Genomic DNA, 115343 nt, shown 5'->3' with positions numbered 1-115343 from the left:
CACCTGCTCAGCGCCGGTAGCAAGCTGGCCGCTCGCCGCCTCGGAGGCTGTCAGCCCTGCGGTCAGCTTGCCGCTGCCGTCCTTGGCGCTCTCAAGCCCGGCGGCCAGCTGCGAAGCCCCGCTCTGCGACTTCTCAGCGCCTGCCTGCAGCTGCTGCTCCGCCTTGGAGAGCTGGCTGAGGCCGCTGGCCAGGTCGGCAGTTCCGGCTGTCAGCGTGCCTGTGCCTTTATTCAGGCTGCCTGCCCCTTTATAGAGCAGCTTCAGTCCGCTCTGCAGCTCGGTTGTGCCGCTGGACAGCTTGTTCAGGTTGGTCTTCAGGGTGGACAGGCCGTCTGTCAGCTTGTCCGCACCTTCCTGCAGCTCGCTTGCCCCGCTGCCGGCGTCTCCAAGCCCGGCGGCAATCGTATCGACTTGTTCGTACATGCTGCGGGTATAGGCCTCGGTAATTTTCGCGGACAGCTTCGATTTCAGCTTGTTCATCGCACTGTTGCCGATCTGTCCGGCGACAAAGTTATAATCGCTGTTCGGTTCAAAAATAATCTCCGACTGCACCGGCTTCTCCTGAGTCAGGGTAGTCGCATTTTGCGAAAAATCCGCCGGGATCGTAATGGTCATATAATAGCGGTTGTGCGCCATACCGTCTTCAGCTTCGGCCGCATCAACAAATTTCCAGTTGAAATCGGTGTTTGTTTTTAACTCGTCCACAAAATCATTGCCGACCTCCATCGTCTTGCCCTCGTACTGCGCCCCCTTATCCAGGTTGACTACAGCAACAGGAAGCTTGCCTGTATTGCCGTAAGGGTCCCAGGAGCCTTCAACGAGGAATCCGCTGTACAGCATCGGCAGGGCCGATACACCAAGCAGCGTAATCAGCAGCATCGGTTTCCCGAGCAGTATTTTCAAATCTTTCCAGAATACATTAATGGCTCTCACAGGGTTCACCTTCAATCTTCAATTTGTAAATGCATGAAAACTTTCATACCCATTCATAATTGTTGGAAAAAAATAGCCCTTCTCAGGCTAGGATGTTCAGCTTTACTTGAGAATACCGTTTGAAATAAACAGCATCATATGCTCCTTGATCCGGGTCTCGTCCAGCGGCTCATGGGCTTTGTTCCATTCCGTTGTAAGCGCCAGGTATAAGCGCAGAATCATAAACGCAGCCACACTGGAATCGCAGGGCTTGACTTCATCTCTGGTGATCGCCGTTTCAATCTGCTGCCGGAGAAAATCCAGCGCATAATCCTCCATCCGCTTTACCCCTTCCAGCGCCTGGACGGTACCGATGTCACGTACCTCCTGGGCCAGCTTCACGAACAGCTCATGATCGGAGCGGAACTCAAGGATCGAATCGAGCAGATTAAACAGCTTATGTGTAAAAGTGTCCTCCTCAGCGGCAATCCGGTTCATGACAGAGGTTAACTCCTGTGTGGCCTTGTCCAGAATTTCCTCAAACAGCTCTTCCTTGGTCTTGAAGAACGTATAGATGGTGCCTTTGCCGACGTTGGCAATCTTGGATACCTGCTCCATCGTGGTCGCCTTATAACCGAACTGCACAAAGGACTTGGTTGCCGCCTGAAGAATTAACGCTTTGCGGTCGATAGACATGACTTGGACTCCCTTCCTTCTGGAAAAACACCAGAATTGACTAAATTCATTTTTTGGTCATTCGGTCAATATGTAATTTACCATGTCTGCGGGAAGAAGACAACACCTTATTTAAAAATTTATTTATTCTTCATCTTAAATATCCAACTGTTTATCAATTAGCCTGTGCGATGTTATCTGTAAAATGTCATGAAATTAGTATCCATTGCCATTCTTTCTGGGGTATGATAAGAAGGATGTGATCTAGAAACTACATTTATGGATGGTGGAATATGTTTAAAAACAAAAAATCACTGCTTATTCTGGCCGGTCTGGTCATTATTGCGGCTGTCGTCATCTGGCTTGTCGTCGGCGGCAAAGGGGATGGCAGCGGCAATACCGCTGCAACCGAAACCCCGGGAGGCGCAACCGTAACCGAAGAAGGCGGCACCAAAGCGCTGGCGCAGACTTTTTATATCTATGATACCGTTGTAAACATCAAGATATTCGGCAACGATGCTACCCAGCAGAATATGGATGATATCCAGAGCATGCTGGAGCGGATGGATACCCAGTTCAGCCGGACGAAGGAAGACGGTGAATTGTATGCCGTGAACCAGGCTGCCGGCAAGGAAGCAGTAGCTGTATCCGACGAAACCATTGATATTGTAAAGCAATCCATTAAATATGCCGAAGATATGGACGGGCTGTATGAACCGACGATCGGGCCGCTGGTGGACCTGTGGGCGATCGGGGAAGGCGGCGAGCATGTGCCTGACCAGGCAGATATTGACGCGGCCAAGAGCCTGATTAATTATAAGGATATTATCATTGATGAATCAGCCAAGACCATCAAGCTCGCCAGAGAAGGCATGGTGCTGGATATGGGCGGAATCGGCAAAGGCTACGCCGCTGACCGGATTGCCGATTATCTGAAGGAGCAGGGACTGGACAGCGCGATGATTAATCTGGGCGGCAGCAGCATTATCGCCCTTGGCAACAAGCCTAACGGTTCCCAGTGGAATATCGGCCTGCAGGACCCGGACCAGAGCCGCGGCACGCAGCTGGGCACAATCAAAATCTCTGATGAGGTTATTGACGCTTCCGGGGTATACGAGCGTTACTTCATGCAGGACGGTGTCCGTTATCACCACATTCTGGACCCGCGTACCGGCTTCCCGTCCCAGAACGGGCTGAAGAGCATTACCATTATGAGTCCGAATGCAACAGATGCGGATGCCCTGTCCACCGGCGTATTCCTGATGGGCCTGGAGGAAGGCATGGCATATCTGGAATCACTTCCTGAAGATGTCGAGGCATTCTTTATTACCGATGACAACAAGATCTATGCTACGGCCGGTATCCGCGAACGGCTGCAGCTGACTGATCCGACGTATAGCTTCGCAGATTAACCTTATATTCTTACCATGCAAAAAGGAGGAGGCGCTCAGCCCCCTCCTTTTCTTTTCCTTCCCCCTAACCGTCGCTATCCTCTGCAAGCAATTCACCTGCCGCCGTGTCCGGATTCAGCCATAGCTCAATCAAATCGTGAGTGCTTTGCACATCTTCCTCATCCAAAATATAGTACCACTGATCCGTCCGCTTATCGGTTCCCTGGAGCATATGGCTGTTAATCTGCGGAGTGCCGCTTTCAAAGATAACCTCCTTCGCCAGATCCAGCATGAAATCTGCCCTCATATTTGTTTTGAAGTGATCTCCGGCAACCCCCATAATTTCTTTGATATTAGCGATATTACTTATATTTTTCATCCGCTGCAGAACTGCCTTCAGGAATATTCTCTGTCTTTCTGTCCGCTTGAAATCCGAATCCTCCCGATACCTTACATACATCAGGGCTTCCTTACCCGAATAAATAGGCTTATTAGGCTCAATGCGAAGCTTCTCATGCGCCGGGTTTTTGTTTTCGATCACCTTGGTGATAGGCAGTTCCACCCCTCCTATTGCATCAACCACCTCTACCAATCCGCTAAAATTAATCGTTGCATAATAATTTACCGGTGCATCCAGCAGATTCTCAACCGTATCCACACTCATTTGTGCTCCTCCGTACGAATGTGCTGCATTAATTTTCGTGTTTTTTCTTGCCCCTTTGATATCTTCTGCCCCGACAATTCTGGTGTAGGAGTCCCGCGGAATTGAAACGAACAGGACTTTATTATCTTTGGGCCGGACTACTGTATAAATAATGGAATCGGATAGCCCGTTCTCCTTCCCCCGCTGATCTGTGCCAAGCAGCAATAAAGCGAATGGCGGACTCTGCTCCAGCCTGGTTGAAGCCGCCTCCGACTCACCGTTGTTATTCTTGAGCGGAACATATGAATTTTTAAGTGTACCCCGAGCGGCCGGGGCAACCACATGGTCAAAACCGAACATCATTACTTCCTTGCGGAATATAAAGGACAGGCTTCCTGCAATAAAAATAAACGCCAGAACCGTGAGCCATGCCTTTCTTCTGCGCTTACTTTTCTTTTTGAGTTTGTTCCTGCCTGATCTTTGCAAGGGCGATGACGGGGCCGGGTTACTCTTTTTCATTGGTCAGCGAACCTTTCCTTGTTCTATAATTTTACTCTATTTTACAATTAATGACTCTGTTGAGGGTATGCTTTCTATCATGCTGTCAAAATTTTCTTACATGAAGTTAAGAGTAAAGTTCCAGAGGCATAGCGCCCGGAGCCCAAAACCTCGCTCTAAGTCCCCCCCCTTCCAAAACAGCAATATCTCCAAATTAAGAAATATAGCTTTAAGTGTAGTTTATACAATTAAAACACCTGTTTTTCACCGCATCTGCCGTTTAACTGCACTCTCTGCAACTAAAAAAGGGGATAATGCTGATTTTTGCTGTTTCGGGTTTATTTAGTTATACAAAATGCAGCTATATGATGAAAACGCTGATATCCGCTGGTTTTAATTGCAGAAAGTGCAGCTATATGGATTCATACCCAAGCCCAACAGAAAGGCCTCATATATAAGCTCAGGCTTAAAGTATTTATAGATAACACAAAAAAGCGCCGGAGCCCAGCCTCCGCCGCTTACTGTTATCTTTGTATTCCGCCAGCCCCTCAAATCAAGGGAAGTCTGCTGAACTCCTTGTAATCTGCAAAAATATAACTCGGCACATGCTCCGTACGCGGCTGTCTGCCGCGCGGGTTGTACCAGCATACTTTCCAGCCAGCCGACAATGCGCCTACCACATCGTTATCCCACGTGTCGCCGACATACAGCGAGTTGTCCGGGGTAGTTCCTGTAGTCTCATTGACATGCCTGAAAATCGCCGGGTCCGGCTTCGCCAGTCCGACCGCATCCGAAATGAAGATCATCTCCGGCGGAATCAGCTTGTCGATGCCGAGGCCCCGCAGCTTGTTCGTCTGATGCTCCTTCGGCCCGTTGGTGATAACCCCTACCTTATGACCGAGAGCCTGGAAGCGCCGGATCTGCTCCTCCACGCCGTCGATCATTTCAATGGTGTACTGCCGCCCGATATAGGCCGCCTGTACACGTTCCGCCTGCTCCCGGCTAAGCGCTATGCCATATTCGGCAAAAGCCAGCTCCAGCCGCAGCACCCGCGTCTCCTCCAGCTCAAGCTCACCGCTGAGATACTTCGGCCAGAGCAGATCGCTATGATGCCGTACCGTATAAAATAATTCCGCGTAATCCAGACTGCCCTCATCCGGCGCCAGCACCTCGCGCACTGCTTCACGGAACGGCACCAGATGGTCGTACAGCGTATCATCCAGATCAAAAAACACTGCTAATTTACTGCTGTTATCCACGCCTATTCTCCTTACTTGAAGCTATCATTTAAAAATAAGATCATACGTATAGAATTCCTCATCCCTAACGTACCCTTGAGCCTCATACAGGCGCTGTGCCCGGATATTATCCGTCATCGTGGTCAGCGTCAGCCCCTTGCTCCCCGTACTCCAAGCATACTCTCGCACACCTGCCAGCAGCAGCTTGCCCAGAGCCTGCCCGCGCAAATGCTCCGCTACATACAGATCGTTCAGCACCCACAGCCGCTGCATGGTCACCGACGAGAACGACGGATATAGCTGTGCAAAGCCGCCGGCCTGCCTGCTGCCATCCTTATCCGCTACAGCCATAAAAATGACCGACTCTTCTGCCTTAAGCCTATCCTGTATAAACTGCAAAGCTCCTGTGGGATCGGGCTGCTGCCCGTAATACACCCTGTACTCATTGAATAGCGGGGCAATCAGCTCCGCATCCTGCCAATTCGCCTGTTCCAAACGATAGGCTTCCATTCTGGTTCCCTCTTTTCGCCGCTGCGGCTTGTTATAATGGAATTCTAAAATAACCGCCGCAGCACTGCCATGGAGAGAATGACAGATCATTTGGACAAAAGCTCCGGCCCTCGGCTATTCCCTGGAGTCGTAGAAGACATGCCGGGCGCTGATCTTGCCGTTTTCAATATCCAGTATTCCAAAAGAATACTGCTTCTCGCGCCGCTTGTCGGTGGGCGAACCGGGATTGAACAGCAGGACGCCATTCTCCCTGCGCATCAGCGGCTGATGGGAATGGCCGAACAGGATGCAGTCCACCTCCTCACCTTCAAAGGCCAGCAGCGCGTTGCCGTCGGTTCCTTTGCGGGAGTACGGGGCATGCCCGTGGATCAGTCCGATCCGCACCCCGTCCAGGGTAACGATCTTCTGCTCTCCGAACCGGCGGATAATCTCCGGACCGTCGTTATTGCCGGCAATCCCCTCTACAGGAGCAAGCTCAGCCAGCAGGTCATAAATCTCCATAGCCACCCAGTCGCCAAGATGGAGAATCTGGTCGACATGGCGGAATTCCTCTACAAGCGCCTGTGGCAGTGCCTTGGCCGCCCGCGATAAATGGGTATCCGATACAACTCCTATTTTCATTGATTCAGCTCCTAATCTGCATAATCTGCATAAAAATCTTGTGAGTCTATCATGACTTCAGCGAATGCATATTTTCAGATTATTGTACGATTTGCAGCAGGCAGAAGCAAGTAAAGCGCTATCATCAGCAAAACAGGGACACCCTTTTCGCGAAAGGTATGCCCCTGTTGCACCAGCCTTAGCTCAACTTCAGTCCCGCCAGTTCCACAGCCGCACCTCACCGATCCGGATATGGCTGATCCAGGCATCCTCCTGCAGCCCCAGCAGCTCCTTGACCGGCCCTGTAACAACCACGCCGTATAGCTGGACCCCGTTCTTCTCAATATAACTTAACGATTCGTCCAAGTCTGAGAACAATCCTGCGTTACCAGACAGAAGTTTATATTCCTTCAGCAGCCGCAGCGTATCAAGAAAGTTCTTCTCACGGAGCCCGCTGCTGCCGTAAGCTTCAACGGAAGGTGAACTGGAGGAGCGGGAGGTTACACTGCTGAACCAGCCCCGCTTCTCTGTTGTAGTCGACTGTATGGTCATATCTTTAGCATGCCAGATCGGCTGATAAGGGAAGCCCAGCGGGCTGGTTACCACAGGGTTGTCTGTACTTAGGCCATCATCCACAGCAAACCATACGGGCAGCACATTCAGCGGCTCCAGCTTTTTCAGCAGCTCATCTGTGCTGTACAGCTGGTCGAGAGAAAGATAAGCCTCGGCCACCGTACCCTCCGGCAGCTTATCAAGACGCTCCCACTGCTCACTATCGTCAATACCCTGGGATTGGCCGTCCTGCGGATAAGTGAAAAATTGGCGGGAAGTACGCTCATCGGTCCAGTTATAGGTTCCGACTCCCCCAAGCCCGAACAGCATCCGGGTAGAGTAGCTGCCCGCATCGACCTGATCACTTCCGACCTGCTTCAGCAGTCTTCCTGAATAATTCATTCTGAAAAAAGTTTTGGCATTGGCATTTAAATGCACGACTGTATTGGGACTCGAAACTGCAATTGCTGAAGAGATGACATCCCCGTACGTTACTCCCCGGTCTCCGGTGCTGTAATAAATAGCCGTTATGATCGAGCTGATGACCGTAAAAGCCAGAAAGGCTGAAAGTACAGTCATGGCATTAGATATGCGCGCCTTCCACTTGCCCCTGCGGATAATCCGCTTCTCACTGGATGACGGCTTCTTTTTTTTTTTTAGCGGCGATTTGTCTCCGTCTTGTGCCGTCATCCGGCCGGACCTCCATGCAGCTTTCTGTGCAGACTGCTCCTCTTCCTGCTCCATCAGCTCATCCAGATAGCCCTGATAGGCCTCCAGCTTTTCCAGCTCCTGCTCCATTTCCGCCTGCTCTGTCTCTGGCAGGCTGCCTTCGCTGTATTTGCGCAGCCTTTCTTTAAACTCTTCACTCATGTCCGCTTCTCCTCCGCTCCTCTTCCCGCAGCTTCTGCCTCGCCCGGAAGATCAGTATTTTGTATTGCGGCAGGCTGACCTCCATGATGGCCGCTGCATCCTTATAAGCGATTCCGTGAAAATCATGCAGCAGCAGCGCATGGCGCTGCGCCTCCGGAAGCCTGCCGATGGAGTCAACCAGCGCTTCAATCCTCTGCCCGCGCATAAATACCTCTTCCGTTGTTTCGGGGTGCGGCAGCGTATTGAAGTAGCCTTCTTCTGTCGGGATGCTGCGGCGCGCTTTGCGCGTGTGATCAATAAAAGCATTGTAGGCCACCCGGAACAGCCAGGGCTTGATCCGCTCCTCCCGGCAATCCTCCAGATACAAATAGGCCCGGTAAAACGTCTCCTGTGTCAAATCCTCGGCGTGGTGGTGATTGCGGCAGAGGGCGTACAAATAACGGTAAATATCGTGAACATAACTCTGGTAGTGATGATCCAGCGAATCCGGCTTCATGCCCTCCCCCCTCAAACTAACCACGTTTCAGCAACCCAAAAGTTACAGATTTCCCCAAACAAATATCTCAACAATAAAAAGCCATGGCCGGCCGCTTAACCTTCAGCGGCCGTCATGGCTCAAACTATACAGCAGAGGTTCAGTAAAATCCGATCGTGGAGGAGGCATCCCGCAGCCACTCCCGCTTGCGGCCCTTATCCAGCTCGCCGCGCATGCCCCGGACAAGCTGCTCGACATCGGCGGTGCCGTTCTCATGCCACTCCAGTGCAGCGCTGACATACAGCTCACCGAGCTGGGTGAGCGAGAAGTCCGCGGTCAGGCGGGCAGCCAGGCTGACCCCTTCCTCACCGGCAAAAGCGGAGAAGCCGCGCAGCCGCAGAAACTCCAGCCGCAGCGCCTCATTCGGCATTTTGATCTCATAGGCCCGGTCGAAGCGCCCGGCGCGGTTCATGAGGCCGGGGTCGATTTTGTCCGGATAGTTGGTCGTTCCGATCAGAAAAATCCCTTCCTTGGAGGTCGCCCCGTCCAGTGTATTCAGGAAGAAGGAACGGACCTCCTGCGGCATCGAGTCAATATCCTCTATGACCAGCACCATCGGTGCAAGCCGGGCCGCAGCCTCAAACACCTCATTTACCGACTCGCTGCTGGTATACTCGGTAATCTGCCAGTACACTACAGGACCGGGCACACTGCCGGCGATGGATTTTACAAGCGTGGTCTTGCCGTTGCCGGGATGACCGTAGAGCAGAATGCCTCTTTTGTACGGGATATCATATTTGACATAAAAGCTGCGGTCCGCATCAAAAAACTGGTCCAGTGAACGGTAGATTTCTTTCTTGACGGCGGCATCCAGCACGACCTCCTCACGGGAGGCGGCCCGGGTAATCGGCTCATCCTCACGGCAGACCCCGTTACGGCGGTCGGTAAACACTGTCACCTTATTGATGTTCTGCTCCCGCTGCCGTCTGCGCACATTGCCGAGAAAAGCCTGCAGCTGCGCATCCGATGCGGCGAATACAAAATCCTGAAAATTAATGCCGTTTTCCTGGAATACAGGCACCCGGGCGAGCGCTACACCCATCGACGGATAGGCCAGTACATTATTGCGGATCGACAGATGAATATTGTACTCCGGCTGCTCCTTGTCATCGTCGTATACGAAGGTCCTGTCCTCCAGCCGGTCAAAAATCCGCGCAACATGCTCAACCTCCGGGTTGCCTGACTGCACATCATCCTGCAGCAGCTTCCAGTACTCACTGTTCGGATCATCGCTGGCGTACAGCTCATAGCGGACATTATAGCGTGTATACAGGGCTTCAAGAATACCGTCAACGAGCCGGGCATAGACGTCATAGCCCTTGATCAGACCGCCGGCACCTGCATCATAAGGAAAAACTACAGCCTGCTTCTCATACTCCTGCTTCATCCTATTTCGTCCCCTTTATCGCTGCGAGCGGCTTGCATTTGGCTACCACAGCAGCCAGGCCGGCGCCCGTAACGCTTTCTATGATCTCATCTACATTCTTATAGGCTTGAGGGGATTCGTCAATAATAGATTCCAGGGAATGCTGATTTACTACGATCTCATCCTCCCTGCCGACATTAAGCGAACGGGAAAATTCCTGGACCGACACCAGCCGTTTCGTGGCTGAGCGGGAACGGATGCGGCCTGCCCCGTGGCAGATGGAGTAGTAATTTTCTTCTCCGCCGCTCTGCCCGACCATGATGTACGACGCAGTTCCCATTGAGCCGGGAATGAGCGCAGGATGGCCGGTTGCGGCATAGACAGCCGGGTTATCCGGATGACCGGCCGGCAGAGCCCTGGTCGCCCCTTTGCGGTGTACAAACTTCGTGCCGGAGGACGTCTTTTCCTCCCAGGCATAGTTGTGCATCAGGTCGTACAGCGTCCGCAGCTCGCATTTGGTGCCGAACACATCACGGAAAGCTTCACGCACACCGTAAGCAATCAGGTGGCGGTTCACCACCGCATAATTCAGCGCGGAGTACATCAGATTGACGTAACGCTGGGCCTGCGGGTGGGCAAGCGGGGCATAAATCAGCCGCGGGTCGGCGCTCCCGAGTCCCAGCTGGCCCATGACCTTGGCAAAGGCCGGCGTACAGAACTGGTTCACCATCCCGCCCCAGGCCCGGGAGCCGGAGTGAATCATCACGGCAATCTGCCCGTCCTTCAGGCCCCAGGCTTCGGCTACGGCCCGCTGCTCCTCAGCAATTTCAATCGCCTGAATTTCTACGAAGTGATTCCCGCCGCCCAGTGTACCAAGCTGGCGGTGGCCGCGGTGCCAGGCCATATCCGGCAGCTCGTTCAGAATCTCCTCGTCAAAGCCGAGCCGCTTAATCTCGACATGCGACAGCGCGCTCGATTTCTTGGGCGTATAGCTGTCTGGCATATATTTGTTCGGCAGGCCCTGCAGGCCTTTGCGGACAATATTCTCCAGGCGGATATCACCATAATGGCCGCGCTGCTGCTGCTCCATCGGCAGGTATCTCTCGATCGCACGCACCAGCTTGCGGCGCAGCTTCACCTCGCGCAGATCATCCTTGTGCAGATTGGTCAGATGCACCCGCATGCCGCAGCCGATGTCGCTGCCCACGATGGACGGCGAGACATAGCCCGAGGCAGCGTCCCATACAGCAGTTGTCCCAATGCAGGTTCCGACACCTACATGTACATCGGGTGTATAACTCATATATTCAATACCGGGAATCTGCAGATTGTTATTGGCCATTTCAAGCACTTTATAATCCAGGGAGCCAAACAGCTGCTCGCTGGCATATACCTTGAGGTCGCCGCCGGGAAGAGCCACCTCATGTTTATAGCGGGGCTCATAGCCCGCTTGCTGATTAATGTTATTCATTTATATTTTCATTTCCTCTCAGGTTTAGATACAACAAAAAGAGCCGCAGATCAGTTTCTGATCATACGGCTCCAGGTAAGGCAGGATAGCTTGAGGCTCCGGGCTGCGCCGGCTCAAAGCATATCCTTATTTCGATTGAGACAGATGAGCACAACTGCGCATCATGTCTCCCGGACGAAGGCGCTGGGATCAGATGGTTCATATGCGGTTGTGATCTGGCTTAGCGGCAGTGTCTGTACATTTGTTCCAATCATGACCCGTCGGCCTCCCTTCTGTTCTTAGTAAACCCAATATAATCGGCGCTGGTGTAAATTGTCAACCCGACAGTCCGGTAAAAAATTATTTAAATTTGTGCCAATCCTGATTGCTGTTCTCCAAAAGATGGGCAAAATCGTTCTCCAGCCGCTTCTGCTCAGCCTTGCGCTGATCCTCTGCAGCTTTGCGTACAGCTTCCTTTTTATCCTGTTCTTCTGCCTTCAGCGCATCCGACTGCGCCTTCAGCTTGCTCAATACATCACTGCTCAGCAAGTCCTTGAGTGTAGCCGGAGCATCCGTCGCAGCGGGGCGCGGAGCGCCGGTATTCTGCTTCTTTTTGGCCATTGTAATCGTCCTTTCAGCTTCTGTATTTACTTCACCTTTGTTTTAGCAGGTAGTCTTTCCGTTTATAATGTAAGGTAAGAGGTGAGCCTTATGAAATCCGTAGACCTGTGTCCAAAGCTGCAAAAAAGCATGGATATTATCGGCAGACGCTGGACGGGCTTAATCATCTATCAGCTTCTCCAGGGGCCGCAGCGGTTCAGTACGATCGAAGCTGCGCTGCCAGTCAGCGGCCGGCTCTTGTCTGAGAGGCTTAAGGAGCTTGAACAGGAAGGCATCGTGCTGCGTGAAGTCTTTCCCGAAACACCTGTAAGGATTCAATATTCCCTGACCGATAAAGGCCGGGGTCTGGAATCCGTCATGCGTGATCTGGAAAAGTGGTCAGACGCCTGGATCGACTCCGCTGAATGCCCGCCGCAGTAGAAGCAGCCTTCCTCCGGGAAGCAGGCTGCTCTTTACACAGCCTTGGGCGGCTACAGCTTGCGTCCGATGATAACCAGATCACGCGGGATGCCGTCCATTACGGCAACACCCGGAAGCAGCCCCCAATCCTTGAACCCGAACTTCCGCAGCAGGGCAAGGCTCGGCTCATTATGGCCGAACACAAAACCAACCAGATTCTGGAGGCCAAGGCGCGGACATTCCTCCAGCGCCTTGGCCAGCAAAATGCTGCCGGCTCCCTTGCCGCGGAATTTTTGATTCACATAGACGCTGACCTCAGCGGTTCCGTTATATGCGGGACGCCCGTAGAAGGATTGAAAGCTGAACCAGGCAGCAATTTCATTCTCATGCTTCAATACCCATAGCGGACGGTGATGGCTGTTGTGCTCATGGAACCATTTCAGACGGTCTTCTACGCTCACAGGCTCCAGATCTGCAGTAACCATACGCCCTGCTACAGTTGAGTTATAAATCTCCACGATTGCCTCTAAATCCTCAAGTAATGCATCTTCTATGCTGTAACTGTTCAAGGCCATCCGACTCTTCCCCCTAGTTATTATCTATATCATTGTAACTAATGATCTTGGTGCATTAATAATCTGTACATCTCTTATTATACTACCCTTGGGTCGTCTACTGCTCCAATCCGGTGTGCCCCAAGCTCCATTGCCACAGGCGTGCCGCTTCTTTCGCATCTGCCGCTCTCGGCGACAGCTCCTGAATTTGGCGGCGGTAGTAGTACTGTCCGCTCACGCCGCTGACCTCCGGTGCCGTTGCCAGATAAACGGCTGTATCCGCACCCTGCTCAGGGGTCAGGAAAAAGTACGACAGCAGCTTCAGCACCGAACGGCCGAAGCCGGTCTCCCGGTTCACTCCGATGCTTGTTCCGACAGCTCCCGGGTGCACTGCATTTACCGTAACCGCAGTACCCTGCAGGCGGGCAGCCAGCTCACGCGTAAACAGGATGTTAGCCAGCTTGGAGCGGGCATAAGCCTTGGCCGGGTTAAAGCCGCGCGACAGCGTGTGGTCCTCCAGATAAAGCCTGCCGATCTTGTAGGCGCCGGAGGCGACCACAACAATCCTCCCCTGTTCAGCCTTCTTCAGCGCTCCGAGCAGCAGATTGGCAAGCAGGAAATGCCCCAGGTGATTGACGCCAAAATCCATCTCGTAGCCGTCTGCCGTCAGCTCACGCTTAACAGTGACAACTCCGGCATTGTTGATCAGCACATCAAGCACCGGATAGGCCTCCAGAAATTCTCCCGCAAAGCTGCGGATACTCTGGAAGGAGGCAAGATCACACAGCATCAGCGTAATGTCCTCCGACCCGCTCCGGCGCCGGGCTTCAGCCACAGCTGCTTCGCCGCGCGTCCTGCTGCGGCAAGCCATAACCACCTTCGCGCCCCGGCGGGCCATTTCAATCGTTGTAGCCAGTCCCATACCGGAGTTGCCGCCGGTGACGAGCACAATTTTGCCATGCATAGCCGCTCATTCCCCTCCCCTGCACAGGACCCTGCCGGCTTCAGTCCCGGCCTGGCCTTTTCCAGGCAGTTGCTCTAAGATAATGTTACATTATATCAGGGGTTTAAGAAAAGAATAGCCCCAAAACTTTCAGGAGGTGAGTCCGGGAGAAGTTCCCGGAGCTATCCATGCAGATCAGACCGAATGTTATTGTGCTTACTATACCGCTGGGAGAATCCCACGTGCATCCTGTATTGCTTAAAGACAAAGACGGACTGACGCTGATTGACACCGGCATGTTCGACCAGTATGAAGCCCTGATTCAGGCCATTGAGGAAGCAGGCGAAGCCCCCTCCAGCCTGAAGCGGATTATTCTTACTCATCAGGATACAGACCATATCGGGAACCTTCCGGCACTTGCCCGTGAATTCCCCGGCGTCCGGCTGTTCGCCCATCCGGGGGATCTGCCGGTCATCAGCGGTAGCCAGCCGATGCTCAAAATGACCCCGGAACGGATTGCCCAGCTGCCGCCGGAACGCCGGGAGATGTTCGAGCGCTTTCTGGAGCAGCTGAAGCAGCTGCCGGAAATCGAAGAGCTTCAGGATGCTGAACGTCTGCCCTGGGGCGGCGGTCTTGAGATTATTCATACTCCCGGGCATACACCGGGACATATCTGCCTCTACCTGCGGGAGCAGGAGCTGCTGCTTGCTGCCGATGAGCTGCGTGTTCTGGGCGGGGAGCTGGCCGGACCATGGGATGCAGCCACACCCGATATGCCGCTGGCGCTGCGCAGCCTGCTGAAGCTGAAGGATCTGCCAGTCCGCACCATCCTCTGCTATCACGGCGGTGTGTATGAAGGCAGTCCGCAGGCGCTTATCGGGACATTGACTGAATCTCTGCTATAATTAGAGAATTGAAGTGCAGTTTAGAAGAGTTATACGAAAGGGGAAAATCTTAAATGAACGATGCTCTGAAAAGTCTGGAGCAGGGAATGGCGGGAAACGGGCTGGATGCACTGCTCGTCACCGATCCCAAGCATGTATATTACTTGACCGGCTTTGCCTCGAACCCGCATGAGCGGTTTCTCGGCCTGCTGCTGATCCGCGGCGAGGAGCCGGTACTGATTGTTCCGGCGCTGGACAGTGAGGCTGCACATGCAGCTTCCTCCGTTCAGACTATTCTGACACACAGCGACACGGATAATCCGTATGAGCTGCTTCAGTCCCGTTTTGGCGACAAGGCACCGGGAACACTCGGCATTGAAAAAGAGCATTTCTCCGTAAGCCGCTTTGAGCTGCTGTCGGCAGCCGTTCCGGCCGGAAGCTTCAGCGATATCGGTCCCCTGCTGCGGGCCATGCGTGCCAGAAAGACTCCGGAGGAGATCAGCCGGATGAAGCACGCCGCCGAGCTGATTGAAGAAGTACTCCGCCGCGGGCTGAGCCACATCAAGAGCGGAGTAACGGAGATTGAGCTGGTTGCCGAGCTTGAATATCTGATGAAAAAGGTCGGCGCCTCCGGCCCCTCGTTTGATACGATGGTGCTCTCCGGGCCCAACACGGCGCTTCCGCATGGCGTTCCAGGGGACCGGATCATTCAGCCGGGCGATCTGCTGATGTTCGACATGGGCGTATATGCGGCGGGCTACGCCTCCGATATAACGCGTACCTTTGCCGTCGGGGATATCGACAGCAGGCTGGTTGAGATCTACAATACCGTTCTGGCCGCCAATATGGCCGGAATCGCTGCTTCCAGAGCCGGGGCTACCTTCGGTTCTGTGGACAAAGCTGCGCGCGATGTGATTGAAGCTGCAGGCTACGGCGAATACTTCATGCATCGTGTGGGACACGGTCTGGGCATGGACACCCATGAATATCCTTCACTGCACGGCCTCAATACCGACATCATCGAGAACGGCAATGTGTTCACGGTCGAGCCGGGCATCTATGTACCGGGTCTGGGCGGTGTGCGCATTGAGGATGATGTGTTTATTACCCCCGAAGGTCCTGTCACCCTGACCAGCTTCCCCAAGGAGCTGACAGTTCTTCATCTGTAGGCAGCGGCGGTCCCGCTGCACCGCAGCCGGACAAAAAAAAAGCAGCAAGCCCTTTTCCGGGGGCTTGCTGCTTTTTTATATATGCGGTGAATTTATTCTTTTATGCATCAAGTCCGGCTCCGGCATCCTTGCGGCTTCCGGTCTCTTCAGCAAAGCTGAAGGAACGGGCAATATACAGGATAGGCGTGCCTGCGCCGGTCAGCAGGAATTTGGACAAATAGGTTGTCAGCAGAATCTCCGTCCACACCTTCAGATCATAGAGCCCGGCAAAAGCAATGGTGCAGAAAATCAGCGTATCCACAAACGAGCTGATCATTGTGCTGCCGTTCGAGCGGATCCACAGCTGGCGCGAGCTGCCGTAGTACTTTCTGATCCAGGAATAGAGGCGTACATCCAGGAACTGGCTGATGAAGTAAGCCGTCAGGCTGCCCAGCGCGAGGCGCGGCATCATGCCAAAGATCGTCTCAAGCGACGATTGCGCGATATCCGTCTCCTGCGGCTCAAAGACAAGCACCATCTGCATAATCGCCGTCGTCATCAGCAGCGTGAAGAAGCCGAACCAGACTGCGTTACGCGCTTCAGCTCTGCCGTATTTCTCATTCAGCAGGTCGCTGGTCATATACAGCGTGACATACATCGTATTGCCGAGCGTCATTACAATGCCAAACGGCATTTCGATTGTTTTGGCTACTTGAATGTTGGCAATGACAGTCGCTACTCCAACCCAGGCATAGAGGCCCTTTTTGCCGAACAGCCGGTAGCAGATCAGAAAAAAGGCAAAATTGACAATAACAAACAATATTCCCCACAGCAAATTAAACATTTATCTGTAAATCCTCCTAGTTTTGGTTACGCGGGATGGTTACGAACCGCGGTTATGATGTTATGCCGGAACAAAACATTTCTACTCTACCACAATAAAAGCTTACAAGCCATGAAATTTTGTTTCCAGCAAATTCAACAATTTCTCTGCATATTTTCAAAAATCAACGTTCGCATTCGAAATTTATAAAATTTTTCAGAAAATTCTGCATTATTGTTGTATTTTTCACTATTCAACCGGGGGTTAATTCTATAGAATAGTTATCAATTGCATTTCTGAAACCGATATCCTCATATATGACCCTACCGACGGAATATATTGTGCCTGCTATCATTGTGAGGCATTGCAGCGGGATATGCTATGCATCTTAACCACGAAGGAGAGAATGAAATGGTACGCTTTAAAAATTCGATCAGCCGCAAGTTCACACTTCTTTTGTTTGCGGTATTGTTGCTAACGTCGCTTGTGCTAAGTATCAGCTTCTACTTTATCTCCATGAGTACCATCGACAGCTACGTAATGCCGCAGATTAACAAGCTTCTGACTGCAGCCGCCCAGGATTCATACAAGGGAATGAACGCTACACACGCCCAGCAGACGCTTAACAAGAGTGAACAGGCCGCAAGCAATCTGAAATTCTATTTCCGGGAAAAAAGAACACAGCATGACGTGGAAACCATCTTCCTGATCAACCTTGCCGAAGGCAAAGCTACTGTACTGACCGCCGATCAGGATTCCAAGCTGAAAGCCGGCGATAATCTTGCCGTAACCCCCGTAATGGAGCAGGCCTCGAAAGGAAAATCAGGAGTCAGCGATACATACAGTGACAGTCATGGTATACATAGAACCGCGTATGTCGGAGTTCCCGGCGGCACGATGCTGATTGGTGTGAGTTACGATGTAGGTTTTGTTCAGGATAAAATAGACAGCATTGTCTGGACCAGTGTTGCCATTACGCTGGCCTCGCTGATTGTCGGACTCTCGGCCGCCTACTTCATGAGCCGCCGGATTACCCGTCCGCTCACCCAGCTCACGGCATACAGCAATAAGCTGGCAGAAGGCGATTTCACCCAGGAGCTGATTATCAAAGGGAACGATGAGGTCAGCCAGCTGTCGGAAAGCTTCCGCAGCATGGGGCACAAGCTAAAGGATATGATCGGCCAGGTACTGGAAACTTCCAATACCGTTGTAGCCGATGCCAATGATCTGAAGAAGCGTGTCGAGGTACTGAACACAATGGCTGAACGTTCCGCCGAGTCGGTGACTGAGATCAGCAAGGGCAGCGCAACCATCGCGGCCAGCGCCTTAGAGAATTCCAAGGCGATGGAAGAAATCAATGTCGGCATCCAGCATATCGCTGCCGCTGCCGGCGAAGTGACCGAGCAGATCAGCGAGGCTTCGCAGGAAGCGGCCGGCGGGAATGAAACCGCACGGAGTGCCGTTGAGCAAATGCGCCAGGTTGAGCAGGTCTCCGTACATTCACTTGAGCAGTTCCGTATCATGAGTGAACGTTCCCAGATGATCGGCGAAGTGGTTCAGGGAATTACCGAGATTACGAAGCAGATTCAAATGCTGTCACTTAACGCTTCGATTGAAGCGGCCCGTGCAGGCGAGCATGGGCGGGGCTTCGCCGTTGTCGCCGGAGAGGTCCGCAAGCTGTCCGAGCAGTCGAAGCAATCCAATGAGCAGATCCGTGAGTTCCTGCTCAGCCTGCAGGAGGATATGAACCGTTCGGTTGAGGAAATGAACCACGTGAACGCAGAAGTTTCCTCCGGGGTCGGCAAGGTTGTTGCTGCGGGAGACGCCTTCAATCACCTGCTCATTCTGATTCAGAGCATCAGCCACAGCATCCAGTCCGTCTCTGCCGCAACCCAGGAAATCTCCGCCGGCACCGAGGAAGTCAGTGCCTCTGTTGAAGAATCGGCACAGATTACAGCCGTGTCACAGACCATTGCTGATTCGCTTGCTGAAGACTCCTCACGGCAGCATCAGGAGCTGGAGAGCAATTCGCTGACTGTAGAGCATCTGCACGAGCAGGCTGTCAAGCTCCAGCGGGCTGTCGCCCAGTTTAAGATTTAATAATAAAGGACCCTCTGAAAGCGCCGCTTGGCGGCGAGCTTCCAGAGGGTCCTTTTTAGTTGCGATTGTCGATAGAGGAATGGTTGTACAACCGTTCCAGAATACCCCGCTGCTTTTTTGTAAGCTCTGCATGCAGCCTCTGCCTAGCCAGCCAGTGTATTTGTGCCGCTAGCGGGATAGGGCTGACCGCTATTTATTGCGGCTTACTGCTGATTCTGATAGCCGGCCGCGAACTTTTGCGGCTTACTGCTGTTCTGAATTCTAACGGACCGTAGCGACCTTATTATCTCCGTTTTTTCAGTTTGCCCCAGCTAACGGACCGTAGCGCTCTTATTGACTGCCTGGCAGGCGTTTTTCTTCCCAATATAGCCAAATAAGGACGCTGAGGTCCGTTAGGTTGTAAAAACAGGATTTTAGCGGGGAATAAGGTCATTTCAGTCCGTTACAAGGCTGCATAATATTTCTGCCATATGCCGGTTAGCGTTGCAAACTTTGATTGGTTAAGCACTCAATAGGCAGCGACCTACAGTAATATAATCAGCTTCTAGGTGCCCACAGTATGACTGAGACTCCGACTACGCAGATGGCAGCGCCGATCCAGTCATACATATCCGGTGTTTTTTTGTCGACCAGCCAGCCCCACAGGACTGCCAGCACAATGAACACACCGCCGTATGCTGCGTACACTCTGCCGAAGGATGGAAACTTCTGGATAGTAGGGATAATCCCATAGGCAATCAGGATGATTGCGCCTGTAATCCCGTACCATAGCGGGCGGGACTCCCTCAGCCAGAGCCAGACCAGATACCCTCCGCCGATCTCGGCCAGTCCGGCCACTATAAACAGCAGTATGGCCATGAACATCGCTATCCCTCTTTTCCGGGCAGGCCCATTATTGTATATACAGCCTCCATATTCAGGTTCTCCCGCACAGATGAAGCCAGCCGGTCGAACTCCTGCTCACGCAGCGCGGCCGCAGAGAAGGTAACAGCCAGCGGCGTTAATCCTTTGGCTTCCCGTATACCGTCCAGCCAGCGGCGGCGCAGCTCATCATTATGGAACAGGCCGTGCAGATAGGTTCCCCAGATTCTGCCGTCAGGCGTCCCCCAGCCTTCAGGCAGCTCCTGCCCGTCCTCCCCCGCCAGTCTGAACAGGCTGCGTACCGCTGCAGAATCATGATTTGCTGTTGTTCCCATATGAATCTCGTATCCGCTGACAGCGGTACAAGCGGCATCTGCCGGAGCAGCTCCGCTTAACTGCAGCGGATGTCCGGCGGCGAGTACACCATGCACCCGGACGGTGGTTTTATGCTGCAAAAATACCGTCGACAGCGGCAGATAACCGAGCCCGTCGCTTTCTCCCGGCTCTGTGCTCTCCACCGCATCCGGATCAAGCAGCTTCTGCCCCAGCATCTGATAGCCGCCGCAGATTCCGGCAAGCTGCAGTGTCCCTTGGCCGAGCGCCTGTGCAATAGCCTCCGGGAATCCATGCTGCCTCAGAAATGCCAGATCGGCCGCTGTATTCTTCGTGCCCGGCAAAATAATGACATCCGGCGTCCCCAGCTCTGCGGCGGAGTTCACGTAACGCACCGAGGCATCCGGCTCATCCTGCAGCGGATCGAAATCGGTAAAATTTGAAATGCGCGGATAGCGGATAACCGCGATATCCAGTTCTTTGGTGCTGCCGGATGGCCGTGCCGGGGACCCTTCCAGAACTACGGAGTCTTCCGCCTCAATCCGCAGCTGCGGCAGGAAGGGCAGCACGCCAAGCACCGGGATGCCTGTACGCTCCTCCAGCCAGTCCAGCCCCGGCTGCAGCAGTGACAGGTCACCGCGGAATTTGTTGATAATAAAGCCCTTTACCCGGGCCCGTTCATGCGGCTCAAGCAGCTCCAGCGTCCCTACCAGGAAAGCAAACACGCCGCCCCGGTCAATATCTGCAACCAGCAGCACCGGGGCATCTGCCCAGACTGCGAGATTCATATTGACGATATCCCGCGCCTTCAGATTAATCTCTGCCGGGCTGCCTGCACCCTCCATCAGCACGGCGTCAAAGGTATCACGCAGCCTGCCAAGCGCAGACAGCACGGTATCCTTCGCCTCCGGGAGAAATTTCTCCCGGTACTCCCTGGCACTAAGCGCCGTATGCGGCACACCATGCACCACAATCTGCGCGCTCATCTCTCCGGATGGCTTCAGCAGAATCGGATTCATGTCCGTGGTAGCAGTTATGCCGAAGGCTTCGGCCTGCATCCCCTGGGCGCGGCCGATTTCCCTGCCGTCTTCGGTAACATAGGAATTCAGCGCCATGTTCTGTGATTTATAAGGCGCTACACGGTATCCGTCCTGTGTCATAATCCGGCCGATGGCCGCGGTGACGAGGCTTTTGCCGACATCCGAAGCGGTTCCCTGTATCATCAGAACGGCCGCTGGCCGCTGTGGTACATATCTGGCCGCTTGTTGCTCTGCTTGCTTCTCCATGTATGGTTCCTCGCTCTCTTCCTGCTAATCGGAGTAAAGGCCGTTGGCCAGGCAGCTGCTACAGCAGATTGTGCTGCAGCAGCACGAGAAGCAGCAGCAAGGCTGCTTCAAGCAGCTCGTTCAGCGCGCCGTACACGTCGCCGGTGAGCCCGCCGAGCCGGCTGCTGATCCGCCGCGCCGCGTATCCGCCGCAGGCTATGGCGGCCAGCGGCGCCAGGCAGGCCGCAGCCAGATGCTGCGGCCACGCCCCGCCTCCCGCGCCGAGCACCAGAGGTGCTGCGGCTGCGGGAAGTGTCAGCAGAGCGGCGAGCAGCATGGCGCGCCGCTCCTGGCGGACCGGCAGCGCGGCAAAGCTCGCTGCCAGGCCTTCATTGCCGCGGGCCAGGGGGAAGCGGGCCATTGCCCGCACCATGTACCAGCGGCTCCACACCGGCGGCAGCAGGAGCAGCGGCAGCTCGTAGTAACGGCTGCCTCCGATAAAGGCTGCCAGGAGCGCTGCCTTCAGCAGCAGCAGCAGGACGCAGGCCAGCACGCCCATGGCCCCAACGCGGCTGTCCTTCATGATCTCCAGCATCCGCTCGCGTGAGCGGTAGCTAAGCAGCGCATCGGCGCTGTCCATCCAGCCGTCCAGATGCAGCCCGCCGGTCAGCCCCACCCACAGGATGAGGGTGATAACAGCGGCAGGCCAGGCCGGCAGCAGCCAGGCGGCAGCCGCTGCTGCCGCCGCTACGCTAAGCCCGATGGCTGCGCCGACCAGCGGGTAATAGACCACACTGCGCCGCAGCAGCCCCGGGGAGAAGTCACCGCCATCCTTAACCGGAAAGCGGGACAGAAACTGAAAAGCCGCCGCGGCATCCTTGCGCGCGCTCACAGCTTATACTTCCGGCTCTTGAGCTCTACCGGAATGCCTGCGGTGACCAGAAAGACCTGCTGACAACGTGTAGCCAGCCTGGCATTCATCCTCCCGGCCAGATCCCGGTACAGCCGTCCGAGCGCATACTCCGGTACAATTCCGTCACCGACTTCGTTCGTTACCAGAACCAGCGTCCCTTGGAAGGACGATACGCTTTCCTCTAGCCGGGCGATCTCCTGCTCCACCCGTTCCTGCCTGTCCGGCTCACTTTCAACCGCCAGCAGCACATTTGACAGCCAGAGCGTCAGGCAGTCCACCAGCACCGCCTTGCCTCCCGAGAGGCGTTCAAGCAGTGCAGGCAGGTCATGCGGCTCCTCCAGCGTCTGCCATTGCCCGCCGCTTTCCCCGCGCTGCTGCTGGTGCAGAGCAATCCGCGCCCTCATCTCATTATCGAATGCCTGTGCGGTCGCCACATACACTGCCTGCTCTGCCAGAGACAGCGTCAGCCGCTCGGCAAAGCCGCTTTTGCCGCTGCGCGCACCGCCTGTTACAAGAATGCTCATCGGCTCTCCGCTCCCGAGACCCCCGCGCTTTCGAAGGTGGCCATCTCGCGCATAATGCGGCTGGCTGCTTCAATCAGGTGGAGGCAGAGCACGCCTCCTGTCCCTTCCCCAAGACGCAGCCCAAGATCAAGCAGCGCTGTCAGTCCAAGCCGCTCCAGCATCAGCTTATGCCCCTGCTCGCCGGAGATATGGGAGGCAATCATGTAGTGAACAGAATCCGGGGCAAGCGCCTTGGCAACAAGCGCCGCCGCTCCGGAGATGAAGCCGTCGAGTACCACAGGAACCTTGGCAGCTGCCGCCCCCAGTATGAGTCCGGCCAGACCGGCGATCTCAAGTCCGCCAACCTTGGACAGCACATCCATTCCATCCCCTGGATGAGGTGCATTCAGCTTCAGCGCACGGTCTACAACGGCAATTTTGTGACGCAGCCGCTCATCGTCAATACCGGTGCCGCGGCCTACAGCCGTTTCGGCCGGGATGCCTTCCAGTGCACAAAGAACCGCAGCGCTGGCTGTTGTATTTCCGATCCCCATTTCGCCGGTAATAAAAACCTCGGTTCCGCTCTTTACAGCTTCCTCAGCCACGCTGATCCCGGCCGCAATAGCCTGCTGCGCTTCCTCGCGGCTCATCGCCGGGCCCTGCGCCATATTGCCGCTGCCGTAGCGCACTTTACGGGCGATCAGCTCAGGATGGCTGACGTCCCCGGCTATGCCGATGTCAACCAGCTTAACCTCTGCCCCGGCCTGCCGGGCCAGCACATTCACCCCTGCGCCGCCGCCGAGGAAATTATAGGCCATCTGAACAGTGACCTCCTGCGGAAAAGCGCTGACCCCTTCGCTGCACACGCCATGGTCAGCTGCCATAACCACCACTGTCCGCTTGCCGTAAGCCGGCTGCTCCGTGCCGGAAATCCCTGCCAGCCGTACCGCCAGCTCCTCCAGCCGTCCGAGGCTTCCCGGCGGCTTGGTCAAAATATCGAGCCGCTGCTCCGCGCGCCGGACCGCCTCCTGATCGGCCGGTGTGATTCTGTTGATTACTTGCTCGATTGCTTGCCCGATTGCTGAATGCATCCTTAATTCCTCCTATGTATCGTCTATGTATCGTCTATCTCTCGCCTCACACTGCCCGCCAAGCCATTTGTCATTTGTCGCTTATCGTATACTTTCACCTGCAGCCCGTCGTTCATCAGCTATCTTACTCCGCCTGTACCCTCACACTTACCCCGCTGCTGCTGCACCACCATAATGAGCCCCTCCTTCTAACGGACCCTACAGCCCTTATCTATCAGCAAACGGACCCTTTCCTAAGCTAACGGACCTAGGAGCCTTTATTTGCTGACAAAATAGCCAACGAGACGGGTTTTGGGAGTAATAAGCGCACTGGAGTCCGTTAGCTTGGACAAAACGGCTAAAACAAGCAAATAAGGTCGTCTGTGTCCGCTGCAACTGAACCGAACACTCATAAGCCAAGCCGGTTAGGGAAGCACTCAGATGGCAGCCCCGGTAGCGTCAACTTAGGCAGGAAGCCGCGAATCCGCAAGCACCGCTGGAACAGCAGTCCCGGCCCGGCAGCCCTTTTGTCCGGCCCGTTTCACGCAAAAAAGCCCCCATCCGAAGAAGGGAGCTCCCGTCTGCCGCCGTTATGCATCAGCACACGTCTCATTGCCATATCCCTTTTTCTTCTTCAAGGATTATAGGGGATACGCCATGATCTTACAATTACATTTTTACCTTCATGAAGCCTTCCATCCGCTCCAGCGCCTCGGTCAGCTTAGCGGTGGAAGCTGCATAAGAGCAGCGGATATGGCCTTCGCCGCCGCTTCCGAACACATGCCCGGGAACAGCCGCGACCCCTGCCTCCTGCAGCAGCCGCAGTGCGAACTCCTCCGACCGCATTCCTGTGCGGGCAATCGACGGGAAGGCGTAGAACGCCCCTTCCGGCTCGCGGCAGTCCAGCCCGATGCTCCGCAGGCCTTCGACGAACAGCGTTCTGCGCTGCCGGAAGACTCCCTTCATCCGGTCTTTGTCAGCCAGCCCGCTGCGCAGTGATTCCAGGGCTGCGATCTGGCCCAGCACCGGCGCGCACATCGCGGTGTACTGATGGATCTTCAGCATCGCAGCCAGCAGCTCACGGTTGCCGCAGGCGTAGCCCACGCGCCAGCCGGTCATGGCGAACGCCTTGGAGAAGCCGCTGATCAGGATCGTCCGCTCCTGCATCCCGGGAAGCGAGGCAATGCTGACATGTGTGCTGTCATAGGTTAGCTCGGCATAGATCTCGTCTGACAGGACCAGCAGGTTGTGCTGCTTCACCAGCTCAGCAATAGGCAGCCAGTCTTCGTAAGACATCACCGCCCCGGTAGGATTGCTGGGGAAGTTCAGCACCAGCAGCTTGGAACGCGGTGTGATCACCTTTTCCAGGGCTTCAGCCGTCAGCTTAAAGCCCTGCTCTGCCGTAGTCTCCACCTCAATCAGCGTGCCTCCGTTCAGATGGGCAATCGGCGAGTAGGCGATATAGCTCGGCGAAGGGATAATAATTTCGTCGCCCAGAGCAGTGAACGCACGCAGCGCCAGGTCCAGCGCCTCACTGCTGCCCACGGTAACGATCACCTCATCAGCAGCCTGATAGCCCAGTCCGAAGCCGTTAGACAGATAACGCGCAATCTCCTCCCGCAGCTCAGGCAGTCCGCTGTTCGGCGTGTATGTGGTCTCGCCGCGCTCCAGCGCACGGATACAGGCAGCCCGGATATGCTCCGGGGTTTTAAAGTCTGGCTCACCTACGCCAAGTGAAATAATCTCGTTGTTACCCGCTGAGAGATCAAAAAAAGCGCGGATGCCCGAAGGCGCGATCTCCCGCACACGCGGGGCAATCCACCCCTGCGCGTGCGGAGACACCTGCTTGTTAAACACGGCTGGTCACCTCCCGTATGCCTATTCCTTCCGTTGCTGCATGTGCTGCGGCCGCGGCGGCTTCCGCATTATAGCCCTCAGCCACTGCTTCGCCCGGCCCATCCCCTTTCTGCATCAGCTCTGCATTCAGCCCGGCGGCGCCCTTACTCCGCCCCGCATCTTCCCCGCGCTTCCGCAGCGAGCCCTCAATAATCGCATCCAATAGTCCGCTGAATGTATACCCTGCAGCGGCAGCGCTGCGCGGAAGCAGGCTCGTTCCGGTCATGCCCGGCAGCGTATTTACCTCAAGCACGTACGGCACGCCCTTTTGCAGTAGCATATCCACTCTGGCATAGACAGAGCATTTCAGCGCCTTGTAGCAGGCGAACGCTGCCGTCCGCACCCGTTCATGTGTACCCAGTGACAGCTGGATAACCTGCTCATCCGCTCCGCCCTGCTCGTATTTGGCGCTGTAATCGAACCATTCCGCACCCAGCGACTGGATGCCGATCACCGGCAGCAGCTCCCCGCCAAGAATAGCGCAGGTAATCTCCTGCCCTTCGGTGAAGGCCTCGATCAGGATCGCACGATCCTCGGCAAAAGCTTGTTCCACCGCCACACGCAGCCCCTCAGCGTTATCCACCTTGGACATACCGATGCTGGAGCCGCCGGAATTGGGCTTTACCATAACCGGGTAGCCCAGCTGTCCCACAGCTTCCTCTGAATAGTCCTCCATGCTCTCCCAGCACAGCCAATTTGGGGTCAGCACGCCTTTGCTGCGGAGAAGGGTTTTGGACAGATGCTTATCCATGCACAGGCTGCTCGCCAGCACACCGCTCCCGGAGTAGGGGATACCGAGCGTTTCCAGCGTTCCCTGGACCGTTCCGTCCTCGCCGTAGGCACCATGGAGCGCCAGCAGCGCGAAATCCAGCCCTTTTACCGCAGCAACCAGCTGTCCGCGCTCCTCAATTACAACCGGCACCGCCTCATATTTGCTCCGGTCCAGATGCTTCAGCATCTCTTTACCGGTATTCAGCGACACTTCGTATTCAGAGGACACTCCGCCCATAATTACGCCTACTTTTAACATATCCCCATTCCCCTTTTCATCTCATCCGAGTAGTAGTTGCCGTGCTGTCCTGCCGATGATTCCGATTCCCCTGCGTATATCGTCATCCGCCACCCTGGAAAAGCCCAGCCGCAGCGTGTTCTGTCCTGTTCCGTCTGTAAAGAACATCTCTCCCACCGTAAAAATAACCCCCTGCTCCCGGCACGCCGCCAGCAGCTCTCTCGTACTAAAGCCCTCCGGAAACGTGACGAACAGATGTAATCCCCCGTCCCCGCTCACTCTGCAATCCGGCAAAAACTCCTTACAGCACGCCATCGTCAGCTCATATTTCCGCTTATATTCCGTTCTGGCCCGTTTGAGATACTTTTCTAAATTCCCGCCGAGCAAATATTGATACAGTATGGACTGGTCGAGCGTGGAGGTGTGGATGCTGCGTGCTCTTTTGACACTTTCCAGATAATAGATCAGCTCCTGGTCCGCCAGCACCCAGCCTACTCTAAGGCCGGGGAACAGCACCTTGGAAAAGCTCCCCAGATAAATCACACTGTTGCCGCCCCCGGCCGCCGCGATCAGCGGAGCCACATGCGAGCCGGAATAGCGCAGCTCCTCGTTGAACCCGTCCTCAATCACCGGCACACCGTAGTCGGCCATCAGCTTCATCACGCCCAGCCTTTTTTCAGGAGACATGACAATTCCGGTCGGATTGTGGTAGGACGGGACGAGGTAGGCGCAATCATACATCCCTTCCTCCAGCGCCCGCTTCAGCTCACCCAGATGGATGCCGTCACGCTCCATAGCGACCCCACGGATGCCGAAGCCGTTCAACTGCAGGTTTTTGAGCGCCGTATGATGGGTCGGATTCTCGCACAGCACCTTCCCGTGCCACTGCCCCAGCGCTGACAGCACAATATCAAAACCCTCCGTGAACCCGTTCGTAATCAGCAGATCCTTGCCGCGCATGTCTACGCCCTTGTGCTCCATATATTGCTTCAAATAATCTATTAAAGGCTTATACCCCTTGGCATAACCATAGTTCAGCAGAACATTGCCTTCTACTGACATCCGTTCCAGAAAGGCGCGTTTTACATTATCCAGATCGAACAGGCTTTCATCAGGTGCGATACTGGTAAAAGAAATCGTGTCCTTCCCCGCACGGATGCCGCGTTTCATAATATCCAGCTCTTCGGCCAGCAGCGCCCTGCTGCTTAAGCGGCTTTTCCAGTCCACGCTCCAGACGGGTGCTGCTGTATTCTCTGGAAGGGCTGCGTTGCTGACGTAACTCCCCTGCCCCTGCACCGTATAAGCGAACCCGTCATCCTCCAGCGCCATATAGGCGGAGATCACGGAGTTGCGGCTGACCTTGAGCAGCAGGCTCAGTTCCCGGGTAGAGGGCAGCTTCTGCTCCCCCTGGAGGGCACCCCTCAGAATAAGGCTTTTCATATAATCCTTAACCTGCACATACACCGGCCGCCCGGCAATGAGCCTGAAATCATTAAACATCCGTAAGTCGCCCCCTTGTAGCTATCATGGCATAATCTTTTCCGTAAAAAAAGAACCACAGACCCGGCATTTTCCCCCGCCTGTGGTTCCTCTTGTCTGCTTACTCCCCGGATCGCTGGCTGCTCCGGTAGGCTGTCGGCGATACGCCGTTCAGCTGCTTGAACATTTTGCTGAAATGGTATTCCTCGTAGAATCCGCACAGCTTGGCTATTTCCCGCACCGGATAGTCCGTAAACGTCAGGTAGCGGCACGCCTGCTGGTTCTGGATGTGCATATGATATTCCTTCGGCCCCATGCCGGTATATTTCAGGAAAAGCTTGCGCAGATACGAGGCCGAAATGCCGTACTCCTCCGCCAACTTCTCGATCCGGTGATGGTCCATGTAGGCATTCTCAAGCTTGCTTTTAATCTGCTCAAAAGCGGCAAAGGCCCCCGACTCCATCAGATTCCAGTCCGCCCGGACGCTCTGGTGCAGCTTATGAAGCAGAATCTGTGTTTTGGCGCGCGATACGGCCGTTCCGGCAGTCTGCCCCGGCAGCCATTCCTGGTTAATCTCCCGGAACATAGCGCCGATCTCCTCAGCCTGCCGGGGGCCATACTGGCTCAGAAAAGGAAGCCGGAGTGTCTCTATCGGCCGCACATTCTTCCAGACCGCATCATAGCCGAGCTCCGCACAATCGAACAGCAGCATCGTGATGCGCAGCGGGGCTTCCATTTCTGAACGCATGGACATTTTGAGGCCGGGCTTCAGATAGGCGAGCATCCCCGCCTGGACTTTATGCTCCACATTGGTCCGGAAGATCCCCTCACCCTCATGAATCCAGTACAGGCTGTGTACATTGACCATGTTGCGGATGTCCTCCCAGCCCGGAAAGGTCACTTTATCCAGCACAAAATGAATATGCACGCTAAGATCATTCAGGTTATAGGCATTCTCTTCCAAGACGGTCTCCCCTTTGCTGCTGCAGGCGCGATTTATACAAGACTTTATTGTTTTTTTCTATTCAATGCCACAGTGGTAAATGATACTATCCATACTAACACGATGCCTGTAAAAGACAATGCCATCGCACAATAACGGGGAGGCGCACACACTTGTTAAGAACTTTTCGTCAGCATAATATCCGCGTAACAGAGCTACTGGACGGGCCTTGGGATTTCGTGAAGGATCCTTTAAATGCAGGCCTTGAGGAGAAATGGTTTGAGCGTTTTCCACATTCTCGGCAGGCCCTTTACGTCCCTTCCTGCTGGAATAATGAGCTGGGAATGTATGAATATGAGGGCGTAGGCTGGTACCGCAAAAAAATAGTGCTGGCCAGTGAGCAGCATGTCCGGCTGATTTTCCACGCGGTGCAGGGCCACTCCGATGTTTATCTGGACGGGCAGCATCTCGGCTACCACTACGGCGGCTTTACGCCTTTTGAGTTTCTTGTGCCGTCTCTGGCTGCAGGAGAGCATGAGCTGATTATCCGCACGGACAGCACGCTGGACCGCTTTACCATTCCGACGGAGCAGGTGGACTGGTTCCATTACGGCGGGATCATCCGCTCGGTGGAGCTGCAGTTTTTGCCGGACCTCTATATTGAACAGCTGAAGATAGATTATGAGCTGCAGGGTGCGGAGGCTGAGGTGTCTGTACAGGTGCAGTTGCGCTCGTTGTCGACAACTGTGCAGGCGACCAGGCTGGTGCTTAGTGAAGGCGGTCAGGAAATGCACGCGGAGGATGTGCAGGTTGAAGCCGGCCAGGTGCTGGGCCATGTGATTAAGCTGCAGTTGGCGGCGGTCCGCCTGTGGAATGTCGGCCAGCCGGAATTGTATACGTTCCAGCTGCGGACTGCGCATGACGACAAAATTGAGCGGATCGGCTTCCGCACGATTGAGACCAAGGACCACCGGATTCTGATCAACGGCGCCCCGGTCTATCTGAAGGGTGTGAACCGGCATGAGGAGCATCCGGAATGGGGCTTTGCTTTTCCGCCAAAGCTGATGCACAAAGAGCTGGATATCATTCTGGAGCTGGGCTGCAACACCGTCCGGGGCTCCCATTATCCGCAAAGCTCCTATTGGCTTGACCTGCTAGATGAGAACGGGCTTGTATTCTGGAGCGAGATTCCGATCTGGGGTTGCTTCCTGCCGAATGAGACCGTCAGCGAGCCGCTGTTCCGAGACCGCGCGCTGACCATGATTGAAGAGATGATCGGGACGCATTATCATCATCCGAGCGTGGTGTTCTGGTCTGTACACAACGAGATCGATACCCGCACGCAGGAAGCCTATGCATTCACAGAAGCACTGATCGGACTTGTCCGGAAGCTCGATACTTCACGGCTTGTCACCTATGCGACCATGCATCCGCTGGAGGACATTCTGCTGCCGCTGTTTGATGTGATCGGCATCAACAAATATTTTGGCTGGTATGAAGGAGAGGTCAGCGGCTTCAAGGGCATGCTGGAGCAGTTCCATAAGCGGGCGGAGCAGCTGGGAGCGGGCGACACGCCGGTGCTGATGACCGAGTTCGGCGGCGCCGGACTGTCCGGGGACGTCGGCTGGGAGCCGCGGCTGTTCAGCGAGGACTATCAGGCGCATATCGTGACCGAAGCGCTGAACATCTTCCGTGCTGATCCGAAGATCGGCGGCACGTACATCTGGCAGTTCGCCGACATCCGCGGCGACCTGAAGAGCAGCAGCCGAAACTTCCGCGACCGGGCCCGCGGCTTCAACAACAAGGGCCTCGTGAACGAATACCGCAAGCCCAAGCAGTCGTTCCGCGAGGTGCGGCGGATTTATCAGTCGTGGACTGACTGAGGTTTGTTTGGTGGTTGATGGTTGATGGTTGATGGTTGATGGTTGATGGTTGATGGTTGAAAGCCCATGCCTGACGGCATGGGCTTTTTTTTAACCTTACAAACAGGCTAACGGACTCAGATGACGTTATCTTCGCCAATTCGCCCCACGGCCCAATGTAACGGACTCAAATGACCTTATTTGCTGCCGAATCGCGTCTCCGGGTCCATTTGGCGGCAAATAGCGGCTGCTGGGTCCGTTAGATCAGAAAACTGCGCAAAAACCAGCAAATAGCGCCTCCTGGGTCCGTTAGCGGGACCGGGTCCGCAACAAAACAGGCGAACCTGCGCCCCATTCATGGAGTAACTACTGTTAAACTTTGCTACTGGACTTTAATGCTAACTCTCCTGATGAACTCAACTACGGAACTCTGCGCTGGACGTTACTATTGCACTCTACTACTGCAACCTATCGCTGAACTCAACCTCCGTACTCCACTGCAAGAGCACACTATAGGTACTGGCCCCCACTAACTAACATTACAATCAGGATAACGGACACAGATGACGTTATCTGCGCCAATTCGTCCCCCATTCCAACCTAACGGACTCAAATGACCTTATTTGCTGCCGAATCGCGTCTCCGGTTCCATTTGGCGGCAAATTGCGGCTGCTGAGTCCGTTAGTTCAGTAATACTCGCGAAATCCAGCAAATAACGCCTCCCGGGTCCGTTAGCGGTGCCGGGATTGCAACAAAACAGGCGAACCAGCGCTCCCAATCCAAGGAGCAATACCGGTTCGCCTGTTTTTTTGCATATAGTTACTTAATGAAGGAGCCACACTGTTCTGCCGGGCTTTTTCAACATATCCAATGAAGAGCTACAATGCTCCGTTTAGCCTTTTTGCGAAAGTCACTAACAAAGTCCCGTCTTTGCTCCGCCTGGATTATTGGCGAATAGTTACCTAACGAAACCTAACTATTGCCCCGCCTGACTTTTTGCGAGCAGGATGCAGATGCTAACCCGGCTAATGTCCCCTCTTACCGCCCCAGCTCGATCACCGCACAAAGGAACGCCAGTGCCAGTCCCTGCCCCCAGCCCTGCGCCCACTTCCGGTCGATGCCCAGATAGCCGGCCAGGTCGTTCATTACTGCCGTTCCGCCGGATACATTCAGTACACGGCCATTGTCGGCGATATTCTCGAGCAGGCCCTGCAGCGCCCGGTTGACATACTTTCCGTGCAGCGGATTCCCCTGCATGACCATGGCAGCGGCAATTCCCGCTGTAGCCGACACCTCGCCGTACGCTTCCGGATGGTCGAGTACAGTGCCCCAGAGGCCGTCAGGCTTCTGCAGTTTTTTGATCGCTGCGAGCTGGTCGCGGAGTGAGCTGGAAATATGCATATATGGCGGATACAGGTAGGCTTCCGGCAGAATTTTGCCGACTCTGGACATGGTATAGGCTGCCCAGGCGTTGGCGCGTGCCCAGTAGAGGCCTGACATGTGATTCTGCTCAATGTGATTGTATCCGTGGAACCACAGGCTGGTGGTTTCATCCTGCAGATAGTTGATATGCCAGAAGAACTGGTGGAGTGCGTCGTCGATCCACTTTTTCTCTCCAAGAAGCACGCCTGCACGCAATTCGAAGTATGCTGCCATGAACAGAGTGTCGGCCCAGGCCTGCTCCGGGAAGTCATTTTTGGCCGAAACCGTATGCTGGAGCACCCGGTCACCAAAACGCAGAGCCCGGTTCTGCAGATAATCCAGCTTACTGACAATCAGGTCAAGATACTTCTGCTCCTTGGTCTGTTCGTAGAGCGTGAGCAGCATATGGCCCATTGCACAGGTATTAACCGTCCACTCGGCCGGCAGCCCTGCCTCAATATATTCCGCACACCAGTCGGCCATCCGCTCCAGGTAGCTTTGCTCCCCCGTGACTTCAAAAGCCCGGCTGACTCCGTAATAAGCAACACCGCAAGGCCAGTTCCAGGTCAGATCCATGCCAAGGGTGTAATTGACTACGCTGTCGGTAACCTTTTTCAGATCAAGATTAGATAAGTCCAGCTTCATTGTACAAAAAGCCTCCCTGTTGTTTATGTACTGCCGTTATTACACGAGATTAGTCCGGCTGCCTCCCTTGACCTCCACAATCCGGTCATCATCCACGCTGAGCCAGACGGACGCCGCCCCCGGATTCCATACGAACTGCCCTGATGCGGCAAATTTCAGTTGGCGGTAAGCACTAAGGTAGTCGACAATCTCCATGTTGGTGGCATACCAGATGTCCTCCCGCCCGCCGGCCAGCCGGAAGAACTGCTCAATAATTTCCCAATTGCCGTCATTGTCGAACTCGTAGCTGTGGCCCCACACGTACATCATGTACAGATACTGCCGCTTGTTAAGCGAAATGAACTGTTCGCCGAGCTGCAGCAGATTTTCCTTGTGGTGGCACGTCGGCTTCCACTCCAGCAGGTCCTCAGGCATGCCAAACTGTCCGGTACTCGGAACAACTCTGGCATATTCAATGCCCAGATGCGGCAGCACCTGCTTGATCTCCCGGCTGTACGAGCCATTGGGATAAGACATTCCGCGGACTGTATAACCGGTAATAGCCTCCAAACGCTCACGGTCCTCCAAAACCTCCCGGACAACCAGCTCCTGCGGACATCTTGCAATGGTCGGATGGGTAACGGTATGCGCTGAAACTTCATGTCCCTGATACAGCGCTGCAGCTTCCTCTCCGGTAATCCGGTCCCCTTGCCCCAGCAGCCCGGAGTTCAAGTGAAACGTGCCCTTGATCCCGTACTGGTTAAAAATCGACACTAGCCGTCTATCGGCCTTCTTACCGTCGTCGTAGCTCATGGTCAGCACTTTATGCTTGCCCTCCGGAAAAGCCAGATAAATCTTCGGCATCCCTCTGCCCCCTCTGCAAATCTCTCATTATCAAAATCGTATCATGCTCCACCCGGGCACTGGAATGGAAAAAAATAAGCTTCATTTGTAAGATTCGAGCTTTTTTCTGCTAATGTATCCGCTTTCCGGCTCACGTATCCCTGGTCATTGTCATTCTAATCTATCTGTGCTAGTATCCTTTTTGAAATTGAGAGCTGTGGAAAAAATAAACAGGGGTGTTGCAGCATGCGCTTATTCTTGTTAATCGGACAGTCCAATATGGCAGGCAGAGGATCACTGGAGGGGCCGGACATAAACGCGGAGCCTGAGAAAAATATTTATAAGCTGGACGACTACGGGGTCTGGCTGAAAGCAAAAGAACCTGTACATAATGACAAGCCGGCACTGGTGGGTGTAGGACCGGGACTGACGTTCGCCCGGACAGCTCTTGGCATGTTAAACGGGGAAGCGGTCGGGCTGATTCCCTGTGCAGTTGGCGGAACAAAAATCGAGCGCTGGGTACCCGGCGGGGATCTGTATGAGCGGGCTGTCCTGCGGGCACATCTGGCCATGGAGAACGGTCAGCTGAGCGGTATTCTATGGGCCCAGGGAGAGAGCGATTCCGAGCTGGAGGCTGACGCTTCAGCTTACAAAGACCGGTTATTCAAGCTAATCACCAGCCTGCGTGAGGAGCTGAATGCAGAGGATATTCCTTTTATAGCGGCAAAATTGGGCGGATTTATCCGTCCGGAAGAATACCCGTATACGGATCAGATTAACGGGGCGCTGGAGTCAGCTGCAACGGTTTTTGACAAGTTTTTTCTGGCGGAGTCGGCCGGACTTACCCATAAAGGCGACTATCTGCATTATGACGCTGCTTCGGCAAAGGAACTCGGCCGGCGCATGGCCGAGGGCTGGCTGACGTTTCAGTAACACAAAGCTTCTTGCCCGAAGGCTTAAAAAGCAAAAACCCGCGCTGGACGCGGGTTGGCGTGTATTACAGCTGAATGACTGCCGCCGTCCCCGGAGGCGGTGCTGCTGCAGTGCGGAATGTGACGCCCGGCTGGGTCACCGCCAGCAACTGGCGGATCACGCCGCCGTGGGTGACAATCAATACGCGCAGTTTCTGCGGTTTATGACCTTGGAGGACGGCTGCGTCGGCTGAGCTGCTGCTTTTCTGTCTGTTTGCCCTTTGCTGTTCCCGGCACCGGATTGCTCCTGCTTCTGCCTCATGAAGCAGTTCCGTCAGAAACTCCTCTACCCGGGCTGCAAATGCCGCCCAGGCTTCACCTCCCGGCGGTGTAACCGCCGCCGGATCATCAATCCAGCTTCTGTACAGCGGATTATCGCTGAGCTGCTCATAAGTGCAGCCCTCCCATTCTCCGAAGGAAGTCTCCCGGAGACGCGGGTCATATACAGCTTTCTTGTCCAGCCAAGGCACTGCTGCCGCCACAGTCTCCCGGCAGCGCAGCAGATCGCTAGAGTACACCCGCCAGAACTCCCCGGCAAGCTCCGGCAGCTCTTTGCGCGCAGCCAGCTTCACCCGTTCTTCTGGCAGCAGCGGCAGATCGCTGCTGCCCAGATAACGGCGCTCCTTATTCCACTGCGTATGCCCATGGCGCAGTAGTACCAATTCTACAGAATGCTTGCCGCGCGGCTCCCCTTGTTCTGTATTATCCATATTAAACTGCTCAGCCCCCGTTCCATAAGAAGGACGCTGCTGCACACAGGACCACAAATATAGTGGACGACAGCAGCATCAGCCGGGAGGTTACAATAATATCGTCCGGCTCCAGGCTGCGCACGGGTTCGCCCATATAGGCGCGGAACGAGGCCACACCGTGATAGACATTCACTCCGCCCAGGCGGATACCCAGCGCTCCGGCTACTGCCGATTCCGGGTAGCCGCTGTTGGGGCTGGGATGCAGGCGGGCATCACGCCGCACGGTCTGCCAGCATCTGCGCCAATCCAGCTGCAGCAGCCATGCACAGAAGGTTAAGAGCAGCGCAGTGATGCGCGCTGGTATGTAATTCGCCACATCGTCAAGCCGTGCCGAGGCCCAGCCGAGATTGATGTATTTGTCGTTCTTATAGCCGACCATGGAATCCAGTGTGTTAACAGCGCGGTAAGCCATGGCCAGCGGAGCACCGCCAAGCAGCGCGTACAGCAACGGAGAGATGATTGCATCGACAATGTTCTCGGCAACCGTCTCTACCGTGCCGCGCACAATTTCCGGACTGTCCAGCTGTGTCGTATCACGGCCGACGATCATGCTGAGCGCAAGTCTGGCCGCCGGCAGGTCCCCCTTTTTAAGCTCTGCATAGACCGCCATCCCGGCATCTTTCAGCCCTTTGGAAGCAATGGTTGTAGAGATTAGCCAGGCTTCAGCCGCCAACGCCAGCCAAAGCGAGATCTGCGACAGCAGCCAGAGCAGCACAGCTGTTATCAGCCAGCTGCCGCCTGCTACCAGCAGGGGCAGCAGAACACCGGCACGCTTCAGGCTGCGCGGCTGGCGGACACAACGGCGGATTGCCCGCTCTAGCAGGGTGATCGCTTTGCCCATTAACACAACCGGATGGGGCAGGCTGCGGGGATCGCCTATAAGGAGGTCCAGTACATACGCTGCAAGCAGCACCATTGCAACCGTCATGGGCAAGTCCTCCATGGCTGGAATAGTGCTGTGCTTATTTGTTGAGCCCGCCCTATCCGGTTCAACACAGCGTCCATTTGCCGGTTATTAAACACCCGGCGCAGATGAATGTTCATTCGCCATTCTTCCTTGCCTGCTCCTGCACAGCACGCACCGAGCGGAGACTGCCCGTTACCGCTGCATATACCAGCCTGCCAATCGCTCCGCCAAGATCAGTCGCTGTACCGGCGTACACATGCTCAGCCCCGTAACGGCGGCTTCCGCTGACTGCCAGTACGATTGCATCCGTGGTAGTCCCTGTAGCGGCCAGTCCATTCTCGGGATCTGTGATACCGAGGTCGGCCAGGGCAGCGGCCTTGGCTTCGGTTGCCGTAATCACGGCGTTCACCATAGCAGACGGAGTCAGGAGACCGTCTATGCCAAGCATAATATTGATCGTACCCGGGCGGTAAGCCTTCAGCACACTCCGCTCCACCCCGGCACGGGCCGCATTGCCCGCAGCTGCAGTCACGCAGCAAAAAATCCCTGCCGAGCCGGTATCCTCCTCGGCAACCGCCGCATGCTCCAGCGGCACTGCCGTCATCAGACCCGCGCTGCCCTCCTGCGGGTAACCCCACTCTGCCAGCTTATTCTCCATATCACGCACCGGATTGCTGCACTCATAGTCACGGCTGACATACTGGTTCACAGCCCGCTTCAACCGGCCCATTCCTCCGCCGTACACTGCACTGGAAATACTATACGCCTCTGCCGGAAATTCAAGCAGCAGATGCTCCTCTTTCCACTCCAGCACCAGCCCGGGCCAGACGCCGGAGCAGAACGACCGTTCTCCGCCAGCAAGCCCGAAAGGAGTCTTTACTTCTGCCATACCTAATCACACCCTTTACTTTTACTTTTTCTTTTAGGTTACTTTCCCTGTACACTCTACTTACTTACTCTACTTTTACTCCACTGATTCTATGGTACTCCCTCTACCCTTACTATTCACTCATTCCGCTCACGATACCATTTATGTTACTGTCTGCTCCACTGCCGTAAACATTTAGTTGGATTTTAGACACCTGATCATCTCATTTACAGGAAATTTTTATTATTAATTGGAAAAACATCACCTATTTCAGCCCGAAATCCTCTTTACGGGCAAAATCAGTGGAATTAAGTATTCTTTTTCCACTTAGTTTATTCCCGCCAGTAGCTGGCCCCAAAATAGATGACGAAATTCCACTTAATTGAATTGAAATGCTCAGCGGAGCAAATTTCCTCCCTAGAAGTTACCTGCCTTCTACCAAACTATGTACCGCAACCACATAATCAGCCTTGATGCCCTTATCCCCACCAGATGGGTACCCATGCATACCATAACACTCGCAGCATCTAGTAGTATCCAGTAGCATTTAACAGCACACATAAGCATTCTGTAGCATACTAATGCATTCAGTAGATGTCTAGTTTCATTCAGCAGCATTCTGTAGTATTCATAGCATCCAATAATACCTGGCCGCGTTAATTTGCTAGCCCTGCAGCATCCAGCCGCCGCAAAACTTACTCGCCCGCCAAAACCGCCTCCAGCTCCCGCAGCAGCCGGGCGTTGTCCTCCGGCCCCTTGACGGCCGTGCGGATATGCCCGGCGGCGAGGCCCGGGTACATCGCGCAGCTGCGCACGAGGATGCCCCGGCGGCCAAGCTGCTCCTGCGCGGCCGCAGCTGTCCACCCTTCCGGCAGCTCCGCCAGCAGGAAGTTCGCTTCGCCCGGCGGCACGCTGCAGCCGAGCCGCCGCAATCCCGCCCGCAGCAGCTCCCGCTCTGCTGCGATCAGCGCACGCGTGCGCGCGGCATACCCGCGCCCGCTGCGCAGACACGCTTCCCCGGCCAGCTGCGCCAGGCCGTTCACGCTCCAGGTCACCTGCTTGCCGCTCATCCTCGCGGCAAGCTCCGGAGCTGCTATGGTGAAGCCCAGCCGCAGCCCCGGAATGGCAAAAAACTTCGTCATCGAGCGGATCAGCACCGTATGACGGAACCCGGCCAGCTCCGGCAGCAGCGATTGCCTCCGCTCCTCCGGGATGAAGTCGATGAACGCTTCATCCACGGCAAGCAAGGTCCCGCAGGCCTCTGCCTTGCGGGCCAGGAGCCGCAGGTCGTCCAGCGCATACTGGACGCCGTTGGGATTGTTCGGCTGGCCGAGGAACAGCAGATCCACCTGCTCCAGCAAACCGGCGATTTCTTCCGCCTCCGCCCGGTACTCCTGTTCCTCCGTTCCCTGAACAGAGAGCACCTCTGCGCCGAACTGCTCGGCCAGCTGGCGGTACTCGGAGAAGCAGGGCTCGACGATCCCCACTCTGCGCGGGGCTGCAGCCAGCAGCAGCAGCGCCATGGACTCCGCCGCCCCGTTGCCCACAGTAATCCATTCTGCGCTGACGTCCAGCTCGGCAGCCAGCAGCACTTTTAACCGGCGGTGCCCCGGATCAGGATAGGCCGTGACGGCAGCCGCAGCATCCTGCAGCAGCTCCAGCACGGCAGGCGGCGGGCCGAGCGGGTTAATATTGGCGCTGAAATCAACAAAAGTGCTATCCCCGTCCCCGCTGCCTCCCCCATAAAGCTCCGCTGCCGTCAGCAGATCCCCGCCGTGGCCATATTTTTCAAGCATCGTTACACTCCCTCTGCTAGTCTCGTATTGAGTTACCCATAGCCCCAATTATTGCCTTTCCCGCAGAAGCGCGTCAATAATGGATGTGGGACTTTTTTGCCAATGTAACCGGCACGCACGAATCTCCCCCGCTCTTGGCCCCTACCAGCTCCCCATTCGCTCAACATAGCCTAATCTGCTGAAATACACTTTCTATTTTGTGAAATGCGGGCTTTTAGTTTAGAATAAATGCAGTAGTTAACCATGTACAGGCGGAGGAATTCACTATGCTCTTTATTGATAACACCGGCATTACAGACGCTTCGATCAACCTGGCCATTGAGGAGTTCGCGCTCAAAAACCTCCCGATGGACGACAGCTACCTGCTCTTTTATATCAACAGCCCGTCCATCATCATCGGCAAGCACCAGAATACAATCGAAGAGATCAATCAGGAATATGTAAAAGAAAACAACATTCAGGTCGTACGCCGGCTCTCCGGCGGCGGAGCAGTGTACCATGACCTTGGCAACCTGAATTTCAGCTTCATCACCAAGGATGACGGCGAATCGTTCCACAACTTCCTCAAATTCACCCAGCCGGTCATCGACTATCTGCAGTCCATGGGAGTCAATGCTGAGCTGAGCGGACGCAACGACCTGCAGGTCGGCGAGCGCAAAATCTCCGGCAACGCCCAGTTCTCCACCCGCGGACGGATGTTCAGCCATGGTACCCTGATGTTCGATCTGAATCTCGATGATGTACAAGCTTCCCTGAACGTGAACCCGGAGAAATTCAAATCCAAGAGCACCAAGTCCGTACGCAGCCGGGTTGCTAACATCAAAGACCTGCTCGGCAATACAGAAATGACGATTGAGGAGTTCCGTGAGGGGCTGCTGCGCTCGATCTTCGGCATGGAGGCTTCCGAGGTTCCGCAGTACAAGCTGACAATGGATGACTGGGTCCGCATCAATGAAATCTCCAAGGAGCATTACCAGAACTGGGACTGGAACTACGGCCTGTCGCCGAAGAGCAATGTGAAGCACACCCGCAAATTCCCGGCCGGCCTCGTCGATATCCGCATGGATATTGAGGATTCCCTCATTAAAGATATCAAGATTTACGGCGATTTCTTCGGCGTCGGTGACGTAGCGGATGTCGAAAATGCGCTGCGCGGCAAGCGTTACGAGGATGCTGAGGTCAGAGAGGCGCTGTCCGGGCTTGATCTGAAGCATTATTTTGGACGGATTGAGCCGGAGGACTTTATCGGTCTGGTATTCCTGGAGGAATAGCCGATCGGGCCTATCTTTTATTCGCAGGTACAATAAAACCAGCCAATTCCGGGCACCCGGGGTCGGCTGGTTTTTTAATAGAATCCGCTTATGCCTTAGCTAGTCTGCGTTTCCGGTACAGCAGGAGTCCTGCCGCAGAATAAACCATTGTAAGCAGGGTGATCATAATAAGCTCCCGTCCCACTTCCGCCAGACCGGCACCATCATTCAGAATTTGATTAAAGGCACTGGCAGTATGCGTAAGCGGCAGCAGATCTGTCATGCCAAAAGCGCGCCCGTGTATAGTAAACAGATTCAGCTCCGGAAGGGGAAACATGCTGCCCGAAAAAAACATCAGTATAAAAAACGGAAAACAGCCGACCGTCAGCACATCAAATACCGTGTTCAAAAAGCTGGCCACAATCAGGCTCACTGCAACCATAGCGATACTCGACAGCACCCCGACAGCCAGAATAGCACCAAAATGCCCTTCCGGTTCATAACCTAATCCAAGGGCCGTCCAGTACGACAGAACAACCGCACCGGAGGCAACAGCCGCCTGGGTAATGCAGATTCCGCCCAGAAAGTTAAAAGCGCCAAGCCGGCTGAGCTTGAGCCGAAGCAGTGTTTTTTTGTCATTCTCCTTCACAATGGAGGCCGAGGCTGTGAACAGAACCATTAGTACAGCAAGAGAGATCAGCCCCGGGACGTAGCTTTCGAATTCGTTTAGGGGCTGTTTTTTCTCAACAAAGGTTTCCTGTATAACGGCCGGAAGCGTGATCTTTGCTGCGCTCATTCCCTGCCTGTTCACCTGCTCGGCCGCCCAGACTGCTGCCACAGGATACCTCACATTCCCCATACTTCCGTAAAAGCTTACCTGCGCCTGTACCTCGCTGACCTTCCTTCCTTTAGCCTTGGACGCAAGTGCCGCTGAATAGTCCTCCGGAATGACCAGGCCGATATCGATTTCCTTTTCTTTTACCTTAGTCTGCAGCTCATCCCGATTTGGAAAGCTTCTTATATTAAATACCGGAGACCCGCCCGCCTGCCCCTCCATCTGCTCCAGACTGCTGATAAGCTGAGCCGACCCACGCCCCGCATCCAGATTCAGAACGCCCAGCTTATAGGTAACCGCGTCTCCTCCGTAAAAAAAGGACATCAGCAGCAGAAAAAACGGCGAGAACAGCAGCACCATGGCGAGCATTTTCCAGTCCCGGATACTCTCCCTGACGGACTTGTTAACCGCTGCCGCAAGCCTCATTCCCGCAGCCCCCTTCCGGTCAATGCAATGAACGCATCCTCAAGCGTCCGTTTGCGGATTGTCATATCCAGAGTCTGGATCTGGTGAGCCCTCAGCCTCTGCTGCACCTTCGGAATCCATTCAAGAACGCTTCCTCCGCCAAGGAGGAACAGTCCATCGGTGTAGGTTTTTTCTGTACATTCCGGCGGCATCGTCTGCAGAACCTTCTCAGCCAGCTCCCTGCTGATTCCGGTCACCCGGAGCTGCAAAAGCTCTCCCGTGCCCGCCTTGGCCTTAAGCCTGGCAGGGATGTCCAGCAGCAGTATTTTTCCGTGATCCATAATGGCTACCCTGTCCGATAGTCTGTCAGCTTCATCCATGTCATGTGTAGTAAGGATTACCGTCTTATCCCGGGCCAGTCCTCTGATGAAGTCACGCACCAGAATTCTGCTCTGCGGGTCAAGTCCCGCCTGCGGCTCATCCAGAACGATCAGCGGCGGATCGTGGACAAGCGCCAGCGCGATATTCAGTCTCCGCTGCATCCCGCCTGAGAGCGTCCGGCCCAGCTTGTTTCTTTTATCCCACAGGCCCAGTGCGTGCAGCAGATTTTCTGCCCGGTTGCCCGCTGCCCTGGAAGAGAGTCCATAGGCGATGCCTGCAAAACGCAGCTGCTCCAGGCAAGTCAGCAGCTCCCAGATGACAATCTCCTGCGGACATAATCCGAGCATCGGCTTAATCTGCTCATAGCTGCCGGAGGTCATTGGTATGCCATTGATATGAATCCGGCCTGAGTCCGCTTTTAGCAGCCCGCACACCATCCTGATCGTGGTTGTTTTGCCTGCTCCGTTGGGCCCCAGCAGGCCGAACACTTCCCCTTTGTGCACTGTGAAGCTTATGTTGTCTACGGCTGACACTGTACCATAATGCTTGCTCAGACCCGTCACCGCCAGAACCGCCTCATTCTCCATGCAGCACCTCTTATTCCATTTATTTCTAAAATGGTGATACGACCAATTTATCAGAGCTTTTGCGGAAAGGCAGTGAGCTACCGCTCATTCCCCCTGGCGGCTGCCTCCTCTTTGCACACCGCCTGCCCAACCAACGCCAAAAAAGCTCCCCGCTGCAGACAGCGGAGAGCCTTATCCTGCCCTTCCGGGCTCCCTCCTCTTTTAGGAGGGGGTAATAACGAACACATAGACAACCAGCAGCAGTGTGAGCACAATGCATACCTTCTCTACGCCGCTGCCCTTCTTCGTACCGGTGCTCATCAGCTTCAGACGAAGCTTGAAGGGCAGCGGCGGCAGCGGGGTAATCCCGCGCTGGGTCAGTGAGTCGGCCAGCAGATGCAGCGCATACGACAGGCCTCCGGCAATCCACAGGCTGCCGCCGTCATTCATGCCAAGGGAGACAAAGTACAGCAGTGCCCCCCAGCCGGCCACCGCATACAGGGTATGCGTGATTCCCCGGTGCGGAACAACAGAAGCTACCACAAGTATGCAGGCGGCGATGTAGTTCCACGGATCATAATCGTCAGCGAATGCAAACAGCGCGAGAGCGATAAGCAGCATAACCAGCTGCCGCAGCCTTCTGCCCGGAAGGAATGATACACTGCCCACGAGCAGTGCCAGCACGATATGCCATGGCGGTTCAGCGATGCCGGCAAAATAAAGATAAATCGCCGCGCCGATCAACGCCACCTGCAGCAGCCTCAACGCCGATTCCGGTACAGCACTGCGTACCAGCAGCGAATTCGGCTCATCAATATCGGGCAGCAGGGAGCTGACCGCCGCTACAGCAACTGCCGGAACCGTGATTTCGTAACCGAGCAGATTCATCACAGAGAGCGTAATCCCGGTGCTGATAATAAAATGGGATTTGCCCATCATCTTTGAAACCGCCCCTTTCTAGGATGTCAAAAATAAGAACAAATGTGCGGTTACCAAAGTATACTAAGAGAGCGTTTTTTTGTCTAGCCTGCGGCTGTAATAATCGCTTCAAAGCCCTTTAGCCGCCGGGCTTCCTTATAGTTTTGGCTTGTCCTCCCCTGTGTTTTAGGATACAATTTGGACAACTTGATACGTTTTCTGTATTTCATGAAAGGATGACGATTGTGAGCCGCTCGCGAATCGCTGATCTCAGCCTGCTGCTGGTGGCGCTAATGTGGGGCTGTACCTTCCTGATCGTCCAACATGCCGTCAGGGTACTGCCGCCGCTTGCCTTCAACAGCATCCGGTTCACAGGCGCCGCCTTGCTGCTGGCGCTGATTACGGCTGTCTTTTACCGTCATGAATGGAAACAGCTGAGCTGGCGTATGGTACTGCATGCCCTGCTGCTGGGCCTTTTTCTGTTCATGGGCTACGGTCTGCAGACGATGGGACTGCTGTACACAAGCACCTCCAATACCGGGTTCATCACCGGCCTGTCCGTTGTGATTGTCCCCTTCCTGTCGCTTGCGCTGCTGAAGCATTCCATCTCCCGCTACACATGGCTTAGTGCAGCTATTGCCGTTGCAGGACTTTATCTGCTGGCCTTCACCGGCTCGGCATTTTCGCTTGGGCTGGGCGATAGCCTGGTTCTGCTCTGCGCGGTCGCTTTTGCTCTGCAGATCGCCTATACCGGCGTGTATGCGCCGCGGTATCCGGCACTGCCGCTGGCAACACTGCAGCTTGCTGTTGTCGGGCTGCTCAGCATTGCTGCCTCGCTGATCTTTGACGGCAGCGGCCCGCTGCTGCAGAGCCGGGAGCTGGTCAGGGAGCCCGATGTGCTCTGGGCGCTGCTGATCTCCATCGGGCCGACCAGCGCGTTTGCCTTCTGGATTCAGACCGCCTGCCAGAAATACACCACACCGTCCCGGGTGGCCATTATCTACGCGATGGAGCCGGTGTTCGCCGCTTTTACCGGACTTGTCTTTGGCGGTGAAAAGCTCGGTTTGTCCGCCGGGCTTGGCTGCCTGCTCATCCTTGCGGCTATGCTTACTGCCGAGCTCAGTCCTGCGCCTGACAAGGAGGGACGCTCAGAAGAGGATGCCGTTCCTTTAGCTTCATCAGACGGATAATTTCATTTATACTAGTACAATAACCTTTAGGAGAGAACACGAATGTACAAATTGATTGCTATCGACATCGATGACACACTGATTAATGATGACAAGGAAGTGACCCCTGCCACACAGACCGCACTCGAACAGGCTGTTGCTGCAGGCGTTGTAGTTACACTGGCAACCGGCCGCGCTTATGCTTCTGCCCAGGCTATTGCCCGCCAGACCGGCCTTAATGTGCCGATTATTACTTATCAGGGCGCTCTGGTTAAGAACCTGATGGACGAAAAAGTGCTCTACGAGCGTTATGTACCGCAGGATGCTGTACGCAAGCTTTTCCAGTATTGTGTGGAGCATGATCTGCACCTGCAGACTTATATTGATGACAAGCTGTATGCGCGTGAAGAGAACCAGAAGCTGATTGAATATTCCCAGCTGAACCGCACCCAATACTTCATTGAACCAGACTGGGAGAACAAGCTTGTTCCGCAGAAGACCCCAAAAATGCTGATCATCGACGACCCGGCCTACCTGGACGAGCTGTCCCCGATCCTGCGTGAGCTGCTGGGCGATTCTGTTCACATTACCAAATCCAAGCCGCACTTCCTCGAAATCATGCACAGTGAAGGCACCAAGGGCATCGCGCTTGAGTTCCTGGCAGGCCACTTCGGCTGCGAGCTGTCCGAAACGATTGCTGTCGGCGATTCCTGGAATGACCATGAGATGCTGGAGGCAGCCGGTCTTGGTGTGGCTATGGCCAATGCCATTCCTGCGCTCAAGGAAATTGCCGATTTCGTCACCCTCAGCAACAATGAAGACGGCGTAAAGTATGCGATCGACAAGTTTATTTTGAAGACAGTAGAATAGTTTTTTATGTATAGTAAAAGGGTGCGCTGCTGCCGGTTTTCCAATCAACCGGCGCAGCGCACCCTTTTTATTGCTTACCATCCTCTTATAAGGCTGATCTGGGTAACACGCAAATCCCACGTCGTCTCGCAAGCCCGCTTCCGGCTAAAATTCCGCTCCGCGCACCTTCGCATACACTTTGCTGTCATGCAGCTCTCCGTCAAAACCGCGGGTGCTGAGCCGCAGAACACCATCCAGCTTATAACCGGCACGCTCTGCTACGGCAGCGCTTTTGGCATTGCGTCCGCTGCAGCGGATTTCAATCCGGTTAGCTTCAAGCTCATGGATGGCGAAATCCGTAATCGCATTTACTGCCTCTGTCATGTACCCTTTTCCGGAGCAGGAGGTTCTGATCCAGTAACCCAGTTCGAAAGAACGGATATCCCAGTTGATATGGTGTAGCCCGCTGCAGCCGACAAAGGTCCCATCAGTCTTGTTATAGATGCCCATATGCATGTTAGTGCGCTTCAGATAATTGATCCGCGCTTCCCGTACGAAGATTTCACTTTCCTCAGGCGGCTGCGGCTTTTGGGCGAAGATCATCCAAGGCTGCAGCTCCTTCAGACTCTCTATGATAGCCTCGTTCATCTCTGCCCCGTCGCCCCAGCGCGCCGCGCGGATCAGGAGCCTGTCCGTTTCTATACTTTCAGGAATATCAAGCAGAATTGGAATTACCGGTTCAGACATCTTGTTAGCCTCCTATTTGTCTAATCAAATCTCCTTTCCGGAATTATATTTGGAAAACCTTTTTCTGGAAGTGATAAATCTTATGTGCATTCGACCGCCTGCGCCGGAATCAAAGGCATTTTTGCCCTTCATTTCGCTCATTCCGCGGCCTGCGCTGGAATCAAAGACATTTTTGCTCTTCATTTCGCCCATTCCGCCGACTCCACCGGAATCAAAGGCATTAATGCCCTTCATCTCCACAGCCCCCCTAATGTAGTTGGAGTCCTCCCCCACAAAAATGTAGACTTTATACATGAGGAGGATGAGCACAATGGGAAAAATGTCCGAACAGAGAGAGAAGGCTGCACAGGAGGTCTTGTCTGGCATTAAGGCAGCGGTTGTTGCTAGAAAATATGGTGTTACCCCGGGTACGGTGAATCAGTGGGTAAGGGATTATCGGGAACAGCATGGCGAACAAGAGCATCCCTATCCCCAGGAGCAGGCAGAAGAGCTGAAGCGCCTTCTTGAGGTCGAGCAGAAATACGAGAAAGCCGTCAAAATGCTTGGAGAAAAAGATCTGGAGATCGAGATTCTACGTGAACTGCTAAAAAAGCCAACCCCTGCTTATCCGAGAAAATCAAGGTAGCCGAGCGGTTCATTAAGCAGGGGAATTCAGCAGTCCTGGTGCTGCGTATCATTGGGCTGGCGGAGTCCACATACTATGACCACATCAAGCGCAAGTTGCAGTCCCCGCAAGCAGCTCAAGGTGGGCGCGGGAGACCTGTACCGGGTTATTCCCTTACGGAGTCAGGGGAGAAGATTAGCGACGAGCAAATTCAAGAGTGGCTTCTGGAATTGATTTCTGGAGAAGAGCACGTGTACGGGTACAAGCTGCTTGCGGAATGCTTGTGGAATCAGTACAGGTTAAAGCTGAACCATAAGAAGAGCTACCGGCTGTGTAAGGCACTAGATATCCTGCAGCCACAACGTCAGAAGCGCTTCAAGCATCCCCGGAAGCTGCCAGAGAACCGAGTCATCACCGGATGTAACCAGCTCTGGCAGATGGACATTAAATATGGTTACGTCGCGGGTCGCGACAGGCATTTCTTCGTCCTTAGCATTATCGATGTATTCACCCGTGTCATCGTCGGCTACTACAGAGGATCGTCGTGTGAGGCGAAGCATGTCTGTCAGACGCTTTGGAGAGCGATGGACTCTCACTGTACGAATCACAGCGAACGCCCAGTGATACGAACCGACAATGGACCACAGTTCGTGAGCCACCTTTTTGGAGATATGTGCGAAGGTTGGGAGATTACACACGAACGGATTCCGCCTCGAACGCCGGATCTCAGTGCTTTTATTGAATCGTTCCACAGCAACATGGAGAGAGATCTATTTGGCAAGGAAGAATTCGCAACGTTTGAAGACGCCTATGAAGCCGTAGACGGGTACATGGACTTCTACAACAACCGCAGAATGCATACCAGTCTTCGCAGAATGCCACCGGCCAAATTTTCAGAGTGGGTCATGAGCCTAGAAGACCGATCCGCCTTCTTCTGGCCGAGGAAAAAGGCGAAATAAAGAGTAAGTCTACGACAAGAGTCGATTTTAAATAGGAGACTCCGGAATTAGGGGGTCGCACCGTCATTTCGCACATTCGGCCATCTGCGCCGGAATCAAGGGCATTTTTGACCTTCATTTCGCTCATTCCACGATCTGCGCCGGAATCAAGGGCATATTTGCCCTTCATTTCGCACATTCCGCCGCCTGCGCCGGAATCAAGGGCATTTTTGACCTTCATTTCGCACATTCGGCCATCTGCGCCGGAATCAAAGGCATTTCTGCCTTTCATTTCGCTCATTCGGCCATCTGCGCCGGAATCAAGGGCATTTCTGCCTTTCATTTCGCACATTCGGCCATCTGCGCCGGAATCAAGGGCATTTCTGCCCTTCATTTCGCTCATTCGGCCATCTGCGCCGGAATCAAAGGCATTTCTGCCTTTCATTTCGCTCATTCGGCCGCCTGCAGCCAAATCAAAGGCATTTCTGCCTTTCATTTCGTACATTCGGCCATCTGCGCCGGAATAAAGGGCATATTTGCCCTTCATTTCGCACATTCGGCCATCTGCGCCGGAATCAAGGGCATTTTTGCCCTTCATTTCGCTCATTCGGCCGCCTGCGCCGGAATCAAGGGCATTTCCTCCTTCTCCTAACCGTTCAACCGTTCAGCCGTTCAGCCCGACTCTACACCCGCTCCAGCGCAAGCCTCATACCCGTAACTGCCAGAGTAACGCCCTCGGGCAATATGTAGTCCTTGCGGATATCCACATCATGCGACATATGCGTATAGACGGTACGGGCCGGCTGGACCACTTTCAGCAGCTCTGCTGCTTCCGTCATATCATACACGGAGCGGGTGGACAGCTCAGCCGCTTCATAATAGAAGCTGGTGCCCAGCACCAGCAGGTCAGCTCCGTGCATCGGAGCGTACTCCTCCGGTCCGAGTGAGATGGAATCGGAGCAATACACCCATGTATACTCAGCCTTCTCCAGCCTGTACGCGTAAGAGTAGCCGTTCTTGCCATGATTCACCCGCCAGGTGCTGATCTGCCAGCCGTCCAGTCCGATCCCCTCGTCACAGGCAATCATATCAATATGACCGCCCAGCCACGGGTACTGCCGCTGAATAATCGGGATTACCTCGGCCGGAGCATACAGCTCTCCTCTGTAGCCCATCCAGCGGCAGGCGTCCGCCCATTCCGGTAGCCCGCCGATATGGTCAAAATGGGCATGAGTAATCAGCAGCCTGCGCATGCTGCGCAGCCCCTGCTGCTCCATCTGCCGCCGCCAGTCCGGCCCGCAGTCAATCGCAAAGAAATCACTGCCGTTATCTATAAGCACGGATGAGCGCAGCCGGGCATTTAACCCGCCAGTTCTCGCCTCCATGCAGGTCTCACAGCTGCAGTACACCCGGGGTACGCCCATTGCGTCGCCCGTCCCCAAAAACACCAACGTATCCATCTGCACTCACTCCTTCAGTTCCAACAGCTAAGATTAGTAACCCTCATTATAGTACATATCACACTACATATCACAGTTCATCTCATCCAGTCTCTTCACTCCGCCGCGTTTTCTGCATCAAAAAAAGCCGCCCTCCAGCTCTGGAGGAACGGCTACGCTTACCTTCATTCTTGCTTCCTGGCCGGCAGTCCTTCCGCTAAATCCCCGCCAGCACCTGATACCAGACGCCGCGCTTGGAATACAGCGTCTCCCGGACCTCGGCCCAGCCCCCGAGGTAATCGATCCCGAATAGTCCGGCGGGAACCGGATACCGGCTCTCATTGGCCGCGTAGACCTGCTCGTTCACCGGACGGAAGCCGTGTTCGGCGAATACCTCCTGCGCAGCAGGTGTAGACAGATAATCGACCAGCGCCTCGGCAGCCTCCCGCGTGCCGCGCTCATCCACGTATTTGTCCACGACAGCCGCCGGATTTTCAATCAGAATCGTATCCTTAGGGATAATGATTTCATACTTCACGCCTTTGGCGATCCGCGCCAGCAGCTCATTCTCATACGTAACGATGACATCGCCCACTCCATATTCAAAGGCCGCCATCGAGGCCCGCCCGCTTTTATCCAGAGATTCCACATTAGCGTGTACCTGCTCCAGAAAAGCTTTTGCAGCCGCAGGATCCTTCACTCCGGTCTGCTCCTCGGACATCTTCAGCCCCGCTCCATAGATCGCGTTGATATCCCACTGCGCCCCGCCGGAGGTCTTGGGATTGGGGTAAAGCACCTTCACTCCCGGCTTCGCCAGATCGGAAAAATCCTTGATTCCCTTCGGGTTACCCTCACGCGTCCCCAGCGCCACCACCGAACGGGTAATCATCCCGTCCGCACCATGCTGTTTCCAGGTATCCGCGACCAGCCCCGCTTTGACCAGCTTCTCAACATCACCCTCAAGGGCCAGCAGCGTTACATCCGCTTCAAAGCCGCCGGCTATGGCTCTGGCTTGTGTTCCCGAAGCTTCATAGGATTCCTGAAAAACAATCGTCTGGCCGGTCTTGGCCTTCCAGTCCGCTGCGAATAAGGGCAGAATGTCGCCCATCGCATCCTTCACCACGCTATAAGCGCCAATGACCAGTGTAACGTCCCCTTTTTGGGGAGCTACTTCACCATCCACCGTTTCCTTACTGTCTCCGCAGCCTGCCAGAGCCAGTGCGAGCAATGCCAGCATTAGGGCTGCCAGCCATCCGTGCAGTTGTCTGCTCCTTTTGTGAACCCTCATACCGGCACACATCCTTTACTTAGATAAACACAGGCATCGGATCTTCCTTCAGCCCGTTCTCCTGAATCCAGCTGCGCTCGTCATTGAACAGATAGGCGCGGTGGACCAGCACGGAGATTTCCTGACCCGGTGTAAGAGTTTCCTTCTCAAGCGACCGGTACGTCACCAGCTTGTGCCCGTTCACTTCCACCTCGACCAGCCATTCGCTGCCGCGGAAGTGCAGATGCTTGACGATACCCTGCTCTGTCGCCGAGGCCATTTTGAACTCATGCAGATGGCCTACCTCGATATACTCCGGACGAATCAGTGCCTTGGTCGGCTTGCCGCCGCCAGCATTTTTGAAGCCCTTCAGCTCGCTCGTGCTCTCGATCAGTGTTGATTCACCGATAAAAGTGGCCACAAACGGCGTCTTAGGCTCTTTGTAAATATCCCACGGGGTGCCCTTCTGCTCCAGACGCCCCTGATTGATGATCATAATCTCATCGGCTACCTCAATCGCCTCATCCTGGTCATGCGTGACAAAGATCGAGGTAATCCCGACACGTTCGATCAGCTCGCGCAGCCAGGAACGCAGCTCCTGACGGATCTTCGCGTCGATGGCTGCAAACGGCTCATCCAGCAGCAGCAGCTGCGGCTCAGGCGCAAGCGCCCGGGCAAAAGCGACACGCTGGCGCTGCCCCCCGGACAGCTGATGAGGATAACGCTTTTCAAAACCCTTAAGTCCGGTAAGCTCGACGAGCTCAGTAACCCGGTCACGGATTGTATTCTTGTTCGCTTTCTTGACCTTTAGCCCAAAAGCGATATTCTCATACACAGTCATGTGCTTAAAGAGCGCGTAGTTCTGGAACACAAAGCCGATTTCGCGCTCCTGCGGCGGCAGATTGTTAACCGTTTTGCCATGAAAAACAATTTCACCGCTATCCGGTGTTTCCAGTCCTGCCAGCATGCGCAGAATCGAGGTTTTGCCGCCGCCGCTTGGGCCGAGCAGGCCAATCAGATGACCTTTGGTAATGCCGAAATTAACGTCCTTCACGGCGTGAAAATCTCCAAAATGCTTATTTAGTCCCCGAACCTCTACATGCATCTCTAATGCACACCCTTTCGTCTCTTACTCCATTCCATCAGCAGTAGCAGACCTGCGGAGAATGCCGCCAGCACCAATGCCACACCGCCTGCAGCCGTCACATTAAAATTCTCTACATCCTGATAGACCAGTGTAGTTGCGGTCTGCGTCTTATTCATAATGTTACCCGATACAACTAGCACGGCGCCGAATTCACCCAGCGAGCGGGCTACCGTCAGGATTACGCCATAGATGACCGCCCAGCGGATCGAAGGCCAGGTGACCTTCCAAAAGGTTGTCCAGCCGTATGCCCCGAGCGTCGAGGCGGCCTCCTCCTGCTGTGAACCGATCTCCTGCAGCACCGGCATCACCTCACGCACCATCAGCGGGAAGGTCACGAACAATGTAGCAATGACCATTCCGGGAAAAGCATAAACAATATTGACCCCAATCTGTTCAAAAAGCGCACCCAGCGCGCTGTCCGGACCGAGCAGCAAAACGATCATCAGCCCGCCGATAACCGGCGATACGGCATACGGCAGATCGACAATGCTGTTCAGCAGGCCCTTCAGCCGCTTGCCCAGCCAGTTCGCCCGCACCAGATACAGGGCCAGCATAATGCCGAACAAGGTATTCAGCAGCGTAACCACCACAACCACGAACCCGGTCATCATCAGCGCGTGCAGCGCCTCAGGTCTCGATAGTGAGGCCCAGAATCCGCTAAACCCGCCCTTGAACGCCTCCGTCGCCATTTTACCCAGCGGAGCGGCAATCAGCAGGATAAATACAAGATAGGTAAGGATAATCCATAGTTTTCTCATGATCTTCGCCCCCGCATCTGCAGCAAATTAATCAGCCAGAGGATGAGGAAGGACAAGGTCAGCAGAATGACCGACACCGCGGCGGCACCGACAGGATTATCACTTTCCACTTCACCAAAAATAAAGACTGAGGATACCAGCGTCCGTCCCGGAATATTGCCGGCTACCAGCACGACTGCACCGAATTCAGCGAGCGCCCGCGAGAAGGCCAGCATACCGCCGCTGATCATTCCCGGAGCCATCGAGGGCAGAATCACCTGCCGGAATACCCGGCTGCTCCCCGCACCCATCGTATAGGCCGCTTCTTCCTCGGAAGGATCAAGCTCCTCCAGCAGCGGCTGGACCGCCCGGATGACGAACGGGAATGTTACAAAGATCATCGCAATGACAATCGCCGGCTGATGGAACACAATCTCAAAGCCGAGCTTCTCCGCCAGTCCGCCGATCAGACTCCCTGGGCCGAGCAGCAGCAGAATCATCAGGCCTCCGACCGCCGTTGGCAAGGCAAAGGGCAAATCAACCAGACTGTTGAGCAGCGCCTTACCGGGGAACCGGTAACGGATCAATACCCAGGCAATCATCGTACCCAGCAGAACATTAATGACAGTGGCGATAACCGCCAGCTTCAGTGTTAACAGGACCGATTTCCAGGCGATCGGGTCGCTTACACTTTCGATAAAGGTACTAAAGCCCAGCGAAAAAGAATTGTAATATACGCCCAGTATCGGCAAAACAATCAGCACGACAAAATACAGCAGAATCGTTGTGCGGAATCCCCAGGTCCAGCCTTTGTGTCTAAGCAGCGAGTTCAAATTAGAAGTCCCCCCACCTCCGGATATCCGGTCGGTATAGTAGCCATTAAGCCCAACATTATTCCTATTAATATACTTGGTATTATAATTATCACTACTTTACCAAAGCCGCCTGTGTCCGTCAATTACTTTCGTTCAATTTGGGGTAAACTATAGTATATTTTATTTATAGTACAGGGAGGGGATAGCATTATGTTACATACAATCGAGATTTCGACCAGCAAAAGGGACGAACTGCGTGATATTACCCGTGAAGTTATTTCCTATGTAAAAAAGAGCGGCGTGCAAAGCGGCATTGCTGTAGTCTACTGCCCGCATACCACTGCAGGAATCGCCATTAACGAAAATGCCGATCCGGATGTTAAGCACGACGTGCTGATGAGGCTGGACGAGGTGTATCCCTGGGAGCATCCGAAATACCGCCACGGCGAAGGCAATACCGCTTCCCATTTGAAATCCATAACCACCGGGCCTTCCCAGAGCATTATCATTCATGAGGGCGCATTACTGCTCGGCCGCTGGCAGGGCATTTATTTCTGTGAGTTCGACGGGCCCAGACACCGCCAGTATTATGTAAAAATTATTGAGGGATAGAACGTTCTGAGGAAAATAACAATTAAAAATACGGCTCCGCCTTTTCAGGGCGGAGCCGCCTCTATACAATATATAGCTTCTATAACACTTTCACTATGCAAAGTTATACCAATGCACAGCTCTAAAGCGGTAAGCCCCCAAAAAGAAAGACAGCCTATAAACTGCGGCTAAGTACCTTTATATGGGTAAGAGCGGCCGGTTTAACATCATCAAACGATACTTTATCCTGGATATAATAAGAAATAAATCCGTGCGCGGACAAAAACAATGTCAGCGGAACACTCTGCCAATCCTCGGAAACATAGCCTTCTTCCTTCATATGCCGGCGTACAATGCCCGCGAATAACTCAAAACATCGTCCCTGTTCTGCCCGGCAATAAGCCAGAAGCTCTTCGTCACGGATCATGAACATGATCTCGTATTGATGCGGATGATCGAGTCCAAAACGGATAAATTCCATTACCAGCTGCTCCACCCGGGTCATTCCCGGTTCAGGAGGATTGTTCATAGCTTCATTGAGCAGGCCTGCCACGTGATTGAAATCCTCAACCATAATGGCATAGAACAGCTCCGCTTTTTCCTTGAAATGATAATAGAGCGAGCCATGGCTGTACCCCAGATGCTGTCCGATGCTGCGCATTGAAATTGCACGGTATCCTTTGGTGATGAACAGATGCCTTGCCGCCTCCAGAATTCTCTCTCTCGACAACTCCCGCTCCACTGCTCTTCTTGCCATAATCTATTCCCCTTCGCTGAAGTAAAGCCGCCGCCCTTCTGTAACCAGCGCTTGCCCCTGGGTAAGATCCGTTATCCATGCTACAAAAGCGTCACCTTCATCATTTCGCGGCAGACACAGCAGCGTTACTGTATCCGTAAAGGACGTTTCACCTGTTTTGGTGCCTTTGGCACGCAGCTCATTCTCGACCTTGCCAAGCCACGTATAATCGATCTGTACGAAGACCTCGCGCCTCAGCACCCGGGTTATGACTTCTCCAGCCTCAAGCGCCAGCACAGCGCCGTCGGCATAGGCCCGGATCAGTCCGCCTGCACCCAGCATAATGCCTCCGAAATAACGGGTAACGACGATTGCGACATTTTTAACTTGTTGGTTGCGGATTACTTCCAAAATCGGTTTCCCGGCCGTTCCACTCGGTTCCCCGTCATCTGACTGTCTTTGAATCTCATCTCTTTCGCCAATCATGTAAGCAGAGCAGTTATGCGTCGCATTGCGGTGCTGCTTCTTGATGTCCTCAATAAATTGCATAGCCTCTTCTTCATTGTCCACCGGCATCACATGGCCGATAAACCGCGACTTACGAATTACGACTTCCCGGGACCCGGGAGAACGCACCGTCCGATATTGTTCAAGCATCCTTAATCCAGTCCTTACCTGTATTTATTAACTTGATATAGTTTAGGAGCAGCCCCGGTATGGATAACCTATGGACTGCTCCCAGTTACTACATTTGTATGAAAGATCTGCGATGTGCTCTAGTTCTATTCAGTAAGTCTGGCTTCCAGCTCGGCTTTTTCTTTTTCGTAGCCCGGTTTGCCCAGCAGTGCGAACATGTTCTTCTTGTATGCTTCCACACCCGGCTGGTCGAACGGATTAACGCCCAACAGGTATCCGCTGATACCGCAGGCTTTTTCAAAGAAGTAAACCAGATAACCGAAAGTATATGGAGTTTGGTCCGGAATGGTCACAACCAGGTTCGGCACTTGTCCGTCTGTGTGTGCCAGCAGTGTTCCCTGGAATGCCTTCTTGTTGACAAAATCAACCGTTTCACCGGCCAGGAAGTTCAATCCGTCAAGATCGTCAGCATCGCTTTCGAGTGTGATGTGGTGACGAACCTGCTCAACCTGGATAACCGTTTCAAAGATGTTGCGGTTACCCTCCTGAATGAACTGTCCCATGGAGTGAAGATCTGTAGAGAAGTCAACAGAAGAAGGATAGATTCCTTTGTAATCCTTGCCTTCGCTTTCGCCGTAAAGCTGTTTCCACCATTCGGAGACAAAGTGCAGGGAAGGCTCGTAGTTGACCAGGATTTCTGTCGTTTTGCCTTTGCGGTACAATGCGTTGCGCACTGCAGCATATTGATAGCTCTGGTTGGTAGCTACATCCGGGTTGTTGAACTCATCGGCTGCAGCTGCGGCACCCTGCATCATTTCCTCAATGTCAATGCCTGCTACAGCAATCGGCAGAAGACCTACAGGTGTCAGCACGGAGTAACGTCCGCCTACATCGTCAGGGATAATGAACGACTCGTAGCCTTCTTCAGTAGCCAGCTTCTTGAGTGCGCCCTTCTCCTTGTCTGTTGTGGCATAGATGCGTTTACGTGCTTCTTCCTTGCCGTATTTCTTCTCCAGCGCTGCGCGGAAAATGCGGAACGCGATTGCCGGTTCAGTAGTTGTCCCGGATTTGGAGATTACGTTAACGGAGAAGTCCTTGCCTTCAACCAGATCAAGCAGGTGTGTAATATATGTAGAGCTGATGTTATTACCTGCGAAGTATACTTCCGGAGTCTTGCGCTGATCCTTAGGCAGATTATTGTAGAAGGAGTGAGTAAGTGCTTCAATTGCAGCACGCGCTCCCAGATACGAACCGCCGATACCGATAACGATCAGGACATCGGAATCATTCTGGATCTTCTTGGCTGCCTCTTGAATACGGGCAAACTCTTCCTTGTCATATGCGTTCGGGAGATCAATCCAGCCCAGGAAATCGGAGCCGGCCCCAGTCTTGTTATGCAGTTGCTCATGGGCTAGTTTAATCGGAGCAGCAAAGTAGTCAATTTCATGCTGGTTAAAGAAGGACAGCGCTTTGCTGTAGTCAAAATTAATCTTTTTGGACATCGGTTATGGTAACCTCCTGTTTATCTCTTTGGATTTGACACCGTTTGTTACAACTTTATAATCTAGGATACTTTAATTTGCCTTGACTGGCAAGGTCTTAGGGCACAGCGCCGGCTTTTGGAATATGTTTTTGAGAGTTACATGAAAGCGTTTGCTGATTATACATGCTCTGCTATCCCGGTGGAACAACCCTATATGCCGTGATAGAATGGTTAAAACACAGCTGGAGCAACGAACCGGCGATAAGCCGCTTCTGCTCCGGCAGCGAACCTAAAGAGTGAAGGCGGAGATGGAATGAAACAGATCGGCTTTATCGGACTCGGAACCATGGGGGCTCCCATGGCGGAAAATCTGCTCAAAGGCGGATATCAGGTTACGGTGTACAACCGTACGGCGGCAAAATGCAAGCCTTTGGAAGAAGCAGGCGCTGCTGTTGCAGCTACCCCCCAGGCCGCAGCACAGGACAAGGATGTTATTATTACCATGATCAGCAATGACGATTCGATCCGTGAGGTTTTTTACGGAGAGAACGGCATTCTGGCCGTGCTCAAGCCGGGAGCGGTAATCATCGACTCCAGCACCATTTCTCCGGGACTGGTCAAAGAGGTCGCGGCAGCCGTGGAAGAACGCGGCGGCAGCTTCCTTGATGCGCCTGTAACCGGCAGCAAGCCTGCAGCGATCGAGGGTACGCTTGTATTCATGGTCGGCGGCGGCGCCAACGTTATTGAAGCGCACCGTGACCTGTTTGATACGATGGGCCGCCTGCTGCTGCATATGGGTGAGAACGGCAGCGGCGCAGTGGCCAAGCTGGCCCACAATACCATGGTCGGCATTCATAACGTTGCCCTTGCCGAAGGATTCTCCATCGCCGTGAAAAACGGCGTTCCGGCTGACAAGTTCCTGGAGCTGGTCCAGAACGGATCTGCTGGCAGCAAACAGGCTGAGCTAAAGGGCCGCAAAATTATTGAGAATGACTTCAGCAACCAGTTCTCGCTGGCGCTTATGCTGAAGGACCTCAAGCTCGCATCGGCACTCAGCGATTCCACAGGTGTACCTGCACCGATGCTCGGACTGGCAAAGAGCATGTTCCAGGCCGGATATACACAAGGCTACGGTGACGAGGATCTGTCCGCAGTAGTCAAAACCTATGAGGAATGGATTGGCCGGAAGATCGGCTCAGACACGGCAAACCAGGAATAGACTCTGGTACAGGCTCAGCTGGCTGCTGAGGGGCTGTTATACATTCAACTAAAAAAGGTGTTCCACACCCCGCACTGCGGCAGTTGGAACACCTTTTTTGTGGGGATAACTAGCTTCGCCTTACACTTCCGATGCGCTCACTGGCTCCGCAGTGATTTGCCCTGAGCCTTCACCTTCAGTTGCCGCTCCCTGTTCTTCGTCCTCAACGGGCCACCGCAGCTCTGCCGTACGGCCGTCAATCCACCAGCTTCCGGCCGGTGTCCGGGCCAGCAGCCAGTTGCCCCATCGGCCGGTTACCTGAACCGTCTGAGGCTCCAGCATAGTTACCTTAGGAGCATAGGTTTCCGGATATTTGTACGCCGGAACGCTCTGATTCAGTACAGCTGCCGCTTCAATCTCCTCGACTATTGCCAGCTTTCCAGGGGAGGGGTGAATCCAGCCGGTGCCTTCACCTGCCTGCACCTGATACCAGTCCCCTTTTTTGGCGATTACATGCAGCATTTGCGGCTGAATGCTGATACCCCCGGTCACCATCCCTATCTTTGGATACATCTCTGTTCCGGCTAATACACTCATGGACTGCTGAAGATACTGAACCTTTTGCTTGTTCAGCCATAAGGAATGGGACTGCAGCCCGGAGTACAGCCCTACTGCCCGGTTATCGTTCCACACGCTTGCAAACTGGCTTAACGGAACATTGCTCTCCCCGGCATATTTGGCGATTTCCACTGTAAATCCGGGACGGCCAAACTCCTGGATGAACCAATCCTTGTATCCTCCGCCCGAAGGATTCTTCTCCGGGGCCACCAGAGCATATCCGGTCATCCGGCTAAGTGCCCGGGCCATTGCCTGATCGCGGGCTACATTAGCGCTAAGGGTATTAAAATGCCAAAAAATAATTTCACCTGAACTATGATAGGAGATTGTTACCTCCGGATCAATCCGGCGGGTGAAGTCCATCATAAGCTGGACCTCCGGCGCCTGTCCGGGTCTTTGTCCCTTATAATTCTGATACCAAGGGAAAGAGCCGGCATTCTTAATAGTACTCCAGTTCGCCGGATACTGGCGGTTGAGATCGATTCCCTGCATATTCGCCTTCCATCGGCTAAAGTTTGTACTGTTGCCGTTATAACGCTGCAGCGTCTTGGCCAGCTCTGCCGGCAGCCCTGACGTGCCCTGCTGGGACAAGGTAACCCCATCGGGATTGACCATCGGAACGATCCAGATGCTTACTTCGTCCAGCAGTTGGCGGACATTGTAACCTGCGATAGTTGTATTATTCACGTATGCCCCGGCATATGTGTCGACCATTTTCATCAGCACCGTGCTTGTCATCCACTCTCTGGCGTGATGGGAACCGTTCAGAGACAGCACTGCTTCCCCTCTGCCCAGCTTTACAGCCCATAGCTGCCGTCCGTATGGACTTTGTCCCAGCGACTCCATAGATACCAGATCCGGATACGCTTTCACCAAACGTTCAATATCTCTTTGCATAATAGTATAAGAATAGATCTGGTTGGGATTCACAACAGCAGCCGATGCAGAAGCCTCTGCCGGTTTTATCGCCAATAACAGGACTAGGAGCATACAACTCCACAAGCCCAGCCGAACCTTATGTACCCGCCTGTACTTCCGCGAACCTTTCATCTTCACGCCTCCTACTAATCTATGTACTCTAGCAGCTAGTGGAAGTATAAGAGAATGTCCGTATATCGTCAATATTCAACATTTTTCTGCAGAAGTTTCAACAATGCGGGCGAGGCAGGTATAAGACAGTACTTTCGCGAATTCCTTAATCCTGTAGATTATTCATAATACTTCAAGGAGGGGATTATCAGAATGCTCACTATTGTACTCGCCGATCTGCAGGATGCAGCCAGGCTGGCAGATGTCCAGAAGCTCACCTTTGATGCTGATGCCAGGCTGTACCAGAATAAAGAAGAAGACGGGCCTCCAGGTTACAGCTCTGCAGACTGGCAGGCCGAGCAGATGAATAAGGCACATTACTATAAGCTTATGGCAGAGGATAAGATTATAGGGGGCATGATTGTCTTCTCTGCTCCAGAAGCAGGGGAGTGTCACCTGGGACGCATTTTTATTGATCCTCTGCATCAGAACCATGGCTACGGGCAAGAATCATTCCGGTTCCTGTTTCAAACCTATCCCGCTGCCCGTAAATGGACGCTGGACACCCCTTCCTGGGCGCTCAGAAACCACTACTTCTATGAGAAGCTCGGCTTCGTACGTACGGGGAAAATTACAGATGAGGTAAGCGGCGAAGTCATTATCGAGTATGAACGGGTCAAGTAAGCATACCGTCACCGGTTCTGCTTAGCCACTCCTTTACCATAGCTCCTAAAAGCTCCTCCTGCTCCATATGCAGATTGTGCCCTGCACGGTCCAGGACAGCGAAGGTGGCGTGCGGGTATAAATCCAGCAGCCTCCATGCATCCCTGTACCCGGTCATGGAATCCTGTCTTCCGGTCAGAATGAGGCTCGGTTTAAGAAACGGGGGCATCCTTTCAGCATCAAAGCTAAACGGATATTTGCCTGCCGCCTTGATTCGCTCCATAAATCCGTTATCTGCCAGCTGCAGGGCGCTCACAATCTCACGGTTATAACGTTCCCAGGCAGTCCTGGTCTGCACTACAGCAATAGATGTGAATTCGTCACGCTCTGCTTCACTTAATTCCTCAAGTAATTCCTTGTCATAGACTGCAGCCTGATGCTGCGGCAGCTCTCTGTCACGCATCTCTGCAATAACACAAGGACATAAAAGAAATAAACCTCCGATAAAATCTGCGTAATTTCTGAGCAGCCCTCTTGCAAGATAGCCCCCGTACGACTGGCCGACCAGAAGAAAACGTTCACCGGGTAGCAGTGCCTCAATCATCATCTCCACAGCCCGCAGCATATCGTCTGAAGACCGTATCCAGTCTGCCGCCGGCGTTCGCCCCATACCCGGTAAATCCACATAGATCCGCCGGTACTGCTGACCTGGTGTGAATAACGGCTCCAGGCAGCCCATCATCATCCTGTGGTCCGGGCCGTTTCCATGCAGAATCAGAATAGGCTGTCCTTCCCCGGCTTCCTCATAGTTAAACGTTATGTAATCATTCGAGTACAGCAAAGCGATCAGCTCCCTGAAACAAGTATTATGCAATAGAAACAGTAACTGTTCTATAAACAAGAACATCAGTTCCTATTAACTATACCAAATACCATTATTTTGGACAAGCCTTATTCTCCGCGCCTCTGCTCGCCCGACAAAAAAAAGCCCTGCAATTAAGCAGAGCTTCTTTCTGTAGAACAGATGAAATTACAGGTTCGGGTAAGAACAGCAATAATCAGTTAAAGCGAATACTTCCAGCGCAAACTTGGAGTTTCCGGGAACGTGGAACGTTTCAGCACCCTTGATTTCTTTCCAGACGTCAGTACCGGGAAGCAGTACCTTCAGATCGCCCGACAGGATCTCCATGGTTTCCGGACCTTCCGTACCGAATTCATACACACCCGGCAGCATGATGCCGAGCGTTACCTTCGTGCCATTCTCCAGAATGACGGTACGGCTGGTTACTTTTCCATCGTAATAGATATTGGCTGCTTTGTGAACTGTTGCGTTGGTAAACTGACTCATGCGCTTATTCTCCCCTTTATGTTTATTCCGTCTATTATAGCAGGGCTTTAACGCGGCTGACTACATTTTCTACTGTAAAGCCGTATTCTTTCATTACGATATCGCCAGGCGCGGAAGCACCGAATGTAGTGATACCGAGAATATCGCCCTGATCGCCTGTGTAACGTTCCCAGCCGAAGGTCTGTGCCATTTCAACTGCAAGACGAGCCTTAACTTCAGGCAGGATAACGGAATCACGGTAAGCTTTGTCCTGTTTCTCGAACAGATCCCAGCTCGGCAAGCTGATTACACGTACATCGATGCCTTCTTCAGCCAGTGCTGCCTGAGCTTTTACAGCCAGCTGTACTTCGGAACCGGTAGCAATGATCTGTGCCTGCGGGGTACCGTTCTTGGCATCGGAAACAACATATCCGCCGCGTTTGATGTTCTCGCGTACGCCTTCTACAGTTCCGGCAAGGATCGGCAGGTTCTGGCGGGTAAGCACCAGTGCCACAGGGTTAGCTGTGTTCTCAAGCGCATAAGCCCAAGCCGCGGATGTTTCGTTGGCATCAGCCGGACGGATTACAGTCAGACCCGGGATAATACGCAGGGAAGCCAATTGCTCGATCGGCTCATGGGTAGGGCCGTCTTCACCGACAGCGATACTGTCATGAGTCAGAACGTAGGTTACCGGCAGCTTCATGATGGAAGCCAGACGGACAGCCGGACGCAGGTAGTCGGTGAATACGAAGAACGTTCCGCCGAATACTTTGAGACCGCTGTGCAGGGCAATCCCGTTCATTGCTGCAGCCATACCGAATTCACGTACGCCGAAATAGATGTTACGGCCATCATAGGATTCGGAAGTAAACTGGGTCAAGCCCTTCAGGTGAGTCATTGTGGAACTTTCAAGGTCAGCAGATCCGCCCACGAGCTGCGGAACTCCGGCTGCCAGTGCGTTCAGTGCATTACCGGAAGCAACGCGGGTGGATACGGCTTTGTCTTCTGCTGTGAAGAACGGAAGCTGTGCATCCCAGCCTTCTGGAAGCTCACCGCTGATTGCAGTTTCAAACTGTGCAGCCAGCTCAGGATATGCTTCTTTGTAAGCTGCGAATTTCTCGTCCCATGCTTTATTAGCGGCAATCCCTTTTTCCTTCACTTCAGCAAAACGTGCACGTACTTCATCCGGTACAAAGAAGTCCTCTTCATATACCCATTTGTAGAAGTCTTTAGTCAGTTTCGCTTCGTCAGCGCCTAGCGGAGAACCGTGGGTACCGCCATGGCCGCCTTTACCTTGTTTGTTCGGGCTTCCGTAGCCGATAACGGTTTTAACTTCGATCAGGGTCGGCTTGCTTGTATCGGCCTGTGCATCAGCAATAGCCTGTCCCAGAGCCGGAAGATCGTTACCGTCCTCAACGCGCAGAACCTGCCAGCCGTAAGCTTCAAAACGCTGTGCAACATTCTCGGAGAACGCCAGGTTCAGCTTGCCGTCGAGCGAGATATCATTTGAATCGTACATTACAATCAGCTTGCCCAGCTTAAGGTGTCCTGCCAGGGAGGCGGATTCGGAGGAGATACCTTCCATCAGGTCACCGTCGCCGCAGATTGCGTACGTATAGTGGTCGATTACATCGTGATTGTCTTTATTATAAGTAGCTGCCAGCTGAGCTTCAGCCATAGCCATACCTACTGCCATACCAATACCTTGTCCCAGCGGACCTGTAGTCGCATCAACACCTGCAGTGTGACCGAACTCAGGATGGCCTGGAGTCAGGCTACCCCATTGGCGGAACTGTTTCAATTCTTCCATCGGCAGGTCGTAGCCGCTCAGGTGCAGCAGGCTGTACAGCAGCATAGAGCCGTGTCCGGCGGACAATACAAAACGGTCACGGTTAACCCATGTCGGGTGATCCGGATTATGATTCATTGTTTTGGCAAACAGTTGGTAACCCATCGGTGCGGATCCCATCGGCATACCCGGGTGGCCGGAGTTAGCTTTTTCGATAGCATCAATAGCGAGCGTACGGATCGTAGTGATCGCCAGGTTATCCACCGTCGAATTTTCTTCCTTATGGATCGCTTGCTCTTTTGCCTGCTCAGTCATTAAAATAATCCTCCTCTAAATCAAGAATGTCATTTTGACTATTATTGTATCACTAATGTGGAAGCATTACCAATTGTTTTTGCAAAACACAGGCTTTCAACAGCTTATATTCTGCTGGTTCCCGCCGGATTATACACTGCCCGCACACAGAAACATCATCTAATCTGCACATCACATACTGGTCTCAAGACCAGGTACTTAGCCTTTAGTCCAGTTTCAGGTTAAGACTAAAGTTTGTTTCCCGGAGACGGATTATACAGTAAGATGAAGTTACCTAACGAGGATTTTACCGGATTATCCATAACTTCCAGCAGAAAGGAATCTTGAGCATGAATGCACGCAAAAACATTTATATCGTACTGACCGGAACGGGCACCGCCTTCAGCGGATTAATTAAATGGTTCACCAAGGCTGAGTTGAATCATGCTTCGATTGCCTTTGACCGGGAACTGCAGGAGGTCTACAGCTTTGGACGGAAAAAAGTGCATAACCCGTTTGTGGCCGGACTGATCCGCGAGCATTTTGACCATCCTTTTTACAGTACGGCGGATTGCGCAGTCTATGAGATGAATGTGAGTCTTGAGGAATACGATACCATGTACAACCATGTACAGGGCATGATGGAGAACCAGAAGCGCTACAAATATCATCTGCTTGGCCTGATCGGAGTCCTGCTGAACGTAAAATTCAACCGGGAGGACGCCTATTTCTGCTCCCATTTTGTCGCTTCTGTCTGTGAAGAGGCTTCCTGCCGGCCCGTGGCCAAGCCCTCCTGCTTTGTCACACCAGAGGATTTCGCCGAATCACTATGCGCAAGTAAAGTATACAGCGGCAAGCTGTCCTATTATATGCACCTTACACATGGCAACACTTACATAAACGCAGCAAAGGTATCTGCCTCTTCCGCAGCAGCGTCAACCGCACGCAGACTCCTGCTGGCAGAAGAACGGGCCGAGGGAATCATCTAAAGATTCATCCTCAGCCCGTTTCTATACGGCTGTAAGCCAGCACAATCTGCTATTTAATCCGGTGACTTTGAAAATAATCCTGCCAGTCCCCCTGTATGGTCACCGTTACCGTATCTGTTTTGGTGCTATACGCATTCCTTGCTGTAAAAGTAAACGTGACCGGCCCGTCGGGCAGCCTTTCGAATGATGAATCGTACAGTTCACCGCTCCACAGCTTCTTACCGCTGTCATTCGGAGTCAGCACGGTCCGGTACCCTCCCGTCATCGTGACCTCAATTGTATCCGGCATCCCTGTTGCGTCTGATTGCAGCACGAAGCTCTCCCCCGCCCAAAAAACACTGTAGCTCCGCGGACTTTCTGCCGTCCCGCTTTTTTTCATATTATAAGCCTGCCGGTTGTTATTCCATTCCGCTGTATGGCGGACAGCACCTTGGACAGTCAGCAGACTGACCATAAAATACTTGCGCGGAGACACATTGCTCCAGTTAAATCCGTCATACACCTCAACCTCCACGGCGTATTTCTGGTTCTCTGCTAGTGCGCCGGCCGGAATCTGCCACTCCTGTGCGGAGGAAGTTTGTTCCCCTGACTGTACAGTAACTGCCCCGGTAGCCAGATTAATGACTTTTACTTTATAACGCTGCTGCGCATCCCCGTCTTCATCCTGATAAGCCCATTTCACTACAGGTGTAAGTGTGTTCATTACCGTTGGAGCACTCTCGCTGCTGCTCACCGGATAAGTGATGCTTGCTGCGGGGATACGGTTGGCTACCGTAATTGTCTGAATCAGTTCCCGGCTGAGTCCCAGCGAATCTGTTACAACCTGCCGCAAGGTAAAGGTTCCGTTAGTGCTGAACTGCTTGGTGAATGTACTTAGCGTGCTGGCTAACCCTTCTGTTCCGCCGGACGGTTTTAAATAATACTGGTAGCTGATGCTGTCGCCTGCTGGTACATCTGGATCTGTCGCCGTTCCTTGAATGGTCAGTGTATCAGTACGATAGATCGGTAACCTTGCAGCATTACGGCCTGTGTCGGTTACAAGCATAAACCCGGGCTGCGGCGGATTGTCGATGATGAATGCCTTCTCATTGGAGACGTCCGACCAGGAGTTCATCGAGTAAACCCGCCCCAATACAGTAAAGAGCTTAAACCTCTCAAAAGTTCCGTTTGGCACCTGATATTGCCTTATCGTGCCAGCGCTATCCGGGGCTTCTACTGATTTGGCCAGAATGCTGTCTTTGGTGTAGAACTCAAGTGTGTATTTTTCCTGCGTATCCCCCTCTGGATCGATGTAAGTCCAGACAATTGTTGGATCCCCTGCAATACTGGCATCAATTATAGTCGGGCTGATTACAGTGCCAGCCGGGGACGTGAGAGTCATAGAGGGCTTCAGATTTTCCCGAACAGTCACTTTGAGGCTAGCCACATTGGATTTTGCACCAATCTGGTCGGTTACCCAATGCTCAACCGTATATATTCCGGTATGGTGGAAATTCACATCGATTGATTTATGATTGCGAAGGATACTGGCCTGCCCCTCGCTGTCGATGATCCTCCAGTAATACTGCAGGCTGCTTGCATCTGAGCTGTCGAGATCGGTTGCTCCAGAACTATATGTCCTCGTGGTGTACTGCGTGGCTTCCGCAGGTCCAGACAGCTCGGCTGTAGGGACATGGTTCAGAATTTCAAACATCCGGGTAGCATAAGCCTCCTGGCTGCCGTCTGATACGTTGAGCCTCATTTCCCAGTCCCGTGATATAGCAGCCTTATCTGTTATGCCCAGCCCGCTAATCAGATTCCGGATGACCACATTCTGGTTCCGTGTGCTGCCGCTATAACTATAACCGCTGTTACCTTTACGGCCGTACCAGGTGTAGGCCAGTGCATCACCGTCTGCATCCGGATCTGGAGTCATATTTTCCATCGCCACAATATCATCCCGGTACACCTGTGCAGGCATGTTGAATTGCGCTACTGGTTTTTGATTGATGACATTTGCCCATTGCGCGTAGTAGTCCGACCATGCTCCTCTGTTATCCCGCACTCTCAGGACAACCTGATAGCTTCCTGCTCCGTAGCCCGTGAAGCTTGGCGGAACAGTAATTGCGCCGTAGTGATAGTACACCTGGGTCCCATTTTTGCGGATTACCCATTCGTAGGTGTCCAGGTAATCATTGTCGGGGTCATATGACTTATCTGTTATTACCGTGCTTTTTCGGTAACTCACATTAATAGGATCGATAATAAAGTTTGCAACCGGCGGTAAATTGGCACCTGTGCCCAGAACCTGAGATGTCCAGTCAGACCAGACTCCGGCACCTTTCAGCCCGTCCACATCCCTGACCCTCAGCCGTATTTCGTATGCATCCGTTGTTGGCCGGCTGCTTAACTGGCCGTCATTCCATGCTTCGTCTCCCGCTTTTCTCCATTGCCATTGCCTCTCATATAATCCTTTGTCAGCTGCACTTGTATGATCAATATCATACGAATGATCTATAATCTGTATACTGTTACCAATAAGCTTTGCCGAAAACATGGCCGTAGGTTTCCTGTGTACTAGAAATATAAGTGAAGACTCATTGTCTCTGCTCCATTTCCGAAATTCATCGAAGTTATCACCTGAAGGATTATCCCTGACCTGTACTATTGCATTGTACCAACCTGGGTATGCAAACGAGGTATACATCGATGTTCGCCATAATCCAGAATCACTAATCATTGAAGTAGGATTATCAAAATAGTTAGGATCATGCTCATACCTAAACCGGGTTGATATTTGCGGGTCAGCTTCGTAATCCTTATACGATGAGCTGATCTCAACCGGCGAATTAGTTAAGTAGAAATTCTGATTCTGCAGTTTATGTTTAACATGAAAAGTGAATTGCCCGCTTGCCTTATAATTTCGCCTATCCACTACTTTAACTGTCCCCGTATAGCTGCCTGGCGGCAAGGAATCTTTGATGGCATCTATAGGGATAGTAAATTGTTGAGCTGTGTATGAGTTGTAGATTTTGATCCTGCGGTAATACACATTAGGGATCTCTACAATAACATCCAGCTCTTCATTATCGGGATCTTGCGCATAACCGGTAACATTCAGAATATTTTGCCCGTCCACATTATAGAGCGTAGCTCCGTTTTGAGTGGTCAGAGACAGGGTGGGCGGTGAATTTACTTCCAGCTTAATATCCACTATATCCATTAAAGGCCATTCACTATATCGACCATTTTGTAAATTGTCGGTATATAAAAACATATGACGAATCTTTTTGGGATCATTAAGTAAGTATCGGTCATACCATCCAGTGGCTGGTTTTGAATAATCCAAACTATAGCTAGCCGCTGGAATTGATAAATTCATATGGTCTCTTGGTGTTATAACTAGATCCGTATAAACGTTGGACGGCTTTGAATTCAATTTGTGAATGAGATTTCCTTGCGCGGGGTGTCCAAGGTCCAAATTACCACTTAACCAATAAGGCCCCCAAAAATCATTCCTTGTAAAATAATTACCTGAACTCAAGACTTCTCGGTAATCCCCCAGAACGAAGCCCGTAACTTCAACATAAGGATTAGCAAGCATTGCTTTTTGATCCCAATATAAAGTGTCTTTTCCTGGTCCTCTTTCGACCGTAATTCCATAGTTTATGTCTGGTACATCATAGCTTAATACTCTTGTCACACGATTCCACTTTATGTTGGTCACCTTGAAAGCACTTCTATAGCCCGTCACCGTTGAATTTATATAATAACCCCAATATGGATCATCAGTTCGATAAGTATAGGGATTATATACCGGTTCATGAAAATTATTCGGCATAGTTATCGTTCCATAAAATGCCGGAATTTCAACATCCATGTAATTGACTACAGAAGTGTTTGCTGCATTTACTTCAGCCTCTGGCATATAAGGGATCATTGATGCAAACATAGCAAAACATAAAATGATTTTGCCAATTAATCTATGTACAGATGATTTTTTTCGTTCTTCCACCCTAAATCTATCCCTTCTCCATTACCATGACCAATCTGAGGTCGGAGGACGATTTTCGACCGTTACAATTCGTTCGAGTAACGGCTGCGTATCAGTATTCGCAGATTTGCGATCTGCCGCAGTCACAAACGCATCTATCGTAGGCTGCCCAAATTCTTCTGTCACGGTTAGCCGGATCTCGTATCTGCCCACTTTTTCCGGATAAAAATTTATGCGGTCAAAGTTAGCGTTATTTATTTGAACCCATGCTTCTCCTGTGAAATTTCCGTTGTTATCTGAATCATATCGATATTCCCAGACCCGTTTTGCCAGGTGGTCGTAGTCAGTTGAAACGGTGAAGTCCTCCAGAGTTACACTTGCCTTATTTCCATTGTCCGGATCACGGTAGACTATTAATGGCATCGAAATGTAGGGTAGAGGTGCTTCGTCAGGGACAACAGTGAACGTGAAAGAAGTCGTTCCGGAGTATCCGGCAGTATTTTCAACATACAGGGCAGCCTTGTACTGTCCGGGCGTTTTCATAAGCACATCTACTTCTTTGGTTCCTACAAGGCTTCCACTATATTTGATATCTGCATTGGTACCGCCAGAGACTGCAGTAATAGTAAAGCGTGTGCTGCTTTCTATGATTGGGAAATCATCCGAAACATTTTTAGTTGCATTACGAATTGTGATTTTTCGATTTTGCTTCAAGGTGCCCAAAAGCTGGATTTTAGCTTTCGGTGCAGGAGCTACAATCTTGATATCACGTGAGGTAGTAGCAGTCAAACCGTCGTTATCTGTAACTGTAAGCGTGATGGTCTGTGTTGTATCAATTGAATCCAAATCGTATGATGTATCACTGGACTTGCCGTATAATGCAAGATTTACATTTGGATGCTGCCAAGAGTACTTGACGATTGTGCCGTCAGGATCGAAGGATTCGGCTCCGGATACGGTAAAATTCTCGCCGGCAACTACTTGATCAGGCATGGTGATTCGGGCAACCGGCGGTTTACCGGTAGCTGGTGTGGGCGTAGGGATAGGTATACTACTTGGCGGTGGACCGTTATACGTTCCAGCATTAATGGTGAAATTCTCACTTAATGATGATATGCTTCCTACTGCTGTAACCACCGGCTTAGCAAATCTTACAGTTATGGTCAAAGTGTAATTCTGAGTAAATTCAGGCTGCGTAGCAGCTTCCTGTTTTGAAATGTTGAAATCAAACTGCCTCTCACTGGACAGCACCTTTGCCGTATCTTTTTTAGTGACTAGTGATGCATCATCACCTGTCTTTTTGGCATAAAAAACCCATTCCAGGATGTTGGAAGTATCTGTATAGGCAGCTAAGGATCCCTTCAGTGATAGCTTCACCGGTACCGCCTTTTCGGAATATTTTTCAGGGTTAGGGTTAGGCGCAAGCAATGCGACTCCTCCAGCTAAAGTCGGTTCCGTTGGAAGGACATAGTCAAATGTGACGGTACCAGCATAGCTATATGAAGTAACCTTAGCTGTGCCTGTGAAGTAATAGGGGAAAGTAGTGAAATAGAGCCACCCTTTAGCCCAGCCACCCTTCATGTAATCAGGCAAATCCTCCGGCTGTCTTTGAGCAGAGGGAATCTTATAGGTAACAAGAAACTTCCCGGCCTCTACTTTCGCCTCCCCTTTGTCTCCGTACATTAATTTTTCAGTCACAGGAACTATGCTAGACAGTACTACACTGCTAAATTCTACTTTGTTATCTCCTTTACTATCATCCCTATACCATTTTGCTATACTTGGATCTACTGGTTCAGATCTTGTAAGAACAGTATTGGTAGGCGGAACCTCGGATGGTGTCCCAAAATCTTCTGCACTTCTGATCTTATAAACATTGATACCTTTATCTTTGTCATACTCATTTATTTGCCAGCGTCTTCCGTCTGAATATAACCAAATAGAGTTCCCTGGATTCGATTTAAAATGCTCAAATTTTTCCCCATCAGTCCCCTTTACAGGAAACGTCTCGAAGCTCTCGTTACCTTTAAGTTTCAACTTAATTTTTCCATTTTCTAAAATAATGGAATCAATAAGAGAATTGTTACCGGAATACTTGAATGTGTTTACTTTTATTGACCCTGATGAAACACCATTAGGCAAATCTATTAAAAATGATTTCGCTGAGTTACTTGAACCTATTAGTCCCTTATTAACTGGAATAGAAACAGATGCTGATTTCAAAGTAGGGGCTGAAGCTGAGTACGCACTCATAGGACTAATGAGTGCGATTAATAGTGAAAGAACAATAATTTGATTAAATTCTTTGATTGATCCCTTAAACATCCTTTTCTTCTACCATCCTTAAGTATTCTTTAGTGTTTTTAATTTTGAGAGAGATAAAAAATAATTCAAAATCACCATTATACGTGTAAGCCTGATATGAGCTAAGTTTTTGACCAGGGGCAAGTTTCCAGCCCCAAAGCGCCAAAGGACTGTTTATTTTATCCCAAAGCTTATCGGGCATAAGTGCGTATGCTTCTTTTCCAAAAAACAATCTCCATTTATCGGCTAAATCCTTAGATGTTTGCTGTACAACATATTCGCTATTATTGGTAATGGTAAACTTGGTCCAAATGAAATACTTATCATTTGCTATCCCCGTAAAACCATATTGCTTAATCAAAGCTTGTGCCGCAGCCGACTTTGTCTCATAAATCATAATTTTCTCCAGCGTGTAACTGAATCCATCAGCCGTAACTGTAGCCGGTAACTCAATGTCTTTTTTCAGCCCATACTTAAATAAATTATCTGTCATAACCGCGGCTGGTTTTGTTGAAGTGGAAGCTGCTGCTGCTGCTGAAACCGTATTCTCTTGCGATCCTCCACCCATTGAGAGCAGCTGACTCAATAAAAATACCGCTGCAGTTACTTTAACAATCGACTTTTTCATAATAATATCCCCTTTAATGTTCTTATGTTTAACTTCTGGTTCGAGCTAATGCCCCCCCCCCCGCCTAGTCCCCCATCCTATACTCCTGCACCGCCGGTACAATGATGGCTTCTTGAACCTTTGAGCGGGAGATCAGGACCGGGTGCTGTGTCTCAATGACGGCGATGACCGAAGGGCCTTGTATGTATTTGGTGATGCCGTAGGTACTGTCTTCGTAAAGGAACGGAAAAGCCGCTCCGGTTGAATCATCGACAATGTCGAATTTCATAATCTTCACTTGGGTTTGCAGCCTGCTGCCCGTTATAGGGGATAAGCTGTCGTCAAGTCCGAGGTTTACCTGCAGTGACTCACGGAAGGTGTTGTACGCTTCAGCGGGATCAATGATCAGGCGTCCCCGTGCACGCTCGGTTTCATTAAGCTCCTGAGATGCATCGTGTACAGCCATGTTGTTGGCATCTTTCAGCATGCTGCGCACCATGTCCCACTCCTGATTTTGAATCTGAAAAAACCAGGAGTAGACAAAGATCAGCAGGACAAAGGCCAGTTTGATTACGTAGTCCATAGCTCGGAACCATTCCTCAATTAATCAAGATATTCACTCATTATTGAACCGTGTCCGTAATAACGTGTTGGCTGAGACTTTCCCGAGAAGTCATAAGGAAACAAATGTAACCGTGGAGCACTAATGTACACGTCAAGCCGCTGTCTACGCTCCTGCACAATCTCCGTATTGCTGGAAATCACAATAGAAGTCTCCGGAAAGCCAACAGCCTTCAGATTGGCAATAACCTCATTTTTCATAGAGCTGGTGACTATTCCTTCTGTAGCTGCCTTTTGTGTGATGTAGGAGGTGTTGGCTTTGACCTGCAGATCGAGCAGATAATCAATGTAAGTAAAAATAGGCTGAAGGAGAATAAATAAGACCAGCCACATAAACAATGCCCGGAGGACCGTTTCCTTCACGCCTGTCCCTCCCTCTAGTATTGCTCGACTTGCTTGGTATGTTCGATGATATCATCCTGACTGCTGCCGATTATATGGGTAGCCGCCGTGATAAAAATCCCGGCAATTACAAAACCGATGGCCAAAAAAATGGCAACTGAGATCGAATCCTTTTTCATAATTGCTTAGACCGCGGGCCGGGTTGGGGCTTGTACCGCTGCTGTTGCTAAACCAGGCTCTTTGAACTCAATCACACTTACACTTACTCCGGGAATATCCGGTCTGTTATCGTCCGCATCATTGACTACATCACGGACTACAGGGACGAGAATCGCGATAACAATTGCCACACAAAGGAATCCGATAGCGATAAACAAACCAGTTGAAATAGCGTCTTTTTTCATTGTAAATATCTCCCTTTTCATTTTATATTTTTAAACGCTGCTTGAATATATCAAAAACCTCATCCAAGCAAATTCTTAGACAATGGAACGTAATCCAATCACTGGAACATTCCCACTCCGTTAAAATTCCCTTTGATCAGCATAATGTACTGCATTGCGAGCGATACGATCATCAGGAATGTGGCGATTGAGGGGATAACGTTGATAATAGTAGAAACGTCGCCGATAAAGGACCATTTTTTCAAATACTGATCGCTGGATATTTTGGTGATAATCTTACCCTGCTCCCTCAAGTAGCTGGCGGCCTCGTTATCGTCATCCATCCCTTCCGTTGCCAGCAGAATAGAGCGGATATCGTTAATAAAAGCATGCCTCTCCGGGAATTTCCCGCAAAACCATTCAATCGCCTTCTCTGTCCCCTCATCCACCGCCCGCTCGGACAACTCGTACAGCTCCTGCCGGATGTAATGAAATTGATTGGCCGTCCCCGCGCAGAAAGCACCGAACTGTACATAACCGCGCTTACGCAGCCTGTTATTCTCGTATAGCCGGATAAAGGAGATCAGCTCGCCGTCCTTTTGGATCAGCGTCTTTTGATGCAGCCAGGCCAGCAGCCAGCCAAACGGCAGATAACGCATGGGACTGCTGACGATCAGGATAAGCAGGGCTATCAACAAGTCGGTACCGGAAAAAGGGGCCACCTGCACAAAACCGCCAACCGCCTGAACCGCCAGGTACAGCAGTGCCGCCGAATACCGGAAAACCGTGATTTTACCTGCAGATACCGAAAGCCCGCTGGATTGCAGCAGCTGCTGCAGCCGTTCATTCCGGACCTTTTCGCCAAGCGCTGTCCACTTGATCCCCAGCCGTAATGCATAACGCTCCTGTTTGCTGCTGCTGCTCACAAATACAAGAAAGGCCAGATAAACAACGCCGCATACGGCAATTAAAAGCAATACCCGTTCCATCTTAATATCACCTCAGTGGTAGTCCAGTTTGGGCCTGGCAAGTATGGTACTGATAAGGAAGGATACGAACAGTCCGGCTATAATGACCATCAGAAAGGCAAGACCGACACTCGTCTGAAACTGCAGTTTGAAATAGACATCAGGCTTCAGCATATACATGAAGGTTCCGACAGAGGATACCAGCACAACTAAATTACCGTAAATCCCCAGACTGATCGCATCCCGGCTGCCTGCTTTTACCGTCAAAATGGTCTCCCGCTGCTGCTCCATTGAGCGGTTCAGCATCAACAGCGAGCTTTTGAGATGACGGGTTCCCTCTTTCTCGCAATATAGCAGATCAGATACAAACTCTATGGCAAAAGTAGTGCCGATCGCACCCGAGAACCGCATCGCCTCCTCCTTAAGCTCATATTCATTGCTGTAATTGGCAAATCCCGCTCCCAGTAGCCTTAGCGGAGTTTTCAGCACATTTTCCTCAGTCAAAAAATCTGCCGTCCTCGACAGAATGCTGTCTACCGACAGGTGCGTAAACTTGGAAGCAATTTTGATCACATCAAGCAGATCATAGCTTCCGCGTACTTTCCGCTGGGCGCAGATGTATCTCATCCGCAGGTATGGAATACTTGCCGCAAGGACTGATACAAACAGCGGAAGCCGCCAGGCCTCCTCAATAGGCATCCGTTCCCCGAAGCTGATCCCATCCAGAAAAGGATTACTGAATCTCATATGCCCCGGCAGCTCCCTGAGCGTAAGCATGGTGGACACAAAGACTGCAGCAAACAGAAAGGCTGTTTGCAGAGAAAATCGCATCACACTGATTCCAGGCTCATATCTCCGGTGTGCAAAATACAGCAGATCATCCAGGTGCCGGTACAGCCAGACCCGCTTATCCGCCCTGCTGACTTTTTTGCGGAGCAGAGTCCTTCTAAGGTTCATCTGCATATCGACTTTCTGCCCCAGCTGCCGTAAATGCCGCTCAATCAGCGGTCTCACCATCAGCGATAGGCCAAAAACAACCAGTAAATGCAGGGCAAAGCGGATGATATAAAAAACAAACTCCACGCCTAACGCCCCCTCATTCGTTCAGCACAATCTTTGACTTCAGGCTTTCCTTTAGCGGCTCCTCCATCGGCTTCATTGCTGCCAGGTGCCCCAGTTCCCGGATGAATGTGCGCATAGCTGCAGCATTCTTTTTGGTCATCTTGGCCATCAGCTTCGCGGTCAGCTTGTCATTATAGCTCCAGGCCGAACGTTCTTCCTCCCAGCGCATCAGATCATTGGCAAACACTGAATTGCGCTCTTCGTCATAAAACACCTCGGAAATCCGTGCCAGCCGCTTCTTGCCGTCCGGGACGCTTTCCAGAATAAACACCAGCTCGCATGACTTCAGCGCCGAGATCAGATGTCCCTTCAAGCTGCCGCCGATCCGTGTGGAGACTGCAAAAGCGCCCTGGTACGGAATATCCTCTGAATCAACCGTATGAAAAGTTCCTGTAATCCCGTCATAGCCCTTCTCGCCGCTCCACAAATAAAACTCCCACTCGTTATAACGCATTTCAGTCATATAGAGGATGTTCGGATCATGGCGCAGTGACTCCACCCCAACCTCCATCAGCTCCTCGTTGGCCGCCTGAATCGGAATAATCCGGTGCCCTTTAATCTGGTACGGCAGAATCGACTCCGGATGCTTCTCGATCATCACCACCCCCATGCAGGAGCTGGAGCCCAGCAGCTGTTCGCCTACGATCGTGTTCGCAAAGGTTGTTTTGCCTGAACCTACAGCCCCCGCGATGATTGTGTTGCGGAATGTGCCGGCCAGCGCACGGATCAGCTCTATAGCTTCCGCCGGGATACATTCTGTTCCCGCCTGATCCTCCAGATCAAGAAACTCAACCACCTGCCGCCGCATGGAAATGGTTGTGAACCCGTCCCACACCCTGGGCGATACCCAAATCGCAAGCCGGATGAACCGGCCGGGCCAGAGCGGATCATCCATTTTGAACTCCACCGAAGGATTGTCTTTGTTCAGCTTTTTGCCCGGATCACTTTTGAGGAGAGAGCGTTTGAGCTGCTCCACCCGGTCCAGCGAGGGCATCTCATACGGATAAGCAACAAACTTGCCGCGGTGATTATAAAAAATCTGCCGTCCGATCATCTGCAGCCCGGTAGATTCACTGTAGGCACGGTCTGTAAACCAGCGGTAGGCCGGACCGAATCCTTTCCATTCATGAAAAAGCGCCTCGGCAGCAGTCCGATAAGCCTCCGGTACTTCGCCGGTGAACGGTGTCTTGCGTAAATATTTTTCAATCTCATTCATAAAAAAACTTACCGCTTGAGGATCCCCAATCAGCGCCTTGGCATTCAGCTCGAAATAGCTGTCATCCTCCCGCTCCAGCCCTGCGTTCATGTCCTGCTTCATCTTGTGCAGAAAAGCATAGAAGTCTTCTTTTCCCGGGATGCTGGTACGCAGGACACTCTGTTTCAGAGAAAAAAGGGGGCGTGCTTCCGGTAACAATTCTCCTCCACACTGTCCGGACAGATTGAACGGCAATTCAGTTTCAGTTGCCTGCGGGTTCTGCTTCCGCCCTCCCGGACTGACATAACGCTGTCCGCTCACCCTGCGCGGCTTCTGGTATATTTCTTCCCGGTACTCAATCATTGAAAGATCCCCTTCTTCCGCACTTCCTGCGCAAGTCCCAGAGAGACCAGCAGGGAGTGAACCTTATCATCCACATGCTGAAGCTCTTTTTTACCTAAAGGCAGGCTATCCAGCAGCGGCTGATAATACGGCAGCTCCAGCAAAATTTCGCAGCCGAAGCGCAGCGCCAGACTTTTGGGCGAGGACATCTCCTCCACATTGCTGCGGTTGATGATCCACTGAAAATCCTGCGGATGCAGGTCCATATGTCCGGCAAGCTCCATTAGAGCCTGCAGCCTGTATTCGTGTCTGGGATGCGTAACCATCATGCGCAGTGCCGATTTCTGCATTCCGGTATACCATGCGGCGCTTTCGGGAATCGAACCAAAGTCAGCCACCACCACATCCGCATGTACACGCGCTTCTGCCAATAGATATGCGATCTCCTCCTCCTGGTAATCATGGACGCTCAAATAGTCGAAATTGCCGGGCAGGTATACATATCCGTCCTGCTTAACCAGCCCTTCGAAGTCCTCACCATGAAGCATCTTGCCGGTAATCCGCGGCCGCAGCCTGTCCAGGCTGATCTGGGTTTTACGGTCATAGCCGGGATCATACAGATCCAGCCCCAGTAAAATCACACGAAACCCTGCGGCGGCAATCCGTCTGGCGAACAGCTTGGCTGTACTGGTACAGCCGATTCCCGGTCCCGAGCCGAAAAATCCAACCAAATTACCGCGTTCTACACGTTCCTCCTCTGTAATAAAACGCAGCTTTTCGATAATTGCCGAGGCTGTAGAGCGAGGGGGCACAAAAAACACCCCCAGACTTTCGCACAGCATATGAATAGCCTGATAGCCGTGTACCCCTCTTTGCAGATACAGATACAGGATCGTGGACTGCGCATATTGACGGCTAAGTTCGGTTAAAGCGGACACAGGGACCTGTTCACTTGTTACCAGCAGCAGATGGCCTTCGGTGTGCGCCGGTTCTGGCAGTACATTTTGCGTAATGACCGTAAATCCCGCCAGTTTGATCTCATTAATCGTCAGTTGCTCGATCCCCAGACTGAATATTTTCATGAATGCTCCTCCTTTCTACTCCACACGAACAATCCACAGCTTGAGACCCTGCTCCAGATACTGACCCAGCAGCTCACCGTCGCTCTTCTTGAGCTTTAATTCAGGCGCCGCCACCTTGCCGGTTGAAGTAACGCGGTTATTGGTGTTGCCGTTCTCCGAGTCAAGCACATCATTGTTATCCTCAGAACGTACATAGTTCACAGTAACGCCGCTCAGAAACACCTTTCGGGCGGCTGTTGTGGCCCCGGAATCCTTCTGCCCGCTGTCAGATGAAGGTGCAGTTGTACCTGAAGGCTGAAAGCCCCCTCCTGCATCACTGCTTCCACTCCCCGGTCTGTCTGCTTTATCGCCTTCCACCAGGTAAATATCCACCTTGTCCCTGCTGCGCAGCGAGCCGTTAATGGCATAAATCGCCTCCTTGGGAATGGGGAAAATCCCTTCATCAGCCTGCGGCTCCAGATCACTGACATCTACCAGCGACGAAGTAAGAATGCTGCCGTCCATTAGATTGACATTGGTTATCTTGTCCTTTACCTGGCTGTACTCCGTAATGACACCTGAAGGAATGTCCTTGGTCTGGACTGAATCGAGATAGAGATCGCTTTGCTGGAGCTGAACATTTTTCGGTATAAATCCGCCGTCGGCCGCTTTAATTTTGACCACGGTCTGCGAAAGCACATACGGCTTAAAGTAAAGGTCGTAGCCGAGCAGCCCGCCGAACCCGGCGAACAGAATTAGAAAGGCAAACAGATAATTGCGTTTTAACAGTTGTCTGCGCTGTGAAGCCAAGCTCTTACCTCCTTGAGTACTGTTTTTTGGAACGAAAAAAGGCACTTTGGCAGACTTCGCCAAAATGCCGGTAAAATGCTTTTTTACCTGTAAAGCTCTTCAGAACTATAGGGTTAGTTAAACACTACTGTTTTATTGTGATGCACCAGAATGCGGTCTTCAATATGCCACTTCACAGCCCGCGCCAGCACAACCCGCTCAATCGTACGACCGATCCGTTTCAGCTCGTTCACATCATCGCTGTGGCTGACCCGCTGCACGTCCTGCTCGATAATCGGTCCCCCATCCAGCTCCTCAGTGACATAGTGGGCGGTTGCGCCAATAATCTTCACCCCGCGCTGGTAGGCCTGCGCATAAGGTTTGCCGCCGACGAACGCCGGCAAGAACGAGTGATGGATATTGATAATCCGGTGCCGGTAATGCTCGATGAACGACGGTGAGATGATCTGCATATAGCGGGCGAGAATGATCACATCAATGTCATTGCCGATAACCTCAAGCTGACGCTTCTCGGCTTCAGCCTTGGTGTCAGCCGTAACCGGGATATGATGGAATGGAATCCCAAAGGATTCAACGTAAGACTGCATATCGGTATGGTTGCTGACAACCATCGCAATATCCGCATCCAGATCACCGGCCTGCCATTGCCAGAGCAGCTCAACCAGACAATGATCTTCTTTGGAAACAAAGATCGCCAGTCTTTTCTTATGGCTCACATTAAAAATCTGCCAGTCCATCTTAAAGCGCTCGGCAACGCCGCCAAAAATATTGCGCACCTCATCCAGCCGCTCGTCCAGCTTGGGCAGATCAAACTCCACTCTCATGAAGAACATACCGCCGTCCGGGTCCATCGTATACTGGTCTGACTGGACGATATTTGCTCCATGCTGATACAAAAAATGTGAGACAGCCGCTACAATACCCGGCCCGTCCGGACAAGAAATGAGCATGCGCGCCCGGTCCGGATATTGTCCGCCTGAAGAATGATCTCTTTTCACATGTAATTCCATAGTCCCCTGTCCATCCTCTCAAATGCTAGCGCAATCTGTAGTTATTCTTAAGCGTTCACGAGTGCCTGTCTGCCTGCCAGCCAGGCGATCAGGCGCTGATTGACAGCTTCCTCACTAAGCTGCGGGAAGAGTCCGGCTGCCAGCACATTGTCATACAGACGTTCCAGCGGCTCGCGCGGATCAGCCTTTTTGGCTTTGGCGTCATTCTTGAGCAGCCCCCATACATCTAGAACATACCCGCGGGGATCAAGCTCCTGCTTGGCGAAGAACGAATGCAGTTCTTCCACTTCCTGCAGGAATTCTGCACCGAAGCGTTCTGCCACATTACCGCGCAGCAGAGCGATTTCGATCTCGTACATCGGACGGAGCTTCTTGGCATCCTTTCCGATCCATGGAGTCTCCAGAATAAACGGCAGCCCGGCAAGCGCTTCGTGGTGGACGACTTTATTAATCGTCTCAAAACCGATCCAGCCTGAGCCAATTGGAGTATGGCGGTCTTTCCCAGCTCCGCGCGGATTTTTGCTGTCATTGATATGGATTACTCCAAGCCGCTTGAGGCCGATAATCTCATCGAATTGGCGGAGCACACCGTCCAGGTCGCCAACGATGTCATAGCCGGCATCGTGAATGTGACAGGTGTCCAGACAGATGGACAAGCGCTCGTTATGAACGACCTTGTCAATGATGGAGGCAATTTCCTCGAAGCTGCGGCCGACTTCTGTTCCTTTGCCAGCCATTGTCTCCAGGGCAATATGCACTTCCGTCTCGTTCGTACCGCCAAGCACTTCATTCAGTCCATCGGCAATCCGCTGGATACCGTATTCTGCATCCTTGTCTGTATAAGCCCCCGGATGAAGTACGATATGTTTGACCTCCAGCTGATGGGTACGGCGGATCTCCTCCTGCAGAAAATCAACAGCAAGCTGATAGGTATTATCCTTATAGGAACCCAGGTTAATGATATAGGGAGCATGTACCACAATCTCTTCTACGCCATTCGCTTTCATCGCGAGCTTCCCTTCAGCAGGGTACATCGCTTCAATCGGCTTGCGGCGCGTATTCTGCGGCGCCCCGGTATATATCATGAACGAACTGGAACCATACTCATTTGCTTCATTGGCTGCGCTCAAGAGACCCTTGTCCGCGCAGGACACATGTGAACCTATTTTCAGCATGCCTTTTTTCCCTCTTTCCTTCACGAATTAACCCTTATTCTACCGTGATCGGGAAAATAAATCTAGGCAAGCCCCGGCAGGCCGCTTCAGCTTCGCAAAGCTTTAGAAATACGCTATACTTTAGATGAGATGAAGGTTTGTGACAATCATCATTGTCAAAGGCGGTGTATACATGTCTTCTGAACTGGGATTCAGGTTATTAACGTCCATGCCAAGCAACTGGTTTATGAACTCCATCGCATTTTGGACCTTTTTACTGCTGGGCTGCATGTGTATCGGCGGTTTTTTCATGTTCCGTAAATTTCTCAAGGTGCTGCCCAAAGCGGACGGCAAGTCCAAGCTGGACTGGCAGAACTACTGGGTGGAACGCAGCCGGCCGCTATGGAGCGACGAAATGAAGGCTTTTCTGGACCAGCTCGTGCAGCCGGTGCCCGGACCCTTCCGCGATATCGCCAAGCATTCCATCGCTGCCGAGATCGGCAAAATTGCTGTTGAAAGCGGCGCTCCGGCGGTGACCCGGGAACACTGCATTAAAGGCTATATCGTAGCTACCCCGCGCCGGGACAACAAGTTCCTTGTATCTTTCCTGGAAAAGAACGGGATCGACTACTCTCCCTACCGTCATCTGATCAAGTAAGCCGCATCCTGAAACGGAGGATTTCTGCATGAAATACATTATCTGCGGCGGCAGCGGCTTTATCGGCCGTGAGCTCACTGAATTGTGGCTTACAGCCGGACATCAGCTCATTGTCGCAGGACGCACGCTGCCCAAAGACGCATCTTCTCACCCTGCTCTAAGCTATACAACCTGGGACGACCTCGCCGCCAATCCGGAATTGGCAGAGAACGCAGATGCGCTGGTCAATCTGGCCGGAGCTTCGCTCAGCCAGCGCTGGAGCGCTGAAGGTAAGCGGGCTATTATGCAGTCCCGGCTTAAAACGGTGGAAGCCGCCGGCAGACTGATTGCGGCGCTTAAGCATAAGCCGCCTGTTATTGTGCAGGCTTCCGCCGTCGCCATATACGGCACCTCACTCACGGATACCTATAATGAAGACTCACCTGCCCGGGTTGTAGATTTCCCATCAGAGGTGGTCCAGACCTGGGAGGCCGCCGCCGATGCAGCCTATCAGGATATACGGCTCATCAAGCTGCGGACCGGTGTTGTGCTCGGCAACGAAAGCGGAGCCTTTCCCAAGATGAAGCTGCCCTATAAGCTTGGCTTTGGCGGGAGAATCGGCAGCGGAAAGCAGTGGTTATCCTGGATTCACCTTGAGGACATCGCCCGCCTGGTCGATTTCTGTATACGCACCCCGGAAATAGCCGGTCCCATTAATGCCACCGCCCCCAATCCGGTGACAGGCGGGCAGTTCGGCCGGATGATCGGCAAGGTCTACCATCGTCCGCACTGGTTCCCGGTTCCTGCTTTTGTGTTAAAGGCAGCTGTCGGCGAGCTGTCGGAAATCCTGCTGGAAGGCCAGCGTGTACTTCCTTCCAAAGCGGTAAGCCATGGCTTCACCTTCAGCTATCCGACTCTACAGCCGGCACTGGAACAGCTGAAATCAGAGAAGCAATAATTCATTCAGGCGGTACGAAAAGTATAGCTGCCCTTAATAATTGTAAAGACGCTGCCTTCGGTCAGCGGATATTCTTTATAAGGAATCATTGGGTTCCCCTGATACAGCGTGCCGTTCCGCGAGTCCAGATCCTTAATGATGTAACCCGCAGGGCCTCTGGAAATTTCTGCGTGCACCCTGGAGGCTCCCTCCGACTTCTCTACATACTGGGCCACATCAGGTGACCGGCCGATTATGAAGCTTGCACGGTCCAGTTCAATCTTCTCGGATGCTCCATCCTCGTCTGCGCCGGTGCGTTCCAAAAAGGGACCGGCAGGGCGGAGCTGCCCCTTCTCCTGTCTGCTGAGCGCGCTATCGCTGGCCGTGAGCAGCGCTGTTGCCGCCACTTCAGCGGGCTGAGGCTGCACTTGCCCCGCAGCCCCTAATAGTGAGCCCCCGGAATCCTGCCTTACCTGTGAAGGCAGCTTCTGTTCAGCCCCTTTCTGAATATGCGGCCTTGCCGGCATTACCGGATTTCTGCCACAATCCCACTCTGAACGGAGCGGTTTACTGCTCACACTGCGCTCCCGGGTCTCAGCTAATGCAGGTTCAGGTATCTCTCTGCTTATGTCACTGACTGAGTCCCGCACAGCCATGATCCTCCCGCTCCACACCATCCAGCTTACAGCCGCCAATATAGCAGTAGCAGCAATACAAACAGCCAGCCACAGGGTCATCGGCCTGTCCAGGTACAGGAACTTCCAGAGCAGCGCATCAGCCAGAACAGCACCTAATATAGTATAAGTTCTGTAGGAAGAAGGCACTGCTGCGGCAGTTTCTCCTGCATCCTCCAGATCACCTTCCTCGAACTCTTCACTCAGCCTCAGATTCGGCAACCCGTTTCCCCATCGCTGCTCCTTAGCGTGGTTACTGTCACTTGCCGTTTCCTCTGAACGGGCACTTAGCTGTCTCTGCTTCATAGATATTCCCGCAGCTGCAGGAGCTGCAGAAAACCTTGCCGGTACATAAGATTGCGGGCCCTCTCTATGCCGGACTGGCATTTCTCCGGATACAGCAGTTCCCCCATCAGACGCCCCCATTAACGACACGGCTTCTGTACTGCCTGCAAACTTCCCGGCAGAATGATCTTCTGCGAGCAGCTCTGCCAGCAGTCCCTTAAGCCCTGACGGTGAAAAATCCCCGCTCCCGCAATATTGAAGTAATCGCTGCAGCCCGCTTCCCGATAACTCCGTCACAGATGCAATGAGCACCATAATGAGCGACTTCACTGCTTCTCCGGGAGATATTGGCGCTCCTGTCGGCTGCAGAGGTATGTAGGTAAGAAACACCTTGCCGCTGCCGAGCGGTCCCTCGATAAAAATATAATCCTTATGAAGCGCGTACTGCTCAGCCCGCAGCATATATTGCCTTCCTTCCTCCATTCCCCGGGCAATCTGCAGCAGCAGCCCGAAAAGCTCCGTCATGCTCATCTTTTCGCTTTTCAGCAGATGACTGAGCATTTTGCGCCGGGATACGGCGTACTCCAGCGTCACCTTGAGGTCAATTTCCCTAAGCAGCAGCCGCAGATGATGCGGGATAGCAGTGTTCATCAGCATCTTCGCCTGGACCATATTCAGCTCCGCCAAAGATAATCCGTACGTAGTACCAAGCTGCATGGAGATGCCGTCCTGTTGTATGAAATCACGGTTTAATCCAAACAAGATATGTTCCACCTCCCGATCTAAAAGCAGAAATAGGTATACAGAAATCCGGGAATCACGGCCAGCATAAACGGAAACCTTAGTACCTCACCGCCTGAACCGCTTCTAAAAAGAACAGGCCTCTGCAGCAGCAAAAGTCCGGCGGTTATGCTCAGTGTACTGCGGATTCTCCCGGCTGCCTCCCGTCTAAACAGGACAATGATCCAGCCGATTACCGCCCCGAATAATATGGAATACATAATGACCTGAAAGGTAAACCATATCCCTGTCCAGGCTCCGATCCCCGCAAAAAGCTTCACATCTCCCGCCCCGACCGCTCCTACACCATACAGGAGCAGGAGAACGGCAAATCCGGCAGCAGCACCAGTCAGTGCAAACAACAGTCCGTGACCTCCGGATACAATGCTCCTTGCCAGCAGTCCCGTTGTCAGGGCAAATACGGAAATCCAGTTCGGTATCCTCATCCACCGCAAATCTGTGACAAAGGCCGCTGCCAGAATCATCAGACAGCCTCCAAAGGCCCACCCTGCCATACCGTCCCCTCCTTCATTTATAATCTTTTTACAACCCTAAAAACTGCCTCCAGGCTGGTGCCATCCTCTAACGTAACTATAAAAGTCCAAGAACCGGGTGTCGTATTTACCCCGATCTTCCACTCCCATTCAATGTACCCGGACTCGTCGGCCTGCTTCCAGCCTAAATGCCTGGCTGTACTTTGACCGCTTTTGTAGAATATCGAAAGATTTGCCGTTGCTCCCGGAGGAATCTGAACCTTGATTTTTCCCTGCTTGTTGGCAACACCAGGGTCGGGCTTCTCCAGTACGATGATATAGCCCTGCGGCTCTTCAGTTCCGCTCTCTCCGCCCTGTCCGGAAGCATCGGTGTTCCCTACCCATACCCGTTCTAAGCTGCTGGCTTCCAGCACAATTGCTTTATTCAGAAAAGGCACCTTCATCGGAAGCTCGTAACTGACAACCAATCCGAAGTACGGGTGTGCACCTTTCTTTAAATCGGGAATAGTGACATTGGAGACATGGATCCGGTCATAATCAAGCCAGTCTGTGGCCAGGTAAGGCTTCATTAACGGTTTAAGTACATGATCAAGCACAGCCTCCGAGGTCTCAGCCTGCAGCTCCTGCAGTGGGCCCTCTGCCCGCTGCACAGCCGTTCTGACCCAATCATTGATAGGTGCCGGCATCTCCTCTACGTAACTGCCGCTCCACTCCTCAAGTGACAGGCGGGGAATCCTCCACTTTCCGGAGGGTGCACCTGCGGCCGCTTCATCCGCTGTCCCTCCTGCATTAGCAGCAGTGTCTGCCGGATCCGGGCCGCCATTGTCTGCCTGACCCCATTTCTGTGCCGCCAGCGCCGCCGGATAGATATGCGTGGATATCACCTTGACTGTGTCAGATGCCGTACTTTGCAGCGCCGTGGAGTATAGGGTCATCTGAATGATAAAAATCAAAAACAGGACAAACAGCAGAAACAACGGGAGCACCATCGCCGCTTCAACAACCATACTGCCTTCATCCCGCTGCATCTCAGGATTCTGATTCCGGCCCTTCATTCTTCCCTCCTTCTGCTAATAGGAAAAGTCAGCCTGCACGGTACGGTAGTATACCTTGCCTTCTACCCCTCCCGGCAGGCCGGAGGTATGATCCAGCAGCTTCACTGCCCCCGGCAGGAACCAAAGCCGCAAGCCCGTACGGATGTCAGCGGCCGCATAAGTAAACCTTTCCTGCGGGTTGATCCCTGTATTCAGCCTGATTAGTGCAAGCATACGGGACAATTGCGTTTCACCTGCCCCATGTAGCAGCATGAACAACCGCAGATAACCGCGGTAGTCCAGCTTTGCGGGCAGGTATTTGGACATAGCCACCTCTCCCGTCCTGCACAGCATGAGCATGTCCTGAACCGCCTGCTCAACCCCGTACAGCAGCGCTGCCGCCAGGATGGCCAGCGGATTGCTGAGCCGGGCATTCTCGATAAAGCCTTCCATTGTCCGGATTGCCAGCCTCAGCGCAAAAATCTCGCCATATGCTGCTGCCACATTCCCCGCAGGGTTATGAAACCCGTACAAGATATACTCCAGCTCCTGGGAATGAGGATCAAGCTGGCCCGCCAAAGCAGAAACCACACTATCACCCGATTCTGCTGCTGCAGTCAGTGTTGAAAGGTCAAAATGCGGAAAATAAAGTGCAGCATACTCCGTTTGGAACAGCCTGTCCCTTGCACCAGTCATTATGCTGCCTATGGATGTGTATAGTCCGTCCACCTTCCCCATTGCGGAGCCGGCGGCGGAATAAATATCTGTGCTCCCGGAATCCGCAGCTGCAGCAGTCTCCTGAGCCTGATTAAACCGGATATTCTCCCCATAGTATTTCCGGAGCGTGCTATAACGCTGCTGGGCTGCTGCTGCATTATCGCCAAAGCTGCGGAGCTGGTCCACCAGCTTCATGGCTTCCCCCAGCTTGACCTTGGCCTCCTTCTCCATCTGCTTGCGTTCAACGTCGGAGGTGCGGTGCGACTCAATCCGGGCCGCCTCTGCAGAGATTGCCGCACCTGAATTACCGTAATTCTGCAGATACCCGGCAACGGCCTGCGAAGCATCTAATACAGCCTTGTTCATACGGGAAAGGTCAGCGTACAGCCCGGAAGCTTCAGTGAGTACAGCAGGCAAGTCGGATACGGCCGGTTCAAACGCCTGTGCGGCCTGCTCTTGGACGCTTATATTCCGTTCCATTCCGCTGAGCTCATCCGGTGGTAAAATCAGTGCATCCTCCTGTTCGCGCAGTTTAGCCAGCGCCTCAGTACCAAGTCCGGTGCTTTCACTGCCGGGGATGTCCCAGTTGCCTGCCGAAGCCTGACCGGCTTCAGCTCCGCTGCTTCTGGACTGCTCAAGCACATTTTTCATTTGGATATTAAGGTCCACTGCCTGCTGCAGCGCCGCTCTGGCCTCAGCCATAAGAGAATCATGCTTCAGCCTGGCAGCAGCCAGAGCTCCCGGTATCCCGGAGATCAGGTTCTGCGACTGCTGTAAATAGCGGCCTATGTCATATTGATACCTTTCTTGCTCCTTCTCTCTGTCACGGTACAGATCGGTGTAGTATTTGCCTACATAATCGTTATACATGGCTGCAATATCTGCAGCTGAATCAACATTGCTTAAGGAGCGGGGGCTGATATAATCCTGCGGCGGATTCATAATTGTCTGCTGCAGGCTCCTTGCGCTCTCTGCAGCCTGCCGCCGCCGTTCCAGCATCTGATCAAGTGCAGCTTCACGCGCATCGTAGAGGGGCTGAAGCTTGCCGAGCACCTTTGTGGAGCGCGAGGCTTCTCCCATTGCCGCTGATAGCGGCTTGAATTTGCCGGCCAGTTCAAGAGCGAAATCGACCGGGGCTTTATACTTCATCTCCTCGGCGATCTGCCGGCGGAAAATATCATAGCTTCCAATCGGCCTGCTCAAGTCCAGAGCTGAGCTATCCAGCTTGACGGGCAGCAGATTAAAGGTGTCTCCCCGGCCGCTCTCGAACAAATTATCATTCAGTACTGCAGACAATAGCTGTCCGCCGTCGTCGCCCCCGAAGGCAAACAAGCCATATCCCTGCTGCAGGCTGAGGTCATAGGAAGACATTACGGACCGTACTGCCGCCCTTGCCAGCCGTTCCTGCTGCACATTGGCAGCGGCAATCCTTGCGTAGTCAATCAAAACAGCTGTGAACAGGAAGACAAAGGCGAGTGCCGCAATCAGAAAGATCGAGACGGATCCTCCGGTTTCCTTTATCCATAAATATTTCCGCCTTCTGTAATGGCTCGGATCCGGCAACACATGATGTACATGCCTCACACTCCCCTGCTCCTCCCTGCCTGTAATCCTGGCCTCAGCAGGATAAGTAATCAGCTTCAGCCGTCTCATTTCTTCAGCGTAGACAGCATTTTTGCGGCATCCTGCTTATCCATGCCTGTTCCGGAGCTGCTGTTCTGTCCACCGCCGCTCTTAAACTTTGCACCGTAATAGCGCATAAGCTCAACCGTACGGATGAACTCCACAGGTTCTGTGACCACAGACCGTGTCGTTACCACAGGCACTGCCCCATCCTCCAGCAGCCCATCCAGTATAGGAAGCTGAAGCATCCGCTTCAACTGGGCGCTTATTGTACGGCTGGCCAAGCCATAACTGTAGACGAGCTCTCCGGTCATATTAGCCGGAATATTCTCTGCAGACTGCCCAAGCTTTACCTCAGGCAAAGCCTGCTGAACACCGGCAGCCGGCACAGCGAGCTTCACACCCCCATTTAGTGACCCTGTACCGAAAAGAGAGGCAAGCAGACCATCTTCACCAATCCGCCAATATAAGGAATCATATTCTCCGGCAGCAAACTCTCCGCTAATCCCCTTATGGCTGTTGTCCCAGTTGTATACAGCCCTTTCAGCTGTCACAGAGGAAGCCTGCAGCAGCATCGTCCGCTGATAGGTATACAGGCTGAAGAACAGGAGCAGCATGATAATTCCCATAATGATGGGCAGCAGTAATGAGGCCTCAATAGTGAAGCTGCCTTCCTCACTCCGCAGATTCATTACTCAAAAACTTCCTGGCTCTTGCTTCCCGCCGTACTGATCAGATCCTTCACTACCTTGACAATTTCCGTACGGAATACAAGGACCACCGCGATCAGTACCGCGATGATCATAATCATCTCCAGCGTGCCCAGCCCCTCTTCATCCTTCCACAAGCGTTTTGCTGCTTCTGCTACCGTTATCATCATTGTCCTCATCCTCCTACATTTTAAGCATCATGATTGCAGGTGTTCCCACCAGCACAATTACAATCAAAAAGATAAGCACCATCGGGAATACCAGCTTCGAGGAAGCCTGTTCCCCGCGTGTGCGGCTTAGCGCCTTGCGTTTCTCCCATAACATCCGTGACAGATCACGCAGAGAGAGTACGAAATCCGCACCTCCCCTGCGGTAATTCAACAGCACCGTAGTAGTAAATAGCGACACCTCCTGAACTGCGCAGCGCTTGCTGAAATTCTCAAAAGCCTGCTGGAATGAATAGCCGCCCTCCCATTCGGTAATCATTGTGAACAGCTCTTTATAGAGCGGATGGCTGTAATCCCCTTTGCGGCTCTCTACACAGCGGACAATCGCCCGCTGCACAGTCTCGCCGGCACCAACCAGCAGTACAATGCTGTTCAGCAGCTCCGGCAGCTCCAGCATAATGCCCTGCTCCCGCAGCTTTACTTTCTTGTGCAGATCACTGACCAGGGCGGCCGGCAGAATCAGCGCCAGCAGCACGCCGAGAATGAACCCTGCCTCCTCACCGCTAAGCAGGGTGAGCAGACTGCCCCCGAGCATAAACAGCCAGCTGTAGCTGAGCATTTCACCCGTGAAGAGCAGTGTGCGCTCCGGGCTGTAGCGTACACCATAGCTGCGCTGCAGCGAGCGCTGGATTCTGAACATGACCGAAGGCAGATGGCTGCCGATCCGCCATTTCTCGATCAGCAGCAGAAATGGCTCCCCGGCCGCCCGCAGCCTCAGGCCCTCCATCGGCAGACTCCGCAGCCCGGCATAACGCCGGCCGCATTTCACGCGCAGCAGAAGCCAGCCAAGAACCAGCGCAATTGCTGCAGCACCGCTTACCCACCGCATGCCTTCACCTCCAAACGGCCTTACCGCTCTATAGCGGAATATCCATAATCTTTGTCGTCCACCGGTAACACAGGAACAAGCCGGCTAATGATAATGTTGAAATAGCCATGCCTGCGCCGGTGTACATGGGCTGCATATAGTCACTAGCGGTCAGGCTCATAAACAGAACCATCAGCAGCGGTGCCGCTAACAATGCCTTGGCTTCAAACTTCTTCTGGGCGATACTTACCGCAATGTCCTGCTGGATATCCAGCTTCTCTCCAATAATGGTGGAGGTGCGGCGCACCACTTCAACCAGATCACCGCCAGTACGCTTACAGACGGTAAATACATCGGCAAACCGTTCAACATCCTCCATTCCAGCCCGGCGGCTGAAATCATGCAGCGCCTCTTCAACAGGCTGGTTGTATTCCATCCGTGTACAGATAATCGACAACTCGGCCAGCATATCGCTGTTCCCCTCCGGATCAAGCAGCTGGAGGTCGGCTGCAGCTTCGCGGAAAGCATTCTCCACAGAGCGTCCTGCAGACAGCGAGGAGGAAAGTGAAAACAGTGTCTGCTTAAACTGCAGGTTAAGTGCTGAGCGCCGCCGGTCCTTCAGATATTGGCGAAGCATCCGCGGCGCATAAGCTCCGGCCGGAACCAGCAGCAGAGAGACAAGCAGCTGATGATAGAACAGGTAACCGATGCCGAACATCAACAGCCCGCCTGCCAGCAGTGCCGTTATTTTCAAGCGGGGAGACAGTACATAGATGGTATAATCCGGCAGCTGCGGCCTGTTCTCTGCCCCCTCCTCAGCACTCGGGATAACACGTTTTCTGACCTTACCCTGCCGGGGGGCAGGCTTCTTATCCGGATGCTTCAGCATACCGCCTCCTTCATCCCGGGTCCGGCTGCAAAGCCCATCAGCGGGTATTGATCAATGCCGGCCAGCTTCAGCTTCCCGGTATGCAGCAGGGGATTGCCGCATGCCGCAAGGCTGCCCTCAATCTTCCCTCCGAGTTCCCCGGTTTCGCGGAACTCGTACAGCGGGTTCAACACCACCTCCCCTTCCTGTAATCCGGCCACCTCGCAGATTTCCACCACCCGCCGCGAACGGTCCCGCAGCCTCGAGAGATGTACAAAAATATCAATGGCCGAGCTGATCTGCTGCCGGACTACGACAACCGGAAGATCGGCTGCACTGAGCACCATCGTCTCCAGCCTGCTGACCATATCCCGGGCACTGTTTGAATGTCCCGTTGACAAGCTTCCGGCGTGGCCTGTATTCATCGCCTGCAGCATATCAAGGCATTCCGCCCCCCGCACCTCCCCAACAACGATACGGTTGGGTCTCATCCGCAGGGAAGAACGGATCAGATCCCGTATGGTAATCCCCCCCCTCCCCTCCGTGTTGGCATTCCGCGTCTCCAGAGAGACTAGATTCGGCACGGTAACAATCTGCAGCTCGGCTGAATCCTCAATCGTGATGACCCGCTCCTGGGACGGTATGAACTGGGACAAGGCGTTAAGGAAGGTGGTCTTCCCGGAGCCGGTTCCGCCGCTGATAAAAATGTTGTAGCCTGCCACCACAAAAATCTGCAGCAGCTCCGCAGCTTCCCCGCTCAGCGCGCCCCGGCGCACCAGGTCATTCATCGTCATCGGTGTTTCAGGGAATTTGCGGATGGTCATGGCCGGCCCCTTCAGGGCAACCGGCGGCAGCACCACATTGACCCGGGAGCCATCCCGCAGCCGGGCGTCTACAATCGGCGAAGAATCATTGACCACCCGGTCCACACCGGAGACCACAGTCTGAATGATGTCCTCCAGCCTGCTCCTGGATTCAAAGGCCAGCGGCAGCCGCCGGATTTGTCCCTCCTCCTCCACGAAGATCTCTTCATGGCTGTTGATCATAATCTCGGTAATCGCCGGATTATCAACCAGCGGCTGCAGAATATCGAGCCCCCGGAAGGAATCGAACAGCTTTTTTACCAGCTCATGCTTCTCCTGGGCGGTCAAATAACGCAGGCTCTGCATCCCTAGAATGGTCCGCTCAATATAGCTGCTGAGCTCGCGGTTCCCGACGGCTGCGGTGACGTCAAGCCCGGCACGGATATCCCGTTTCAGCTTTCTGAATAATTCCTCATTCATGCAGACTGCCTGTGAATACTTCCGGGAGCAGCGGCTCGATGATATCCTGGCATAATTGCTGTACACCTGCTATAAACGGCGGTGATTCCAGGCAGAGCTCCATATGATGCTGCAGCGCCCAGGCCGGGATAAAAGGAAGCACACCGGCCGGTTCAAGCCCCTCCAGAGCCGCACTGTTATACCTGGAGGCTTCAGCAAAGTTCAGAATAAAACGGCTTTTATCCCGGACATCCTGCGGCCAGCCGGAGTGGGCATAGCTGCCATGCTCCAGCCATTTGACCGTCTTATAAAGACTCGTCTCATCACTTCTGAGCATCCATAGCAGTACGCCGCAGCGCTTCAGTACTGCCTGCGTCCGTTCCTCCTCAATGCTCCCTGTATCAACAAGCACAACGTCGTAATGGCCGGCTGCAGCAATCAGATCCAGCAAATCCAGCATATCGGGCTCTGTCATCTGCAGCATCTCCTTGAAGTTCTCCACCATCATAAACCGGTCACAGCGCAGAGCCTCATGCCTGCATACATACCTGCCCAGCTCAATCCTCTCCGCCGCACCTTCTCCCCCATCCGGATATCCAGCCTTCAGCTCATACAGCAGCTGTTCCAGTCCCTGTGACTTAGGCGCAGGCATCCGAACAAGTACACCGCTGCTGTCCACGCTCTCCAGGTTCAGATAGAAGACGGACAGGCCCGTTGCTGCAAGCTGTCTGGACATGTTGAGCGCAAGAGTTGTTTTGCCGCTGCTGCCGCTGGCCGAGACCACTCCAAGCAGCAGTGTCTTCTCTCTGCGGGCAGAAACGGCCCGGGGACGACTGGCCTCGCACAGTTGAAGAACGGATTCCAGAAGCGACGGCAACGACTGATATTTCTGAATGACCATCCCGCCTGCCAGATTTTCATTGTTACCCGCAGTTCTTCCATCCTCGCTGAGAACCGCCCATGGCACGGTACTCTTCCCTTCCACCAGCCAGGCTTCAATAAAGACAAGATCGCCCACTACAGCATCCACCGGCTCTCCGCTGCTCATAAATTCCATGAAAGTATCCGGCCTGCTGAATGCAGATATTCTGAGCGATTCCCCGTAATCGCTATGATGCAGATAATGCAGTAAGGGTTCAATATATTGGCTCTCGCGTACGGCCAGCACCACTCTTGCCGCCATAACCGCCACTCTCCTCTCTGACAAAGCAAAAAAAGCACCGTCAATAACCGTAGAAACGGTCATTGAACGGTGCTTCCGCTCGTAATCCTTTAATTTACAGCTATAGTAGCATATATGCAGTAGAGCGGCAATCTTTTTTTGAAAATAATATTCCTATAAGTACCTCCATAGCTCTCTGGTACACCATGTCCATTATGGGATATATACCCAAAGTGCATTAAAGGTTATACTGATAGTTGGTAAAGAATTGCCAGACAAAATCATTTATCTACAAAGGAGACCTGCCACAAATGAAATTACTACCCGGATTTATCGCTGTCCTTACTTTATCCAGTGCAATCAGCCTCTCCGCGTCCGCAGCCGAGAAACCGATTACAGTCCAGATCGACCAGCAGCAGCTTAAGCTTACCACTGGCGCACCGTTAAATGACGGCCATGCGATTCTCGTACCGATGCGGCCTATCTTCGAGAAGCTGGGCATGAGCGTCGTTTTTGATGCCAAGACAAGCACCATTACGGCAACCAAAGAGGGGCTGGTCATCAAGCTGCAGCTCGGCAGCAAAAACGCCAGCATTAACGGTATCGTCAAGCCGCTCCATACTGCTCCCAAAATGATCAAGAATGTCACCTACGTGCCGATCCGGTTTGTAAGTGAAGCCACTGGCAATCACGTAGTCTGGAATGCTGCTACCAGAACCGTTGAGATCACAAGCCTGCAGGCTACTGACGAAACCGCCGCGGTTGCTGACTTTTTCAGCAAGTATGTAAAGTATTCTAATGAAGAAAATTATGATGGCTTTATGAGTCTCATTGATGCCAAATCACCGCTGGCCGCGATCGGCCCGCAGCTCAAGCAGCAGTTCGAAACCTATAACCTTAACGTTTCCGTGGACCAGCTGAACATCGTCGATTCCAAATCAAATGAAGTAACTGCACATACCATCGAGACGACAGAAAAACTCAGCGGACCCTTTATGCCAAACAGCCAGATGGAATATATTTATTCCCTCACCCGCAGCTCCAAGGACACCGATTGGAAGATCAGCAATATTCAGCTTCAAGCCGTGAAGTACAGCCTGCCGGAGGGCGCCCTGACTGCAGCCGTGACCGTTCCAAAAGCGGATGAAGATGCCATCAAGGCTGTATTTGCCGCCAATATGGACTACACCAACAAGGAAGATCTCGATGGACTGATGTCTACTATTGATGAGTCCTCCCCTGGTTATGAGCAGAACAAAATAGTGGCAGCCCAGCTTTTCCAGGCCTATGACCTTCAGGGTACAGTAGAATCGTCGAAGGTTATTGATTATACAGGCGACACAGCCGCCCTATATACAGTACAGTCCATCAAAAAGCTCAAGGGACCGCAGTTCCAGGACAACCGCAGCACCACAGTCACTACGCTTAGAAAGACGGCAGACGGCAAATGGAAGCTTGTGCAGAGCTACCCGCTTTCTTCCGAGCCGCTTAAATAACATATTGAACCAGCACAAAAAAAGCAGCGGGAACCTCCCGTTGCTTTTTTTTTATTTTATCCTCAAAGGAATCTGCTCTTAATATCCGGCGATGGAAGCAGGCATGCCTCATCTCTGCCAAACCAGCGGTAACGGTTCCTCGCTACCACCCTGTACAGCATATTGCGCAGCGGACGGGGGACAATTACAAAAGCATAAGCCGCCGGCCACGGAAAATGCAGCCTAATCGCAATGCGCAGCACAGCAGAAGATTCTGTGTAAACCCTGCCGTTCTCCAGCAGAACCACCGTATCAAGCCGGTCAGCCTCAAGTCCTGCAGCCAGCAGCAGCTCACGCCCTTTGTCACTCTGCAGCGAAGCGAACTTTATCCGGCCATCAGGATCACGCGGAATAATGAACCGGACCAGCCCCTGACACAGATTACAGACACCGTCGATCAGCACCACTGCCTGCCCTGCTTCCCGGCCTTTTCCCATTTCCATTCTCCGCCTCCTTCTAGGTTCCAATTATCCATCCTGTCTATAAAAAAACAAAAACGCGGGATAGCTCCCGCGCATTTATTGTCCGTCCGTTACAATTATTCGGCAATCGCCTTTTCAATCCACTGGTCACCGATCATCTGATCTTCGAAATCAGCGGTGTATGCTTCCATGCACTTGCAGATGAAGTCCTTGCGGCACACCGGGCATGGAGTTTTAAGCAGGCGGCTGATGTTCGTCATTTTCCATTCCGGATTCCGGCTGTAAAACGCGCGGCATTGTGTTCCGTCAGCAGTTTTAATAATAAATTCGTACAAGCCCACTTTATCATTGCTGCTGGCTTTGGTCACGCTCGTAATTTTCGGTCTGTAAGACATCTTCATCACCCATTATCTAAATTTTTGGTTCTGATAGCACACGTAGCTTTAACAAGTACTTAGACATAATAAAGATTTTTGGGGGTGATGTCAACCGAAGTACGCGCTGCCGCCCGCTATTTGTCCCGCCAACCAGACTTCCGTCTCTATTTAGCCATTTTTCCCAAAAATACAGCTTTATAGTCAACTTAAACGATATTGAGCTCCACATCGATATTTCCGCGTGTGGCTTTGGAGTAAGGGCAGAATTCATGCGCCTTCTTGGCCAGGTCCTCAGCCTGGGAACGTTCAATGCCCGGCAGGCTGATGTCCAGTCTCACACCCAGCTTAAAGCCGCCGTCGCTCTCATCCTTGCCGATCAGCACATTGGAGGTAACCGAAACATCCTGAAGCTTCACGCCCTCTTTACGGGCAATATTGGCGAGCGCGCTCTCATAGCATGCCCCGTATCCTGCTGCAAACAGCTGCTCAGGATTGGTACCGTTACCTCCGGGTCCGCCAAGCTCTTTAGGCATTTTCAGATCATGCTTGAGAACGCCGTCCGAGGATTCTACCGAACCTTCGCGTCCACCTTTAACCGTCGCTGTCGCTGTATACAAAGCTTTTAATGTGGTCATCGTTAATCTACTCCTTTTTGGGAATCTATTTTTGACTTACACACACTTAAAATTAAACTACAGGTATATTTTGAAACGATAATACCAGTCTTGTCACAATCCTTACGCTTGCATCTTGAAATATATAGTGTAAAATTAAATTGTGATAAATTTATGTTCGGGAGGCCTGATTCATGAGTATTTATGATTATGAAGTGAGTACCCTGCGCGGCCAGGAAGAGTCGCTCTCCAAGTACAAAGGCAAAGTGCTGCTCGTCGTGAACACAGCCAGTAAGTGCGGATTCACCCCCCAGTATAAGGGTCTCCAGGAGGTCTATGATAAATTCAAGGACCGTGGCTTTGAGGTGCTCGGCTTTCCGAGCAATCAATTTGCCAGCCAGGAGCCTGGTGAGAGTGAGGATATCGCCGAGTTCTGCGAGATTAATTACGGGGTAACCTTCCCGATGTACGAAAAGGTCGATGTCAAAGGGGACAGCGCACATCCACTCTTTAAATACCTGTCCAAGGAAGCGCCGGGCGTATTGGGCTCCAAAAGTGTCAAGTGGAACTTCACTAAATTCCTGGTCGACCAGGAGGGCCGTGTGCTGAAGCGGTTTGCCCCTTCCACCACCCCAGACCAGATTGAAGCCGATATCGCCAAGCTGCTGGACTAATCCATTTACCGTTGGCTATACAAAAACTCCCTGTAACAGCCTTTTGAGCTGTGTACAGGGAGTTTTTTATCACCGCATAATTACCAATTCATGAGAACGGCAACAATGGCAATCAATGCAGGTACTGCTTGAATATACAAAATGGATCTTTTGGCTGTCAGGCTGCCGACAATTCCGGCAATCAGCACGCAGCTGAGAAAAAATAGCTGGATATGCTGGCCTACAGCGGCATCCGGATAGAAAATCCCCCAGATCAGCCCCGCTGCCAGAAATCCGTTATACAGTCCCTGGTTAAAAGCTAGCCCCTTCGAATCCTGTGCCGCCTGAGCGGTAGTGCCAAAGGCCTTCTGTCCCTTCGGTGTCGCCCACAGGAACATTTCCAGATAGAGTATGTAGATATGCAGTAAAGCAATAATCGCAACCAGCACTACACTTATTGTCATGTAATTCCCTCCACAGTTAAATGTAAGAACATTATATCACTAACAATAATATTTTGCGCAATTAATTTTGTTCGCTTTATATCTCTACGTTTCAAGTCTCTTAGATTCTTCCATGAAATAAGCTGAATCCCGCTGCAGATTGCTTACACAATTCAAAAGCTAAGATTATAAAGATAAAAACTTGAAGCAAACAACCACTTATTGCTAGTATTGGATCATATGGTATGAGTTTCATCAAAAAGAGAATATCATAAGGAGCCTTATAATGAAAAATCGGCGGTTTACTATTATTGCTGCTGCTCTGGTGCTCGTAGTTTTGGGATTCGGATTGTTTATATACTTTAATCAGTACTCAACTTTCGATGAAGCTATAAGAAAGTCATTCAATTTAAATAAGGTTAGCGAAATAGAAATTATTCAGACAGACGGTCCGGATGAAAAGAGTGTAACCATAACCGATTCAGAAACAATCAGCAAAATCATGTCAGTGTTTTCTGAATTGCAGCTGAAAAAGGGATCTTTTTCAGATATTGAATTTAACCATTCTTATTGGATTACAGTAAAGGGAGAGAACAAACAAAACACAGCTGGAATCACTCTATATGACAATCATTATTTAAATTTATTTCTGTATAACTTAGATACTTCAAGAAATCAGTCTTTATCTTATAAAATAACAAGTGATTTTGATCTTCAATTAATAACAGAATTATTCAATTAAAAAACACTCGGATGAACATTTCTCACTCATATGGTATATATTTAGGGATCATTGAATCAGCCACGTCTTAGCATGCTCAGGGTCGCTATAATATTGAATCGGAACCGTAAATTTGCCAGCCTGCTTCCGCAAATACCTGTGGAGCCGGTGCCTGCTGAAATAATCCCCGACGATCGCCAGCTTTCGGATATGGGGCTGCAGCCTGGCCAGATTCCCTGCAAATTCAAGCATCACTTCCTTCGTAAGCTGTGTTTCGTAAAAATCCACCCATACAGCAAGACGTCTGGGCTGCCCTAAAATAAAAGCTTCCTCCGCTTTCATTAATTTGAACAAAGATTCGCTATTGGAATGGAAGCTGCCGTATTTCAAACAGTGTATTTCTCCGCCTTTGTAGTGATACGGGAAAATGGAACCTCCAGGAGATTTGATGATCATACGAATATCCCTCCATAAATTTTTTCCATCAAGCTTGTAAAAAAAACAACAGGGCAGCAACTCTCATCTAGAGAATTACTGCCCTGTTGTTTGTTCTGTTCAAACATATGATGCGGTAGAGAGGACTCGAACCTCCACGAGCGTACGCCCACTACCCCCTCAAGATAGCGTGTCTGCCATTCCACCACTACCGCGCGGTGTGTTACAAATGGTATTACTTTGTCTGAGGCCAACATTCAATATTATAAACCGTTGTGCAGCAATTGTAAAGATAGCCTGTCAGGAATTTTCTTCATCCTGTTTCTGCCTGCGGTATCGGGTAAACGCTATGTACTCCTTGATAAATTCCTGCTCCTTGGGCAGCAGCTCTTCATTTTGGCAACTCAGTTGCCTCATTTGGGCAGAAAAATACGCTTCTCCTTCTTCACGCACTCCATCACCCGCCGATTTGCCCAGGATCAGCCAATCCAGGCTGACATGAAAAAATTCAGCGATGTTGATCAGATGCTGAGTTCCCGGCGTAGACTTTCCGCGCTTCCAGTCCCCAAAATTACCTGAGCTGATATGTAGATGCTCATAAAAATACTTTTTCGTAATTCCCCTCTGCTTGATCAGATATTCAATCCGCTCATATATCGACTGCATCGGACCCGTTACCTCCACAACATTTTTTGACGTAAAAACGTTATTTTTATTGTAAAATGACGTAAAAAAGTGTATAATTGGTTATTATCAGTTCCAAACGATTATATCATACGGCTGGATGGTCGATAAGAGGTGAAGCCTGTTGAACAGCAAGCGTCCTGTGACCCCCTATGGCTGGGCGATCAAACAGAGACTGACGGAATTACAGCTTGATCAGAAAAAATTCTGCGAGCTGCACGGAATTCCGCCATACCGCCTGTCCAATCTGATACATGGTACACGAAAAGCCGAGCGCTACCGGCGCCAAGTATCCGAGCTTCTGAATCTGCCTCTGTCTTGACTACCTATCCTGCAAGCACTCAAGGAGCGATAATCTTGCCATTAAGCTTATCTACATCCCTTACTTCTTCTCTTAACACGCTGACACATAAAGCTCTGGTTATAGACAAAAGCGGGATCATCCTGTTTATCAATGATCATTATAACGCATATTTGGAGCACTCGGGGCTGTCTTCGGCCATCAGAATGAAAGGAAGCCATTATCTGGAGCTGTTTGAAGAATGGATCGCCATTCCTGTTCAGCTGACAGCACTGGATAATGCGGTGCAGCATGTCATGCACGGAGAACGCCTGATTTCAAGCTCAGAATTCATTATGCACATCCCTGATCAGCCTGACCGCGTATTCTGTCTGGACGCTTTTCCGCTATTTACAGAACGCTCCTGCGGCATTCAGTCCCTTGTTCTCTCCGTGCACGACAAGGGCTCCGCTGAACCGCGCCAGCATGAGCATGTCCGCAGCTGTCATCCTCTGCGTCCCCGCCGTATTTCCGGCAGTCTTGTACCCATTTGTGCTTCCTGCAAATCTGTCCGCGGCAGCAAGGAGGAATGGATTACCGTTGAACGCTTCCTTCAGCTTCAGCTCTCCCTGCAGTTTACCCATGATATATGCCCGGATTGTATACGCCAGCTCTATCCGCAATATGCCGGGGTTCTGAATCAGTAAATTCAATATTATGTGCAAAAAGCAAAAGGAACGAAAACCTTGATGACCAAGGTATTCGTTCCTTTATTTATGCGGTAGAGAGGACTCGAACCTCCACGAGCATACGCCCACTACCCCCTCAAGATAGCGTGTCTGCCATTCCACCACTACCGCATATGGTGACCCGTAGGGGATTCGAACCCCTGTTACCTCCGTGAAAGGGAGGTGTCTTAACCCCTTGACCAACGGGCCTTACTGAGAAGTTATGTTTACCACAACAAAAATGAGTATATCAAACTCCGCTCACTTTGACAAGCACTTTTTTGAACAAATAAAAATGCTATCTTATACGGGAGGCGGCGGATGACCGGATTCCGTCCCTCCCGTCCAAACTCTATAGTAGTGTTCCAAGTCTCTATCCGCCATACACAGCCAAGGCTTCTACTCCGTCAACCGGCTCATAGCCAAGGCTCCTGGCAACCGCTGCATTCGCGACATGTCCGTCAACCACATTAAGTCCGCGGGCAAGCGCCGGATTATCAAGCACTGCCTTGTAAATGCCTGAACCCGCAATCTGCAGTGCATAGGGTACCGTCACATTGGTTAGGGCAAGCGTGGAGGTTCGTGCCACCGCACCCGGCATATTGGCTACTGCGTAATGCACCACGCCATGCTTCACATAGGTAGGATTCTCATGAGTCGTCGTCCGGTCGATGGTCTCAATGGAGCCGCCCTGGTCAATCGCCACGTCCACTATGACAGAGCCCTCGCCCATCTGCTGCACCATATACTCCTTCACCAGCTTGGGCGCACGGGCACCAGGAATGAGTACAGCCCCGATCAGCAAGTCAGCTTTACTCACGGCCTGTTCCAGATGATATGAGTCCGACATAACCGTAATCAGGCGCCCGCCAAAAATATCATCCAGATAACGGAGCCGGGCGGCATTGTTATCCAGCACAGTTACCCGCGCACCGAGTCCTAGCGCCATCTTAGCAGCGTTGGTGCCTACGATACCACCGCCCACAATAACCACCTCACCGGGCTGTACACCGGGCACACCGCTCAGCAAAACGCCTTTGCCGCCCTGCGGCTTTTCCAGCAGCCTCGCTCCAATCTGGACTGCCATCCGTCCGGCAACCTCACTCATCGGAATCAGCAGCGGCAGCGAGCCGTCCGCAAGCTGGATTGTTTCGTAGCCTACAGCGGTAACTCCGCTGTCCACCAGCGCTTTGGTAAGCTCTGCCTCAGGTGCAAGATGGAGATAGGTAAACAGGATCAGTCCCTTGCGGAAATAGCCGTATTCTTCAGGCAGCGGTTCTTTCACTTTGAGCACCATTTCCGCCTCATTCCATATTTGAGCAGCTGCCGGATACAGTACCGCACCCTTATTCAGGTATTCGCCGTCGCTGAAGCCGCTGCCTATCCCGGCTGACTCTTCGATCAGCACTTTATGACCGGCTTTACAGAGAGCTTCCACACCGGCAGGGGTGAGGGCTACACGGTTTTCGTTGTTTTTGATCTCCTTGGGTACTCCTATAATCATGTCCGTTCCTCCCTTACTGACAAAAGAAAGGCCCGCAAAGGAGCCTTTCTCTCTAAAGTCATTATTCATTCATTCCCCATATTGTATGCGGAAGAACCGTTTATGGATTAACTTTTGCCTCAAAAGTCTGAACACCGTCAACGAATTTCAGCACGACAGCCGCTTTAACCGGGTCATGAGTTTCGTTCAGGGTGATTTTACCTGTAGCCAGCTGCAGATCCTTAGTTGCTGCCAAAGCATCTTTGATCTTGGCCGGATCAGCTTCACCTGCACGGGTAATGGCATCAGCAACCAGCTTCAGCGCATCATAACCAAGAGCTGCCATACCGTCAGGTACCGCACCGCCGTTAGCTTCTTTGTAAGCATCCACGAAGGTTGTTACTTCAGTTGCTGTATCTTCAGGTGAGTAGTGGTTGGACATATAAGTGTTCTCAAGGGCTGCTGCGCCGGCAATTTCAGCCAGCTGCGGGGAATCCCAGCCGTCGCCGCCCAGGAACGGTACAGTGATGCCCATTTCACGGGCCTGCTTCACGATTTTACCCACCTCTTCATAGTAGCCCGGCAGATAGATAACATCCGGATTAGAGGATTTGATGCGGGTCAGAACCGCTTTGAAGTCAGAGTCCTTCTGCTGATAGGATTCCTGGCTCAGAATTTCTCCGCCGTTAGCCTTGAAGGTTTCTTCGAAGAATTTCTGCAGACCCTTGGAGTAGTCACTCGAAGTATCTGTGTAGATTACCGCCGTTTTGGCACTAAGGTTGTTGCTTGCAAAGTTAGCCATAACCTGGCCTTGGAACGGATCGATAAAGGCTGCGCGGAATACCCATTCGTTCACATCGCCGCTGCGCTCGTCAACTGTAACCTTAGGGTTCGTCGCACCAACAGCCACAAGCGGAATCTTCTTCTCGGTAGCAACCGGAACGATCCCCAGTGTGTTGGTAGAAGTGGATGCCCCGATAATAGTAACTACTTTATCGTTGGTAATCAGCTTCTGTGCCGCCTGTGTGGCTTCCTCAGATTTCGAAGCATTGTCGGCAACAACCAGTTCCAGCTGCTTGCCCAGAATACCGCCGGCGGCATTGATCTGGTCTACAGCCAGCTGAGCGCCCTTGGATGCGGAGTCGCCGAAAGAAGCCTGACCGCCTGTGAGCTCGAGGTCGGCACCGATCTTGATTGTGCCCCCGGCAGCATTTCCGCCGCTTGCAGAGTTAGCGCTGTTCTCTGTGTTGTTGCTGCCGCAGCCCGATGCCAATACCGCAGTCAGTACTGTCGACAAAATGATGGCCCCAATTTTTTTCATAGTTTCTCCCAGCCTCCCGAATAATATAGTTTCTATGTGTTGGTTCTGTGATGCTTCAGCTACAGTAATCTAGTGGCCAAGATAGGCCATCTTGATCTCTTCCGAATCCGCCAGCTCAGCGGCGTCTCCCTCCAGAACCACTCTTCCGGTTTCCAGCACATAAGCACGGTGAGCAATTTTAAGCGCCTGATGGGCGTTCTGCTCAACCAGCAGCACGGTTGTGCCGGCAGCGTTGACTTCCTGAATGATTTTGAAAATGTCCTGTACCAGCAGCGGGGCAAGTCCCATGGACGGCTCATCCAGCAGCAGCAGCTTGGGGTGGCCCATTATAGCGCGGCCCATGGCCAGCATCTGCTGCTCCCCGCCGGACAACGTTCCGGCCTGTTGTTTTTTGCGCTCAAGCAGTCTAGGGAACATGCTGTAGACCCTCTCGAAATCGGCGGCAAGACTTTTGCCGTCCTGCAGGTAAGCTCCCAGCTCAAGATTTTCCTCTACAGACATATTGGCGAATACACGCCGTCCTTCCGGGCAATGAATCAGCCCTTGCTTAACAATCGCTTGCACACTCTGGTTAGAGATCGATTTACCCAGAAACTCAATGCTGCCGGTCTTGGGCTTGAGCAGCCCGGACAGCGTCTTGAGCAGTGTGGATTTTCCGGCGCCGTTGGCACCGATCAGTGTTACAATCTCCCCTTGGTTAACCTGGATACTGAGATCCTTCAATGCGTGAATGGCACCGTAGTATACGTTGATTCCCTGTACTGTAAGCATCGCCCTTACGCCTCCTGTCCCAAATACGCTTCGATTACCTTCGGATTGTTCCGGATTTCCACCGGCGTACCGTCGGCGATAAGAATTCCGCGGTCCAGGACATAGATCCGGTTGCAAACCCCCATAACCAGTGACATATCATGCTCAATCAGGAGAATGGTAAGATCGAACTCTTCACGGATCCAGGCTATCAGGTTCATCAGATCCCGCGTTTCATTCGGGTTCATGCCGGCCGCCGGCTCATCAAGCAGCAGCAGCTTCGGTCCGGCAGCAAGCGCACGGGCAATTTCCAGACGCCGCTGGTTCCCATAACTGAGGTTGCCGGCAGTCTCCTGGGCCTGATCAGCGAGATTGAATATTTTGAGAATATCCATCGCCTTCTGTGTAATTTCCTCTTCGCCCTTGAAGTGCTTCGGCAGCCGGAGCATCGAGCTGAACAAGGAATGTCTGGCATGCTGGTGGAAAGCAATTTTGACATTTTCCAGTACAGTCATGGCCGTAAACAGCCGGATGTTCTGGAACGTGCGCGCAGCACCCTTATGGTTAATCTTAAAAGGCTTCATACCGCCTACCGACTCATTATTTAGCAGAATTTTACCGGTAGAGGGCGGATACACCCCGGTTAACAGATTGAACAATGTTGTCTTGCCGGCGCCGTTCGGTCCGATCAGACCGATCAGTTCCCCTTTGTTGATATGCAGGGAAACCTCACTCAGCGCCTTGAGGCCTCCAAAGGAACGGCTGGCCCCTTTAACATCAAGGAGTACTGCTGTCGATGCTGCCATTTGCTTTGGCCTCCTTTTTACCGAGCTTGCCGAAATTGATTCTGGTTTTGCCAAGCAGGCCGCTTGGACGGAAAATCATCATCAGAATCAGCACGATGGAATAAATAATCATCCGCCATTCCGGGAATTCACGCAGATAAGTGTAGAGCAGGGTAACGAATACCGCCCCCACAATGGAGCCCGCCGTACTGCCCAGACCGCCAAGAACGACCATTACCAGAATCTCGAAAGATTTCAGGAAGTTGAAGCTGCCCGGCGTAATAACATAGAACGTATGCGCCGACAGCCCGCCTGCCATACCTGCAAACAACGCACCGATGGTAAAGGCGATAACCTTGTACAGGGTAGTGTTAATTCCCATTGCTTCCGCGGCAATTTCATTCTCGCGGATGGCCAGACAGGCACGGCCGTGGGTGGAGCGGATAAAGTTGTTTATGAGCACAACAGTAAATAGCGTAAAGAAGAAAATAATCGTCCAGGTCGATTTCGCCGGAATGCCGCTGAGGCCGGAAGCACCGCCTACATACTCTGTGTTCAGCAGGATAATCCGGATAATCTCCCCAAAACCCAGTGTGGCAATAGCCAGATAGTCACCGTTGAGGCGGAGTGTTGGCATCCCAATCAGCACACCGAAGATGGCTGCCACGATACCGCCAATAATAATTGCCAGAATAAACGGCACATCATAATCCAGTGTCAAAATTGCCGATGTGTACGCACCTACGGACATAAATCCGGCATGCCCGATCGAGAATTGTCCGGTAATCCCGTTAATCAGGTTAAGCGATACCGCCAGCATGACATTGACGCCTACCAGAAGCAGCATAGACCGGGTTACATCATTAAATATCCCCGTTGTTAGAAGAACTTGAACGATACCATAGAACGCCAGGGCAATGATTATGCCCAGCCAGAATTTTGAATTTAGCTTCTTCATGCCGTTCCCCACCTACACTTTCTCCCGGACATTCTTGCCAAACAGCCCGGATGGTTTAAAGATCAGGATCAGAATCAGCACGGCAAAGGCAACACCGTCACGCCAGGATGAGTAGCCAAGCGATGAAATTTCCGTCTCCACTGTTCCCAGCAGCAATCCGCCGACAAGCGCGCCCGGAATGCTTCCGATTCCTCCAAGTACTGCTGCTACAAAGGCTTTGAGTCCCGGCATAACGCCCATAAGCGGATCTACCGAATTGTAGGTCATACCGAAGATTACGCCGGCCGCTGCAGCAAGCGCAGACCCGATAGCAAAGGTTGCCGAGATCGTGCGGTCTACGTTGATCCCCATCAGCCGTGCCGCTTCCATATCAAATGATACAGCCCGCATTGCCTTGCCGGTCTTCGTGTAGCGTACAATATATTGCAGAATAATCATCAGGACAATTGTAGTAATCAGAATCATAACCTGGTTGGAATCGACCTGAATCGAGGTTCCGAATAACTGGTACTGCTTCTTCTCCATAATATCCGGGAACCCTTTGGCCTGCGGTCCAAGGATAAGCACCGCTACATATTCCAGCAGGAAGGATACCCCGATCGCAGTGATCAATGCGGCAATTCTGGTGGACTTGCGCAGCGGCTTATATGCCAGCCGTTCAATGGTAATACCAAGCAGCGAGCTCATGGTCATCGAAATGATCAGCGACAGCAGCAATACCAGCACCGGAGGAAGTCCGGCATTCGCCAGAAACTTGGCACTGTACAGGCCGATGAACGATCCGACCATAAACACATCACCGTGGGCAAAGTTGATCAGCTTAATAATCCCGTAAACCATTGTGTAGCCAAGGGCGATCAGAGCGTAAATACTGCCTACGGAAATCCCGTTAATTAATTGCTGAATGAAGTACTCCATCGCCATCCCCTTTTCCCCATAGTAATTAAAATCCCCTTTCTCTGTCTCCCAATCTGTTTTTCTTTCTAAGATGTCATTTATATTAACACAAGGTTTTGGGTCCGTCACTAAAAAATGCAAGGTTTTAATATAATTTTCGAAAATTTGTGTTACATTACATAAAAGGTAATGGTATCTATAGGTTACGTTTTTTGGGTTTTCCGAATAATTCGGAGTAAAACGGAGAAAAACAGAGGATTTACAAGGATACTGCTTTCAAAAATCTTTTCCTTTTCTAATACAATACTTTATTTTCCCGCAAATAATATAACATTTGTCTCTTTACAGCAGCAGTTCTTCAATCCATTAAAGAAATAACGGACTACATCACTAGAATGCCGTAGCTTCATGTAGTATAATGTAGTTTTTAGTTAGAAAAGCTTACATCAGACACAAATCTTTAACAAATCCCTAATGGCCGCCGGTCCATTAGCCGGAATGGGAAGATTCCATGAGCAGTCAGCAGATCACCTCCGGATGAATCACCTGGAGCCCTTTAACAATCCGTCAGCGGATAACGTCGGTTGAAATATGCGGGATGCAAACCATTGCCACCTTAATCCTGCTCCCGGTTCAAGCTCCATAACTTCCAAAAGCACAAAAAAAGCCCCCGGAAAACCGGGAGCTTCATTTCTATTATTACGACGGAGAGAGAGGGATTCGAACCCTCGCACCGCTTACGCAGTCTAACCCCTTAGCAGAGGGTCCCCTTATAGCCACTTGGGTATCTCTCCAAGAATGGCTCCCCGAACAGGACTCGAACCTGTGACAACTCGATTAACAGTCGAGTGCTCTACCAACTGAGCTATCAGGGAACATTACATGAACAAGAAATAATTTATCATGATTTCATGTTCCCGTCAAGCGGAGGCAGCGATTTTTTATAACGGTTACATTTTGAAGCCGGATGTCCGCTAAATCAGCGGATGACAATACTCCCCGTCCGACGGAATGCTAACACGCTCCAGCAGTCCTTCATTAGTCAGACGGGCTCTCAGCATCTCCCGGGTTACGAGGCAGTGATTGATCGCTTCCATATGCACTGCAATAACGGCTGCATCCGGCGCATAGCGGCATACATCCACAACATCCTGCTCATCCATCGTAATAGGCCCGCCGGTCACAAAACGCGCACCTCCGGCATTTACGACAACCACTTCAGGATGATAAGTATCCAAAGCCTCTTTAACCTCTGCGCACCAGATTGTATCCCCGGCCAGGTACAGTGCAGGTTCATCCTGAGCCTGAAAAATAAACCCCGATACCTTGCCCATCAGCTCCCCTATCTCTCCTGTACCGTGCTGCCCGCCTATTCGTGTTAATGTAACGCCTCGGAAAGCAAGCGGCTCTGTATCAGGTACAGCAGTGACATTAATGAAACCTTGTCCGCCGATCCTTTCCTGATCCCCTTCCTGACATAGCACAGGCAGATCATGCGCCAAAAGCGAAACGGCGGCCGCATCCCAGTGATCCTGGTGAAGGTGGGTTACAAGCACCACATCCGGATTCAGCCATTGCTCAGCGGGAGCAGGCAGCGGCACCAGCGGATTTCTGCGCTCATTGGCCGTGTTGATTATCGGCGGGTTGGCTTCTTTTTCGCTAAGCATAGGGTCAATCAGGAAGGTAAGACCGCCATACTGCAGCCACAGGGCGGCATTGCGGATCAGATGAATTTTCATACAGGAACACCTCTTTCTTCAGACTGTCTTCTGCTACAATTCATTATAGAAGGTCTCTGCTGTACAATACATTGCGGCGCGAAACAGATCTGCCGTTTCTACTTTCATCCGGAAAGGATTAACCCATTATGACTTCCCACCTGATCGACGATACGGATTACCGCATTCTGCAATACCTTATTGAGGACTCCACACTTAGCCATAAAGACATCGGGGCACTGGTGCATATGACCGGACAGGCCGTAGGCGCGCGTATCCGCAGAATGCGGGAGCTGGAGATTATTGAAGGCTATACGGTGCGCTGGAATCCGGCTAAAATCGGACAGGGTCTTCTTGCCTTTGTCACTGTGTTTTTGGGCTCCAATGCCGCACACCCCCTTTTTCAGCAGTTTGCCATAAAGCATGACAGCGTGATTGAGCTGCACCGCGTCAGCGGCGAAGGCTGCTACTGGATGCGCGTGCGTTTAGGGGAGCAGGATGAGCTGAATGCTTTTTTGGACGAGCTGCTGGAGTTTGGCAACTACCGGGTGAATTTGGGGATGGGGCAGCTTAAGTAAGGGGATTGGCGAAAAAAGGCTATTTCCTTGTGCGGGATTCGACGGGACGGCGGGCCTTCATATCTAAGTGGATTTTTGCCATCTAATTGCGTCATTTCCCCGAATTCCAGTTACTTAGTTGTAAAATCGGCACTTAGTTCTGGCCAAAACCACCTACAGCCGCCAAAACAGTAAAATTAAGCAGCAATTATCCAACTAAACTCCTCTCCACCATAGTTTTCGCAGAAATAGGTGACGTTTTTCCACTTAACGCAATGGAAAGCGTGCACGCGAATAGGATTTAAGCTGCATAAAAAAGGCCGCCGCCAAAGGAATGGGATTCCTGAGGCGGCGGCTTTTTTGGGGGGCGCTGCATTAAGGCAGGATGAACAAGATTAATCGTTCAGCAGCTTGCCGGCCCGCAGCAGCCGGGCCAGTATGACCGCCGCTTCGGCACGGCTGGTGACGGTCTGCGGCGCGAAGCTGCCGGAAGGCCGTCCCTGCATAATTCCTCCGGCGGTCAGGGTGTTCACCGCTTCCTGGGCCCAGGAAGCGGTGTCGGCAGCGTCGGTGAAGCTGCCGGTGGCGGTTGGTGCTGCGGCGGCTACTGTGGCACCACTCGCTGAGGCGGTGGCAGTTGACGTTCCGCCGACAGCGGTGGCTCCAGATGCAACGGCAGTGGCTGCCGTTCCGCCGGTGCCTACGATAGGTGCGGTATTAGACAGAGCTGAAGCGGACTGTACCAGCTTCAGCGCTCTGGCGGCCATCACCGCCAGCTGCTCCCTGGTGACCGGAGCCTCCGGACGGAAGGTTCCGTCCGCGTAGCCCTGCACCAGGCCCAGATCAGCAGCCGCTCTGGCATCGGCTGCAAACCAGGCGCCGGCCGGCACGTCGCTGAAGGCGGCGGCGTCAGCCGCAGCGTCCGGCTGCAGGCCGAGCGAGCGCACCAGCATGGCCGCGAATTCGGCCCGGCTGACGGTCTGCTGCGGCGCAAAGCTTCCGGCGCCGCGGCCGTTCAGAATGAGCTTGCCGGCCAGCAGCTCAATTTCGGTCTTGGCCCAGTGGCCGGAGAGGTCGCTGAAGCTGACCGGGTGCAGCGCAACCGCGATTACGCCTCCGGCCACACTGCTCTTGACGGTAACCTTCGTTACGCCGCCGGCCGTCTCGAACAGGGCCGGCACATACCGGAAGGTACCGGTCTGTGCGTCGTACAGCAGCGCTGCTGCGCGGTCTGCACTGACCGCTTCCTCCACGGTCAGCGTCCGCTCTGCGTAAGCAGCGCCGAAGCCGCTGACCGGCACGGCGGCTGCGCCGCTGCCGCCGAGTACGCTCAGGGTGAAGCCTGCCGGCACACCCTTCACCGCAAGGTCCTGCTTGCCTGCACCGGCAAGCAGCTTCTCAAGCGCTGCGCCGCTAAGCGGAGCCAGCGCAAATTCCAGCGTGCCGTCCGCAAGGCCGGCCGCTTCAAGCACGCTTTCCGCGCGGTGCAGCGGAAAGCGGTAGGACGCGCCGCCGCTCGTGACCACGAGCACGGCGCCGGGCACTGCCGCAGCCGCGCTCCGCAGGGCGGCTGCACTGAAGCGCGCCGTGCCTCCGGCACCGGCAGCGACCGTGATCTCGCGCTGCCCGGCGGCAGCAGCAGCGCTCAGGCGGGCGTCACCGTCCGCCGCAGCAGCGCCAGTTCCTGCGCTGCCGCCGGAGCCTCCGGTGCCGCCGGGGCTGCCGGACTCCGTATCGTCCGGCTTCAGCACAGCCAGGTCATACACCCGTGAGCTGCCGTTCACGCTCACAGTAAGCAGGGTATTCCCCGCTGCAACAGCCTGCAACCTGCCGTCCTTAAAGCCGGCTGTACCTGCATCTGCAAAGCTGAATTCAGCCTGTGCAGTAATGTCAGCGCCCGCCTGATCAAGTACCTGCAATTCCACAGCCATGCCCTGCTTCAGGATAAACGGCCCCTTCTGCCCGTCAGCCAGCTTAACGGCGAACGGCTTAACGGCAGTAGCGATACCCTGGTTCTTCTCACGGACAGCGAACCCGGCTGCCGGATTAGCCAGCAGGTTCATCCGTTCCCCGCGGATAATCAGATTGTCGATCAGCAGGCTGCCGGTCAGCTCCGGCGTCACTTCCACGCCGCTTGTGCCTGCCCCGTCAATGATGTTGTCCGTGAGGACAACACCGTCCAGCCTCATATTGCCGTGTGTAACCAATCCGGAGTAGGTACTGTCCAGTATGGTATTGCCGCGGATCTGCACATCGGCATTCAGATTACTTTCGCCTGCATACAGCCAGATTGCCCCTAAGTTGACACCATAACCGGAATCATAGCTGCCGGTGCGCAGCAGCGTATTGCGCTCCACCACCGTAGTTCCCTGGAACGGTTCAGCCGAGAAACGGGTCGATACCGCAATACCCGCACCGTTCGTTACGGTGTCTTTGACGATATTATCCTGGATTTTGTTGTCCCGGCCGCCAAAGACGACGATATTATCGGCCAGCCAAGGCAGCGCAACGGTATTGAAGCGGGCTGTATTATTGAAGCTCGGCGTCCGCTCGCTGCCGTTAACGTCACTCAGCTTATCATCGGTAAAAGACCACATGGCAATCCCGTCATCTCCCGGATAACGGATGTCGCTCTGCTCCATCATGCTGTTGCCTGTGCCCACGGCAAAGTTAATGCCGTCCGCCATCAGATTGCGGATGCGTAGGCCGACCATATGCAGGCCGTCTGTCCGGGCTTTCTCGCCTCCCGGCTGGGTCAGCCATAATCCGGCCTTTGTATGCTCGATCCAGACATTCTGGATGAGCGAGCCCTGCCCGAACGCCCCGTGAAAAGCGTTCGTAACCGCCTCATCGTCACGCACATTAATCCCGCCGTCAATCAGGAGATCATGGACGCGGACCTTCCCTCCGTGACCGTAGAACTTGGCCCCGTTCAGCGTCGTGTACCACATCCCTGCTCCGCGGATGTCTGCATGGTCCAGATCAAGCAGCCCGTCTCCCACATTGAAGCTGCCCGCCGGGAACCAGACACCGCTTCCGGCTGCTTCTGCCGCAGCCAGCGCAGCCTTGAAGCCGGCAGTATCATCGCCTTCATCATCAGGAACTGCGCCGTAATCGGTCACAGACAGATACCCTTCGGGCTTCTCCAGTGCAGGGGCAACCTGCTCCAGCTCTGCCAGATCGATAACATAAGAGGCTGCCTGATCCTGCACACTTTTCTCCAGACGGATCACAGCCCCCGCCGGAGCATCACCGATCAGGGCATGAATCTCGTCAAAAAAGCGGTGCCCGCTGCCCTGCCTTGGATCATTCGACCACGGATAGCTGCCGTATTCCCAAGCATATTTGGAGGTCAGGCTCAGCTCCTGCCGTTTGCCGTTCACCACCAGCGTCAGCGTCTCCTCAGCCCCTGCACCGTCCGGACTGTCCGGAATGGAATAACGGAGCACGATGGCATTCGCTGCCTCAGCAAGGGTGAACTCGATATAATCGCCTGTATCCTTAAGCACTACCGCCTGCCGCCCGGAAGCTTCCGAGGCTACACTGCGGTACTTGCGGGACGGGCCTATAAGCTCACCGTTCGTAACTGCATCCTCTGCCTCATAGCTGATATAAGGAACTGTAGCCCCGCGATAGGCTTTGGCCACACTGTCCTTGACTGTGAGACTGTCAACGGATACCTTACTCCAATCACCATCGCCGCTGCTGATCGTAACTGTATTAATACCAGCCCTGAGCGCCAGCTTCACAGTTACCTCTTGCCAGTTACCACCGCCAGCCGTCAACGCAGCTGTACCCTGCGGGAGGCCGTTCACGGTTACATCCAGTGCAGCTCCTGCAGAAGCTGCATATTTATAGCGGAGTACCGCGCTGTACTCTCCGGCCTTCTCCACATTTACAGCAAAACGCAGCAGCCCGTTGCCACGGAAGGCATCCTTGCCTGGATACACAATATTCTTTGGCACCGGCATAAAGCTCCATTGCTCATTGCCGTCCACAGCGAACACAACACTCCGGTCTGCGCTGCTGATCAGTATCCGGCCAAGCTTCTCTTCCATATACCACTGCGAGGCCTCCCCGCCGCCGGAAGTCAGCTCAGCAGCACCTTTTTCATCAAGTGAGAGATAATGACCCGTCTGCACATTTTTAATCCTTTTGCGGCCGTTAACATCCTGCACCAGCCACTCCGCCTTAGCAGTCAAGTCCTCGCTGTCTGCATAAACCGGCTGGCCATCCCTCTCTGCCAGTACTTTCCCTGCCGGTGCTTGCGGTGTGATCCTCACAATGTTGGTATCATCCTGAACGGGTGTGGAGGTATCACTGTTCCGCGCCTCACCAGCCGGTCTGTTGAATTCGGCCGGTGCTGCTTCCAGCGCCCACTGCGCGGATGCCTCGCTGTCCAGCAGCAGGCCGCGCTCGGCATAACCTGTTTTATTGCTCAGATTGATCAGTTCATCGTCATATTCCCCGTATAAACTGCAGATCAGGTAATTGCGGTAATCTGCGCTCAAGCTTACTTTCCAGGCTGAAGCACCGTGCGTATCCGGCTCAGTGCTGCCTTCCAGGAACGAATAATCCCCGTTCAGCGTCAGGTAATGACCGGTAGCCCGGTTCACAATGAACGGACCGCCCGCTCCGTCCGAAATCGTCCAGTGCGAGTAACCGTTATCCGCCGCAGGCTGTCCGTATAGCACTACACCATGTTCATTCTCATAGAGGTAGTCGCCGGTCTGTGCATTCTTGAATCTGACCGGATCAGCCGGAACAGCCGGCGGAGCTTCTGTCACCGCTTCGGCGGTAAACTGCGCACTGTCCATACCGGCGGCTCCGTCAGCCTTGCTGATCCTAATGACCGGCTCGCCGTCCGTACCGGATGCACCGTACAGATAATGGCCCGCCCAGGCGCTTTTAATAGTAGAAACACCTGATGGCTGCATATCCACCACCCACCGGATGCTGGCCCAGACATCATAGACCGTCTGCTCTGTAGGTACAGCCAGCTCAGGGCTCTCCTGCTCGATCGCCTCACCGAAATTCTGCAGCGAGAGATATCTGCCTGTGCCCCTGTTCTTAAGCTTTACCGCTCCGCCGGCGCCCGGGATTTCCTGCATCTGCCACACAAAGCTGTCATCCTCCGGATCAAGCGTACCGTAAGTCGCCCGGCCGACCGTCATGTCAACATCAGCAGCTTCAAGTTTCGTTTTCTGCTCAACCGGTTCCCCTAACTCCGCGGTCAGCGCACTCTCTTGCCCGGGGTCCGCAGCCTGCACCTCCGCACCGGATTGCCGGGCATACACGTCCTCCGTAACCGTAGCGCCGTGTTCTGCCAGCTTCCGTTCATTCTCCTGCACAGCCGGAACAGGACCATCCTGCAAATACTGATCTTCCCCGTTCACACTGTTTAGCTTGAAGCGGAACAGATCCTGCTTCTTCTCCGTCACCGCGACGAATCTCCATTTCGGGCTGCCCCAATCCGGATTAATGACACCGTACTCGGCATATTTGGTCAGGTTTTGCAGAGAAATATATTTCTCGGGCCGTTTTCCCGGCTCCTTGTCGAGCACACTGGAAATAACGTAGGTGCTGTCACCGGTATTTTTTCCGGTCCAGATATAGGTCTGATCCACATTGGCTTTGTCTGCCAGCGGGCTCACCTGAATATGTCCGTCCGGCATCTGCGCTATATTGATGTAGTGTCCGGTCTTGCGGTTCTTGAACAGCTTTCGGCCGTTATCCTTTTCCACCAGCCACTGGTCAGAGCCGTCCTCCTGCATATTGCCGTATTTCAGCAGCCCTTCCTTGCTCTCGTACCAGTAAAAAGACTGCCAGCCGTTCTGAATCCGGTAATAATGCTCGGCGTTATCTGTTGGAGTGCTTGGGTCCAGCAGCTGCCACTGCGCCGCAAGTGTACTGGCATCCGTTCCGGCACCGGCACCGCCGCCTGCCAGCATCGCCAGATAGACGCCCGGGCTCTGCACATTTTCAATCGTCTGATAGTCATCGTAATCGTCAGATTCATTGAACACCCACCGGTCGGAAAGCATACTTTCGCTGAGCGTGAGCGCTTGTACCGTATCCCCTGTGTATGAGAGATAATGGCCGCTCGCCGCATTACGTATCCGTTTATCGCCGTCATAATCCTCGGCATACCATAAATAGCTGTTCTCATTAGCCGCATCCGGCGTAATCGCCCCATGCGCTAACGCCCCGCCGGAAGCTTCATAGAGGTAATCCGCTGCCGTCTGCGCATCGGTATAGGCCGCTATCCGCACAGGCTGCAGCTCGGTAACCGGCACGATCATCCACTGTGCACTGTGATTGCCTGCCCAGCCCGGCCAGTTGTTGGAGCGTACATTATTGTCGTCGCCGTACTGGGGATTCAACCACAGCTCTTTGCCCCCGTCGGTCAGCCGGTGGTTGCGAAGTGTGATATAGCCTGGCCCGTCTTCACCGGGAGCGGCCTCCTGAACCCATTCACTTAATCCTTCGTCCGCCGGATCAATAACATCCGCAAAAACACCAAGCCAGTGCTCCGTGTTCTGCTTGATGTAATGCCCTGTCGCACGGTTGCGGATGGTCAAGGTTCCGGCATTCTCTCCCGGCTCCAGAAACCACTGCGCAGCCTCATTGCCCAGCGCTGCTTTGCCGTAAAGGACTTTACCTTCCTCTTCATACATAACCTGCCCGGGACGCATCCGGCTTTCCAGCCGCACCGCTGGCGCTGCACCCAGATCAATAAAGGCCCACTGCGGGCTCTCGAAGGTCACATTGATATCCGGGCTGACCTGGGCATAGCCGAGCTGATTTTCCTGATGGATGACCAGCTTGCCCTCGGGCGCAGTAGCACTGCGGATGACCATGTACCCGCTTCTGTTCGAGAGATCAATCAGCCACTGTTCAGATGCGTTCCCTCCACCCGCACTAGCCGCTGCTTTCAAAGAGTCCTCTTTGCCGGCATTACCGGCGAGCGTGATGTAGTGGCCTGTTTTGACATTTTTGATCCGGGATACACCCTCCGTGGTTTCGACATTCCAGTGCGCTGAGGTATCTGCCGGATTCGTCATTCCGTAACGGACGATCCCTCCGCTGGTCTCGTAGAGATAATTGCTTTTCCACTTGTTCTTGATCAGGACTGTGCCTGCCGGAATTTGCCCCGCCCCTGTTCCCCCGACACCTGCAGCCTCCGCCGGACTTCCTCCCGCGCCAAAAGCAGACAGATCCGGAAGCATAAGCAGCAGCACCAGCAGCCCCGCCACCAGTGACCTGAACCGTTTCATAAATGCGCCCCCTCTAAGCCAAAATGGACTTCCCTTTCATCTTAGGTTGACAGCGTTTACAAAACGAGGTGTGATTGTACTCGGCACAGGTGTATTTTTACGGAGATCCGGCCAGGCTCGTTCTATCTGTTATAAATATAGAAACA

At 52.8% G+C, this 115343-nt stretch carries 109 protein-coding genes and 5 tRNA genes (1 of these 114 only partly in view); 24 read left to right on the top strand and 90 right to left on the bottom strand.

Features of this window, described 5'->3' with window-relative positions; all coding sequences use genetic code 11:
- Together AC4G46_RS06645 and AC4G46_RS06640 are read right to left on the bottom strand one after the other, a co-directional pair.
- Positions 1 to 933, bottom strand: partial view of a YhgE/Pip family protein gene (locus AC4G46_RS06645; RefSeq protein ID WP_491127229.1) — the beginning only. Its footprint begins 1164 nt before the window's first position; the window shows 933 of its 2097 coding nt (coding positions 1–933); its start codon is at positions 931 to 933; the stop codon falls past the left edge of the window.
- Positions 934 to 1035: 102 nt separating this feature from the next.
- On the bottom strand, positions 1036 to 1608 hold the full coding sequence (locus tag AC4G46_RS06640; protein ID WP_068721049.1) for a TetR/AcrR family transcriptional regulator: 573 nt from the start codon (positions 1606 to 1608) through the stop codon (positions 1036 to 1038).
- A 272-nt stretch (positions 1609 to 1880) separates the two neighbouring features.
- On the opposite strand from AC4G46_RS06640, the gene AC4G46_RS06635 reads away from it, so the two are divergent.
- A complete protein-coding gene (locus AC4G46_RS06635; RefSeq protein WP_491127228.1) occupies positions 1881 to 2999 on the top strand; it encodes an FAD:protein FMN transferase in 1119 nt (372 codons plus the stop codon).
- A gap of 64 nt (positions 3000 to 3063) precedes the next feature.
- Here the strand turns inward: AC4G46_RS06635 and AC4G46_RS06630 are convergent, their stop codons facing one another.
- The 9 genes from AC4G46_RS06630 to AC4G46_RS06590 form a co-directional block, all read right to left on the bottom strand.
- Positions 3064 to 4140: an LCP family protein gene (locus tag AC4G46_RS06630; RefSeq protein ID WP_491127227.1), complete on the bottom strand. Its 1077-nt coding sequence runs from the start codon at positions 4138 to 4140 to the stop codon at positions 3064 to 3066.
- Between the two features lie 527 nt (positions 4141 to 4667).
- Positions 4668 to 5378 (bottom strand): HAD family hydrolase, encoded by a 711-nt coding sequence (locus tag AC4G46_RS06625; RefSeq protein WP_491127226.1) that lies wholly within the window; start codon positions 5376 to 5378, stop codon positions 4668 to 4670.
- Positions 5379 to 5402: 24 nt separating this feature from the next.
- Positions 5403 to 5957, bottom strand: a complete 555-nt coding sequence (locus tag AC4G46_RS06620; protein ID WP_491127225.1) for a GNAT family N-acetyltransferase — start codon at positions 5955 to 5957, stop codon at positions 5403 to 5405.
- A 24-nt stretch (positions 5958 to 5981) separates the two neighbouring features.
- The gene (locus AC4G46_RS06615) at positions 5982 to 6488 is read right to left on the bottom strand and encodes a metallophosphoesterase family protein (RefSeq protein WP_491127224.1); all 507 of its coding nucleotides are present in this window, start codon (positions 6486 to 6488) and stop codon (positions 5982 to 5984) included.
- Positions 6489 to 6677: 189 nt separating this feature from the next.
- The gene (locus AC4G46_RS06610) at positions 6678 to 7889 is read right to left on the bottom strand and encodes an anti-sigma factor (RefSeq protein WP_491127223.1); all 1212 of its coding nucleotides are present in this window, start codon (positions 7887 to 7889) and stop codon (positions 6678 to 6680) included.
- Entirely contained in the window at positions 7882 to 8385 is a 504-nt protein-coding gene (locus AC4G46_RS06605) for a sigma-70 family RNA polymerase sigma factor (protein WP_491127222.1), read from the bottom strand. The genes AC4G46_RS06610 and AC4G46_RS06605 overlap by 8 nt, the downstream gene beginning before the upstream one ends.
- A gap of 139 nt (positions 8386 to 8524) precedes the next feature.
- Positions 8525 to 9811 (bottom strand): ATP-binding protein, encoded by a 1287-nt coding sequence (locus AC4G46_RS06600; RefSeq protein ID WP_491127221.1) that lies wholly within the window; start codon positions 9809 to 9811, stop codon positions 8525 to 8527.
- A gap of 1 nt (position 9812) precedes the next feature.
- Positions 9813 to 11261 (bottom strand): RtcB family protein, encoded by a 1449-nt coding sequence (locus tag AC4G46_RS06595; RefSeq protein WP_491127220.1) that lies wholly within the window; start codon positions 11259 to 11261, stop codon positions 9813 to 9815.
- Between the two features lie 339 nt (positions 11262 to 11600).
- Positions 11601 to 11861 carry a YqkE family protein gene (locus AC4G46_RS06590; protein ID WP_491127219.1) on the bottom strand — a complete coding sequence of 87 codons (261 nt, stop codon included), beginning with the start codon at positions 11859 to 11861 and terminating at the stop codon, positions 11601 to 11603.
- Between the two features lie 90 nt (positions 11862 to 11951).
- On the opposite strand from AC4G46_RS06590, the gene AC4G46_RS06585 reads away from it, so the two are divergent.
- Complete coding sequence (locus tag AC4G46_RS06585) at positions 11952 to 12281, top strand: winged helix-turn-helix transcriptional regulator (RefSeq protein WP_491127218.1); 330 nt, start codon at positions 11952 to 11954, stop codon at positions 12279 to 12281.
- A gap of 50 nt (positions 12282 to 12331) precedes the next feature.
- On the opposite strand, the gene AC4G46_RS06580 is transcribed toward AC4G46_RS06585, so the two are convergent.
- Both AC4G46_RS06580 and AC4G46_RS06575 read right to left on the bottom strand, forming a co-directional pair.
- Positions 12332 to 12835, bottom strand: coding sequence for a GNAT family N-acetyltransferase (locus tag AC4G46_RS06580; RefSeq protein WP_491127217.1), 504 nt, complete (start codon positions 12833 to 12835; stop codon positions 12332 to 12334).
- 97 nt (positions 12836 to 12932) lie between these two features.
- Positions 12933 to 13778: an SDR family oxidoreductase gene (locus AC4G46_RS06575; RefSeq protein WP_491127216.1), complete on the bottom strand. Its 846-nt coding sequence runs from the start codon at positions 13776 to 13778 to the stop codon at positions 12933 to 12935.
- Positions 13779 to 13945: 167 nt separating this feature from the next.
- On the opposite strand from AC4G46_RS06575, the gene AC4G46_RS06570 reads away from it, so the two are divergent.
- Positions 13946 to 14662, top strand: a complete 717-nt coding sequence (locus tag AC4G46_RS06570) for an MBL fold metallo-hydrolase (RefSeq protein WP_491127215.1) — start codon at positions 13946 to 13948, stop codon at positions 14660 to 14662.
- Positions 14663 to 14715: 53 nt separating this feature from the next.
- Positions 14716 to 15810 carry a M24 family metallopeptidase gene (locus AC4G46_RS06565; protein ID WP_491127214.1) on the top strand — a complete coding sequence of 365 codons (1095 nt, stop codon included), beginning with the start codon at positions 14716 to 14718 and terminating at the stop codon, positions 15808 to 15810.
- Between the two features lie 100 nt (positions 15811 to 15910).
- Here AC4G46_RS06565 and AC4G46_RS06560 read toward each other — a convergent pair whose 3' ends face one another.
- Positions 15911 to 16633, bottom strand: a complete 723-nt coding sequence (locus AC4G46_RS06560; protein WP_491127213.1) for a queuosine precursor transporter — start codon at positions 16631 to 16633, stop codon at positions 15911 to 15913.
- A 390-nt stretch (positions 16634 to 17023) separates the two neighbouring features.
- Here AC4G46_RS06560 and AC4G46_RS06555 point away from each other — a divergent pair, with 390 nt between their 5' ends.
- A complete protein-coding gene (locus tag AC4G46_RS06555) occupies positions 17024 to 18712 on the top strand; it encodes a methyl-accepting chemotaxis protein (protein ID WP_491127212.1) in 1689 nt (562 codons plus the stop codon).
- A 537-nt stretch (positions 18713 to 19249) separates the two neighbouring features.
- Here AC4G46_RS06555 and AC4G46_RS06550 read toward each other — a convergent pair.
- The 9 genes from AC4G46_RS06550 to AC4G46_RS06510 form a co-directional block, all read right to left on the bottom strand.
- Positions 19250 to 19576 (bottom strand): YnfA family protein, encoded by a 327-nt coding sequence (locus AC4G46_RS06550; RefSeq protein WP_491127211.1) that lies wholly within the window; start codon positions 19574 to 19576, stop codon positions 19250 to 19252.
- Between the two features lie 2 nt (positions 19577 to 19578).
- Positions 19579 to 21192 carry a cobyric acid synthase gene (locus AC4G46_RS06545; protein WP_491127210.1) on the bottom strand — a complete coding sequence of 538 codons (1614 nt, stop codon included), beginning with the start codon at positions 21190 to 21192 and terminating at the stop codon, positions 19579 to 19581.
- Positions 21193 to 21250: 58 nt separating this feature from the next.
- Positions 21251 to 22063 carry an adenosylcobinamide-GDP ribazoletransferase gene (gene cobS / locus AC4G46_RS06540; protein ID WP_491127209.1) on the bottom strand — a complete coding sequence of 271 codons (813 nt, stop codon included), beginning with the start codon at positions 22061 to 22063 and terminating at the stop codon, positions 21251 to 21253.
- On the bottom strand, positions 22060 to 22608 hold the full coding sequence (gene cobU, locus AC4G46_RS06535) for a bifunctional adenosylcobinamide kinase/adenosylcobinamide-phosphate guanylyltransferase (RefSeq protein ID WP_491127208.1): 549 nt from the start codon (positions 22606 to 22608) through the stop codon (positions 22060 to 22062). The genes cobS and cobU overlap by 4 nt, the downstream gene beginning before the upstream one ends.
- Complete coding sequence (gene cobT / locus AC4G46_RS06530; RefSeq protein WP_491127207.1) at positions 22605 to 23678, bottom strand: nicotinate-nucleotide--dimethylbenzimidazole phosphoribosyltransferase; 1074 nt, start codon at positions 23676 to 23678, stop codon at positions 22605 to 22607. Before cobT ends, cobU begins: the two co-directional genes overlap by 4 nt.
- Positions 23679 to 24326: 648 nt before the next feature.
- On the bottom strand, positions 24327 to 25514 hold the full coding sequence (locus AC4G46_RS06525; RefSeq protein ID WP_491127206.1) for an aminotransferase class I/II-fold pyridoxal phosphate-dependent enzyme: 1188 nt from the start codon (positions 25512 to 25514) through the stop codon (positions 24327 to 24329).
- On the bottom strand, positions 25507 to 26583 hold the full coding sequence (locus tag AC4G46_RS06520; RefSeq protein WP_491127205.1) for a D-alanine--D-alanine ligase: 1077 nt from the start codon (positions 26581 to 26583) through the stop codon (positions 25507 to 25509). Before AC4G46_RS06520 ends, AC4G46_RS06525 begins: the two co-directional genes overlap by 8 nt.
- 21 nt (positions 26584 to 26604) lie before the next feature.
- Positions 26605 to 28062 (bottom strand): aminotransferase-like domain-containing protein, encoded by a 1458-nt coding sequence (locus tag AC4G46_RS06515; protein WP_491127204.1) that lies wholly within the window; start codon positions 28060 to 28062, stop codon positions 26605 to 26607.
- A 100-nt stretch (positions 28063 to 28162) separates the two neighbouring features.
- Entirely contained in the window at positions 28163 to 29005 is an 843-nt protein-coding gene (locus AC4G46_RS06510; protein ID WP_491127203.1) for a helix-turn-helix transcriptional regulator, read from the bottom strand.
- Between the two features lie 152 nt (positions 29006 to 29157).
- Here AC4G46_RS06510 and AC4G46_RS06505 point away from each other — a divergent pair, with 152 nt between their 5' ends.
- Positions 29158 to 30867, top strand: a complete 1710-nt coding sequence (locus AC4G46_RS06505) for a glycoside hydrolase family 2 protein (RefSeq protein WP_491127202.1) — start codon at positions 29158 to 29160, stop codon at positions 30865 to 30867.
- Positions 30868 to 31884: 1017 nt separating this feature from the next.
- On the opposite strand, the gene AC4G46_RS06500 is transcribed toward AC4G46_RS06505, so the two are convergent.
- A complete protein-coding gene (locus AC4G46_RS06500) occupies positions 31885 to 32913 on the bottom strand; it encodes a glycoside hydrolase family 88/105 protein (protein WP_491127201.1) in 1029 nt (342 codons plus the stop codon).
- A gap of 39 nt (positions 32914 to 32952) precedes the next feature.
- Entirely contained in the window at positions 32953 to 33756 is an 804-nt protein-coding gene (locus tag AC4G46_RS06495; RefSeq protein ID WP_491127200.1) for a polysaccharide deacetylase family protein, read from the bottom strand.
- Positions 33757 to 33981: 225 nt separating this feature from the next.
- On the opposite strand from AC4G46_RS06495, the gene AC4G46_RS06490 reads away from it, so the two are divergent.
- Positions 33982 to 34668: a sialate O-acetylesterase gene (locus AC4G46_RS06490; protein WP_491127199.1), complete on the top strand. Its 687-nt coding sequence runs from the start codon at positions 33982 to 33984 to the stop codon at positions 34666 to 34668.
- Positions 34669 to 34732: 64 nt separating this feature from the next.
- Here the strand turns inward: AC4G46_RS06490 and AC4G46_RS06485 are convergent, their stop codons facing one another.
- The 4 genes from AC4G46_RS06485 to cobD form a co-directional block, all read right to left on the bottom strand.
- Positions 34733 to 35461, bottom strand: coding sequence for a histidine phosphatase family protein (locus AC4G46_RS06485; protein ID WP_491127198.1), 729 nt, complete (start codon positions 35459 to 35461; stop codon positions 34733 to 34735).
- On the bottom strand, positions 35427 to 36386 hold the full coding sequence (gene cbiB, locus AC4G46_RS06480; protein WP_491127197.1) for an adenosylcobinamide-phosphate synthase CbiB: 960 nt from the start codon (positions 36384 to 36386) through the stop codon (positions 35427 to 35429). Before cbiB ends, AC4G46_RS06485 begins: the two co-directional genes overlap by 35 nt.
- 112 nt (positions 36387 to 36498) lie before the next feature.
- Positions 36499 to 37254 carry an adenosylcobinamide amidohydrolase gene (locus tag AC4G46_RS06475; RefSeq protein WP_491127196.1) on the bottom strand — a complete coding sequence of 252 codons (756 nt, stop codon included), beginning with the start codon at positions 37252 to 37254 and terminating at the stop codon, positions 36499 to 36501.
- 674 nt (positions 37255 to 37928) lie between these two features.
- Positions 37929 to 39029: a threonine-phosphate decarboxylase CobD gene (gene cobD / locus AC4G46_RS06470; protein ID WP_491127195.1), complete on the bottom strand. Its 1101-nt coding sequence runs from the start codon at positions 39027 to 39029 to the stop codon at positions 37929 to 37931.
- A 266-nt stretch (positions 39030 to 39295) separates the two neighbouring features.
- Here cobD and lplA point away from each other — a divergent pair, with 266 nt between their 5' ends.
- A complete protein-coding gene (gene lplA / locus AC4G46_RS06465) occupies positions 39296 to 40300 on the top strand; it encodes a lipoate--protein ligase (protein ID WP_491127194.1) in 1005 nt (334 codons plus the stop codon).
- Positions 40301 to 40388: 88 nt separating this feature from the next.
- Here the strand turns inward: lplA and AC4G46_RS06460 are convergent, their stop codons facing one another.
- The 3 genes from AC4G46_RS06460 to AC4G46_RS06450 all read right to left on the bottom strand — a co-directional run bounded on the left by AC4G46_RS06460 (position 40389) and on the right by AC4G46_RS06450 (position 43405).
- Positions 40389 to 41540 carry an ABC transporter permease gene (locus tag AC4G46_RS06460; protein WP_491127193.1) on the bottom strand — a complete coding sequence of 384 codons (1152 nt, stop codon included), beginning with the start codon at positions 41538 to 41540 and terminating at the stop codon, positions 40389 to 40391.
- Complete coding sequence (locus AC4G46_RS06455; protein ID WP_491127192.1) at positions 41537 to 42487, bottom strand: ABC transporter ATP-binding protein; 951 nt, start codon at positions 42485 to 42487, stop codon at positions 41537 to 41539. Before AC4G46_RS06455 ends, AC4G46_RS06460 begins: the two co-directional genes overlap by 4 nt.
- A gap of 201 nt (positions 42488 to 42688) precedes the next feature.
- Positions 42689 to 43405, bottom strand: coding sequence for a metal-dependent hydrolase (locus AC4G46_RS06450; protein ID WP_221803955.1), 717 nt, complete (start codon positions 43403 to 43405; stop codon positions 42689 to 42691).
- Between the two features lie 224 nt (positions 43406 to 43629).
- On the opposite strand from AC4G46_RS06450, the gene AC4G46_RS06445 reads away from it, so the two are divergent.
- Together AC4G46_RS06445 and AC4G46_RS06440 are read left to right on the top strand one after the other, a co-directional pair.
- Positions 43630 to 44574: a DMT family transporter gene (locus tag AC4G46_RS06445; protein WP_491127191.1), complete on the top strand. Its 945-nt coding sequence runs from the start codon at positions 43630 to 43632 to the stop codon at positions 44572 to 44574.
- 42 nt (positions 44575 to 44616) lie between these two features.
- Positions 44617 to 45423 carry a Cof-type HAD-IIB family hydrolase gene (locus tag AC4G46_RS06440; protein WP_068722176.1) on the top strand — a complete coding sequence of 269 codons (807 nt, stop codon included), beginning with the start codon at positions 44617 to 44619 and terminating at the stop codon, positions 45421 to 45423.
- Positions 45424 to 45567: 144 nt separating this feature from the next.
- On the opposite strand, the gene AC4G46_RS06435 is transcribed toward AC4G46_RS06440, so the two are convergent.
- Both AC4G46_RS06435 and AC4G46_RS06430 read right to left on the bottom strand, forming a co-directional pair.
- Positions 45568 to 46149, bottom strand: a complete 582-nt coding sequence (locus AC4G46_RS06435; protein ID WP_491127190.1) for a GNAT family N-acetyltransferase — start codon at positions 46147 to 46149, stop codon at positions 45568 to 45570.
- Positions 46150 to 46173: 24 nt separating this feature from the next.
- A complete protein-coding gene (locus AC4G46_RS06430; protein ID WP_491127189.1) occupies positions 46174 to 46383 on the bottom strand; it encodes a hypothetical protein in 210 nt (69 codons plus the stop codon).
- 76 nt (positions 46384 to 46459) lie between these two features.
- Between AC4G46_RS06430 and AC4G46_RS06425 the strand changes: the two genes are divergently transcribed.
- Entirely contained in the window at positions 46460 to 46774 is a 315-nt protein-coding gene (locus AC4G46_RS06425) for a helix-turn-helix domain-containing protein (protein WP_491124359.1), read from the top strand.
- A 38-nt stretch (positions 46775 to 46812) separates the two neighbouring features.
- Positions 46813 to 47712, top strand: coding sequence for an IS3 family transposase (locus tag AC4G46_RS06420; protein ID WP_491127188.1), 900 nt, complete (start codon positions 46813 to 46815; stop codon positions 47710 to 47712).
- On the opposite strand, the gene AC4G46_RS06415 is transcribed toward AC4G46_RS06420, so the two are convergent.
- The 6 genes from AC4G46_RS06415 to cysT all read right to left on the bottom strand — a co-directional run bounded on the left by AC4G46_RS06415 (position 47657) and on the right by cysT (position 53114).
- On the bottom strand, positions 47657 to 48298 hold the full coding sequence (locus AC4G46_RS06415) for a hypothetical protein (protein ID WP_491127187.1): 642 nt from the start codon (positions 48296 to 48298) through the stop codon (positions 47657 to 47659). The two genes, AC4G46_RS06420 and AC4G46_RS06415, sit on opposite strands and share 56 nt — an antisense overlap.
- Before the next feature lie 76 nt (positions 48299 to 48374).
- Positions 48375 to 49151, bottom strand: coding sequence for an MBL fold metallo-hydrolase (locus AC4G46_RS06410; protein ID WP_491127186.1), 777 nt, complete (start codon positions 49149 to 49151; stop codon positions 48375 to 48377).
- A gap of 196 nt (positions 49152 to 49347) precedes the next feature.
- Entirely contained in the window at positions 49348 to 50418 is a 1071-nt protein-coding gene (locus tag AC4G46_RS06405) for a sulfate ABC transporter substrate-binding protein (protein ID WP_491127185.1), read from the bottom strand.
- A 19-nt stretch (positions 50419 to 50437) separates the two neighbouring features.
- The gene (locus AC4G46_RS06400; RefSeq protein WP_090719370.1) at positions 50438 to 51502 is read right to left on the bottom strand and encodes a sulfate/molybdate ABC transporter ATP-binding protein; all 1065 of its coding nucleotides are present in this window, start codon (positions 51500 to 51502) and stop codon (positions 50438 to 50440) included.
- Between the two features lie 2 nt (positions 51503 to 51504).
- Positions 51505 to 52302 (bottom strand): sulfate ABC transporter permease subunit, encoded by a 798-nt coding sequence (locus tag AC4G46_RS06395; protein WP_491127184.1) that lies wholly within the window; start codon positions 52300 to 52302, stop codon positions 51505 to 51507.
- Positions 52299 to 53114, bottom strand: coding sequence for a sulfate ABC transporter permease subunit CysT (gene cysT, locus AC4G46_RS06390; RefSeq protein WP_068722183.1), 816 nt, complete (start codon positions 53112 to 53114; stop codon positions 52299 to 52301). Before cysT ends, AC4G46_RS06395 begins: the two co-directional genes overlap by 4 nt.
- Positions 53115 to 53306: 192 nt before the next feature.
- Between cysT and AC4G46_RS06385 the strand changes: the two genes are divergently transcribed.
- Entirely contained in the window at positions 53307 to 53708 is a 402-nt protein-coding gene (locus AC4G46_RS06385; RefSeq protein ID WP_491127183.1) for a secondary thiamine-phosphate synthase enzyme YjbQ, read from the top strand.
- A 154-nt stretch (positions 53709 to 53862) separates the two neighbouring features.
- Here the strand turns inward: AC4G46_RS06385 and AC4G46_RS06380 are convergent, their stop codons facing one another.
- The 3 genes from AC4G46_RS06380 to AC4G46_RS06370 form a co-directional block, all read right to left on the bottom strand.
- A complete protein-coding gene (locus tag AC4G46_RS06380) occupies positions 53863 to 54444 on the bottom strand; it encodes a TetR/AcrR family transcriptional regulator (RefSeq protein WP_491127182.1) in 582 nt (193 codons plus the stop codon).
- Positions 54445 to 54447: 3 nt separating this feature from the next.
- Entirely contained in the window at positions 54448 to 55080 is a 633-nt protein-coding gene (locus tag AC4G46_RS06375) for a YigZ family protein (RefSeq protein WP_042173638.1), read from the bottom strand.
- Positions 55081 to 55205: 125 nt separating this feature from the next.
- Positions 55206 to 56561 (bottom strand): glucose-6-phosphate isomerase, encoded by a 1356-nt coding sequence (locus AC4G46_RS06370; RefSeq protein ID WP_491127181.1) that lies wholly within the window; start codon positions 56559 to 56561, stop codon positions 55206 to 55208.
- Between the two features lie 294 nt (positions 56562 to 56855).
- On the opposite strand from AC4G46_RS06370, the gene AC4G46_RS06365 reads away from it, so the two are divergent.
- Positions 56856 to 57761, top strand: coding sequence for an NAD(P)-dependent oxidoreductase (locus tag AC4G46_RS06365; RefSeq protein WP_491127180.1), 906 nt, complete (start codon positions 56856 to 56858; stop codon positions 57759 to 57761).
- Positions 57762 to 57881: 120 nt separating this feature from the next.
- On the opposite strand, the gene AC4G46_RS06360 is transcribed toward AC4G46_RS06365, so the two are convergent.
- Positions 57882 to 59330, bottom strand: coding sequence for a M14 family zinc carboxypeptidase (locus tag AC4G46_RS06360; RefSeq protein ID WP_491127179.1), 1449 nt, complete (start codon positions 59328 to 59330; stop codon positions 57882 to 57884).
- Positions 59331 to 59600: 270 nt separating this feature from the next.
- On the opposite strand from AC4G46_RS06360, the gene AC4G46_RS06355 reads away from it, so the two are divergent.
- Entirely contained in the window at positions 59601 to 60071 is a 471-nt protein-coding gene (locus AC4G46_RS06355; RefSeq protein WP_491127178.1) for a GNAT family N-acetyltransferase, read from the top strand.
- Here AC4G46_RS06355 and AC4G46_RS06350 read toward each other — a convergent pair.
- The 3 genes from AC4G46_RS06350 to tkt all read right to left on the bottom strand — a co-directional run bounded on the left by AC4G46_RS06350 (position 60064) and on the right by tkt (position 63481).
- Positions 60064 to 60891, bottom strand: coding sequence for an alpha/beta fold hydrolase (locus AC4G46_RS06350; protein WP_491127177.1), 828 nt, complete (start codon positions 60889 to 60891; stop codon positions 60064 to 60066). The two genes, AC4G46_RS06355 and AC4G46_RS06350, sit on opposite strands and share 8 nt — an antisense overlap.
- 189 nt (positions 60892 to 61080) lie before the next feature.
- Complete coding sequence (gene ppnP / locus AC4G46_RS06345; RefSeq protein WP_068722189.1) at positions 61081 to 61398, bottom strand: pyrimidine/purine nucleoside phosphorylase; 318 nt, start codon at positions 61396 to 61398, stop codon at positions 61081 to 61083.
- Between the two features lie 34 nt (positions 61399 to 61432).
- Positions 61433 to 63481, bottom strand: a complete 2049-nt coding sequence (gene tkt, locus AC4G46_RS06340; RefSeq protein WP_491127176.1) for a transketolase — start codon at positions 63479 to 63481, stop codon at positions 61433 to 61435.
- Positions 63482 to 63810: 329 nt separating this feature from the next.
- Between tkt and AC4G46_RS06335 the strand changes: the two genes are divergently transcribed.
- On the top strand, positions 63811 to 64449 hold the full coding sequence (locus AC4G46_RS06335) for a hypothetical protein (protein WP_491127175.1): 639 nt from the start codon (positions 63811 to 63813) through the stop codon (positions 64447 to 64449).
- 49 nt (positions 64450 to 64498) lie between these two features.
- Here the strand turns inward: AC4G46_RS06335 and AC4G46_RS06330 are convergent, their stop codons facing one another.
- The 14 genes from AC4G46_RS06330 to AC4G46_RS06265 form a co-directional block, all read right to left on the bottom strand.
- On the bottom strand, positions 64499 to 68443 hold the full coding sequence (locus tag AC4G46_RS06330) for a glycoside hydrolase family 78 protein (RefSeq protein WP_491127174.1): 3945 nt from the start codon (positions 68441 to 68443) through the stop codon (positions 64499 to 64501).
- A 21-nt stretch (positions 68444 to 68464) separates the two neighbouring features.
- A complete protein-coding gene (locus tag AC4G46_RS06325) occupies positions 68465 to 70747 on the bottom strand; it encodes a hypothetical protein (RefSeq protein ID WP_491127173.1) in 2283 nt (760 codons plus the stop codon).
- Positions 70740 to 71354: a hypothetical protein gene (locus AC4G46_RS06320; RefSeq protein WP_491127172.1), complete on the bottom strand. Its 615-nt coding sequence runs from the start codon at positions 71352 to 71354 to the stop codon at positions 70740 to 70742. Before AC4G46_RS06320 ends, AC4G46_RS06325 begins: the two co-directional genes overlap by 8 nt.
- 64 nt (positions 71355 to 71418) lie before the next feature.
- Positions 71419 to 71916, bottom strand: coding sequence for a hypothetical protein (locus AC4G46_RS06315; protein WP_491127171.1), 498 nt, complete (start codon positions 71914 to 71916; stop codon positions 71419 to 71421).
- Between the two features lie 20 nt (positions 71917 to 71936).
- Complete coding sequence (locus AC4G46_RS06310; RefSeq protein WP_491127170.1) at positions 71937 to 72317, bottom strand: hypothetical protein; 381 nt, start codon at positions 72315 to 72317, stop codon at positions 71937 to 71939.
- Positions 72318 to 72331: 14 nt separating this feature from the next.
- A complete protein-coding gene (locus AC4G46_RS06305) occupies positions 72332 to 72475 on the bottom strand; it encodes a hypothetical protein (protein WP_491127169.1) in 144 nt (47 codons plus the stop codon).
- A 6-nt stretch (positions 72476 to 72481) separates the two neighbouring features.
- Positions 72482 to 72700 (bottom strand): hypothetical protein, encoded by a 219-nt coding sequence (locus AC4G46_RS06300; RefSeq protein ID WP_491127168.1) that lies wholly within the window; start codon positions 72698 to 72700, stop codon positions 72482 to 72484.
- A gap of 98 nt (positions 72701 to 72798) precedes the next feature.
- On the bottom strand, positions 72799 to 73668 hold the full coding sequence (locus AC4G46_RS06295) for a hypothetical protein (protein ID WP_491127167.1): 870 nt from the start codon (positions 73666 to 73668) through the stop codon (positions 72799 to 72801).
- Between the two features lie 12 nt (positions 73669 to 73680).
- Positions 73681 to 74730: a hypothetical protein gene (locus AC4G46_RS06290; RefSeq protein WP_491127166.1), complete on the bottom strand. Its 1050-nt coding sequence runs from the start codon at positions 74728 to 74730 to the stop codon at positions 73681 to 73683.
- Positions 74731 to 74743: 13 nt separating this feature from the next.
- The gene (locus AC4G46_RS06285) at positions 74744 to 76327 is read right to left on the bottom strand and encodes a hypothetical protein (RefSeq protein WP_491127165.1); all 1584 of its coding nucleotides are present in this window, start codon (positions 76325 to 76327) and stop codon (positions 74744 to 74746) included.
- Complete coding sequence (locus AC4G46_RS06280; RefSeq protein WP_491127164.1) at positions 76324 to 77388, bottom strand: CpaE/TadZ family protein; 1065 nt, start codon at positions 77386 to 77388, stop codon at positions 76324 to 76326. The genes AC4G46_RS06285 and AC4G46_RS06280 overlap by 4 nt, the downstream gene beginning before the upstream one ends.
- Before the next feature lie 15 nt (positions 77389 to 77403).
- On the bottom strand, positions 77404 to 78177 hold the full coding sequence (locus AC4G46_RS06275) for a CpaB family protein (protein WP_491127163.1): 774 nt from the start codon (positions 78175 to 78177) through the stop codon (positions 77404 to 77406).
- 113 nt (positions 78178 to 78290) lie between these two features.
- A complete protein-coding gene (gene purU / locus AC4G46_RS06270; RefSeq protein ID WP_491127162.1) occupies positions 78291 to 79187 on the bottom strand; it encodes a formyltetrahydrofolate deformylase in 897 nt (298 codons plus the stop codon).
- Positions 79188 to 79234: 47 nt separating this feature from the next.
- A complete protein-coding gene (locus tag AC4G46_RS06265) occupies positions 79235 to 80362 on the bottom strand; it encodes a deoxyribonuclease IV (protein ID WP_491127161.1) in 1128 nt (375 codons plus the stop codon).
- A 172-nt stretch (positions 80363 to 80534) separates the two neighbouring features.
- Here AC4G46_RS06265 and AC4G46_RS06260 point away from each other — a divergent pair, with 172 nt between their 5' ends.
- Both AC4G46_RS06260 and AC4G46_RS06255 read left to right on the top strand, forming a co-directional pair.
- A complete protein-coding gene (locus tag AC4G46_RS06260; protein WP_491128806.1) occupies positions 80535 to 80999 on the top strand; it encodes a DUF2621 domain-containing protein in 465 nt (154 codons plus the stop codon).
- A gap of 28 nt (positions 81000 to 81027) precedes the next feature.
- Positions 81028 to 81936 carry a TIGR01777 family oxidoreductase gene (locus AC4G46_RS06255; RefSeq protein WP_491127160.1) on the top strand — a complete coding sequence of 303 codons (909 nt, stop codon included), beginning with the start codon at positions 81028 to 81030 and terminating at the stop codon, positions 81934 to 81936.
- Between the two features lie 5 nt (positions 81937 to 81941).
- Here AC4G46_RS06255 and AC4G46_RS06250 read toward each other — a convergent pair whose 3' ends face one another.
- Genes AC4G46_RS06250 through AC4G46_RS06205 form a run of 10 tightly spaced genes read right to left on the bottom strand, consistent with a single transcriptional unit; the run spans position 81942 to position 92580 of the window.
- A complete protein-coding gene (locus AC4G46_RS06250; protein WP_491127159.1) occupies positions 81942 to 83636 on the bottom strand; it encodes a DUF6382 and FHA domain-containing protein in 1695 nt (564 codons plus the stop codon).
- 20 nt (positions 83637 to 83656) lie between these two features.
- Positions 83657 to 84169, bottom strand: coding sequence for an A24 family peptidase (locus AC4G46_RS06245; protein WP_491127158.1), 513 nt, complete (start codon positions 84167 to 84169; stop codon positions 83657 to 83659).
- A gap of 17 nt (positions 84170 to 84186) precedes the next feature.
- Positions 84187 to 85203 (bottom strand): TadE/TadG family type IV pilus assembly protein, encoded by a 1017-nt coding sequence (locus tag AC4G46_RS06240; protein ID WP_491127157.1) that lies wholly within the window; start codon positions 85201 to 85203, stop codon positions 84187 to 84189.
- Positions 85204 to 85218: 15 nt separating this feature from the next.
- Positions 85219 to 87552 carry a hypothetical protein gene (locus AC4G46_RS06235; protein WP_491127156.1) on the bottom strand — a complete coding sequence of 778 codons (2334 nt, stop codon included), beginning with the start codon at positions 87550 to 87552 and terminating at the stop codon, positions 85219 to 85221.
- Entirely contained in the window at positions 87549 to 88214 is a 666-nt protein-coding gene (locus AC4G46_RS06230) for a TadE/TadG family type IV pilus assembly protein (protein WP_491127155.1), read from the bottom strand. The genes AC4G46_RS06235 and AC4G46_RS06230 overlap by 4 nt, the downstream gene beginning before the upstream one ends.
- Positions 88214 to 88402 carry a Flp1 family type IVb pilin gene (locus tag AC4G46_RS06225; RefSeq protein ID WP_491127154.1) on the bottom strand — a complete coding sequence of 63 codons (189 nt, stop codon included), beginning with the start codon at positions 88400 to 88402 and terminating at the stop codon, positions 88214 to 88216. The genes AC4G46_RS06230 and AC4G46_RS06225 overlap by 1 nt, the downstream gene beginning before the upstream one ends.
- 13 nt (positions 88403 to 88415) lie before the next feature.
- The gene (locus tag AC4G46_RS06220) at positions 88416 to 89288 is read right to left on the bottom strand and encodes a type II secretion system F family protein (protein WP_491127153.1); all 873 of its coding nucleotides are present in this window, start codon (positions 89286 to 89288) and stop codon (positions 88416 to 88418) included.
- A 28-nt stretch (positions 89289 to 89316) separates the two neighbouring features.
- Complete coding sequence (locus AC4G46_RS06215; RefSeq protein WP_491127152.1) at positions 89317 to 90156, bottom strand: type II secretion system F family protein; 840 nt, start codon at positions 90154 to 90156, stop codon at positions 89317 to 89319.
- Positions 90150 to 91418, bottom strand: coding sequence for a TadA family conjugal transfer-associated ATPase (locus AC4G46_RS06210; RefSeq protein WP_491127151.1), 1269 nt, complete (start codon positions 91416 to 91418; stop codon positions 90150 to 90152). Before AC4G46_RS06210 ends, AC4G46_RS06215 begins: the two co-directional genes overlap by 7 nt.
- Positions 91411 to 92580 carry a CpaE/TadZ family protein gene (locus AC4G46_RS06205; RefSeq protein WP_491127150.1) on the bottom strand — a complete coding sequence of 390 codons (1170 nt, stop codon included), beginning with the start codon at positions 92578 to 92580 and terminating at the stop codon, positions 91411 to 91413. Before AC4G46_RS06205 ends, AC4G46_RS06210 begins: the two co-directional genes overlap by 8 nt.
- Before the next feature lie 290 nt (positions 92581 to 92870).
- On the opposite strand from AC4G46_RS06205, the gene AC4G46_RS06200 reads away from it, so the two are divergent.
- Positions 92871 to 94055, top strand: coding sequence for a stalk domain-containing protein (locus AC4G46_RS06200; RefSeq protein ID WP_491127149.1), 1185 nt, complete (start codon positions 92871 to 92873; stop codon positions 94053 to 94055).
- 62 nt (positions 94056 to 94117) lie between these two features.
- Here AC4G46_RS06200 and AC4G46_RS06195 read toward each other — a convergent pair whose 3' ends face one another.
- The 3 genes from AC4G46_RS06195 to AC4G46_RS06185 form a co-directional block, all read right to left on the bottom strand.
- Positions 94118 to 94537 carry a thiol-disulfide oxidoreductase DCC family protein gene (locus AC4G46_RS06195; protein ID WP_491127148.1) on the bottom strand — a complete coding sequence of 140 codons (420 nt, stop codon included), beginning with the start codon at positions 94535 to 94537 and terminating at the stop codon, positions 94118 to 94120.
- 95 nt (positions 94538 to 94632) lie between these two features.
- Complete coding sequence (locus AC4G46_RS06190; RefSeq protein WP_068722215.1) at positions 94633 to 94911, bottom strand: hypothetical protein; 279 nt, start codon at positions 94909 to 94911, stop codon at positions 94633 to 94635.
- A gap of 188 nt (positions 94912 to 95099) precedes the next feature.
- The gene (locus AC4G46_RS06185) at positions 95100 to 95528 is read right to left on the bottom strand and encodes an organic hydroperoxide resistance protein (protein WP_491127147.1); all 429 of its coding nucleotides are present in this window, start codon (positions 95526 to 95528) and stop codon (positions 95100 to 95102) included.
- Between the two features lie 173 nt (positions 95529 to 95701).
- On the opposite strand from AC4G46_RS06185, the gene AC4G46_RS06180 reads away from it, so the two are divergent.
- Positions 95702 to 96181 (top strand): glutathione peroxidase, encoded by a 480-nt coding sequence (locus AC4G46_RS06180; protein WP_491127146.1) that lies wholly within the window; start codon positions 95702 to 95704, stop codon positions 96179 to 96181.
- 80 nt (positions 96182 to 96261) lie between these two features.
- On the opposite strand, the gene AC4G46_RS06175 is transcribed toward AC4G46_RS06180, so the two are convergent.
- Positions 96262 to 96624, bottom strand: a complete 363-nt coding sequence (locus tag AC4G46_RS06175; RefSeq protein WP_491127145.1) for a DUF1304 domain-containing protein — start codon at positions 96622 to 96624, stop codon at positions 96262 to 96264.
- Positions 96625 to 96889: 265 nt separating this feature from the next.
- Between AC4G46_RS06175 and AC4G46_RS06170 the strand changes: the two genes are divergently transcribed.
- The gene (locus tag AC4G46_RS06170; protein WP_491127144.1) at positions 96890 to 97345 is read left to right on the top strand and encodes a DUF5301 domain-containing protein; all 456 of its coding nucleotides are present in this window, start codon (positions 96890 to 96892) and stop codon (positions 97343 to 97345) included.
- A gap of 48 nt (positions 97346 to 97393) precedes the next feature.
- Here the strand turns inward: AC4G46_RS06170 and AC4G46_RS06165 are convergent, their stop codons facing one another.
- The 3 genes from AC4G46_RS06165 to AC4G46_RS06155 form a co-directional block, all read right to left on the bottom strand.
- On the bottom strand, positions 97394 to 97780 hold the full coding sequence (locus tag AC4G46_RS06165) for a hypothetical protein (RefSeq protein WP_491127143.1): 387 nt from the start codon (positions 97778 to 97780) through the stop codon (positions 97394 to 97396).
- A 111-nt stretch (positions 97781 to 97891) separates the two neighbouring features.
- Positions 97892 to 97974: transfer RNA gene (locus tag AC4G46_RS06160), tRNA-Leu, on the bottom strand.
- Between the two features lie 85 nt (positions 97975 to 98059).
- Complete coding sequence (locus tag AC4G46_RS06155; RefSeq protein ID WP_491127142.1) at positions 98060 to 98425, bottom strand: helix-turn-helix domain-containing protein; 366 nt, start codon at positions 98423 to 98425, stop codon at positions 98060 to 98062.
- Between the two features lie 142 nt (positions 98426 to 98567).
- On the opposite strand from AC4G46_RS06155, the gene AC4G46_RS06150 reads away from it, so the two are divergent.
- Positions 98568 to 98765 carry a Rha family transcriptional regulator gene (locus AC4G46_RS06150; protein ID WP_090720269.1) on the top strand — a complete coding sequence of 66 codons (198 nt, stop codon included), beginning with the start codon at positions 98568 to 98570 and terminating at the stop codon, positions 98763 to 98765.
- A gap of 35 nt (positions 98766 to 98800) precedes the next feature.
- Positions 98801 to 99430 carry a hypothetical protein gene (locus tag AC4G46_RS06145; protein WP_491127141.1) on the top strand — a complete coding sequence of 210 codons (630 nt, stop codon included), beginning with the start codon at positions 98801 to 98803 and terminating at the stop codon, positions 99428 to 99430.
- Positions 99431 to 99500: 70 nt separating this feature from the next.
- On the opposite strand, the gene AC4G46_RS06140 is transcribed toward AC4G46_RS06145, so the two are convergent.
- The 11 genes from AC4G46_RS06140 to AC4G46_RS06090 form a co-directional block, all read right to left on the bottom strand.
- A tRNA-Leu gene (locus AC4G46_RS06140) sits at positions 99501 to 99583 on the bottom strand.
- 3 nt (positions 99584 to 99586) lie between these two features.
- A tRNA-Glu gene (locus tag AC4G46_RS06135) sits at positions 99587 to 99661 on the bottom strand.
- Between the two features lie 163 nt (positions 99662 to 99824).
- On the bottom strand, positions 99825 to 100955 hold the full coding sequence (gene ald, locus AC4G46_RS06130) for an alanine dehydrogenase (protein ID WP_491127140.1): 1131 nt from the start codon (positions 100953 to 100955) through the stop codon (positions 99825 to 99827).
- A 100-nt stretch (positions 100956 to 101055) separates the two neighbouring features.
- The gene (locus tag AC4G46_RS06125) at positions 101056 to 102255 is read right to left on the bottom strand and encodes an ABC transporter substrate-binding protein (protein ID WP_491127139.1); all 1200 of its coding nucleotides are present in this window, start codon (positions 102253 to 102255) and stop codon (positions 101056 to 101058) included.
- A gap of 69 nt (positions 102256 to 102324) precedes the next feature.
- Positions 102325 to 103026, bottom strand: a complete 702-nt coding sequence (locus AC4G46_RS06120; RefSeq protein ID WP_491127138.1) for an ABC transporter ATP-binding protein — start codon at positions 103024 to 103026, stop codon at positions 102325 to 102327.
- 5 nt (positions 103027 to 103031) lie between these two features.
- Complete coding sequence (locus AC4G46_RS06115) at positions 103032 to 103811, bottom strand: ABC transporter ATP-binding protein (protein WP_068722251.1); 780 nt, start codon at positions 103809 to 103811, stop codon at positions 103032 to 103034.
- Positions 103783 to 104748, bottom strand: a complete 966-nt coding sequence (locus AC4G46_RS06110; RefSeq protein WP_068722276.1) for a branched-chain amino acid ABC transporter permease — start codon at positions 104746 to 104748, stop codon at positions 103783 to 103785. The genes AC4G46_RS06115 and AC4G46_RS06110 overlap by 29 nt, the downstream gene beginning before the upstream one ends.
- Positions 104749 to 104760: 12 nt before the next feature.
- Positions 104761 to 105666, bottom strand: coding sequence for a branched-chain amino acid ABC transporter permease (locus AC4G46_RS06105; RefSeq protein ID WP_068722278.1), 906 nt, complete (start codon positions 105664 to 105666; stop codon positions 104761 to 104763).
- 684 nt (positions 105667 to 106350) lie between these two features.
- Positions 106351 to 106439: transfer RNA gene (locus AC4G46_RS06100), tRNA-Ser, on the bottom strand.
- A gap of 5 nt (positions 106440 to 106444) precedes the next feature.
- Positions 106445 to 106520: transfer RNA gene (locus AC4G46_RS06095), tRNA-Asn, on the bottom strand.
- Between the two features lie 99 nt (positions 106521 to 106619).
- On the bottom strand, positions 106620 to 107384 hold the full coding sequence (locus AC4G46_RS06090) for an MBL fold metallo-hydrolase (protein ID WP_491127137.1): 765 nt from the start codon (positions 107382 to 107384) through the stop codon (positions 106620 to 106622).
- 128 nt (positions 107385 to 107512) lie between these two features.
- Here AC4G46_RS06090 and AC4G46_RS06085 point away from each other — a divergent pair, with 128 nt between their 5' ends.
- Positions 107513 to 107941, top strand: coding sequence for an Lrp/AsnC family transcriptional regulator (locus AC4G46_RS06085; protein WP_491127136.1), 429 nt, complete (start codon positions 107513 to 107515; stop codon positions 107939 to 107941).
- Positions 107942 to 108315: 374 nt separating this feature from the next.
- Here AC4G46_RS06085 and AC4G46_RS06080 read toward each other — a convergent pair whose 3' ends face one another.
- Positions 108316 to 115197, bottom strand: a complete 6882-nt coding sequence (locus AC4G46_RS06080; RefSeq protein WP_491127135.1) for an S-layer homology domain-containing protein — start codon at positions 115195 to 115197, stop codon at positions 108316 to 108318.
- Positions 115198 to 115343 lie beyond the last annotated feature (146 nt).

It is taken from the genome of Paenibacillus sp. fava2 (assembly GCF_058313675.1).
This window is presented reverse-complemented; position numbering and strand designations above follow the sequence as displayed.

Excerpts from the sequence above, each read along its gene's own strand:
- AC4G46_RS06640 (WP_068721049.1), bottom strand. The coding sequence starts at position 1,608 with ATGTCTATCGACCGCAAAGCGTTAATTCTTCAGGCGGCAACCAAGTCC.
- AC4G46_RS06635 (WP_491127228.1), top strand. The coding sequence starts at position 1,881 with ATGTTTAAAAACAAAAAATCACTGCTTATTCTGGCCGGTCTGGTCATT.
- AC4G46_RS06630 (WP_491127227.1), bottom strand. The coding sequence starts at position 4,140 with ATGAAAAAGAGTAACCCGGCCCCGTCATCGCCCTTGCAAAGATCAGGC.
- AC4G46_RS06620 (WP_491127225.1), bottom strand. The coding sequence starts at position 5,957 with ATGATCTGTCATTCTCTCCATGGCAGTGCTGCGGCGGTTATTTTAGAA.
- AC4G46_RS06615 (WP_491127224.1), bottom strand. The coding sequence starts at position 6,488 with ATGAAAATAGGAGTTGTATCGGATACCCATTTATCGCGGGCGGCCAAG.
- AC4G46_RS06610 (WP_491127223.1), bottom strand. The coding sequence starts at position 7,889 with ATGAGTGAAGAGTTTAAAGAAAGGCTGCGCAAATACAGCGAAGGCAGC.
- AC4G46_RS06605 (WP_491127222.1), bottom strand. The coding sequence starts at position 8,385 with ATGAAGCCGGATTCGCTGGATCATCACTACCAGAGTTATGTTCACGAT.
- AC4G46_RS06600 (WP_491127221.1), bottom strand. The coding sequence starts at position 9,811 with ATGAAGCAGGAGTATGAGAAGCAGGCTGTAGTTTTTCCTTATGATGCA.
- AC4G46_RS06595 (WP_491127220.1), bottom strand. The coding sequence starts at position 11,261 with ATGAATAACATTAATCAGCAAGCGGGCTATGAGCCCCGCTATAAACAT.
- AC4G46_RS06590 (WP_491127219.1), bottom strand. The coding sequence starts at position 11,861 with ATGGCCAAAAAGAAGCAGAATACCGGCGCTCCGCGCCCCGCTGCGACG.
- AC4G46_RS06585 (WP_491127218.1), top strand. The coding sequence starts at position 11,952 with ATGAAATCCGTAGACCTGTGTCCAAAGCTGCAAAAAAGCATGGATATT.
- AC4G46_RS06580 (WP_491127217.1), bottom strand. The coding sequence starts at position 12,835 with ATGGCCTTGAACAGTTACAGCATAGAAGATGCATTACTTGAGGATTTA.
- AC4G46_RS06575 (WP_491127216.1), bottom strand. The coding sequence starts at position 13,778 with ATGCATGGCAAAATTGTGCTCGTCACCGGCGGCAACTCCGGTATGGGA.
- AC4G46_RS06570 (WP_491127215.1), top strand. The coding sequence starts at position 13,946 with ATGCAGATCAGACCGAATGTTATTGTGCTTACTATACCGCTGGGAGAA.
- AC4G46_RS06565 (WP_491127214.1), top strand. The coding sequence starts at position 14,716 with ATGAACGATGCTCTGAAAAGTCTGGAGCAGGGAATGGCGGGAAACGGG.
- AC4G46_RS06560 (WP_491127213.1), bottom strand. The coding sequence starts at position 16,633 with ATGTTTAATTTGCTGTGGGGAATATTGTTTGTTATTGTCAATTTTGCC.
- AC4G46_RS06555 (WP_491127212.1), top strand. The coding sequence starts at position 17,024 with ATGGTACGCTTTAAAAATTCGATCAGCCGCAAGTTCACACTTCTTTTG.
- AC4G46_RS06550 (WP_491127211.1), bottom strand. The coding sequence starts at position 19,576 with ATGTTCATGGCCATACTGCTGTTTATAGTGGCCGGACTGGCCGAGATC.
- AC4G46_RS06545 (WP_491127210.1), bottom strand. The coding sequence starts at position 21,192 with ATGGAGAAGCAAGCAGAGCAACAAGCGGCCAGATATGTACCACAGCGG.
- cobU (WP_491127208.1), bottom strand. The coding sequence starts at position 22,608 with ATGAGCATTCTTGTAACAGGCGGTGCGCGCAGCGGCAAAAGCGGCTTT.
- cobT (WP_491127207.1), bottom strand. The coding sequence starts at position 23,678 with ATGCATTCAGCAATCGGGCAAGCAATCGAGCAAGTAATCAACAGAATC.
- AC4G46_RS06520 (WP_491127205.1), bottom strand. The coding sequence starts at position 26,583 with ATGTTAAAAGTAGGCGTAATTATGGGCGGAGTGTCCTCTGAATACGAA.
- AC4G46_RS06515 (WP_491127204.1), bottom strand. The coding sequence starts at position 28,062 with ATGTTTAATGATTTCAGGCTCATTGCCGGGCGGCCGGTGTATGTGCAG.
- AC4G46_RS06500 (WP_491127201.1), bottom strand. The coding sequence starts at position 32,913 with ATGAAGCTGGACTTATCTAATCTTGATCTGAAAAAGGTTACCGACAGC.
- AC4G46_RS06495 (WP_491127200.1), bottom strand. The coding sequence starts at position 33,756 with ATGCCGAAGATTTATCTGGCTTTTCCGGAGGGCAAGCATAAAGTGCTG.
- AC4G46_RS06490 (WP_491127199.1), top strand. The coding sequence starts at position 33,982 with ATGCGCTTATTCTTGTTAATCGGACAGTCCAATATGGCAGGCAGAGGA.
- cbiB (WP_491127197.1), bottom strand. The coding sequence starts at position 36,386 with ATGACGGTTGCAATGGTGCTGCTTGCAGCGTATGTACTGGACCTCCTT.
- AC4G46_RS06475 (WP_491127196.1), bottom strand. The coding sequence starts at position 37,254 with ATGGCAGAAGTAAAGACTCCTTTCGGGCTTGCTGGCGGAGAACGGTCG.
- cobD (WP_491127195.1), bottom strand. The coding sequence starts at position 39,029 with ATGCTTGAAAAATATGGCCACGGCGGGGATCTGCTGACGGCAGCGGAG.
- lplA (WP_491127194.1), top strand. The coding sequence starts at position 39,296 with ATGCTCTTTATTGATAACACCGGCATTACAGACGCTTCGATCAACCTG.
- AC4G46_RS06460 (WP_491127193.1), bottom strand. The coding sequence starts at position 41,540 with ATGAGGCTTGCGGCAGCGGTTAACAAGTCCGTCAGGGAGAGTATCCGG.
- AC4G46_RS06455 (WP_491127192.1), bottom strand. The coding sequence starts at position 42,487 with ATGGAGAATGAGGCGGTTCTGGCGGTGACGGGTCTGAGCAAGCATTAT.
- AC4G46_RS06450 (WP_221803955.1), bottom strand. The coding sequence starts at position 43,405 with ATGATGGGCAAATCCCATTTTATTATCAGCACCGGGATTACGCTCTCT.
- AC4G46_RS06440 (WP_068722176.1), top strand. The coding sequence starts at position 44,617 with ATGTACAAATTGATTGCTATCGACATCGATGACACACTGATTAATGAT.
- AC4G46_RS06435 (WP_491127190.1), bottom strand. The coding sequence starts at position 46,149 with ATGTCTGAACCGGTAATTCCAATTCTGCTTGATATTCCTGAAAGTATA.
- AC4G46_RS06430 (WP_491127189.1), bottom strand. The coding sequence starts at position 46,383 with ATGAAGGGCATTAATGCCTTTGATTCCGGTGGAGTCGGCGGAATGGGC.
- AC4G46_RS06425 (WP_491124359.1), top strand. The coding sequence starts at position 46,460 with ATGGGAAAAATGTCCGAACAGAGAGAGAAGGCTGCACAGGAGGTCTTG.
- AC4G46_RS06415 (WP_491127187.1), bottom strand. The coding sequence starts at position 48,298 with ATGAGCGAAATGAAGGGCAAAAATGCCCTTGATTCCGGCGCAGATGGC.
- AC4G46_RS06410 (WP_491127186.1), bottom strand. The coding sequence starts at position 49,151 with ATGGATACGTTGGTGTTTTTGGGGACGGGCGACGCAATGGGCGTACCC.
- AC4G46_RS06405 (WP_491127185.1), bottom strand. The coding sequence starts at position 50,418 with ATGAGGGTTCACAAAAGGAGCAGACAACTGCACGGATGGCTGGCAGCC.
- AC4G46_RS06400 (WP_090719370.1), bottom strand. The coding sequence starts at position 51,502 with ATGCATGTAGAGGTTCGGGGACTAAATAAGCATTTTGGAGATTTTCAC.
- AC4G46_RS06395 (WP_491127184.1), bottom strand. The coding sequence starts at position 52,302 with ATGAGAAAACTATGGATTATCCTTACCTATCTTGTATTTATCCTGCTG.
- AC4G46_RS06385 (WP_491127183.1), top strand. The coding sequence starts at position 53,307 with ATGTTACATACAATCGAGATTTCGACCAGCAAAAGGGACGAACTGCGT.
- AC4G46_RS06380 (WP_491127182.1), bottom strand. The coding sequence starts at position 54,444 with ATGGCAAGAAGAGCAGTGGAGCGGGAGTTGTCGAGAGAGAGAATTCTG.
- AC4G46_RS06375 (WP_042173638.1), bottom strand. The coding sequence starts at position 55,080 with ATGCTTGAACAATATCGGACGGTGCGTTCTCCCGGGTCCCGGGAAGTC.
- AC4G46_RS06370 (WP_491127181.1), bottom strand. The coding sequence starts at position 56,561 with ATGTCCAAAAAGATTAATTTTGACTACAGCAAAGCGCTGTCCTTCTTT.
- AC4G46_RS06365 (WP_491127180.1), top strand. The coding sequence starts at position 56,856 with ATGAAACAGATCGGCTTTATCGGACTCGGAACCATGGGGGCTCCCATG.
- AC4G46_RS06355 (WP_491127178.1), top strand. The coding sequence starts at position 59,601 with ATGCTCACTATTGTACTCGCCGATCTGCAGGATGCAGCCAGGCTGGCA.
- ppnP (WP_068722189.1), bottom strand. The coding sequence starts at position 61,398 with ATGAGTCAGTTTACCAACGCAACAGTTCACAAAGCAGCCAATATCTAT.
- tkt (WP_491127176.1), bottom strand. The coding sequence starts at position 63,481 with ATGACTGAGCAGGCAAAAGAGCAAGCGATCCATAAGGAAGAAAATTCG.
- AC4G46_RS06335 (WP_491127175.1), top strand. The coding sequence starts at position 63,811 with ATGAATGCACGCAAAAACATTTATATCGTACTGACCGGAACGGGCACC.
- AC4G46_RS06325 (WP_491127173.1), bottom strand. The coding sequence starts at position 70,747 with ATGTTTAAGGGATCAATCAAAGAATTTAATCAAATTATTGTTCTTTCA.
- AC4G46_RS06320 (WP_491127172.1), bottom strand. The coding sequence starts at position 71,354 with ATGAAAAAGTCGATTGTTAAAGTAACTGCAGCGGTATTTTTATTGAGT.
- AC4G46_RS06315 (WP_491127171.1), bottom strand. The coding sequence starts at position 71,916 with ATGGACTACGTAATCAAACTGGCCTTTGTCCTGCTGATCTTTGTCTAC.
- AC4G46_RS06305 (WP_491127169.1), bottom strand. The coding sequence starts at position 72,475 with ATGAAAAAGGATTCGATCTCAGTTGCCATTTTTTTGGCCATCGGTTTT.
- AC4G46_RS06300 (WP_491127168.1), bottom strand. The coding sequence starts at position 72,700 with ATGAAAAAAGACGCTATTTCAACTGGTTTGTTTATCGCTATCGGATTC.
- AC4G46_RS06295 (WP_491127167.1), bottom strand. The coding sequence starts at position 73,668 with ATGGAACGGGTATTGCTTTTAATTGCCGTATGCGGCGTTGTTTATCTG.
- AC4G46_RS06285 (WP_491127165.1), bottom strand. The coding sequence starts at position 76,327 with ATGATTGAGTACCGGGAAGAAATATACCAGAAGCCGCGCAGGGTGAGC.
- AC4G46_RS06280 (WP_491127164.1), bottom strand. The coding sequence starts at position 77,388 with ATGAAAATATTCAGTCTGGGGATCGAGCAACTGACGATTAATGAGATC.
- purU (WP_491127162.1), bottom strand. The coding sequence starts at position 79,187 with ATGGAATTACATGTGAAAAGAGATCATTCTTCAGGCGGACAATATCCG.
- AC4G46_RS06265 (WP_491127161.1), bottom strand. The coding sequence starts at position 80,362 with ATGCTGAAAATAGGTTCACATGTGTCCTGCGCGGACAAGGGTCTCTTG.
- AC4G46_RS06260 (WP_491128806.1), top strand. The coding sequence starts at position 80,535 with ATGTCTTCTGAACTGGGATTCAGGTTATTAACGTCCATGCCAAGCAAC.
- AC4G46_RS06255 (WP_491127160.1), top strand. The coding sequence starts at position 81,028 with ATGAAATACATTATCTGCGGCGGCAGCGGCTTTATCGGCCGTGAGCTC.
- AC4G46_RS06245 (WP_491127158.1), bottom strand. The coding sequence starts at position 84,169 with ATGGCAGGGTGGGCCTTTGGAGGCTGTCTGATGATTCTGGCAGCGGCC.
- AC4G46_RS06240 (WP_491127157.1), bottom strand. The coding sequence starts at position 85,203 with ATGAAGGGCCGGAATCAGAATCCTGAGATGCAGCGGGATGAAGGCAGT.
- AC4G46_RS06235 (WP_491127156.1), bottom strand. The coding sequence starts at position 87,552 with ATGAGACGGCTGAAGCTGATTACTTATCCTGCTGAGGCCAGGATTACA.
- AC4G46_RS06230 (WP_491127155.1), bottom strand. The coding sequence starts at position 88,214 with ATGAATCTGCGGAGTGAGGAAGGCAGCTTCACTATTGAGGCCTCATTA.
- AC4G46_RS06225 (WP_491127154.1), bottom strand. The coding sequence starts at position 88,402 with ATGATGATAACGGTAGCAGAAGCAGCAAAACGCTTGTGGAAGGATGAA.
- AC4G46_RS06220 (WP_491127153.1), bottom strand. The coding sequence starts at position 89,288 with ATGCGGTGGGTAAGCGGTGCTGCAGCAATTGCGCTGGTTCTTGGCTGG.
- AC4G46_RS06215 (WP_491127152.1), bottom strand. The coding sequence starts at position 90,156 with ATGCTGAAGCATCCGGATAAGAAGCCTGCCCCCCGGCAGGGTAAGGTC.
- AC4G46_RS06210 (WP_491127151.1), bottom strand. The coding sequence starts at position 91,418 with ATGAATGAGGAATTATTCAGAAAGCTGAAACGGGATATCCGTGCCGGG.
- AC4G46_RS06205 (WP_491127150.1), bottom strand. The coding sequence starts at position 92,580 with ATGGCGGCAAGAGTGGTGCTGGCCGTACGCGAGAGCCAATATATTGAA.
- AC4G46_RS06200 (WP_491127149.1), top strand. The coding sequence starts at position 92,871 with ATGAAATTACTACCCGGATTTATCGCTGTCCTTACTTTATCCAGTGCA.
- AC4G46_RS06195 (WP_491127148.1), bottom strand. The coding sequence starts at position 94,537 with ATGGAAATGGGAAAAGGCCGGGAAGCAGGGCAGGCAGTGGTGCTGATC.
- AC4G46_RS06190 (WP_068722215.1), bottom strand. The coding sequence starts at position 94,911 with ATGTCTTACAGACCGAAAATTACGAGCGTGACCAAAGCCAGCAGCAAT.
- AC4G46_RS06185 (WP_491127147.1), bottom strand. The coding sequence starts at position 95,528 with ATGACCACATTAAAAGCTTTGTATACAGCGACAGCGACGGTTAAAGGT.
- AC4G46_RS06180 (WP_491127146.1), top strand. The coding sequence starts at position 95,702 with ATGAGTATTTATGATTATGAAGTGAGTACCCTGCGCGGCCAGGAAGAG.
- AC4G46_RS06175 (WP_491127145.1), bottom strand. The coding sequence starts at position 96,624 with ATGACAATAAGTGTAGTGCTGGTTGCGATTATTGCTTTACTGCATATC.
- AC4G46_RS06170 (WP_491127144.1), top strand. The coding sequence starts at position 96,890 with ATGAAAAATCGGCGGTTTACTATTATTGCTGCTGCTCTGGTGCTCGTA.
- AC4G46_RS06165 (WP_491127143.1), bottom strand. The coding sequence starts at position 97,780 with ATGATCATCAAATCTCCTGGAGGTTCCATTTTCCCGTATCACTACAAA.
- AC4G46_RS06155 (WP_491127142.1), bottom strand. The coding sequence starts at position 98,425 with ATGCAGTCGATATATGAGCGGATTGAATATCTGATCAAGCAGAGGGGA.
- ald (WP_491127140.1), bottom strand. The coding sequence starts at position 100,955 with ATGATTATAGGAGTACCCAAGGAGATCAAAAACAACGAAAACCGTGTA.
- AC4G46_RS06125 (WP_491127139.1), bottom strand. The coding sequence starts at position 102,255 with ATGAAAAAAATTGGGGCCATCATTTTGTCGACAGTACTGACTGCGGTA.
- AC4G46_RS06120 (WP_491127138.1), bottom strand. The coding sequence starts at position 103,026 with ATGCTTACAGTACAGGGAATCAACGTATACTACGGTGCCATTCACGCA.
- AC4G46_RS06115 (WP_068722251.1), bottom strand. The coding sequence starts at position 103,811 with ATGGCAGCATCGACAGCAGTACTCCTTGATGTTAAAGGGGCCAGCCGT.
- AC4G46_RS06110 (WP_068722276.1), bottom strand. The coding sequence starts at position 104,748 with ATGAAGAAGCTAAATTCAAAATTCTGGCTGGGCATAATCATTGCCCTG.
- AC4G46_RS06105 (WP_068722278.1), bottom strand. The coding sequence starts at position 105,666 with ATGGAGTACTTCATTCAGCAATTAATTAACGGGATTTCCGTAGGCAGT.
- AC4G46_RS06090 (WP_491127137.1), bottom strand. The coding sequence starts at position 107,384 with ATGAAAATTCATCTGATCCGCAATGCCGCCCTGTGGCTGCAGTATGGC.
- AC4G46_RS06085 (WP_491127136.1), top strand. The coding sequence starts at position 107,513 with ATGACTTCCCACCTGATCGACGATACGGATTACCGCATTCTGCAATAC.
- AC4G46_RS06080 (WP_491127135.1), bottom strand. The coding sequence starts at position 115,197 with ATGAAACGGTTCAGGTCACTGGTGGCGGGGCTGCTGGTGCTGCTGCTT.